Origin of the sequence: Hyphomicrobium sp. (assembly GCF_035687085.1) — a bacterium.
In the GTDB taxonomy this organism is placed as follows: domain Bacteria; phylum Pseudomonadota; class Alphaproteobacteria; order Rhizobiales; family Hyphomicrobiaceae; genus Hyphomicrobium_B.
The window spans coordinates 166,394-280,048 of sequence record NZ_DASRYS010000006.1; the positions used below are offsets into that span (position 1 = coordinate 166,394).

Sequence of the window (113,655 nt, forward strand, 5' to 3'; positions counted from 1 at the left end):
GGCAGACGCACGGAGCGTGATCGAGTTAGCCCTCCATCGAGACATCATCTGACAAGGTCTCGCGTAGTGATGTCAAGGCGCTCTGTGTGTCTGCCGCGATCGTTTCGAAACGGCCAAGCTTCGGAAATCGTTCCTTGTAAGACCAGATTTTTTGGAGTTCGCCTACATGACCCCGTCGGTTCCAGATCATCTCAGCCCCATTCAGTGGCATCAAGCCGTGGCTGTCAGCCGCGAGCAGTGCGCGCGGATTTTCCGGGATGGGGGAACGCCAGCCGATGCGCTTCTCGCGTTCGGGCTCGATGCCGAGACGGGCGCGAATTGGGAGCGCGTCGTCGATATCATCGCGGCTGAAATCTGCGCGCATCCGATCAAGCGCGCAGCTTGAGGCGCTAGGGTTCGAGTTCGGTATCCCAGTAGAGATAGTCGAGCCAGCTCTCGTGCAGATAGTTCGGCGGGAATAGCCGGCCATTGCGGTGCAGCTCGAATACGGTTGGCCGATAGGGCTCGTGGGCAGGGAACATGCCCGCAGCCCTCGGCATCAAGCCGCCCTTCTTCAGATTGCACGGTGCGCACGCGGTGACGACGTTGTCCCATCGCGTCTGGCCGCCGCGCGAGCGCGGGATCAAGTGATCGAACGTTAGATCGTTCTTATCGCCGCAATACTGGCAGCTGAAGCGATCGCGCAGGAACACGTTGAACCGCGTGAACGCCGGATAGAGCGCCGGCTTCACATACGTCTTCAGCGACACGACGCTCGGCAGCTTCAGCTCGAATGATGGGCTTCTGACGTAACGCTCGTATTCGGAGACGATGTTTACGCGGTCCAGGAAGACGGCTTTCACCGTGTCCTGCCAACTCCACAGAGACAGAGGGTAATAGCTGAGCGGACGGAAGTCGGCGTTCAGCACAAGAGCCGGACAATTATCCGGTATTGTCACGTGAGCATTCACAGTCGCGCAAACCTCCGCGGTATCGATCCGCCGAATCGCGTTTAGGCCCCCACTTGAACGCGGGGATACTAGCCGCGCATATCAATTCTGTGAAGCATTGGGTCCGATGTGTCGCGGTGGCGTTTTTCGGGCATTATTTCAAAGTCTTGCTAGTTTTCGCGAGGATCGGCGTGGAAGCTTTCCCCAGGAGAGCGCGGCGCGCGAAGGCATAATCCGCCCACAACAGGTGGGCGGCGACGGCGCGGGCCGGGCGCCAGCGTTCGGCGATTTCTTCCAGCTCCTGGGCGGTTGGGCGGCGTTCGAGCCCAAAGTGGTGTTGGACAGCCAGCTGAAGGGCCAAGTCGCCTGAGGGAAAGGCGTCGCGACGGGCCAGTGCGAAGAGAAGATAGATATCGGCGGTCCACGGACCGATACCGTGAATGGCGGTCAAGCGCTCGACGATGATGGGCTCGGCCGCGGCGTTCAAGGCCTCGAAGTCCAACTCGTCCGCAAGCACGGCGCGCGCCAGAGCTTTCAGTGTTTTTATTTTGCCCGTCGAGAGCCCAAGGTCCTTTAGCGCCTCGTCGCTTTGCGCGAGCATCGTGTCTGCATCGAAAGGCAAAAGCGCCGCTTCCACGCGGGACCAGATCGCCGCGGCGCTCTGTGCGGATAGCTGCTGGCCAACGATAATTTTCGCAAGGCCCGAGAAGTCTGGCGGGTATCTCCGGATGGGCGGCGCGCCGGTGCGTTCGAATATCAGCGACATGACCTTGCACTGCTGGGCGAGCTTTGCTGCTGCCGCTTTGAGCTGGCGCTCGGTCGTCAGCGTCGGATATCTTTGCTCAGCCAATAAAAATGCCGCTCCGGTGTGAGGTGTCGACCGGGAATATGGTGCTGTTGCCGCTTGGTTGGGAGAGCGGCAAAAAACGGCGAGACGGGCGAACGCCGTAATTTCATTTGCGTACGGTGTTTGGCAAGCCGCCGCATGACCGTGGCAATTTGGCTGGAGCGGGAGCCATCAATGGGCGTCATCGTTCTGCCATTGCATGACGTGAGAGGTTTTTCACATTTCAGGGCGACGTCACCCGCAAAACTGATGCAAGCGGCGAATTCAATATATAGTTGAGGCCATGCTTTATCCAATCAGTGAACGCAATCTCTGTGAGTGCGTCGCCGGCACGTACATGCCGGGCGCTGTGGGCGCGGCCGCCTGATGACTTCCGTCACGCGTTTCGCGCCATCACCCAATGGTTTCTTGCACGTCGGGCACGCGCTCTCGGCGATCTTCGCGCATGATCTCGCTCGCCAGAATGGCGGCCGCTTTCTGCTGCGCATTGAAGATATCGATGTCGCGCGGCGGCGTCCGGAATTCGTAACGGCGATTTTCGAGGATCTGAATTGGCTCGGGCTTTCCTGGGAAGAGCCGGTGCTCGTGCAGTCGGAACATTTCGCCGAATATCTCGCTGCCGCCGACCGGCTCATTCAGATGGGGCTTCTCTATCCCTGCTTTGCCACGCGCAGCGATATTGCGGCTGCTGCCGATCCGGAAAAAACCGATCCAGATGGCGCGCCGCTTTATCCGGGGCTTTGGCGCGGAGCTTCCGCTGAGAATGTTACGCAGCGCATGGAGGCGGGGGAGTCGCCCGCCCTGCGTCTCAATATGGAGGCTGCTCTGCAGGCGCTTGCCGCAAAGCGCGGGGACGCGCCGCTGACGTTCGTGGAGGTGAAAGAAGACGGCAGTCAGGAGACAAGAACGGCGGAGCCGCAGCGGTGGGGCGATGCCGTCATCGTGCGCAAGGATGTGCCGGCCAGCTATCATCTTGCCGTCGTCGTTGATGATGCGCGCCAGGGCGTAACTCATGTGACGCGCGGCCAGGATCTTTTCGCGGCAACCGATCTGCAGCGGCTATTGCAGGAGCTTCTGGATTTACCCGAGCCCGTTTATTCGCATCACCGGCTCATCAAATGGTCGAACGGGCAGAAGCTGTCGAAATCGAACCAGGATATGGGGCTCAGGGCGTTGCGTGAGGAAGGCGCAACCGCGGAAGATATCCGCCGGGTCATATTGGCCTGAGGTTCGAGCTTCTGCCTGCGGCTTTGATCTGCCTTAGCCGGCCTATTTGCACCCTTATTGGCTATTTCTTCGTCAATTCGCTGCGTTGCAATTTCGGGAATAACGCTTATTTATTCTCCCTATGAATAAAAGAAATACATATTTAACGAGGCTATCCTTGCAACTTTTCCCAAATCAACTCAGTTTAAAGGAGCTGTAAGCAATTCTGCGGATTCTGGCTCCATGGCAGATACATCGAAAATCCGGATTTCCGGCGCCTTCGACGCCATCTGCGGCGCTATTGTTCGCGCCGGCGGGCCCGTTTTCGATTTCCTGACTTTCCGTTCGACCGGTAGATCTCCGCGGGAAGTGCCGCGTTCGCCCGAGGCGCGGCGGCTTTCGCTCTCCGAGCAATGGCACCGGCTTTCCGAGATCGTCATGGGCGCTGCGACCCGGGCCGAGGAGGCCGCGCGATGCCATGCTTCAGCAACTCTACAGCTCGACCTCGCTCAATATGCGTTGACCTCGCTGGTCGATGAACTATCGGCCGTGATGGATGTGGGCGGCCGCCGCCGTGGGGCGACCTTGCACGTGCTCGGCGTGGCGCCGGCATCGCCCCGGCCCACCATGGGCGATGCGATCGCCGCGTAACCGTTTTGCCAATCACGTTATGGCGTGAGGATCCCAGCCACCAGGTCTAGGCCCCTCTAGCCAAGCGGGGCATATTACCGGGCCCTTTCGCGACGACATTCCGGCGCTTTCAGAAATCTGGGCTCGCTTTTGACGCGCCTTTCAAACTGGTATTGATAGGCCTCCGGCAGCGCGCATGAAATCGGCCGGGTGAATTAGGACGACATTGGTGTCTGACGAAGCACGATCCCACCAGCCTGAGCCTCTCTCCGTTGCCGCTTCCCGTCCGGGCGCTCGCGCGCAGGATGCGATCGTGCGCATGCTGTCGGAGCCGCTGGAGGCGGGGCTCTATCTCGTTTCGACGCCCATCGGCAATCTTGGCGATATTACGCTGAGGGCTCTTGGCGTGCTCGCTCGCGCCGACGTCGTCTATTGCGAAGATACGCGGCATTCCGCGAAGCTTCTGCAGCACTATTCGATCACGGCGCGTATGCGGCCGTTCCACGAGCATAACGAAGATCGGGAAATCGAACGCGCTATCGGCGAGCTTCAGGCGGGCAAGCGCATCGCCATCATTTCGGATGCGGGAACGCCGCTGTTGTCGGATCCCGGGTTCAAGCTCGTTCGCGCTGCTGCGCAGGCTGGCGTGCCCGTCGTTCCCATTCCCGGCGCGTCGGCGCTGCTCGCGGCTTTGACGGCCAGCGGCCTGCCGACGGATGCGTTCTTTTTCGCGGGATTTTTGCCGCCGAAACAGGCGTCGCGGCGGGCGCGGCTGGCGGAGCTGTCGGCCATTCCAGGCAGCCTCGTTTTCTATGAGGCCCCGCACCGGGCGGCGGAAACGCTGCAGGATATGGCGGAGCTTTTGGGCGAACGGCAGGCGGTCGTGGCGCGTGAGCTGACGAAAATGCACGAGGAAATCGCCCGTGGCAGTCTCGTTGAGCTTGCCGGGACGGCGTCGGCCGACATGAAGGGCGAGGTCGTGATCGTCGCCGGTCCGGCGCAAGCGCAGGCCGTCAGCGACGAGATGCTGGGCGACCGGCTTGCAGGGGCGCTCAAGGTGATGAGCCTCAAAGATGCGGCGCGGGCCCTCGCCGACGAGTTCGGAGTTCCTAAGGCGCGGGTCTACGGGCTCGGCATCAAGTCGAAGGGCAGGTAGCGATGAGCTCAAACATCAACGATGAATTTCGGCAGAGGTTTGAGCGGCGAAGGCGGCACCACAGCGGGCTCAGGGCGGAGACGATTGTCGCCGCGGTGTACGCGCTGAGCGGTCACCGCATTCTGGGCCGGCGCTTCAAGACGCCTGTCGGAGAGATCGACCTCATCGCGATCCGCAAGAACCGGGTGGCGTTCATCGAGGTCAAGCGGCGTCCGACGACGGAAGACGCGGAGGATGCGATTACGCTTACGATGCGGCGGCGGGTGCGGCGGGCTGCCGATCTGTGGCTCGCAAGAAACCCGCAGTATCAGACCCACGACATCGGTTTCGATCTGGTTTTCGTCGTGCCGTGGCGTTTCCCAATCATCATGCGGGACGCCCTCTAGGCAAAAAAAGAGCCCGCGTGAGCGGGCTCGAAGTGGTCGGGACTGCGAGGTCCAGGGACGCAAACTCGAAACAGAACTTGCAAAGCGCGAGCCGGGCGGCGCGCGCGATGATTCTTTTCTAGCGGACCCTGGCTGAACGCAGCTTGAACGGAGCGGAAAATTTCCTTGAGGCGCCGGGTGGACCTTTTTGGCCGCTTCATGGGGCGCGAAGCTCCCGATCCGGCTGATTTGGCGGCGTTATGCGGCAACCCGCCCTCTTGGCACACGGTTGAAGCGTTCGGGAGTGCATGTTAAGGACAGCCCGGCTTTGGAGGGGGCGGCTGGTGGGTTCCGGCCCCGTGCGCTCTTTTTTGTCAAAAGCCTTTCCTTGGAGCGGGCGGATTCTTGGGGCTTTTCATGCCCTGCCCGCCCTCTATGCGCCTGAAGGCGCGACGGTGAGAGCGACGTGGCGACGAACGACACAATCGTTGAAGGAGTGGCTGGGCGCTACGCGTCGGCTCTGTTCGATCTTGCGAACGAAAGCTCCAGCACTGCAGAAATTGAGAGCGACCTCGTAAAGTTCCAGGCGCTCTTGGACGAAAGCGCGGATCTCGTGCGCCTCGTGCGCAGCCCGGTCATTGCCGCCGACGACCAGAGCCGGGCGGTCGCCGCCATTCTGGACAAGGCCGGCATCGGCGGTCTGACCGCCAACTTCATCAAGCTCGTGACGGCCAACCGCCGTCTCTTTGCCATCCAGGACATCATCAAGGCGTTCCGCGCGCTGGCAGCGAAAGCTCGCGGCGAGGTCAGCGCTGAGGTGACGAGCGCGTTCGCCCTCAATGACGGCCAGGTTGCCTCGCTGAAGGAAGCGCTCAAGGCTTCGGTCGGCAAGGACGTGACGCTGCAGACGCGCGTCGATCCGAGCATCCTCGGCGGTCTGATCGTCAAGGTCGGCAGCCGCATGATCGATTCATCGCTCAAGACCAGACTTCAGAACCTGAAGCTGGCGCTGAACGAAGCTCAGGCCTAAGCGCGCACCCAGCTGTGCGCGCGGCGGCCTAGCATAAGAAATTTGGAACAAGGGGCCGGACCAGGCCCCGTCAATGGAAACGACCAGGGAAGAGGTCTCAATGGAAATCCGGGCCGCAGAAATTTCTTCGATCCTCAAGGATCAGATCAAAAACTTCGGCAAGGATGCCGAGGTCTCCGAAATCGGCACCGTGCTGTCCGTTGGTGACGGCATCGCGCGCGTTTACGGCCTCGACAACGTCCAGGCCGGCGAAATGGTCGAGTTCCCTGGCGGCATTCGCGGCATGGCGCTGAACCTCGAAGCCGACAACGTCGGCGTCGTTATTTTCGGCGACGACCGCACGATCAAGGAAGGCGACACCGTCAAGCGTACGGGCGCGATCGTCGAAGTTCCGGTCGGCAAGGGCCTCCTCGGCCGCGTCGTTGACGGTCTCGGCAACCCGATCGACGGCAAGGGCCCGATCAAGGCCGAGAAGTTCATGCGCGTCGACGTCAAGGCGCCTGGCATTCTTCCCCGTAAGTCGGTCCATGAGCCGATGGCGACCGGCCTCAAGGCCATCGACTCGCTCATCCCGATCGGCCGCGGCCAGCGCGAACTCGTCATCGGTGACCGCCAGACCGGCAAGACCGCGGTCGTTCTCGACACCTTCCTCAATCAGAAGCCGCTGAACCAGGGCACAGACGAGAGCGCCAAGCTCTATTGCGTCTACGTCGCCGTCGGCCAGAAGCGCTCGACCGTCGCGCAGTTCGTCAAGGTTCTCGAAGAGCGCGGCGCTCTGGAATACTCCATCGTCGTCGCCGCAACGGCTTCCGATCCGGCGCCGATGCAGTACCTCGCACCGTTCACCGGCTGCACGATGGGCGAATACTTCCGCGACAACGGCATGCACGCCGTTATCGCATATGACGATCTTTCCAAGCAGGCCGTCGCTTACCGTCAGATGTCGCTTCTGCTCCGCCGTCCGCCGGGCCGCGAAGCCTACCCGGGCGACGTTTTCTATCTCCACTCTCGTCTGCTCGAGCGCGCCGCGAAGCTCGGCGACAAGGCCGGCAACGGCTCGCTGACGGCTCTGCCGGTCATCGAAACGCAGGCGAACGACGTGTCGGCCTACATTCCGACGAACGTCATTTCGATCACCGACGGCCAGATCTTCCTTGAGTCGGATCTCTTCTATCAGGGCATCCGTCCGGCCGTGAACGTCGGTCTCTCGGTTTCGCGCGTCGGTTCGTCGGCGCAGACGAAGGCGATGAAGCAGGTCGCCGGCAAGATCAAAGGCGAACTCGCTCAGTACCGCGAAATGGCGGCCTTCGCTCAGTTCGGCTCGGATCTCGATGCCGCCACGCAGCGTCTGCTCGCTCGCGGTGCTCGTCTCACCGAGCTTCTGAAGCAGCCGCAGTTCTCGCCGCTGAAGATGGAAGAGCAGGTCGCTGTGATCTTCGCGGGTACGCGCGGTTACCTCGACAACATTCCGGTCTCGGCTGTCGGGAAGTTCGAGCAGGGCGTTCTCGCCGGACTTCGTTCGGAGAAGACGATCCTCGACACGATCGCGAAAGAAAAGGCCCTCTCGGCTGACACCGAGAAGAAGCTCGTCGAGTTCCTCGACAAGTTTGCCAAGGGTTTTGCAGCTTAATCGGGTTCCTTGAGGAGAACGCCCGATGGCGAGCTTAAAAGACATGCGCAACCGCATCGCCTCTGTGAAGGCGACGCGGAAGATCACGAAGGCGATGCAGATGGTTGCCGCGGCGAAGCTTCGCCGTGCGCAAGAGGCGGCCATGGCCGCCCGGCCCTACGCAGAGCGGATGGGTGAGGTTCTGGGCAGCCTCGCCTCGAAGGTCGCCGACCGGAACAGCGCTTCGCCGCTCCTCGTCGGCACAGGCAAAGATCAGGTTCACCTGCTCGTCGTCATGACGGCAGAGCGTGGTCTCAGCGGCGGGTTCAACTCGAACATCGCAAAGCTTGCCCGTCAGCATGCCAACCGGCTTCTCGCCGAAGGCAAGACGGTCAAGATCCTGGCCGTCGGCCGCAAGGGCGCGGAGAACCTGCGTCGCGATCTCGGCCGCAACATCGTCGAGCGCCGCGACTTCCAGGGCGTCAGGCAGCTGACATTCGCGCATGCGGAAGGCTTGGCCAAGCGCGTGCTCGAGATGTTCGAAGCGGGCGAATTCGACGTCGCAACGCTCTTCTTCTCGGAATTCAAATCGGTCATCGCTCAGAAGCCGACGGCATTGCAGCTCATCCCGGCAACGGTTGCCGAGACGGGCGGCGAAGCGCCGAAGAGCACCGGCGGGGCAATCCACGATTACGAGCCGAGCGAGGAAGAGGTTCTGGGCTTCCTGCTGTCGCGGAACATCTCAACGCAGATCTTCCGCGGTCTGCTCGAGAATTCGGCGTCGTTCTATGGTGCGCAGATGACCGCCATGGACAACGCGACCCGCAACGCCGGCGACATGATCAACAAGCTCACGATCAAGTACAATCGCCAGCGTCAGGCGAACATCACCAAGGAACTGATCGAGATCATTTCGGGCGCGGAAGCGGTCTAATCCGGAGGTTGGGCGATGGCTTATGTGACACGTGCAACGACCAAGGGCGGCCGGGACGGGCGCGCGGTTCTCGAAGACGGCAAGCTGGCGCTCGCCATGGCGCTGCCCAAGGAGATGGGCGGCTCGGGCGAAGGCCACAACCCGGAGCAGCTCTTCGCTCTCGGCTGGTCGTCCTGCTTCGGCCAGGCGGTTCTGCTGCTTGCCAAGAAGCACGGGCTCGACGGTCAGGCAGCGAAGGTCACGTGCGAAGTGACGCTCGACAAGGACGCGACGAGCTTCGGTCTCAAAGCCCATCTCACCCTGGCGATACCCGGCGCGGAGAAAGACAAACTGCAGGCGCTCATCGAAGAGGCGCACCAGATCTGCCCCTATTCCAAGGCGACACGCAACAACATACCGGTGACGCTGTCCGTCGCCTGATCAATTCCGTTGGAGAAAAAAATGGCTAAAAACGTAGGGAAGATTCACCAGGTGACGGGTGCCGTCGTGGACGTGCACTTCGACGGTCAGCTGCCGGAAATCTTGAACGCACTTGAGACGACGAACCACGGCAACCGCCTCGTTCTCGAAGTCGCGCAGCACTTGGGCGAGAACACGGTTCGCACCATCGCCATGGACTCCACGGAAGGTCTCGTCCGCGGCCAGGAAGTCGTCGATACGGGTTCGCCGATTTCGGTTCCGGTCGGTGACGAAACGCTCGGCCGCATCATGAACGTCATCGGCGAGCCGGTCGACGAAGCGGGTCCCATCAAGACGAGCTCGTTGCGCGCGATCCATCAGCCTTCGCCCTCATTCGAAGAGCAGGCGACGGAAGCAGAAATTCTCGTGACGGGCATCAAGGTCGTTGACCTTCTGGCGCCTTACGCCAAGGGCGGCAAGATCGGCCTGTTCGGCGGCGCCGGCGTTGGCAAGACGGTTTTGATCATGGAATTGATCAACAACGTCGCGAAGGCGCACGGCGGTTACTCGGTGTTCGCCGGCGTCGGCGAGCGTACGCGTGAGGGTAACGACCTCTACTGGGAAATGATCGAGTCCAAGGTCAACATCAACCCGAAGGACAACAACGGGTCGACGGCTGGCTCGAAGTGCGCGCTGGTTTATGGTCAGATGAACGAGCCGCCGGGTGCCCGCGCTCGCGTTGCTCTTTCGGGTCTGACGGTTGCCGAGCACTTCCGCGACCAGGGCCAGGACGTTCTGTTCTTCGTCGACAACATCTTCCGCTTCACGCAGGCGGGTTCGGAAGTGTCGGCGCTTCTCGGCCGTATTCCTTCGGCGGTGGGCTATCAGCCGACGCTGGCGACCGACATGGGCGCGCTGCAGGAACGCATCACCACGACGAACAAGGGTTCGATCACCTCGGTTCAGGCCATTTACGTTCCGGCCGACGACTTGACCGACCCGGCGCCGGCCGCATCGTTCGCGCATCTTGATGCGACGACCGTTCTTTCGCGCTCGATCGCTGAAAAGGGCATCTACCCGGCCGTCGACCCGCTCGACTCCACCTCGCGCATGCTCGACCCGCGCATCGTCGGCGAAGAGCACTATCAGGTCGCCCGCCGCGTTCAGGCGATCCTGCAGAAGTACAAGTCGCTGCAGGACATCATCGCAATTCTCGGCATGGACGAACTGAGCGAAGAAGATAAGCTGACGGTCGCCCGCGCCCGTAAGATCGAGCGTTTCATGTCGCAGCCGTTCCACGTCGCTGAAGTGTTCACCGGCTCGCCCGGCAAGCTCGTGAAGCTCGAGGATACGATCAAGGCCTTCAAGGGCCTGTGCGATGGCGAATACGACCATCTGCCGGAGCCGGCCTTCTACATGGTCGGATCGATCGACGAAGCGATTGCCAAGGCCGAGAAGCTCGCGGAAGCAGCGTAACATAGGCCAAGCGGTTTCGCGCGGAGCAGTCCGCGCGAACGCGCCGCCAGGAGAGAGAAGTTCATGGCGGAAGCCGGTAAAGCATTTGGAAGTTGCTGCGAGGAGCTGAAAGAAGCTCTCGAAGGCGGCGACTTCGAGCCCCTGATCACGGTTGGGCCCGACGAAGTCATCTATATGACGGTCGGGCTCGTCGAACTCGAGGAAGACGAGCCGGGTCTCGTCGACCACCCGTTGTTCTTCTGCCCGTTCTGCGGAACCAAGCTGCAGACGCCGGAAGAAGTCAGGGCCAAGGCCGGCGCCGATGGCGACGGCGAAGATCAACCGCCTCAGGTATGAGCAGCTCGAAGGCGTTCGAAGGGGTGACGAACTAAAATGGCAGGTACATTCAGGTTTGAACTCGTCTCGCCCGAGCGGGTGCTGCTATCGGTCGACGCCGATCAGGTGGTCGTGCCGGGCGCAGAGGGCGATTTCGCGGTTCTGGCAGGGCACTCGCCCGTCATTTCGACGCTCCGCCCGGGCGTGCTCGACGTGACGACGGGCAGCTCGCGCAAGCGTCTGTTCGTCAAGTCGGGGTTTGCTGACGTCGATCCGACCCGGCTCACGGTTCTTGCCGAGCGGGCTTACGACGTCGCGGAGCTTTCCCCGGCGATGATCGCGGAAGAACTGAAGACGGCGGAAGCCGAACTCGCGGGCGCGAAGGACGACGATGCGCGGCGGACGGCGGACACGCTCGTCAGCGAACTGAAGCGGCTTTCGGTACGCGCCGACTGACCCCGGGGGCTTTCGGCTTACAGGCTAGACAGCTTCCTACAGTTTAAGAATTCGGCACTGCCCGGCTTTTATCGAAGCCGGGCGGTGTTGCGTTTGGCGGCTGCTCATGCGCCGGACGGGAGATCCTGGCCCAAGCTCCCGCGTCCTGTCCCTCCGCGTCCTCGGCCGTTTGGGCTAGGCAACTCTGGACATTTTCACCGGTTGGCTCAGGCACAGAGGAGTGTTCTCCCATGTCAGAGATCGACGACCGGCTCGCCAATTCGGAAAAGCACATCGCGGAAATGGAGCGCCAGGCCAACGCCTTGCACGATGCGGCGCTCTATCGTCCGTCCGCTGTCAGCGACGAAGACGTCGTGCTTGCTAAACAGCTGCTCAGGGCCTGGAAGGCGCTTCGGACCAGCGTTGCGAACCATCCCGAGTTCAGTGAGCGAGCCAGAGATGCAGCCCTGAAGCGCGCAACGGGACGCGCTTAATCGCGACTGGAACTTCAACTGCGAGCGCCATTTGTTTTGCGTTCCGCCGAATTGATCTGCCATCCATTGTTTCGCACCGGCATTCATCCCCTCCGAATAATGCGAAGTCGTTCATCGCGCATGCGAGGCGTTGTTTTGAACTGATAGTTCGGGCAAGCTGCAATCGCATTTCCAACGGACGTATTTTGCTTTTCGCCATCGGTTTTTGGCTGCTTTTATTCTGCGGCCAACTGGCGTTGGGCAAATTGTCCAATGTTGCTCGGTGCTCTGCGCGTTTAGCGGAAGGACCGAGGAAGCTCTGTCGATGGGACGCGGATCGCCTTGAAGCCATATCGAATTTTTGCCTTGTTGCCGCTCCTCGCTTTGCTGGGTGGCTGCAATGCTATCGTGATGAACCCGGCCGGCGACGTCGCCGTTCAGCAGCGCGATCTGATCATCATTTCGACCGTGCTGATGCTACTCATCATTGTGCCGGTCATGGCGCTGACGGCGCTTTTTGCCTGGCGCTATCGCGAGTCCAACAAATCGGCGCCTTACGATCCCGATTGGGATCACTCCACGCATCTCGAGCTCGTGATCTGGGCAGCGCCGCTGCTCATCATCATCTGCCTTGGCGCCGTCACCTGGATGGCGACGCACTTGCTCGATCCCTTCCGTCCGCTCGCGCGCACCGCGCAGGGCCAAGCCGTCGCGCACGATACGAAGCCGCTGAAGGTTGATGTCGTCGCGCTCGATTGGAAGTGGCTGTTCATCTATCCCGAACAGGGCATCGCCACTGTCAATGAGATGGCGGCGCCAGTCGACCGGCCGATCCACTTCCGCATCTCGGCGTCATCCGTGATGAACGCCTTCTACGTGCCGGCGCTGGCGGGCATGATCTATGCGATGCCCGGCATGCAGACGCAGCTCCATGCCGTCATCAACGAGGCCGGCGACTTCGACGGCTTCTCCGCTAACTACAGCGGCGAAGGCTTCTCGAAGATGCGCTTCAAGTTCCTTGCCCGGAACGATGCCGATTTCGACAAGTGGGTTTCCGACGTCAAGGCCGGCGGCGGCAACATGGGCGTCAACGAGTATCTGCAGCTCGAGAAGCCGAGCGAAGGCGTGCCTGTCCAGAAGTGGGCGAGCGTCGATCCGGAACTCTTCCACCGCGTCGTGAACCTCTGCGTCCAGCCCGGCAAAATGTGCATGCATGAAATGGCAGCCATCGACGCCAAGGGCGGGCTGGGTCTCGCCAGCTCGGGTCTCGTCCAGAAAATCGAATACGACAAAACGGCCCGGCGTGGCTCAGCACCTGTCCTCGCGAAGGCCTACGTCGCGAGCGTCTGCACCACGAACGCGCCCATGGGCGTGGACGTGACGGACGCGCAGCCGACGCCGGTGAGCACGACGCCACTTCTAGGCGCGGGTCTGCCGATGCCTGGCAAGAAGCTTCAGCAATCCCTCGCACCGCGACCGTCCAACTCCTGACCGGAACGAATTCAAGATGTTTGAGAACTTCGATCTGATGAAGGCCGTCTTTGGACGGCTGTCGCTGGAGGCGCTGCCGTTCCACGAGCCGATCCTGGTCGCGACCTTCGCCATGGTCGTCATCGGTGGCGGCGCCCTCGTCGCCGGGCTGACCTACTTCAAGCTCTGGGGCTACCTCTGGAACGAGTGGTTCACGAGCATCGACCACAAGCGCATCGGCATCATGTACATCGTGCTGGGCCTCGTGATGCTGCTCCGCGGCTTCGCGGACGCCATTATGATGCGCGCGCAGCAGGCGATCGCGTTCAACGGCTCGGAAGGCTATCTGCCGGCGCACCACTACGATCAGATCTTCACCGCGCACGGCGTGATCATGATCTTCTTCGTGGCGATGCCGCTCGTCACCGGTTTGATGAACTACGTCGTACCGCTGCAGATCGGCGCGCGTGACGTCGCCTTTCCGTTCCTCAACAACTTCAGCTTCTGGATGACCGCTGCGGGCGCGGGTCTCGTCATGGCGTCGCTCTTCATCGGCGAGTTCGCGAAGACAGGCTGGCTCGCCTATCCGCCGCTCTCCGGCATCGCCTACAGTCCAGATGTCGGTGTCGATTACTACATATGGGCGCTACAGGTGGCGGGTGTCGGCACGCTGTTATCTGGCGTGAACCTGATCGCCACCATCGTGAAGATGCGTGCGCCCGGCATGTCGTTCATGAAGATGCCCGTCTTTACCTGGACGGCGCTCTGCACGAACGTGCTCATCGTTGCTGCGTTCCCGGTTCTGACCGCGGTCCTCGCGCTCCTTTCGCTCGACCGTTACGCCGGCACGAACTTCTTCACGAACGACTTCGGCGGCAACGCCATGATGTACGTGAACTTGATCTGGATCTGGGGCCACCCCGAGGTCTACATCCTCATTCTGCCGGCATTCGGTATCTTCTCCGAGGTCGTCTCGACGTTCAGCGGTAAGCGGCTCTTCGGCTATACGTCGATGGTCTACGCCACGGTCGTCATCACGATCCTGTCGTACCTCGTCTGGCTGCACCACTTCTTCACGATGGGGTCGGGCGCGAGCGTGAACTCGTTCTTCGGCATCACGACGATGATCATCTCGATCCCGACGGGTGCGAAGATCTTCAACTGGCTGTTCACGATGTACCGCGGCCGCATTCGCTTCGAAGTGCCGATGATGTGGACGGTCGCCTTCATGCTGACCTTCGTCATCGGCGGTATGACGGGCGTGCTTCTGGCCGTGCCGCCGGCTGACTTCGTGCTCCACAACAGCCTCTTCCTGATTGCGCACTTCCATAACGTGATCATCGGCGGCGTCGTGTTCGGCATGTTCGCCGGCATCACCTACTGGTGGCCGAAGGCGTTCGGCTTCAAGCTCGATCCGTTCTGGGGCAAGATGTCGTTCTGGTTCTGGGTGATCGGCTTCTGGGTTGCCTTCACGCCGCTCTATGTTCTGGGCCTCATGGGTGTCACCCGCCGCCTGCGCGTGTTCGAGGATTCCTCGCTGCAGATCTGGTTCGTCATAGCCGCCATCGGCGCCGTGATGATCGCCATCGGCATCGGCAGCTTCCTCATCCAGATCGTCGTCAGCATCAAGAACCGCGAGAAGCTGCGCGACTGGACGGGCGACCCGTGGAACGGCCGTACGCTCGAGTGGTCGACCTCGTCGCCGCCGCCCGTCTACAACTTCGCCTTCACGCCCATGATCCACGACAACGATGCGTGGTGGGATATGAAGAAGCGCGGTTATCAGCGTCCGCTCGAGGGCTACAAGGCGATCCATATGCCGGCTAACACGAGCGCGGGCATCATCCTCGCCGGACTCAGCGCGGTGACGGCATTCGGCCTGATCTGGCAGATCTGGTGGCTGGTGGCCGTAGGCCTGGTCGCGCTGATCGGAACTGCGATCGGACACACGTTCAACTACCACCGCAGCTTCTACATTACACGCGAGCAGGTTCTCGAAACCGAGCGTGAACGCACGCAGCTCCTTCAGAATGCACGGGCATAAGCGATGACAACGACAACAGTAGCGAACGCAAGCCCGGGCGAGGCGAACGAGGCTCCGGTCTTCTACGTCGCCGACGAGCATGAGCATGCCGAGGGGTCGAGCACGCTGCTCGGCTTCTGGCTCTACCTGATGAGCGACTGCCTCATCTTCGCGGTGCTCTTTGCGACGTACGGCGTTCTCGGCGCCAGCTATGCCGCCGGGCCCTCGCCGAAAGAACTCTTCGATCTGCCGCTCGTCGCGTTGAACACGTCGATGCTGCTGCTGTCTTCGATCACCTACGGTTTCGCGGTGCTCGAGATGCAGAAGAAGAACCAGAACGGCATGCTGTTCTGGCTCGTCGTGACGGGCCTCTTCGGCGCGGCGTTCCTCGGCATCGAACTCTACGAGTTCGCGCACATGATCCACGAAGGGGCGACGCCGCAGCGCAGCGCGTTCCTGTCGTCGTTCTTCACGCTCGTCGGCACGCACGGCCTGCACGTGACCTTCGGCATCATCTGGATGATCACGCTCATCGTCCAGGTGCGTAAGCACGGGCTTATCGAAGCCAACAAGCGGCGCATTCTGTGCCTCAGCATGTTCTGGCACTTCCTCGACGTCGTCTGGATCGGCGTCTTCACCTTCGTCTATCTGATGGGAGTGCTGCGATGAGCACGGGTACGCAGAGCGGGCACGGCCACGGGGCCCACGATCATGGGCACGACAGCGGGCATCCCGAGTCGACCTTCAAAGGTTATATGACCGGCTTTGTGCTCTCGGTCATTCTAACTGCCATTCCATTCTGGCTCGTCATGTCGGGCGCTATCGAGAACAAGGACGTGACGACGGTTGCGATCCTCGCCATCGGCGCGGTGCAGATCGTCGTGCACATGATCTACTTCCTGCACATGACGCCGACTTCGGAAGGCGGCTGGACGTTGATGGCGCTGATCTTCACCATCGTCATGGTGGTGATCACGCTCGCGGGCTCGCTGTGGGTCATGTATCACATGAATACCAACATGATGCCGGGCATGGATCCGAGCCAGCTGCCGTGACCTCTTCCGATGCCGAGAGGCGCGGGGGAATGAACGATCAAAAGGCGGACGAAGGGCGCGCGAGGCGTCCGCGTTCCGCCTTTTCTCTCATCGTGCTGGCTTTCATTGGGTTTGCGGGCATCGCCGGCTTTCTCTCGCTCGGCATCTGGCAGATCGAGCGGCGGGCCTGGAAGCTCGACCTTATCGAGCGTGTCGATCAGCGGGTGCATGCCGATCCCGTTGCGGCTCCTGGCCCCTCCGGCTGGCCTTCTATCAATGCGAAGACTGACGAATACCGCCGGGTGACCGCTGCCGGCCAATTCCGCAACGATCGCGAAACCCTCGTCACAGCCGTCACGAAGGATGGCGGCGGTTACTGGGTTCTGACGCCACTTGAGACGAAGGACGGCTTCACGGTTCTCGTCAATCGCGGGTTCGTGCCGCCCGACAAGCGCGATCCGGCGCAACGCGCGGCGGGGCAGATCGCGGGCGAGGCGACGGTGACCGGGCTGTTGCGGCTGTCGGAGCCCAAGGGCGCGTTTCTCAGATCCAACGATCCTGCCAACGGCCGCTGGTTCTCGCGCGACGTGCCGGAGATCGCAGAGGCGCGCGGGCTTGACAACGTCGCGCCCTACTTCATCGATGCGGATGCAACGCCAAACCCCGGCGGGCTGCCCATCGGCGGCCTGACCGTGATCGCGTTCCAGAACAACCATCTGGTCTACGCGTTGACTTGGTTCACGCTGGCGTTGATGGTCGGTGTGGCCGCCGTGCGGGTCGCGCGCGAGGAAATTCGTGTGCGGCGAGCTGCGAGCACATCCCCGCCGCCGGAGCGAGAGTAAGGTCTAGGTCGCCATGCTGAGCCGAACCGAGACAGTCCCCCACTCCGGCCTTCAGCCCGGAAGCGAGGACCGTCCCGCGGTTGCCGGCGCACAGCTCCCCGGTGATCCCGCCGCCAGCAAGAACATGCTGCTGCTGATCCAGCTGCGCTGGATTGCGGTGGCCGGGCAGATCGCGACCATCGTCTTCGTGCACCACGTGTTCGGCATAGCCTTGCCGCTCGTGCCGATGGGCGTTGTCATCGCGGCGTTGATCGCGCTCAATCTCGGCAGCCTGGCGTGGGTGCGGTCCGGCCGCGAGGTGCGCGACGAGGCGTTGCTTGCCGCCATTTTATTCGATGTCGTCGCGCTGACGGCGCAGCTCTATTTCAGCGGCGGCGCGACAAACCCGTTCGCATTTCTCTTTCTGCTGCAGGTGACGCTTGCTGCCGTGATGCTGGACCAGCGCTCGACGTGGGCGGTGGTCGCCGCCACGTGCCTGAGCTTCGCGGCGCTCGCGGTCGCCTACCGCCCGCTGGCATTGCCGCCCGGCACGGGCGATCTTTTCCGGCTGCATGTCATGGGCATGCTCGTGTGCTTCGCGCTCGATGCGGCGCTGCTCTTTGCGTTCGTGACGCGCATCACGCGCAACCTGCGCGAACGCGACGCGCGGCTTGCGTCTCTGAAGCAGCACGCCGCCGAGGAAGATCACATCGTTCGCATGGGGCTGCTCGCGTCGGGTGCGGCGCATGAGCTCGGCACGCCGCTCGCTTCGCTCTCCGTCATTCTCGGCGACTGGCGGCGCGTGCCTGCGATCGCCTCCAACCCCGAGCTGCTGCAAGAGGTGGACGAGATGCAAGCGGCGGTGAAGCGCTGCAAGTCGATACTTACCGGCGTGTTGCTGTCGGCGGGCGAAGCGCGCGGAGAAGCGCCGCGGGTGACCACGGTCAACACGTTCGTCAACGAGCTTGTCGAGGAGTGGCGCGCGGCGCGCTCGCCGCAATCGCTGCAATTCACGAATACGTTCGGCGCGGATCTTCCGATTGTCTCGGATTCGACGCTGAAGCAGATCGTCTTCAACGTGCTCGATAATGCTTACGATTCATCGCCGGCGTGGATCGGCGTCACTGTCGAGCGTGACGGCGACGCGCTCGTCATTAGTGTCGCGGACAAGGGGCCGGGCTTCCAGCCGGAGATGCTGGCGCAGTTGGGCAAGCCGTATCAATCGAGCAAGGGGAAGCCCGGCGGCGGGCTTGGGCTCTTCCTCGTCGTGAATGTGGTCCGCAAGCTTGGAGGCAGCGTCTCGGCCGCCAACCGGCCGCAGGGCGGCGCATCCGTGACGTTGAGACTGCCGCTCGCCGCGTTGGCATTGGGAGCACGTTCACATGGACAGTAAGCGCACGCTGGTGATCGTGGAGGACGATGCTTCTTTCGCGGCGACGCTGAAGCGCTCGTTCGAGCGGCGCGATTACGAGGTCGATGTCGCGCCGGGCCGCGATGCCCTGAATGCAATTCTCGAGCAGCGGACTCCGGGCTATGCCGTCGTCGATCTGAAGCTCAATGGGGAATCGGGGCTCGCGTGCGTTGAAGCTTTGCACGCGCACGATCCGTCGACGATCATCGTCGTGCTGACGGGTTTTGCGAGCATTGTGACGGCGGTGGAGGCGATCAAGCTTGGCGCGCGGCATTACCTCGTGAAGCCGTCGAGTTCGGACGACATCGAGGAAGCCTTCGGCAAGGCTGAGGGCGATAGCGCGGTGGCGCTCACCGAGCGGCCGACGTCGATCAAGACGCTCGAGTGGGAGCACATTCACCAGACGCTGGTGGATACCGGATTCAACATTTCCGAAGCCGCGCGGCGTTTGGGGATGCACCGGCGGACGTTGGCACGGAAGCTCGAGAAGCGGCAGGTGAAGTGAGTGAAGCGCCTTCTTTTGAGACGAACGAGGGCTCGGAGGCAGAACCGAGAACAACCGGGCCCACGAGGAAATTGAGGCTCCCCCAGATCGAAATATAGGCCCAAGCCTGCCGCCAAAGCGGCGGGCGAAACGGCCGGGTGCTCGGGTCTTCGCAGATGACGATGGGTCTTCCGTCACTGAAGTAAAAGCTGCTTCCTCTCTTGCAAACTTGGCCGGCTCGCTGGAACATTTCGAGCATGCGCCGCGGCATCACGTAAGGCGCGCCTTCGTCTCGATCTATGTCATCGGGATATCCCGACATTTGAAGCCCCAATACGCGGCCTACTGATCTTTATGGAAACAATCAGTATCAGGATTATCAGGGGGGCCAAGTTGGAGTCCCGCGGCTCGGTAAATTATTAACGCTGTGCAATTGGAATTTGCTGGCGCGCGCGGCTAGCGCGCCTCAGGTCGCGTGGGGCGCGGTGCTTAGGGATGCACCGGCGACGCTGGCGAGGAAGCTTGAGAAGCGGCGGTGAGGTAGTGGGGAAGACGATAGGCAATCCAATTCGTACGATCACGGTATTGATGCCTTATGTATATGATCCCTACCTTGTAGTTACCGATTCGTTCTCGCCCTAGCGGAGTCGAAGCCAAGAGTCTGTTGCGGGAACGCAACATCCATGCATTTTAAACTGGCTGAAAGACAAGTGTGCGCGAATCGCACTATCTAAAAATCGTAGACACGATACGTTGTGTAGCAGATAAGAGGGCTGGCGGACGGGATCGTACCGCACAGCTTCGTCCCGAAAGACGCCGCAGACCTGACCCACCGTCTTTTCCCTCTCTGCCAAGAGGGTGCCCTTGAGCAGGGTTGACGGCCGGACTGAGCCCCTGTTGGTGCACCCAAATCCCGATCTGCAACGCCAACATTAATCCTAAAATTGCGAGTTTGTCAGGAGTCATTACCGTTCTGCAGTCGGACCGCGCAGGCATGTGGCCAATTGGTCACGGCACAAGGCAGAGTTAAAAAACCGAATCGTTAAGATCGATGCGGTTTCATTGAGGAAACTCGCGCATTCGCAGAATCTGCTCCTAGCGTGACTCGCTAATTGCAAGCAAAATCCACATCCAATAATTTCTTGACAAATTCACCCGCGGTGAATGAAGCGGCCTGGAGCGGCGGGGAAATCCGGAATTTTCAATTAGTGATTCGCGGTTGGTTCTCGCACCGTGACCGGCAGCATCGCGATGCTTGCGCTTCCTGGAAATGGTACCGCCTCCCAGATTTGAACCGGGGACCTCTAGATCCACAATCTAGCGCTCTAACCAACTGAGCTAAGGCGGCACGCCGTAAAGGCTGTCAGGGATTTTAGTGCGATCGGGCGGGGCTTTGCATCAAGCAAATCACCGCGTCGCCGAACTTTTCCGAATCCCGATGGCCGGGCGCTCCCGAGGGAACGCTCGCGACGCGTGTTTCCAACACAGCCGCGGCCGAGGGTCAAGGGCGACGTATGGCTCCCGCCCTCAGATCAGCCCTTTTTTGGTGATCTTCACATCGTAGCGGCAACGCGAGGAACCCTTACGGTGCCGTTGCGTTGACGGGCCTAGCGGGATGTCCATGAAACCTAGTTCCGGGGGGAACCAGACACCCATGACCCTATGCCCTTACAGCTCGGATGAGCTTAAAGACCTGCACCGGCTGCTCACGAGCATCATCGATGAGGCGCGTTCGCGTTCCCTCAACATTGCCGAGGACGACATCATCGAGAAGCTGTTCGACCTCGCCGACCAGGGCGAACGCGATCCCGTGAAACTGCGCGCGGCCGTCCTCAGCAAGGCCGCCTAGAGGTAATTCGCCCGCTCCACTACCGCAGATTGAAGGCTGGCCGATCGGCCGGCCTAGTGCTCCCGCTGGGTCCTCCTTACCCACGGAAGACAGTGGAAAATCGCCCGTTTCCCATTTTGGCCGCCCGCAAATCACGTAGATGGTCGTGATGCGTTGCGATCGAGCCTTTGGAATGGGCGCTTTTGACCATGGCGGTCTCTGCTAAACCCGCAATGCCCGGCCGCCGCGATGATTTCGCGGCGCACCCTGCTGCGCCCGCCACGCCTGCTCTCAGCCCGCAAGCCGACATCACGATCGATCCGGAAGCCGGTGAGATTTTGGCCGCCACGCCGTCCGGCGCCGCGGCCCTGGGGCTCTTTCCCTACGCTTCGTTTCCCATTGCCATCGACCCCAAGACACCCGCGCTCGACCGGCTGCGCCAGATCGCGGCTCAGGGCGATTTTGGCCGGGGTGGCGTCGAGACCTTGGTGTTCTGGGGGAATGGCCGGCTGAAGCGCCTGCAGTGCCGGGTGACGCGGCAGGTGAAAAAGGGTTCGAAGGTTCTGCTGCTTTCCGTCGAGGCAGAGGCGCAGACGCCGCCCGAGACGCCATCCTTCGACGCGCGCGCTCTGACTCCGGTCTATGCCGCGATCGGCGCGGAGATCGAAGCGTTGGGCTCGGCCGGCGGCACGGAAGCGAATGCTGCCGCTCCCGCACCTGCGCCTGTGCCACGGCCCATGTTGGTGCTCGATGCCGATCATCTCGCCAAACTCGCGCACGAACTCAAGACGCCGCTGACGGCGATTGCGGCCGCGTCCGAGATCATGCGTGATGAGCGGTTGGGCGAGATGAAGAACGAGCGCTATCTCACCTACGCCGCCGACATTCACGAAAGCGCCACGCACGCGCTCGACGTCATCACCGCGCTCTTGTCCGATGGGGCGCGGACGACGAGCGTGCCCGTGGCGCGGCTGATCGCGCTCGATCTCAATGCGATCGTCGAGCGCACGGTGTCGAGCGTGCAGGCGCTGGCGCAATCGTGCGGATTGGATCTCGTTTTCGAGAGCGACGGGAAGCGTCCGCATGTCATCGCCAATCCGACGGCGCTGCGCCAGATCCTGCTGAACCTCTTGACGAACGCGATCAAGTTCACACCGCGCGGCGGCAAGGTTCGCGTGTCGACGGGGCACATCGGCGATGGCCGTGTTTTTCTCATCGTGAGCGACAACGGACATGGCATGGCGGGAACACGTACGGCTGCGTACAAAGCGGCCGCAGCGGAGTTGCAGCCTGCGTGGGCTGCGAGCACCGGCATCGGTTTGCCGCTTGTGGAACGGCTCGTGCGCGACATGGGTGCAGAGTTCGAGATCGAGAGCGGCCCTGAAGGCGGCACTGCGGCGCTCATCATTTTCGGTGAGTTTTCACGCCGCTACGAATGACGCGCGCAGCCTTCCGCACGCTGCGCGTACCCAATTGATAATTATAAAAATTCTAATGTGAGCGCGGCCGCGTACAAACGGTTGACCGCGCGGCCTTGCTCGCGCTAGCTCAAGGTCAGGCTGTCATCGCGACGCCCGCGCCATTGGTTTGGCGCTAACCGATACCGGGGCCTTGAACCCTGATTATTGGAGTCGAAATGGATTTCTCTCTGAGCGCGCTCGTCAGCGCCGATCTCTGCTTCGTCCACTCAACCTTCAGCGCCAACGCAGCATTCGCGCATATCGCAGCGGAGGTTCGCAGCAATGGCTAATTCCGCATCGAACGCACCTGCCGGACAGGGCGCCCGCTCGGCCAAAGTCGTGCCGCTTCCCGCGCGCGCGCCGGAGCGCTTGGTCGGCGTCGGTTTCCGCTGCTGGCTCGCCGGTTTGTCGACGGGTGACATCAAGTGCTGGGAAGAGGCGTGGAACACGTTCTCCGGCATGCTCGGGCCAGAAAAGGCCAAGACGCTGCTGCTCGATCTGTCGAAGTTCGTTCGCGCCGTGAAGGCGAACGCGCAGCGTGATATCGAAATCTCGCCGGCTGGGTGCCGCAGCTTCTGCCGTGATGAATGCCTCGCAATCTCGATCATCGCTGCGTGCCAGCACGGCGAGCGGCAGGCGCTGAAGGCGTCGGTTTCGGCTTTGATCGGCTCGGAAGATATCGGCGACACGCTGAACGGCGCGATCGCTCTGGCGGCGGCTCTGCGCAGCACAAACCAGCTGCTGTGCGCGGATTCCGTTTGCCCCGCGACGTGCGGGCTGCGCGCTTCGCGCCGCCGTTTGATGTAGGCGCGTTCGCTCCGTCAGGATTTGTCGAGACAGGCTTGGACGCGACCGGCGACGCGGGTGCGTTCGTCCGGTGCGAGATGCAGGCCTATTTTCGTTCGCCGCCAGAGAACATCGCCGGCGGTCTTTGCCCACTCTTCGGATTTCAGATAGGCGACCTCGCGTGCGGTGAGGCCGCCGCCGAAGTCTTCGCCCAGGTCTTTGGCAGACGCGGCGCCCGCGATGATCTTCGAGGCGCGCGTGCCGTGGCGGCGAGCGAGTTGGCGAAGAAAGAGCGCATCGAAGCGTGAATTCTCGCGCGCGAAAGCTTCAAACCATTGATCGAATGTGCGGCCGCCCAGATTGCCGCCGGGCAGCGGCGACGTTCGCGTGCTGCCGCCTCGCATTTTCGGAAAGTAGCTTTCGAAAAACTTCAGCGCGGCTTCGGCGAGCTTGCGGTAGGTCGTGATCTTGCCGCCGACGACGTGGAGCAGCGGCGGCGTATTCGTCGCGTGAAATTCGAGTCGGTAATCGCGGCTGACGGCGGACGCGTTCTCGTTGCCGTCTTCATCATCGAGCGGCCTGACGCCGGCGAAGCTCCAGACGATGTCGCCGCGGGTGAGCGGATGGCGGAAGAAGCGATTTGCGGCTTCGAGCAGGTAATCTTCTTCCTCGCGAGATGGTGCTGCGTTGCGCGGATTTCCGGCGAATGCTTCCTCCGTCGTGCCGATCAGCGTGAACGTCTGTTCGTAGGGCAGGGCAAACACGATGCGGCCATCGCGGTTCTGGAAGGTGTAGGCGTCCCCGGCGCCGCTGACGCGAGGCACGACGATGTGGCTGCCTTTGACGAGCCGCACGGTGGGCCGGGGGGCGTGCTGCAGGCTTTCGGCGAGCGCGGCGACGTTTGCGATCCAAGGCCCGGCGGCGTTAACGACGGCGCGGGCGGCGATGCTGCGAGCACTGTTGTTTAGCGCTGCGGTCCAGATGCCGTTTTCTATCTTCAATCCGGTGACGCGCGCTTGCGTTTCGATTCGAGCGCCTGCCTCGCGCGCGCCAATCGCATTCAGAACGACGAGGCGGGAATCATCGACGGCGCAGTCCCAATAGGTGAAGCCACGCGTCAGTTCATGTTTGAGCGGCGCGCCTGCTGGATCACGGCGCAGGTCGATTGCGTGTGAGGCGCCGAGGGATTTACGCGTCGCCAGATGATCGTAGAGGAACAGGCCCGCGCGCATCATCAGTTCGCTGCGCATTCCGGGGTCTTGCGGCAGCACGAAGCGCATCGGGCGAATGATATGTGGTGCTTTGGCGAGCAGAACTTCGCGCTCGCCGAGAGCTTCGCGAACGAGGCGGAATTCGAAATGCTCGAGGTACCTCAGGCCGCCGTGGATGAGTTTCGAACTGGCGGAGGAGGTCGCGCCTCCGAGGTCTTCCGCTTCGGCGAGGAAGACGCTCAGTCCGCGCATCGCAGCGTCGGCGGCGATGCCGGCACCGTTGATGCCGCCGCCGATCACCAGGAGATCGTAGATCTGATCCGCCATGCCGTTCGCGCCGCCATGCGTTGGAGCCGCTGTCGCGCGGCCAACTCTAGGCGACTCGCCCGCACGCGCGAAGTTTCACGCGGGCGCTTGCTCTGTCTTTTTTCGCGGCCGGAGCAGCAGGCTGATCAGGAGGCCCGCAACGAAGCTCGCCGGCACGGCGACGAGCGTGATTGCCGCCGGTTTCAAGCCACCCCAGTTGGCGATCGTCGTCACGTGCTTGGCGAGCGCGGCACGGGCTTGCGCTGCGGCTTCGGGAGTCGTGGCGGCGGCGAGCGTTGCCTGGAGATCGGCGAAGCGCTTCGCGGCCATTGCTGGCGCATCGGAGAGGCCACCGGTGATGCTGAAGAGTTCGACCGGCCAGAAGTGGACGCCGAGCAGATAGACGGCAGTGATTAGAGTCCCGACAAGCATCGCGGCTACGGCGCCAGCCGCGTTCATGTGGCGCCAGTGAAGGCCCAAGACGAGCGCGGGGAAGATGCCGGCCGCCAGCACCGCGAAGCCTTCAGCTGCGAGGAGTGCGGTGCCGGTCGCTGCGTAGAGTGCCAGCAGGGCGGCGGCGATGAGCAACGTTCCACCGATGGTGACTGACCGGAAATCAAGGCCCGGTGCGCGGGCATCGCGTTTCGACCGGATCTCGCCATCGGCGACGACGATGCTGGATATCAGTGCATTGCCGACGAGTATCGATGCGATGATGACGCCGATCAGCAGCGGATATTCAAGCATCGGGTTGAGGCCTGAGATCCGGGGTGCCGCGACGACAAAGCCGTCGGTCGTGAAGGCGAGATCCTGAAGCCGCAAGAAACCGCGCTGTCCGGCAGCCTTCGCGCAGGCGGCTGCGAGATCGGTCGTGGCGGGGGATGTCTGATCGCAGACCTTCACCCAGCCGAGCGCACTGGCTTCCGCGAAAGATTGCGGGATGGCTGCGATTTCGATGCCTTTTGACATCGTTTCTTCGAAACCGATGCGGCTGTAGATGGCTAGCGGCGGGAGGCTCGCGATGAGAATGGCGACGCCGACGAGGGCCAACGCCGTGCGCTTCACCGCGCCGCCCGGCGCGACCGCCGATTGCGAGACGTGGCGTCCGAGAAGATGGGGTGCCGCGACGACGCCAAGCGCGACGGCGAGCAGGAGGCCCGCGAAATTCTTCATCGACAACTGGAGGAAGGGCGAGGCCATCGGCGTCAACGATTTCACGTCGGACAGACGATTGACGACGAGCGTCTGATTGAGATTGGCGTGGCTCTCAAGAGCGGAGCCAAGCGACAGATGCGGTAGCGGTGCGCCGCTGGCGAATACTGCGAGTGCAATCAAGGTCGCGAGCAGCCCAACGAAGACGGCGATGAAGCCCATGCCCGCGCTCATTTTTGCCGGCGCGAGAAATATTCCGGCGAGCCAGATCGCAGCGACCGCGAAAGCGAGGCCCAAAATCGCTTCGTGCAGCATCAGGCCGGTGAGGCTTTGCAGTGCCAGGGAGCCGGCTCTGATGTCGGCGGCGAGAAGCAGGCAGGTCGCGGCGAAGGCAATCACAAAGGCCATGCGGCGCGTGAGACTGCCGCCGTATCGGATGGCGAAGAAGCCGCTGATCGATTGCACCGGATAGAGTACGAAGCGCGGAGCGACCAGAATCGCCAGGAGGGCGACGCCAGCGACGAGGCCGAGCGGCAGAGCCAAGCCGTCATAGCCCATCGCCGCGATGTAGCCGGTGAAGCCCAGAAGCGCGACGGCGCCGACGATTTCGCCCGCAAAGATAAGCGCCGGGCGAATGCCTTCGCGGACTGGTACGCCGCCCGCTCGCCAAGCATAAAAGGCGACCAGTGCAACCAGACCGATGATTGCACCTTGCGCGGCAATCCAGAAGCCGAGCGGAAATCCGCCGATGCGGACGAAGTTGAGCGTCAGCGCCGACAATGGCAGCGCGATCGCCAAGATCAGCCAGATCAGCAAGCTCGCCAAAAGCAAACGCCCGGACGGACGGCTCGCTCCGGCAATATCCCCCAAACCCATCTTCACCTCTCTGCGTCCCCGACACAGGAATCCAACGCGCGCTATTGGCGTCAGAAAGGCGTTCCGATCAAGGCGGCGGCGCGAATACTGCTGCGTGACGCTTATGACGAGGTCGGCTCTGTGTGTAGCGGTGGGGTGCAACGGCGCGAGCGGATGGAATTACATTCAGCGCGTACAAAGAGGCCTTGAAATGCGATGGGGTGGCTCGCTCAGCGAACCACCCCAGCATTGTCATCCCTAGACTTGGACCTTTATTCGTTTTTTTTGGTCCTGCGACCGGTCCCGGCCATCGCAAGTGGCGGCACCATGTACCAATCAACCTTCTGCGTCAAGTCACCGCGCGACATAAATAATTTTCATTTTCAGTTTGCCTGAAAGATGGTCACGGCGCGTGCAGTTGCGAGATCAACACTTCAGCAAAGTGTCAGTCGTGTGACGCGTGATCGTGCTGATGGTGCATGCTGCCCATCGAATCACCAGCCGAATGGTTCTCGTGCCCCTGCGCGCCCGTGGCGGCGAGGGACGCAACCGTTCCTTCAACTTCGATAGGGCCCGCTTTCTCGAAGGTTAGCGTGAGTTTCAGGGGATCGTTCTCCTTCAGCGGCTGCTTCAAGTCGAACAGCATGATGTGAGCCGCCATCGGCTTCAAAACGAGTTGCTCGCCAGGTTTCAGCTCTATGCTGTCGAGACGGCGCATCTTCATGATCTCGCCGTCCATCGTCATCGAATGGATTTCTGCCCGCCCAGCGATTGGCGAGGAGACGGCGGTCAGCCGGTCGGAAGTGTCTTTGTCGGTTTTGATCTCGGCAAAAGCGACGCCGATCTTCGCGCCCTCCGGTGTTGCCCGCGCCCAGGGATGTGCAACCGTTACGCCTTTGACGGTCACCTCGGAGGCGTGCGCCAGCGGGGCGGCCAAGGTGGGCAGAAGCGCGGCCAACACGGCCAGCGCCGGGAGTTTGAGACGCATCGGAAGTTCCCTCCAGAACGATATTTCGAGGCGCATATAGGACCAGATCCCGGCAAATGGCAGCGCCGCCCGCCGGAAATTTTGCCGGTCCGGCCGCGGCTTAACCTCAGCCTTCCAGGAATGTGCTAAAAACCCCGGGCGTGTAGCGAGCGGAAACGGGATTTAACGGTTTGTCATCGGCCAAGCGTATCCTTCTGATCATCGGCGGCGGCATCGCGGCCTACAAGTGCCTGGAGCTGATCCGGCGGCTGCGGGAGCGCGGGCACAGCGTGCGCGCGGTCATGACGAGCGCGGCGCAGCAATTCGTGACGCCGTTGTCCGTCGGCGCGTTGACCAACGAACGGGTGCTGACGAACTTGTTCGATCTCGATGACGAGCGCGAGATCGGGCACATCCGGCTGGCGCGTGACAATGATCTCATCGTCGTGGCGCCGGGCACCGCGGATCTCATTGCCAAGATGGCGGGCGGGCACGCGGACGATCTGGCTACGGCCGTTCTGCTGGCGACGGATAAGCCCGTTCTTCTCGCGCCTGCGATGAACCCGGCGATGTGGGCGCATCCCGCAACGCGGCGCAACGTTGCGCAGCTCAAGGCCGACGGTATTCGCATCATCGGGCCCGCGTCCGGCGAGATGGCCGAGCGGGGCGAAGCGGGCGTCGGACGCCTCGTCGAGGTCCCCGAACTCCTGGCGGCGATCGAAGGCATTTTTGAAAGTAGCGAGCGGCGGCAGCAGCGCGGCGTACTGGAAGGCCGGCATGTGATCGTCACGAGCGGGCCGACGCACGAGCCCATCGATCCGATCCGCTATCTCGCGAACCGTTCGTCAGGCAAGCAGGGCTTTGAACTCGCCGCCGCCGCGGCTGATCTCGGCGCGCGGGTGACGCTTGTTACAGGTCCCGTTTCGCTACCCGAACCGGCGGGCGTCGACATCGTTCGCATCAAGACGGCGGCGGAAATGCTGGAAGCCGTCAAGGCGGCGCTACCGGCCGATGTCGCTGTGTTTGCAGCGGCGGTTGCCGATTGGCGCGTCGAGGGCATTAAAACCGAGAAGATCAAGAAGACGGAGTTGCCGGGCGCGCCGACACTGACGCTGTCCGAAAACCCCGATATTTTGAAAATTATCGCGCAGCCCGGGCCGGATAGGCCGCGGCTTGTCATCGGTTTTGCCGCTGAAACGCAGAACGTTCTCGATTATGCCAAATCCAAATTGAAATCGAAGCGCGCCGATTGGATCGTCGCCAACAACGTCTCGCCAGCATCTGGCGTGATGGGTGGCGAGAACAATACGGTTCATCTGATCAGTGCGAAGGGCGTCGAGAGCTGGCCTGAGATGAGCAAAGCGAAGGTCGCGCGCAGAATCATGGAACGCGCAGCGGAAGAGCTGCACACGAAGAGGACCGCTGCCGAATGAGAGACGCCGAATGAAAGTCAAAGTCAGGCGTCTCGAACATGCCGAAGGACTTCCACTTCCAGATTATCAGACGGCCGGCGCAGCCGGTTTCGACCTTGTTGCAGCCGTCGCGGACGACACTCCGATCATCATTCCGCCCGGTGCACACGCGCTTATTCCAACGGGTTTGATTTTCGAGCTGCCACGCGGAACGGAAGCGCAGGTGCGTCCGCGTTCGGGCCTGGCCGTTAAGCACGGCGTCACCGTTCTCAATAGCCCCGGTACGATAGACGCTGATTATCGCGGCGAAGTCGCAGTGATCCTGGTCAATCTCGGATCGCAGCCGTTCACCGTGGCCCGCGGTGAGCGCATCGCCCAAATGATTGTCGCGCCCGTGACGCGCGTTAAATTGCAAGAGAGCAAAAAACTCTCGGCAACGAAACGGGGTGCGGGCGGTTTTGGATCGACGGGGACAGGGAAGACCCCATCCCAACCTTCTGCGGCGAAGCGCAAAGCGGTTGCTTCCGGACGGCGTAGAGCGAAAACAAAATCCCGTTCGTAATTTTTGGCGCGCCTAATCAGAAAAAGTGCAATGCTTATGGGCATCTAGGCGCTTCCCTGTTCCCTTGAGCGCCTTTATTGAACCTGCGAGAACCACTCCCACATAGCGCTCACGAGCGCGTCAAAACGAGGCAGATCGAGACAGGTCATGGCAGAAACTCTTGAGATCAAAACACTCGAAGCTACCAAGAGCTGGGGACGCGGCCGCGTTTATGACAGCATCACCGAAACCATCGGCCACACTCCGCTCGTGCGCCTTTCGAACATCAAGAAGGCCGCTAACCTCAACGCCGACATTTTGCTGAAACTCGAATTCTTCAATCCGTTGTCGTCGGTGAAGGATCGTATCGGCGTGGCAATGATCGATGCGCTCGAAGCCGACGGCCGCATCAAGCCAGGCAAGACGGTGCTGATCGAGCCGACGTCGGGCAACACCGGCATCGGTCTCGCCTTCGTTGCTGCGGCGCGCGGCTATAAGCTCATTCTCGTCATGCCGGAAACGATGTCGATCGAACGGCGCAAGATCTTGAGCCATCTGGGTGCTGAGCTCGAATTGACGCCGGGCGCAGGCGGCATGCCGGCAGCGGTTGCGCGTGCCGAAGAGCTTGCCAAGTCTTTGCCCGATGCCGTCATCCCTGGCCAGTTCGACAATCCGGCCAACCCGCTCGTTCATGAGAAGACGACGGCGGAAGAACTCTTCAACGACACGAAGGGCAAGATCGACGCTCTCGTCATTGGCGTTGGCACGGGCGGCACGTTGACGGGCGTTGGCCGCACTCTGAAGAAGCGCATTCCGGGTCTGAAGGTCATTGCGGTTGAGCCGACGACCAGCGCGATCCTTTCCGGTCAGCCGCGTGGTCCGCACAAGATCCAGGGCATCGGCGCGGGCTTCATTCCGAGCATCCTCGACCGCGGGCTGATCGATGAGGTCGTGACGGTCTCGAGCGATACCGCATTCGAAGTTTCGCGGACGGTCGCGAAGGTCGAAGGCATCCCGGGTGGCATCTCGACGGGCGCCAACGTCGCAGCGGCGATTTCCGTTGCTGAAAGACCGGAGTACGCCGGCAAGACGATCGTGACGTTTGCGCCTTCGTCGGCGGAGCGTTATTTCTCCAGCGAACTCTTCGTCGATCCGCAGCCCAAGGGCTGAGGCATCGGCGCCTACTTACTCTTGAGGCCCCATGGCACCGCTCACGTCAGATGAGGTTCAGCGTTACAAGCGCCACCTCGTGCTGCGTGAGGTCGGCGCGCCGGGGCAGCAGAAGCTCAAGGCGGCGCGCGTTCTCGTTATCGGCGCGGGCGGACTAGGTTCGCCCGTCGTCACCTATCTGGCGGCCGCCGGCGTCGGCACGATCGGCATCATCGATGACGATCATGTTTCGATCGACAACCTGCAGCGCCAGATTGCCCATCGGACCGAAGATGCGGGCCGGCTGAAGGTCGAGAGCGCGAGGGACACGATCCTTCGCATCAATCCGCTCATCAACGTCGAGATCTATCCGCAGCGCATTGATGCTGCGAACGCCATCGACATCATCTCGCGCTACGACATCGTGGCCGATGGCTCGGATAATTTCGCGACGCGCTATCTCGTGTCGGACGCATGCTATTTCGCCAAGCGTTCGCTGGCCTACGCGGCGCTGGGATCGTTCGACGGCTATATTTCGCTATTCAAGCCGCACGAGACGGACGAGCAAGGAAATCCCTATCCGACGCTTCGTTGCGTTTTTCCGGAGCCGCCTCCTGCGGGGCTCGTCGCCAATTGTGAAGAAGTGGGGGTGCTCGGTCCCGTCGCGGGTGTCGTCGGAACCTTGCAGGCGACCGAGGTTGTGAAAGAAATTCTCGGTCTCGGGCAAAGCCTCGCCGGGCGCCTGCTGATCTACGACGCGCTGGCGACGCGTTTTGAAGTCGTCTCTATTGCTTGGGATCCCGACAATCCGCTCTCGGGCCGCAGCCCGACGATCACGGATCTCTGCGCCGCGCAGGCGGGGGCGAACCCCGCTTGCGCCGCCGAATAACCTCAGAACCCTTCGCTTAGAGCATCGCCGGGTGAACGCGGTCGGGCGGTGCGTGCCCGTCAGCGAACGTCTTGATATTGATGATCACCTTCTCGCCCATGTCGATGCGGCCCTCGATCGTGGCCGAACTCATGTGCGGCAGGGCGACGACGCGCGGCGAGGCCAGCAATCGCGGATTGACGGCAGGCTCGTGCTCGAAGACGTCGAGACCGGCACCGGCGATCGCGCCCGCTTCGAGAAGACGCGCCAGCTCGTTCTCGTCCACCACCTCGCCGCGCGCGGTGTTGACGATGTAGGCGGACGGCTTCAGCAGCTTCAGGCGGCGCGCCGAGAGCAGGTGATAGGTGCCGGGCGTGTGCGGGCAGTTGACCGAGACGATGTCGACGCGCGTCAGCATCTGATCCAGGCTTTCCCAGTACGTCGCCTCCAGCTCCTCCTCGATCTCTTCGAGGACGCGGCGGCGATTGTGGTAGTGGATCTGCAAGCCGAACGCCTTGGCGCGGCGGGCGACGGCCTGGCCGATGCGGCCCATGCCGATGATGCCCAAACGCTTGCCCGAGATGCGGTGGCCGAGCATCCAGGTCGGCGACCAGCCGGACCACTTGGTGGCCGGATCGCGCATGTAGGCTGCACCTTCAGCCAGGCGGCGCGGCACTGCGAGGATGAGCGCCATCGTCATGTCGGCGGTGTCTTCAGTCAGCACGCCCGGCGTGTTCGTCACCAGGATGCCGCGGTTGCGGGCGGTATCGAGATCGACGTTATCGACGCCCGTTCCGAAGTTGGCGATCAGGCGAAGCTTCGGGCCCGCCTGGGTCAGCACGGAACGGTCGATGCGATCGGTGACAGTCGGAACGAGCACATCGGCGGTTTTCACAGCTTCGACCAGCTGCGCTTGGCTCAGCGGCTTGTCCTCAAGGTTGAGGCGCGTGTCGAACAGCTCGCACATCCGTGTCTCGACGACATCGGGAAGCTTGCGGGTGACGACAACAACAGGTTTCTTTTGGGGGCTCGGCATTCGCTTCCCGTTGCAAGAAAATCGCGGCGTTCGCATGTCCCTCGCGGGGCCGCTTGAGAAAGTGCGGCCCCGTGTCTATCAGATGGTCTTCGCGAAGACAAAGTCTTGAAATCAGTTGCGGATGCCCAGCACAAGGGTGCGCCTGCCGATTTCTTTGCCCAATGCGGGGTTTGAACCGCTTCAGATGACAATATCGACCCTAGAGACGAGATGCGCCCGGCCGCGGGCGGCGAGGCTGCGCCTGGCGCTGGGAGGCGCGGGGGCCATGCTGGCCCTTGCTGCTGTGGCGCTGGCGCTTGCACCCGCTCGCCATGCCAATGCGGACGATTCGCCTGCGCTGATCGGCAGCGGCTTGCCTGTGCCGCGCTTCGTCAGCCTCAAGTCGGACCGGGTGAACCTGCGCAACGGGCCAGGGACGGATTATCCGACGTCATGGGTCTACCGGCGCGCCGGATTGCCGGTCGAGGTCATCAAGGAATTCGAAACCTGGCGGCAGGTGCGCGATGCGGAAGGCGCGACCGGCTGGGTTCTGCAATCGCTGCTGTCGGGCCGCAGGACGGGCCTCGTGCTGCCCTGGGAGCGCAAGGAGGGGACACAGCCGCCGCTGGTGCCCATCATGGCGAGCGACAGCGAGAAGACGAACGTCGTGGCGAAAGTCGAGGCGGGCGTCATCGCCGATCTGCACGCCTGCGACGGCCGCTGGTGCCGGGTGACTGTGGATCAGTACAGCGGCTACATCGAGCAGAAGAAGCTCTGGGGCGTCTACGACGGCGAGACGTTCAAGTAAGCGCGAAGGCGCGTTGAGGCGAGCGAATCGCCTCCCTATCGCTTCAGGCACAAATTCTCAGGGCTTTGTCTCGGTCTTTGCCAACCGGACGACCACGTCGACGTGCGTGATCTTCATGCCCTCGGGCGGCTCAGGCAGGCCCGCGACCGTAATCGTATCGCCCGGGATGTCCGTCAGTTCGCCGTTGGGCTCGAGCAAAAAGTGATTGTGATTGGACGTATTGGTATCGAAGTAAGCCTTTGAGCCCTCGATCGCCAGTTCGCGCAGAAGGCCCGCGCGCTTGAACTGGTGGAGCGTGTTGTACACGGTGGCGAGGGAGACGTGTTCTCCAAGCGCCGCGACTTCGGCGTGAAGCTGCTCGGCCGTCACGTGGCGGTCGCCGCCTTCAAACAGAAGCCGCCCAAGCGTCATGCGTTGCCGCGTCGGCCGGAGGCCCGACTTTCGCAGGATCTCGGACGTTGTCCGCGGGGCTTGCGTCGTCTCACTAAGCGGAGATTTCTCAGACATTTCCGTTTGCAGAACCGTGATTGCGTCCCCACGTTGAACTAGCAAGATGCCAGCTCTTCCGGGACGCGCCAATGGCAACAGTATAGCCACTTGCCATAAAAGCCGCAACTTACGGCAAGAATCGGTCTTTAAGACCGGCGATTGCCCTGTTACACGCAGCGGCCATGCACGCTAGGCGCTGCGGCATGCGTGTGTTAGGACCCCGTTTATCTTGACCTACCCGGAGCAGAATGTGAACGAACACCGCATAGTCAGCCATGAAGCGAGGGGACCAGTGGCGGAACGCCGTTCAAGCTTCGAATTTGAGGATTTGCTGGCCTGCGGGCGTGGCGAACTGTTCGGCCCTGGCAACGCGCAGTTGCCGCTGCCACCCATGTTGATGGTCGACCGGATTTCGGAGATTTCCGAAACGGGCGGCGCGCACGGGAAGGGCCTCATCGTTGCGGAACTCAAGGTTGCGGGCAACGAACGCCTCGATTGGCTGTTCGCCTGCCACTTCAAGGGCGATCCGGTGATGCCCGGCTGCCTGGGTCTCGATGCCCTGTGGCAGCTGACGGGCTTCTATCTGGGCTGGCTCGGCCTCACGGGGCAGGGGCGCGCTTCGGGCGTCGGCGAGGTCAAGTTTACCCGCGAAGTGACGCCCGACGTCAAAGTGCTGGAATATGTCATCGACATTAAGCGGGTGATCGCCCGGAAACTGAAGCTTGCCGAGGCGGATGGTGTCCTGAAGGCCGACGGCGAGGTGATATACACAGCCAAGGATCTAAGGGTCCTACTCAAGTCGAGCGAAGGCCCTTAAGCCTTTGCGCAAAAGGCTTGGCTGTCAGAGCGGGCGGCAGCAAGAACCGCAGGAGTGAAGGAGCGCATGCGGCGCGTAGTTGTGACTGGCATGGGTGTGGTGTCCTCGATTGGGAACAACACCCAGGAAGTTCTTGCTTCCTTGAGAGAGGCGAAATCCGGTATTTCTCGCGCTGAGAAATACGCCGAGCTGGGCTTTAAGTGCCAAGTCCACGGAGCCCCCCAGATCGAGTGGGAATCGATGGTTCCCCGCAAGCCGAAGCGCTTCATGGGCGCGGGCGTTGGCTGGAACTGGATCGCGATGGATCAGGCCATCCGCGATGCGGGACTGGAGTCCACCGACATCGTCAACGAGCGCACCGGCATCATCGTCGGTTCGGGCGGCCCGTCGACGCGCGCGATCGTCGAAGCGGCTGAAGTGACGCTGAAATCCGGCGGACCCAAGAAGATCGGCCCGTTCGAAGTGCCCAAAGCCATGTGCTCGGGACCGTCTGCGGCGCTCGCGACGTCTTTCCAGATCAAGGGCGTGAACTATTCCATTTCATCGGCCTGCGCGACAAGCTCGCACTGCATCGGCAACGCGGCCGAGATGATTCAGTGGGGCAAGCAGGACGTGATGTTTGCCGGCGGATGCGAAGAGCTCGACTGGACGCTGTCGAACCTCTTCGATGCCATGGGCGCGATGTCCACCCGCTTCAACGATACGCCGGCGCGCGCAAGCCGCGCCTACGACAAGGACCGCGATGGCTTCGTTATTGCGGGCGGCGCGGGCGTCCTGGTGCTTGAAGAACTCGAGCATGCGAAGGCCCGCGGCGCGAAGATCTACGGCGAGCTCACCGGCTATGCGGCGACGTCTGATGGCTATGACATGGTCGCGCCGTCGGGCGAGGGTGCGGAGCGCTGCATGCGTCTGGCGCTGAAGGGCTTCGACGGCAAGGGTTTGCCGAAGGTCGATTACATCAATCCGCATGGAACGGGCACGCCCGTCGGTGATGCGAAAGAGATCGACGCCATCCGCAACGTGTTCGGCGACAATTCGCCCGTCATCTCGGCGACGAAGTCCTTAACGGGGCATTCGCTCGGCGCTGTCGGCGCTCAAGAGGCGATATTCTCACTGCTGATGATGAATAACGGCTTCATCTGCGAGAGTGCGAACATCGACGAGCTTGACCCGGCATTCGCCGATATGCCAATCGCTCTGAAGCGTATCGACAACGCTAGCCTTAACTGTGTGATGTCGAACAGCTTCGGTTTTGGCGGGACAAATGCCACTTTGGTTTTCTGCCGGCATAATGCCTGAGTAACGAAAGCTTTCCTGGCCGCCGCTAGGAACTGCGAAACGGCGGACGGTTGAGGGCGTATGAGAGTATACAAGCGTGGCGCGGGCTGGTTTGACGTTCGCGGCCGCACCTTTGGTGATAAAACGAGGCTTCCAATGACCGAATTCGACATCGCAAAGCCAGGCCCTCTGATGGCGGGCAAGCGCGGTCTTGTAATGGGGGTCGCCAACGATCGCTCGATCGCGTGGGGCATTGCGCGTGCGCTTGCCGGACAGGGTGCGGAACTCGCTTTCACCTATCAGGGCGGTGCATTCGGCCGCCGCGCAGCGCCGTTGGCACAGTCGGTCGGCGCCAAGATCATCGAGGAATGCAACGTTCTCGATCTCGCGAGCGTCGACAATGTCTTCGCACGGATCAAGGAAGAATGGGGCGGGCTCGATTTCGTCGTGCACGCTCTCGCCTATTCCGACCCTAAGGAACTTGCCGGGCGCTACGCCGACACGACGCGCGAGAACTTCGTCAACTCGATGGTCATCTCGTGCTTCTCGTTCACCGAGATCGCTAAGCGCGCTTCGGCGCTGATGCCGAACGGCGGTTCGCTGATTACGCTTTCGTACGGCGGCGCGACGCGTTGGGTCCCGTCCTACAACGTCATGGGCGTGGCGAAGGCCGCGCTTGAAGCTTCCGTCCGTTATCTGGCCGCCGATCTCGGTTCTCAGGGCATTCGCGTCAACGCGCTCTCTGCCGGTCCGATGCGCACGCTTTCGGGCGCCGGCGTCTCAGACGCGCGCGTCATTTTCAATTTCCAGCGCGATAACTCGCCGCTGCACCGTACGCCGACGCTCGATGAGGTGGCGGGCTCTGCCCTTTACCTGCTGTCGCCGATGTCCGGCGCTGTGACGGGTGAAGTCCATTTCGTGGATTGCGGCTATAACACCGTGTCGATGCCGTCGCTCGAGAGCCTCAAGGAACTCGACACGGAAGGCGGCCCGACGGCGAGCCGCTCGCCCTCCGCCGCTGCGGAGTGACACTTGGCGGCCGTTGACGTTCGCCGCCGGGCATCGCAAACACTCCGCTCATGATCGGGGTATTTGATTCAGGTCTCGGCGGGCTGACCGTCCTACGCGCGCTCGTCGAGCGCTTTAAAGCCGTCGATTTCGTCTATCTCGCCGATCACGCCCACGTGCCTTACGGCGACAGGCCTTCGGAAGACATCGTCGATTTCACGCGCGTGTGCGTCGAGGAGCTGTTCGCACGCGGGGCGAAGCTCGCGCTGCTGGGCTGTAATACAGCGACGGCGGTGGCGCTCCGGCGTCTGCAGCAGCAGTGGCTGCCGCAGAGCCGGTGGGCAGGCGGGCACAACGTGCTCGGCATCGTCGCGCCGACCGTCGAGGCCGCGACGCAGACGCCCTGGGCGGTGACATCGCCGCAGTATCCGCAGAAGTACAATACCGACACCATCGGCGTTTTCGGCACGACGCGCACGATTTCGTCGGGCGTTTATGCGGAAGAGATCCGCAAGCGCTGTCCGAAGGTCACGGTCGTGCAGCAGGTTTGCTCAGCACTGGCGGGAGCTATCGAAAGCAAGCGCCCGGAGGCGGAGCTCGATGCCCTCGTTGCCGAGGGCGTCGCGAAGCTCCTCGCGCAGACCGGCAACGTGCCGCCGCACCGCGCCATTCTGGGCTGCACGCATTTCCCGCTCGTCGAGCCGCTGTTCAGGAAGTATCTGCCGCCGTTCACGCGCATTCTCTCGCAGCCCGAAGTCGTGGCTGACAGCTTCGAAGATTATCTTGCGCGGCACACGAAGTATGCGAATGGCGCGAAGGGCGGCACGCTGACGTTGCTGACGACCGGCGATCCGGATGAAGTCAGTGAAAAAGCCCGCGTTTTCTGGCCGGACGTTCCCCACTTCGCCAAGGCCTGACGCCTCTCTGCAACGCCTGCGGACGATAGGCGCGGAGCCGCAATGATCCGATGGCGGCCGATTTTCGCTCCTGCTAGCGTTTGCTCCTCAAAGTTGGTCAGAGGCGTGTGCCTCCAGGGGAGAGGAGTTTAGCGATGACAGGCAAGTTTTCGCTCATGTTAGCCGTGATTGCGGCCGGCGTGCTCGGCGCGGCGGCGCAAGGCATGGCGACGACGGCAGCACCGCTCGGCGCGCTGAAGAGCGCCGGCGAAATGAAGTCAAGCATTGAGCAAGCCCACTTCTGGCACCGTACCTGCCGGAAGGGCCTCCATGGCTATCACAAGCATATCAAGGGGATCGGCCGCGTGCAGTGCACGAACCACGTCTGCAAGCACGGCAAGTGCTGGTGGTACTGAGCAAGACCTGAGCGCAATAGGGCAATAAAAAAGCCGCCGGATCGATGATCCGGCGGCTTTATTCAATTCAGAGAATGGTGTCTCAGCTGCGTTCGCGGCGCGGGCCGCGATTGCGATCGCCACCGCGTCCACCTTCACGGCGGGGCGGGCGGCTTTCAAAGACTTCTTCCGGCTCGCCTTCAGCGCGCGGAATTTCCTGACCGGTCGTCTGATCGACGATCTTCATCGACAGGCGGGTCTTGCCGCGATCGTCGAAGCCCAGAAGCTTGACGAAGACATCCTGGCCTTCCTTCACGACTTCGCCGACCGTCTCAGGGCGTCCCTGCGACAGCTGCGAGATGTGAACGAGGCCGTCCTTGGAGCCGAAGAAGTTCACGAATGCGCCGAACTCCATGATCTTCACGACCTTGCCCTTGTAGATCTGGCCGACCTCAGGCTCGGACGTGATACCGCGGATGCGGGCGAGGGCCTTTTCAATCGACTCGCGATTTGCCGAGGCGATCTTCACGGTGCCGTCGTCTTCGATGTCGATCTTGGCGCCCGATTCCGCAACGATCTCGCGGATGACCGAGCCGCCCGAACCGATCACTTCGCGGATCTTGTCGACCGGGATCTTGATCGTTTCGATGCGCGGCGCGTACTCGCCGAGTTCGGTGCGTGCACCCGTCAGAGCCTTCGACATTTCGCCGAGGATGTGGAGACGACCCTGCTGCGCCTGCTCGAGAGCGATGCGCATGATCTCTTCGGTGATGCCCGTGATCTTGATGTCCATCTGCAGCGACGTGACACCCTTGTCGGTGCCGGCCACCTTGAAGTCCATGTCGCCCAGGTGATCTTCGTCGCCGAGAATGTCGGAGAGGACGGCGAACTCATCGCCTTCCTTGATCAGGCCCATCGCGATACCGGCGACCGGCGACTTCAGCGGAACGCCCGCGTCCATCAGAGCCAGCGAGGTGCCGCAGACGGTTGCCATCGAGGACGAGCCGTTCGACTCGGTGATCTCCGAGACGACGCGAAGCGTGTAGGGGAACTCTTCCTGCGGCGGCAGCATCGGACGGATGGCGCGCCAGGCGAGCTTGCCGTGGCCGATTTCGCGGCGGCCGGGCGAGCCCATACGGCCAACTTCACCGACCGAGTATGGCGGGAAGTTGTAATGCAGCAGGAAGCGCTCTTTCTTCGTGCCTTCGAGGCTGTCGACGAACTGCTCGTCTTCACCGGTGCCGAGCGTCGCGACGACAAGCGCCTGCGTCTCGCCACGCGTGAAGAGGGCCGAGCCGTGCGTGCGCGGCAGGACGTGAACTTCCGAAAGGATCGGGCGGACCGTCTTCAGGTCGCGTCCGTCGATGCGCCGCTTCGTCTTCAAGACGTCGCCACGCATGATGTCCATCTCGAGCGACTTGAAGGCGTCCGTGAGGAGGACCTTCTCGTCGGGATTGTCGGCCGGAATGGCGATTGCTTCGCTGACGGCCTTCTTGGCCTGAGCGACGAGATCCTGGCGCTTGCCCTTTTCCTTCGTAGAGAAAGCTTCCTTGAGGGTCGCCTCGGCAACCTTCTTCACTTCTTCGGCGTACTTCGCCTTGTCGGGGATCTTGATGTCCCACGGTTCCTTGGCGGCCTTTTCGGCGAGCTTGATGATCGCCTGGATGACGGGCTGCATGTGCTTGTGGCCGAACATGACGGCTTCGAGCATCTGCTGCTCGGGCAGCTCCTGGGCTTCCGATTCAACCATCATCACGGCATCGTTGGTGCCGGCAACGACGAGATCGAGAGCGCTGTCCTTCATCTCATCGATCATCGGGTTCAGGACGAACTCGTTGTTGATGAGGCCGACGCGGGCGCCGGCGATGGGTCCGAGGAATGGCAGGCCAGACAGCGTCAGCGCTGCGGAAGCGGCGACCATGCCCAAGATGTCGGGATCGTTTTCGAGGTCGTGCGAGAGAACGGTGACGACAACCTGCGTCTCGTTCTTGAAGCCTTCGACGAACAGCGGGCGGATCGGACGGTCGATCAGGCGAGACGTGAGCGTCTCTTTTTCGCTCGGGCGGCCTTCACGCTTGAAATAGCCGCCAGGGATCTTGCCAGCAGCGTACGTGCGTTCCTGATAATTTACAGTAAGGGGGAAAAAATCGATTCCGGGCTTGGCCGCGCGGGCGCCAACAACGGTCGCCAGCACTGTGGTGTCGCCGTATTGCGCCATGACTGCTGCGTCAGCCTGGCGGGCGTAGTGGCCGGTCTCCAGCTTCAGCTTTCGGCCACCCCAGTCAATTTCGACGCGATGGATGTCAAACATGTTCAATCTTTCGTTTTCGCTTTTCTGTCGGTCGGTCAGCTCGCCGGCCTCATACCGGACGAGCGCTTGGAGGCGCCGGCGCAACGGTAGCGCCGGCGGCTTTCTTGTTCATCGATGCGTGTGACTGGCCATTGGGGCCGCCCTGCAAGACGCGCTGAAATGAGCGCGATTAACGGCGGATGCCGTTCTTCTCAATGATCTTCTGGTAACGCGCGTTGTCCTTCGCCTTCACGTAGTCGAGCAGCTGACGGCGCTGGCTCACCATCTTGAGAAGGCCACGGCGCGAATGGTTGTCTTTTTTGTGGGTCTTGAAGTGCTCGGTCAGTTCGTTGATGCGGTGCGTAAGCACGGCGATCTGAACTTCCGGCGAGCCGGTATCGTTGGCCTTCGTCGCGTTGTCCTGGATGATGGCCGTCTTCGCCACACGACGGTGTGGTGCTACTTGCGACATCGAATGCTCCTTTCGGATTTGGAGTTTAAAGAAAGCGGCCACGGCCGGGATGTCGTCCAGCGGGGTCGCAAACGAAAGCCGCGCGGAAACAGGGCCCGCGCGGATGGGCTACTTATACACGAATGACCGGCAAAGGCGAGTTTAGTTTCTGCACGAAATAATACAGAGGATTCAGAGCTTTAACTCCGAGGCCTAGCCCTAGCCGAGATTGAACACGCGTGTCGGGTGGAGCGCGCCCTTTGCCAGCTCCCCGAGCGCGATCAGCCGGCCCTTCGAGGTCGCATATGCCGGCCCCGAGAGGATCGGCGCGTCGCGGCCGCGGATCAGCACCGTCTGGCCACGTGCCAGCGTTGCGGCATCGCTTTGGGAGACGAGCAGTTCCGGCAGGTCGGCCAGCGCGGATTCTACGGGGAGGAGGTATTTCGCGACCTCGCCCGGATCACCCGTTTCGGCTGCCGCCAGCAGGTCGTCCAGCGAGACGGCGCGGCTCTCGTCGAAGGGGCCCACCTGCGTACGGCGGAGTGAGATCACGTGGCCGAAGCAACCCAGGAGGCGGCCCATATCGCGGGCGAGTGCGCGTACATACGTGCCCTTGCCGCAGCGGGCCTCGAAGACGCTCGTTGCTTCATCGGGCATGTCGACGAGCGTCAGGCTATCGATGAAAACGGGTCGTGGTTCGATGACGACCGTCTCGCCGCTGCGTGCCAGATCGTAGGCGCGTTCGCCGGCAATCTTGATCGCCGAGTAGGCGGGCGGCGCCTGCATGATCTCGCCGTGGAAGCGCGGCAGCAGCGCTTCGATGTCGGCGCGGGCAGGGCGATTGTCGCTCGTCTTCGTGACGGCGCCTTCGGTGTCGTCGGTGTCGGTCTCGGCGCCCCAGCGAACCGTGAAGCGGTAGGCCTTCTCGCCGTCGACTGCGAAGGAGACGGTTTTCGTGCCTTCGCCGAGTGCGATCGGAAGGATGCCGGTCGCGAGCGGATCCAACGTTCCCGAATGCCCGGCTTTCTGGGCGTTGAAGGCGCGGCGCACGGCGGCGACGGCTTGTGTCGAGGTCATGTTGATCGGCTTGTCCAGGACGAGCCAGCCGTGAACGGCGTTGCCTTTTTTACGTCGTGCCATCTTATTTCTTCTGGGTATCCTGACGAACGCGTTCGCTATCGAGGAGACGGTCGATGCGCGTCGCTTCCTCGAATGTCTCGTCTTCGCGGAAGCGAAGATCGGGCGCGTAACGGAGATTGAGTGTTTTGGCGACTTCGGTGCGGATGTACTTCTTGTTCCGCGCCAAAGCGTCGATGACCGGCCGCACGTCGTTGCCGCCGAGCGGCATGACGTAGACGGTCGCGAGTTTCAGATCCGGCGTCATGCGCACTTCCGGAATGGTGATGACGTGAGACGCCAGCACATCGTCGTGGATGTCTCCACGGGCGAGCATTTCGGACAACTTGTGGCGGATGAGTTCACCGATGCGCAGCATGCGCTGCGACGGCGCCTTGGCGCCGGTGGATGGGGACTTTCTCGTCATTGTTATTCCGGCACGGGATGGGACCGCGCGCGGCCTCTTACATTCGAATGGAACAAACACTTCCGCTCTCGCGAGCGAAGCGTGCGCGGTTGCTTGTGAGAGGGACCAGCCGCGGAATCAATCCCACGGCTGGCCCATTCATTGAGCGATTAGAGCTTTCTCGCGATCGTCTCGACCTGGAAGCACTCGATCTGGTCGCCTTCGCGGATGTCCTGGTAGTTCGCGAAGGACATACCGCATTCCTGACCGGCAGTGACTTCTTTGACGTCGTCCTTGAAACGCTTGAGGATTGCCAGCGTACCTTCGTGGATGACGACGTTGTCGCGCAGCAGACGAACCTTGGCGCCACGTTCGACCTTGCCTTCGGTGACGACGCAACCTGCGACCTTGCCAGCCTTCGTGATGTTGAAGACCTGCTTGATCGTAGCGTAGCCGAGGAAGATTTCGCGCTTCGTCGGAGCGAGGAGGCCCGACATCGCCGCCTTCACCTCATCCACGAGATCGTAGATGATGTTGTAATAGCGGATTTCGACGCCCTGAGCGTCAGCAGCCTGCTTCGCCTGCGCGTTGGCGCGGACGTTGAAGCCGATGACGACGGCCTTGGCCGCCGCGGCAAGCGCGATATCGGATTCGGTGATGCCGCCGACGCCCGTATGCACGAGGCGAGCTTCGACTTCGTCGTTGCCGACTTTCTTCAAAGACCCAACGATGGCCTCGAGCGAGCCCTGCACGTCGCCCTTGACGACGAGCGGGAATTCCTTCCGGCCTGCGTCCTTGAGCTGCTGCATCATCTGCTCGAGCGAGCTCTTCGTTCCGGCCGAGCCCAAGGTCTCGCGGCGCTTTCTGACGCGATAATCGGTCAGCTCGCGGGCGCGTGCCTCGTTCTCGACGACGGCGAACTGGTCGCCGGCTTCGGGGGCGGAGTCAAAGCCCAGCACTTCGACAGGAACCGAGGGACCTGCCGACTGGATGTTCTGGCCGTGGTCGTTGAGGAGCGCGCGGACGCGTCCCCACGCCATGCCGGCCACCATGATGTCGCCGACGTGGAGCGTGCCGCGCTGAACGAGAACGGTGCCGACAGGGCCCCGGCCGCGCTCGAGCTTGGCTTCGATGACGACGCCCTCTGCGGTACGCGCCGGGTTGGCGCGAAGGTCGAGAATTTCGGCCTGCAGATGGATCGCTTCGAGCAGCTTGTCCAGGTTGGTGCGCTTCAACGCGGAGACCGGAACCTCGAGCGTGTCGCCACCCATGCTTTCGACGACGATCTCGTGCGACAGCAATTCGGTACGGACGCGATTGGGATCGGCCTGCGGTTTGTCGATCTTGTTGATCGCGACGATGATCGGCACCTTGGCGGCCTTGGCGTGATTGATCGCCTCCACCGTCTGCGGCATGACGCCGTCGTCAGCTGCGACCACCAGCACGACGATGTCCGTCACCTTGGCGCCGCGCGCACGCATCGCTGAGAAGGCTTCGTGGCCTGGCGTGTCGATGAACGTGATCTTGTCGCCGCTGGGCGCCGTCACCTGATAGGCGCCGATGTGCTGCGTGATGCCACCGGCTTCACCTGACACGACGTTCGTCGAACGGATCGCATCGAGCAACGACGTCTTGCCGTGGTCGACGTGGCCCATGATCGTGACGACAGGAGCGCGATGCTCGGAAGCAGTTTCGTCGCCGGCCTTTTCGCCAACGAAACCGATTTCGACGTCGGCTTCGGAAACCCGCTTGGGCGTATGGCCGAACTCTTGAACGATGAGCTCTGCCGTATCGGTGTCCAAGACGTCGGTAATCTTATGCATCGCGCCTTGCTGCATCAGGTACTTGATGAGGTCGACGGCGCGTTCGGCCATACGGTTCGAAAGTTCCTGAATGGTAATGGCTTCAGGAATGATGACTTCGCGGGCGATCTTCTCGCGCGGCTGCTGAATGCCCATGGCCTTCAGCTTTTCCTTCTCGCGCTTACGCTTGAGGGAGGCCAGCGAACGGACCTGAGCTTCGCGATCGAAGTTCGTGATCGTCAGCTTCTGACGCTGGCGGCCATCGTCCTGAACCTTGACGGCGGGACGCGGAATCTTGACGCCGCCGGGGCCGCGCTTGACGCGATCGTCCTCTTCGACCTGCTCGCGTGCAACGACGGGCGGCCTGACGGGACGCGTCGGCTTCTCGATTGCTGTTGCATCGGCCGCGGGTGCGCCACGGCGCGCGGGCGTCGGCAGCTCGATCTCGCGCGGACGGCCGGCTTCACCGCGTGACATGTACGTGGTGTTGATCGGGCGGCTCGGCGATCTTTGGAATTGCGGACGGCCGCTGTCGCCACGCGGCGACGGGGCAGGGCCGCTATCGCGACGATGCTCACGCTGCGGAGCGTTATGATCGCGGTTGTCGCGAGCAGCGGGCGCGGACGGCGCCGGTGTTGCTTGCGGCGCAGGTGCCGGTGCGGCAGCTGCAGGCGGCGGCGTGGCGGCCGCGGGCTCGCTCGGCGCGGGCTGCTGCGGCTTGGCCTCAGCGCGCGGCTGCGGCTCGGGCGGACGCACGACCGGCTCGAAGCGAACAGGTTCGACTTCGGCTGGACGGTTCTGATCGTCGGCACGTGCAGCGGCAAGTGCTCGCTCGCGTGCGGCGCGTTCCTCGTTGGAGAGGACGCGGCCAGCGGCCGCCGATCGCTCATTGGGATTGGGCTGCGGATGGGTCGGTTGCGGCGAGATCCGCGAAGGTGCGGGTCTCTCAGCAGGCGCCGCCGATGTGGGAGCATTCGCGGGCTCGCCTTCGCCGCCGAGCTTCCTCGTCTTCTTCTTTTCGACCACCACAGACTTGGAGCGTCCGTGGCTAAAGTTCTGCCGCACATGGCCAGACTCGACCGTTCGCTGCAGCGACAGCGGCTTGCGCGCTCCGACCCGGATGGTCTTATCGGTCTGGTCGTTCGAATCCGTCATGCGTTATCCGTTCAGCCTCTCAGCTAGATAGTTCAGAAAATTCTTCATCGGCCACGGGGCTGGCCTCAATCGCAGTAGACCGGTAGCGCAGAAGCCGCTCCGCTTCCTCCAGAAACCGATCTGACAGTCCTCCGGGTATGAGGGCAGCATGTACCACACTTCCCCGGCCAATGGCCAAGCTCATTTGCGCAATGGTCAGAACGTCGACGATTGCCGCAGGAGCGCCCCGGCTGGCCTGAATTGCCCGGTATTTCCGGTCAATCTTCGAGCGGCCGTCGAGGGCCGCATCCGTGCCATGGAGTACTGCTCTTACCGGGCCCTTCTCCAGGGCTGCGTAAATCTTTTCAAATCCGGCAATTACCAACCCCGCCTTATTAGCAAGGGATAGCGTTCCGGACACGCGCTTAACGATAAGATCATCTACCCGTTCTGCAAGGTCTGCAGGGGCTTCAGCCTTAACTTTAAGACTTTTCGAGAAGGCGTGTGTCGCCACCGCCTTTTCCACGAGACGCCTGTCGCAGCCCACCCAGACACCGCGGCCGGGCAAACGCCGGTCAAGATCGGGCACGACGATCCCGTCCGGCGACAAAGCGAAGCGGATCAGATTTGCCGGATCAAGCGCCTGCCGCGTGACGGCGCACAGCCGCTCGGAACCAGACTCGGAGCCTTGCTCCGCCCGATCCCTCGTAGACCGATTTTGCCGCTTCACCATCACGCGCGTTTGTTGCCTCTCCGGACATTCCCGTTAGCCTTCGGCGCCGACGCCGCCGGTTTCGGCAGCTTCGGTTTCGTCGGTTTCAGCGGGCTTTTCGAGATCTTCAGCTTTGATCCAGCCGGCGTGAACGCGCGCGGCCATGATCATGTTCTCAACATCCGTGCGCGACAGCTCGAAGCCATCGAGGATGCCCTTGTGGCGTTCTCCACCACCGTCCTTTTCCTTGTCCTTCTTGCGCTCGGTCCAGCCGACGAGTTCGTCGGTCGCGCAGTCGGCAAAGTCTTCGACGGTTTTGATGCCGTTCTCGCCGAGCGCCACCATCATTGCGGTGGTGATGCCGGGGATTTCGGCCAGCTCGTCGGCCACGCCCAATTCGCGGCGCTTGGCATCGCGATCAGCTTCCTGCTGCTCGAGATATTCGCGGGCGCGGCTCTGGATCTGTTCGGCGGTATTCTCGTCGAAGCCTTCGATGTGGGCGATTTCGCCAAGATCGACGTATGCAACTTCTTCGATCGTGGCGAAGCCTTCGGTCACGAGAAGCTGTGCGATGACTTCATCGACATCGAGCGAATCCATGAGGAGCTGCGTGCGCTCGGCGAATTCCTTCTGGCGTCGCTCGCTCTCTTCCTGCTCGGTCAAGATGTCGATGTCCCAGCCGGTCAGCTGCGAAGCCAGACGCACGTTCTGGCCGCGGCGGCCGATCGCGAGCGACAGCTGCGCTTCGGGAACGACGACTTCAATGCGGTTTGAATCTTCGTCGAGCACGACCTTCGTGACTTCAGCGGGCGCCAGGGCGTTGACGATGAAGCTCGCCGCGTCCGGGTTCCACTGGATGATGTCGACCTTCTCGCCCTGCAGCTCGTTGACGACGGCCTGCACGCGCGCGCCGCGCATACCGACACAGGCGCCAACGGGATCAATCGAAGAATCCTTCGAGATAACCGCGATTTTCGCGCGGCTGCCAGGATCGCGAGCGACCGACTTGATCTCGACGACGCCGTCATAGATCTCGGGAACTTCAGCGCGGAACAGCATCGACATGAATTCGGGGCGGGCGCGCGTCAGGAAGATCTGCGGGCCGCGCTGTTCACGGCGGACTTCGTAGATGTAAGCGCGGATGCGGTCGCCGAGGCGAACGTTTTCGCGCGGAATCATTTCGTCGCGGCGGATGATGCCCTCGGCGCGGCCGAGATCGACGATGACGTTGCCGTATTCGACGCGCTTCACGGTGCCATTGATGACGTCGCCGGTGCGGTCCTTGAATTCGGAGAACTGGCGGTCGCGTTCGGCTTCGCGGACCTTCTGGACGATGACCTGCTTGGCGTTCTGAGCAGCGACTCGGCCGAATTCCAGCGGCGGGAGCGTTTCGGCGATCATGTCGCCGGCCTTGGCGTCCGGATTGCGCTTCTTAGCATCTTCGACGGTGATCTGCGTCGCGTCGTTCTCGACTTCATCGACGACGGCGAGAACGCGCGTCAGCTTGGCTTCGCCGGTCTTGGGATCGATCTCGCAGCGGATATCGTTCTCGGCGCCATAGCGCGACTTCGCGGCCTTTTGGATCGCGTCTTCCATCGCCTCGATGACAATCTTCTTGTCGATCGTCTTCTCGCGCGCGACGGCGTCTGCGATTTGCAGAAGCTCGAGCCGGTTGGCACTGATGCCTGCCATGGCCATAGGTCAATCCTCCAGGTCGTCTTCGTCGAGTTCGGCACCGTCGCCGGGCCGCGTGGAATGGCGTTCTTTGGCGCGTTGCAGTGCTTCGCGAATGAGTTCATCGGTCAGCACGAGCTTGGCGTCCGCGATGAGGTGAACGGGCAGGCCCAAATGCTGAATGCCATGCTGGCCGGTATCGGTCGTGAGGCGGACTTCGCCGTCCTCGAAACCTTCGAGCACGCCTTTGAACCGCTTGCGGCCTTCGATCGGCTCGGTGAGTTCGATCTTTGCTTCGTGTCCGGACCAATCTTCGAAATCGCTCGGGCGAACGAGCGGACGATCGATGCCGGGCGAGGAGACTTCGAGGCGATAGGCGCCCGAGACGGGATCGGCGACGTCGAGAACGGGCGAGACGGCTTTGGAAATTGCCTCGCAGTCATCGACCGTGATCGAACCGTCGGGCCGCTCGGCCATCAGCTGGAGGCTGCGATCGCGCCCCTCGCCTTGGATTTTCACGCGAACGAGGCGAAAGCCCAGATCTTCGAGGACCGGCTCGACGATGGCTGCAACGTCGGCGGCAAGACCGGTCTCGCGCAAAAAGCGGACGGTATCGGAACCTCGTTCCGAAGGTGATGCCGCGTCGTTGGCGATGGTGTCCTGCAAAGCTATTCCTAAAGTTCGTTCGGAGCGGGCCTTGCGGTCCACTCTCTTTCGGATCGTCGTTTTATTGGGATAGGAGCTAGATAGGCGAGATTGCGGTTTAGCGCAAGGCTCGCTGACGGCTATCGCCGCAGAAAACGCAAATAATAGCGGCGCCGGCCCTCGCGAACGGCTTTCGCCTCATAGCGCGTTTCGGGCCAATCGAGGGGGCGCTCGCGCCAGTCGGCGGGGCTTGATGCCTGCCAGACGAAGGCCGGTTCCGTCGCAAAAGCTTCAAGCATCGTGCGAGCATAATCGCCTATGTCGGTGCCGATGCGGAGTTCCGCGCCGGGTTTCATAACGCCCGCCAACAGCTTTAGTAGTGAAGAATTAACCAGCCGGCGCTTGCGGTGCTTTCGCTTCGGCCAAGGGTCCGGGAAGAGGATGAAGGCGCGGTCGATCGAAGCCGGCGCCATCTCTTTCAAAATCTGGCGCACGTCATCCATGTGTATGCGGATGTTCTGGAGCTTCTCTTCGGTGATGGAGGTCAGGACCTTGATCACGCCGTCTTCGAAGGGTTCGCAGCCGATCAGGGAGACGTCCGGGTTGTGGCGCGCCTGCCAGAGAAGGTGCTCGCCGCCGCCGAAGCCGATCTCGAGCCAGGTTTGCCTGAAGCCCTCGGGCAGGTGCTTCGGATCGACGGCAAGGCGCGGCAGATCCTCGCTCAACAGCGTGGCCTGACGCGCGCTCGGCTTGCGCCCGCGCCGCCGTCCAAATGATCTCAGTTCGTGCTCGTCGTCGGCCGGCATTGGCGCGTTACATCACTCAAAAAGGAAAGGCGGCCGTTTGCGCAGCCGCCTTTGTATTTCACAGGCCAGGCTCGTTTGAGTTAGGAAACGGCCTTGGCGATCTTGGCGGCAAGGTCCGTCTTCTCCCACGAGAAGCCGCCGTCCGCATCAGCCGGGCGGCCGAAATGGCCGTAGGCGGAGGTGCGGGAATAGATCGGCTTGTTCAAGTCGAGATGGCTGCGGATGCCACGCGGCGTCAGGTCCATGACTTCACTGAGCGCCTTTTCGATCGCGGCTTCATCGACTTTGCTCGTGCCGTGGGTGTCGACGTAGATCGACAGCGGCTTCGCGACGCCGATGGCGTAGGACAGCTGGATCGTGCAGCGGTCGGCGATGCTCGCCGCGACGACGTTCTTGGCGAGGTAGCGCGCCGCGTAGGCTGCCGAGCGGTCAACCTTCGTCGGGTCCTTGCCGGAGAACGCGCCGCCGCCGTGGGGCGCTGCGCCGCCGTAGGTATCGACGATGATTTTGCGGCCGGTGAGGCCAGTGTCGCCATCGGGGCCGCCGATGAAGAATTTACCGGTCGGGTTGATGTGCCAGATGGTGTCGTTGCTGATCCAGCCTTCGGGAAGCGCCGCGCGGACGTAGGGCTCGACGATTTCACGAACCTGGCGCGAGCTCAGGTCTTCGACGATGTGCTGGTGCGAGACGACGATTTGCGTGACGCCGACCGGTTTGCCGTTCTCGTAGCGAACGGTCACCTGGCTCTTGGCGTCGGGCCCGAGCTTGGCGGCATCGCCCTTTTTGGCTTTCCGGTCGATGGCGAGATCGCGCAGAATCTTGTGGGCGTAATAGATCGGGGCCGGCATCAATTCCGGCGTTTCGTTGCAGGCGTAGCCGAACATAATGCCCTGGTCGCCGGCGCCTTCTTCCTGGTTCGACGGCTGCTTGGCATCGACGCCGGCTGCGATGTCGGCCGACTGCGAGTGGAGCAGAACTTCGATATTGCAGTTCGCCCAGTGGAAGCCATCCTGCTCGTAGCCGATGTCCTTGATGGCGGCGCGCGTCAGTTCCTCGATGGCGGCGACGGTCACGCCTTTGGGACCGCGGGATTCGCCGGCGATGACGACGCGGTTGGTGGTCGCCAGCGTTTCGCAGGCGGCGCGGATGCTCCAGGGATCGAGGCCTTCTTTCGCGCCTTCGCGATAGAATGCGTCAACGACTTCATCGGAGATGCGATCGCAGACTTTGTCCGGGTGGCCTTCGGAGACGGACTCACTCGTGAATAGGAAGGACTTGCGCGCCACTGTGGCCCCCGTGTTGAGAAATTAGGTCTCGGCGATCGTCGCCGGTTGACGTTGTTGTCAGCGACCCGGACCCGCTCTAAAAGCGCCGGTTTGTCGCAATGTTGATGGATTCGGTCAAGCCGGAGCGTCCCGATGTTCGCTAAACGGGCCGCGACCTAGCGACCCTTCTGCCAAACAAGAGGCAACAGCGAATACCGCGAAGCCCTGGCTTCAGCCTTCTTCACCCGCGAGCGCGCGCACGAGATCGACGATCGAGCGGCGCACCTTGGGCTCAGATATGCGAGCGAACGCCTTGTTCAACTCGAGCCCTTCGCGCGTTCCCAGAAAATCGACGACGTAGGTTTCGTCGGGTTGTGTTTCGGCAAAGCCCGGCATCGCCACGCTTGCCGCCTGCGCGCCCGAGGGTGCTTCGTCGTAGAAGAACTGGACGGGCACACCCAGAACACGAGCGAGATCGAACAGCCGGCTCGCGCCGATGCGATTGACACCCTTCTCGTACTTCTGGACTTGCTGGAATGTCAGTCCGAGATGTTCGCCAAGTTTTTCCTGGCTCATCCCTAAGAGCATGCGCCGCAGCCTGACGCGCGAGCCGACATGGACATCCATCGGATTTGCGCGTCGCGAGCCTTTCGGCGTTTCTTCGCTTGCTTCGTCTTCAATCGATATTTCGTTCACCATCACGCGTACAGCCACCAGTTCCCATTGAGAAAGGCTATGCACTTCCTAGGTGCGCGCGCGACGGGCGTCAACGTTTGAGCATCGCCGCGACAAGTTGACTGCAACACATTGATTAACGCGATTCTTTTCGAAGAAGGACCGCAATGCCCGCAAAACTCGCGAGAATGAGCAGAAATAACCATTCACCGAACTGAGCATATAGTGGGGGCGATATGGCCTCCGGAAGCGCACTATCGAGCGATCCGCGAACGTTCAATCCGAGTGTCTGAAGCGCGCGGCCGTAGGGATCGACCACGGCGGAAATGCCATTGTTTGCTGCTCTTATAAGCGGTGCGCCTTCTTCAACGGCCCGAATGCGCGACTGATGGAAGTGCTGGTAGGGGCCGGTCGATTCACCGAACCAGCCGTCATTCGTCACATTGAGCAATACGCCGGGCCTTGCGGATTGTTGAACAATGTTTCCGGGGAAAAGTGCCTCATAGCACACGAGGCCTAGGGCAGGCGGCAGACCGGGGATGGTCATCAGCGGGCGCGGCACCGGTCCAGCCGCGAAGGAGCCCCGGCCATGCGTCAGCTTTTCGATGCCGATGGTGGAAAGCGCGTTCTCCCACGGCACGAACTCGCCGAAGGGGACGAGATTGATCTTGTCATAGGTGGCCACCGGCTCGGCCCGTTCGTTCAGCACGAGGATGCTGTTGAGCGTGCGGGTCTCGGGCGAGATCGCTTCGCCAGCGGCGGGAGACGGATCGTGGCGCAGAGCGCCGGTGATCAGCGTCGTGCCGGGCGGCAGAATGTTGGCAAGAATGTCGAGCGCGACGGGAGCTTCGAGCGGGAAGAACGGCATCGCCGCTTCGGGCCAGACAAGGTGCGTGATCCCGGCGAGCGAATCCTTTTCACCGCTCGGGTTCGCGAGCGAAAGCGCGATGTGGTCGTCGAAGATACGGCGCTGATACTGCGCCATCCATTTTTCGCGCTGCGGCACGCTCGGCTGAACAATCCGGAGTTTCACATCGGAGACGAAGGATTGCGGCGCCTGCAGGCGCCATGCGCCATAGCCGAAGAGGAGGGCAACCGGGATTGCGGCGAGAGCAGTGGCTTTGAGTATTGATCCGAGCGAAAGCGGCTTGCGGGCGTCGCCCAAGACCACCAGCGGCGCTGGGAAGATAAACAGCGCAATCGCGGTCAGGCCGTAGGCGCCGAAGAGCGCCGCGCTCTGCATCAATGGCAGAGGGTAGGTCAGAGCGTACCCGACCAAGTTCCAGGGGAAGCCCGTCAAGACGTGGCCGCGCAGGTATTCAGCAACGCTCAGCACGACGGCGAAGATGAGCAGCCGGCTAAAGCCTTCGCTCCAGAACAGGCGGGCTACGGCGGCGGCCGCGCCCCAGAAGAGGGCCAATCCAGCTGGAAGGAGCGTTACTGCGAAGGGCAAAAGCCAGGCGAACTTGTCAGCCTCCACAAGGAAGGCTTCGCCGATCCAGAACAGGTTGAAGAAGAAATAGCCGAAGCCGAAAAACCATCCGGCGCTGAAGGCGCGGCGCCAATTCGCGCTGCCGTCGATCAGCCAGACAAAGACGGGCAGCGTCAGAAACAGGATGGGAAAGGCGAAGAACGGGGCGAAGGCCAGCGCGGACAGGCCACCCGCAGCCATCGCGATGAGCGCCCGTTTCCAGCCACTTACCGTGACGATCCAGGCGCGAGCGCTCGCGATCAGTGAGGGATGTTCGGCTTTAGCGTCCATCACGCCTTGGGCGTTTCAGGCAGCGACTTCGTGTTGATCGCGGGTGGACGCGGCGGATGCACCTTGAGCTTTTTCACGCGCCGGGGATCGGCGTCCAGAACCTCGAATTCGACGCCGCTCGGATGCCGGATGAGCTCGCCGCGTGCCGGTACGCGGCCCAGCATCGAGAAGATCAGCCCGCCGATGGTATCGACATCGTGCTCCTCGTCTTCGGGCACGAGCTTCACATCAAGGTGCTTTTCGAGTTCTTCGATCGGCGTGCGCGCGACGGCGACAATGCCGAGCTTGGGATCGACGACGATGTTGGTTTCCTCAGCGTCGTCGTGCTCGTCCTCGATGTTGCCGACGACCTGTTCGACCAGGTCCTCGATGGTGACGAGACCGTCGGTGCCGCCGTATTCATCAACGACCAGAGCCATGTGGATGCGCGTCGATTGCATGCGGATCAGCAGATCGACCGCGGGCATTGATGGCGGCACGTACAGGATCTGACGGCGGATCTTCACCGTTGTGATCGGCCGGCTCAGATCCACGCTTCTGAGATCGAACTGGCTGATTTGAGGCTTCTCGGCTTCAGGATCGGTCTTGGCGCTCTTCAGCGGTTGGCCCGTTGCTTCGGCCATCAGCCAGCGCAGCACGTCCTTGATGTGGATCATGCCGCGCGGATCGTCGAGCGTTTCGCGGAACAGCGGAATGCGCGAGACGCCCGCCTCGTTAAAGGTTTGCAGAAGTTCGGAAATCGGCTCGTCTTCGTCGAGCGCCGTGATGTCTGCGCGCGGAATCATCAGCGAGGCCACACGGCTCGAGCCGAAGCGGAGGAGCCGCTCGAGCATCTTGCGTTCGGCATCGGTAAAGTTCGCTGACGTGCCGGTCTTCAGTGCGCCTTCAAGCGCATCGCGGACGTTTTGCGGGACCACGAGGCCGAGCCGCGCACGGAGCGCCTGCAGCCAGCCGTTGGCGCCGGCGAGCTGACTATGGTCGTCTAAGGTGTCAGACACTGTCTTATGTGGGTTTTCGGTCATGGCCATGGGTGGGAGCCCGGTCAATCAATGTTACCGGTTTCCAGCGACCCCGTGTAGGGATTTGCAATGCCCAATTTCGAAAGTATTTCAATTTCAAGGGCTTCCATGCGTTCCGCGTCGGCTGTTGTCTCGTGATCATAGCCTAAAAGATGGAGGACGCCATGCACTACCAGATGCTGCAGGTGGTGTTCGAAGGAAATGCCTTGTTCGTCCGCTTCGCGCTCCACGGTTTCCAAGGCGATGATGATATCGCCGAGTTGGCCGTCGAGGCCGCCGTCGCCTGCCGGAAAAGACAATACATTCGTGGGCTTAGCTTTTCCGCGGAAGCGCTCGTTGAGTTCGGCGACGATGGCATCTGAGGATAAAGCGAGTGATACGATGGCGGTTTGATGGCCTTCGGCCGCTCGCTCGAACGCGGTTTTGGCGGCGCTGTGGATGAGGCCGTCGAGACCCTCCACGCGCGACCAGTCGCCATCGTCTTCGACGATTTCCACCTCGATGGCTGGGGCCGGAGCCTGTTGTGACGCGGGCATGGTTTACTTGGGCCGCTCGTAGGCATCGACGATCTTGGCGACGAGATCACGGCGGACGATGTCGCCGGCCTCGAAGCGCACGATCGAAATGTCATCGACCTTGTCGAGAATATCGACGGCTTCGACGAGGCCGGATTTCGTGCCCGGTGGCAGGTCGATCTGCGAGGGATCGCCGGTCACCACCATTTTCGAGCCTTCGCCGATACGGGTCAGGAACATCTTCATCTGCATGCTGGTCGTATTCTGCGCTTCGTCGAGAATGACGAAGGCGTTGGCCAGCGTGCGGCCGCGCATGAAGGCCAGAGGCGCCACTTCGATGACGCCGGTCTCGATGTCGCGCTCGACCTTTTCGGGCGGCAGAACGTCATAAAGGGCGTCGTAAAGTGGGCGGAGATAGGGATCGACCTTGTCGCGCATGTCGCCCGGCAGGAAGCCCAGGCGCTCGCCGGCTTCGACGGCGGGACGGGACAGGATGATGCGTTCGACCAGACCGCGTTCCAGGCAGTGGGCCGCGAAGGCCACGGCAAGGTAGGTCTTGCCCGTACCGGCAGGACCGAGCCCGAATACGAGGTCGTGCTTCTCGATCGCCCGCATATAGGTGCTTTGCGTCGGTGTGCGGGCCTTCACGATCCGGCGGCGCGTGGCGATCTGGGCCTGGCCATCGGAGGACACGCCGCCTTCGGAGCGCGCGTGCCGGATCAGCCCGTCGATGTCCCCGGGGCCGATGGCTTCGCCTTTTGCTATTCTGGAATACAGGCGCTCCAAGACGCTGCGGGCGCTGGCGCAGGCGCTGGCCGGTCCCGTCAGTATGACGACATTGCCGTGGGCGTGGGCGTCTATGCCCAATCGGTCTTCAATAAGGGCCAGGTGGCTGTCGTATTCCCCGAGCAGCTGCGTCAGCAGCCGGTTGTCTTCAAAGGGTACAACGACACGAGCATCTTCGAGCTCCGGCTTATTGGGCCGTCTCGATGTTGACGCGGAGGACCCGCGGAATGCTGCCAATCCTGACACTCCCTTGCTGGTTGCTCTTCTTCCCGTATCTCTCAAACCGAATCGATAATCCACGTTAGCATGTGACAAATGGCTTCGGCACATGCAGCCCTAGTTAACGCACAGCAGCTGCGGTCCTTACAAGCGTCTACACCGCGGAAATGACACCTGAAAGGCTGACGCGCCGGGTTTCCGTCACCCTGACATCCGCCGTCCGGCCCGTGAGATCACCGTCTCCCGCGGCATACACGAGCTGTAGATAGGGTGTCCTGCCGACGAATTCACCGGGTTGGCGGCCGCGACGTTCAAACAAGACAGGAATTGTGCTGCCGAGCGTTTGTTCGTTGAAGGCCAGCTGCTGCTCTTCCAGCAGGGCCTGCAGGCGGTACAGCCGTTCGGCCTTGACCTCTTCCGACACCTGGACCTCGAGGCCTGCGGCGGGGGTACCGGGGCGGGGGCTGTATTTGAACGAAAATGCCTGGGCAAAGCCCACGGCCTTTACGAGGTCGATCGTTGCCTCGGCGTCCTCATCCGTTTCGCCGGGGAAACCGACAATGAAATCGCTCGAAAGCGCGATGTCGGGGCGCGCCTCGCGGATGCGGGCAATCAGCTCGATGTATTCGGAAGCCCCATGCTTGCGGTTCATGGCGGCCAGCATCCGGTCGGAGCCCGACTGGACCGGCAGATGCAGAAACGGCATCAGCTGGGGCACCTCGGCGTGCGCGGCGATCAGATCGTCGCTCATGTCGCGCGGATGGCTCGTCGTGTAGCGGATGCGGTCGATGCCATCGATTTCCGCGAGCCGGCGGATCAATTCTGCAAGGCCGATCGAACGGCCACCCGGGCCTTCGCCGTGGTAGGCATTGACGTTCTGGCCGAGGAGGACGAGTTCCCTGGCGCCGGCCGCAGCGAGTTCGCGGGCTTCGGCTTCGAGTTTGCCGAGCGGGCGCGAGAATTCAGCGCCACGTGTGTAAGGCACGACGCAGAAGGTGCAGAACTTGTCGCAACCTTCCTGGACCGTGAGGAAAGCGGACGGCGACGAAACGCGCCGGGGTGCCTTCATTGCCGCGAATTTTTCGTCGCCCGGAAATTCAGTTTCAACGATGCTCTCGTTGTTGGCGCCGGCACGGGCGATGAGTTCGGGCAGGCGGTGGTAGCTCTGCGGGCCGACGACCAGATCGACGGCTGGCTGGCGCGCTGTGATCTCGGGGCCTTCGGCTTGCGCGACGCATCCAGCGACCGCGATGACCGTGTCCTTGCCGTCGCGTTTACGTGCGTCCTTGATGACGCGCATGCGCCCCAGGTCTGAATAGACTTTCTCGGCCGCCTTCTCGCGGATGTGGCACGTATTGAGGATCACGAGATCGGCGCTGGCGACGTCATCTGTCTCGCTGTAGCCATCGCGTGCCAAGGCTTCCGCCATGCGCTCGCTGTCGTAGACGTTCATCTGACAGCCGAACGTCTTCAGGAAGTATGATTTCGTGTTTGCGCGCTGCACGTGATCGACTGGCCAAAATGATCGTTTTTGCTGATGGGCTTGAGGGCTAGCGCATAGCATAGAAAGCCGCTCTCATGTCCATTTCTCGCTGCGGACCTGCGGCAAAGCGAGCTTTTTGCGGCGGCTTTCCGCGGAAGGCTCAACAGGGACGAGGCCGGGGTCGCCGGGGCGGCCCCGGAGGATGCCCAAAACGTCGGCCCGAATGGCGCGCTCGGTTTTGAGCGCCAGGTCCTTCCGATCATTGAATTCGCGCAACGGAACAGGTGGGCCAACCTTGATGGTGGCCGTGATCGGGCCGGACTGCAGCACGCCCCAGGCATGCGACGTCATTTCCATGTCGCCGTACCAGCCGATGCGCGGGCGGTCGGCGCGCGACAAGGGAATACCGCGTAGGTGGGTGTAGACGACGGTCGCGGTCTGGACGACGAGGCGCGGCTCGGCTTCGCTTTCGCCTGAGACGGCGCCGAAGAGCGAGGTCTTGAAGGGCAGTACGCGATTGCCATCGCTGGAGGTGCCTTCGGCGAACAGCACGATGGTATCGCCGGCGTGAAGCCGCTTCATGATTTCGGCGGCCGCGTCGCCGGTTGCCTGCCTGCGTGTCCGATCGACGAACACGGATCGCTGAAGCCGCGCCAAGGCCGAGACGAAGGGCCAGGTGCCGACTTCACGCTTGGCGACGAAGGAAACGGGCGCCAGCGCCGAGAGCACGGGGATGTCGAGCCAGGACGTGTGATTGCAGACCAGCAGCACGGGTGCGTTCTGGACCACCGCGCCGTCGATATGGAGTTTGATGCCGAGAATGCGGCAGACCTGCCGATGGTACCAATTGGGAAAGCGGCGCGCAGCCTTCGGCGACGCTTTCAGGAGAAAGGCCTGCACGGGCATCAACGGCACCGTAAGCCCGAGAAATGTTGCAAGCACGGCTGAGGCGCGAAGTGTGCCGTTTGCCATGACGCTTGCTCAGCCTTTTCGGATCGGCGGCTTTTTCTTGGCTAACGGCACGCCGTAGAGTTCCAGCCGGTGGCCGACAAGTTCAAAGCCCAGTTCGCGAGCGATCCGCTCCTGCAAAGCCTCAATCTCGGAGTTTGAAAACTCGATGACGCGCCCAGTTTCGATATCTACGAGATGGTCGTGGTGCTCGCGCGGCGCGGCCTCGTAGCGGCCGCGGCCATGGCCGAAATCGTGCCGCTCGAGAATGCCCTTGGCGGCAAAGAGCTTGAGCGTGCGGTAGACGGTCGAGAGCGAAATTCTCGAATCGATCGCGTTGGCACGCCGATGCACTTCTTCGACGTCGGGATGGTCGGTGGCGGAGGATAGCACCTGGGCGATGACACGCCTTTGACCCGTCATGCGCAGTCCGTATTCGGCGCACCGCGATTCGATGGATGACTCGGATTTCGCGGACGACAGGGTCATGGCGGTGTCAGGCTTGCATTTAGGGACGACTGCTTTTCGTCGCCGGACTATGGTCGCCTTATAGGCAGTGACAAGCCTGAACGTCTAGCTCGGGCCGGATCGTCAGGCGGGTTGTCCGGGCTCCTCGAGTTCCAGAACGAGCGTCAAAGCGTCGATGCGCGCGCCGCCGGGGCGTTCATAGTAGCGCTTTCGCCGCCCGACTTCGCGGAAGCCGAGCTTGCTGTAGAGGCCGAGGCCCGACGTATTGTCCTCTGCAACTTCAAGGAAGATGCGTTTGGCACCGCCGCGCCGCGCTGCGCGCGAGAGGCCTTCGAGGAGGCCTGTGGCGAGCCCGACGCGCTGCCAGTCGGGCGAGACGCCGATCGACAGGATCTCGGCCTCATCGGCAGCGAGCTGGCCGATGACGAAGGCGATGACGGATTTCTTTTGCCCGCCTGCGACCGCGATGAGGGAGGTCGCAGCGGGATGCTCCAAAAGCGATTTGATTGCTGCGGCATCCCACGGCGGGTCGAACAATTTGGTGTGTAGAGCTGCGATTTCCTCGGCCCGATCAGGCGCCGCCCAAAGCATGCTCGCATGCTTCAAATTCCGGAACGGCGTGACGTTCGTCATACGCCGGCTCCGATAAATGGGCTGGGCGCTGGGGGCTTGGCATCGGGCGCGCGCAGGTAGAGCGGTTTCAGTGTTCGCGTCAGCGGCATCTCGCAGGCGGGGAACAGCATGTCGAGCGCATCGGGGAGCAGATCGGGAAGAATTGCGGTGGCGTCGATGCCGTGACGCACGGCTTCTGCTGCGAGCTGCTCAGCACCCGAACCCGCGATGACGATGGGATCGCGGCCGAGCAATTGGGCAGCGGACGGAACTGCTGCGCACTGGGCTTCGACGGCGGTCTGCATCGAGTGCCGGTCGAAGACTTCGAAATAGACTTCGCCTCGGCGCGCATCCGTGGCGATGGCGATGCGCTTGGTCGGAGCGGCGGGAATGCGGGGGCTCATCGCCATGAGCCGGAGGCTCGTCAGCGAGACGAATTCAGCGCCTGTCGCAAGGGCGAGCGCGCGCGCCGCGGAAACGCAAATGCGGGTGCCGGTGAACGTGCCCGGACCATAAGTCACTGCTATGCGATCAAGTGCTTTGAAGGGGAGGCCGGCTTCGGCCATCACCGTTTCGACCATCGGCAGCAGACGCTCAGCGTGCCCCGTTTGCATGGTCTCGGAAAGAAACCAAATCGCGGGAGTGAGAGAACGAAGTCCCCGCCCAGCGGCGGCCGAGCAGGCATCAAAGCACGTGTCGAGTGATAGTATGTTCATTCCAGATGGAGCTTTTAGATGATCGTGGTTGTTCGTGCAGCTAAATCGTGGTGAGAGCGGATAAATTCCCCTCCGGATCCCCTACTCCAAATTGCCGAGGAAATTCGACTTAATTCCAGTTCCGGTAAAGAACTCAGCGTCTAGCCCCGTACTCTGGAAGTCTGACACTGAACCGTAGTGAAGACCCGGTGTCCACGGCGGCGCGGTTGTATCAGCGTGCTGCTTTTTTTGCCGCGCCGGATTTTGCGTCAGTGGGCGGAGAGCCTCTGCATCGTTTGGTAGACCTGAGATGATGGTCAATGATGGCCGGAAGCGGTGCGGGCCATCGCCTTATCCACCATTTCCAGGTCTTTTTGCGGGCCCAGCATCTGCGCGAGGCGCCATTAACGAAGAACCCCGCCGAGGCGGGGTTCTTTTGTTAAGCATGATTTCAACTCTGCATCAGACCGGCTGGACCGCCTGCACGTCGGGGCAGAAGTGCTTCAACAGGTTCTCGATGCCGTGCCTGAGCGTGGCGGTCGAACTCGGGCAACCGGAGCAGGCGCCGCGCATGTGGAGATAGACCACGCCGTCGCGGAAACCCGAGAAGGTGATGTCGCCGCCGTCCTGCGCGACAGCGGGGCGCACGCGCGTTTCCAGAAGCTCCTTGATCGTGGCCACCGTCTCTTCGTCTTCGGGAGCGTAGCTCTCGGCGGCGGTATCGTTGGCGTCTTCACTACCTGTGACAGGCGCGCCGGACATGTAGTGTTCCATGATCGCGCCGAGCACCATGGGCTTCAGGTGCTGCCATTCGATGTTGCCCTTGGTGACCGAGATGAAGTCGGAGCCGAGGAACACGCCGTCGACGCCTTCGATCGCGAAGAGGCGGCTTGCGAGCGGCGATGCCGCAGCATCTGCCTTCGAGCGGAAATCTGCGGTGCCGTCGGCGAGTACATCGCGACCCGGAATGAACTTCAGCGTCGCCGGATTGGGGGTCGCTTCCGTTTGAATGAACATGGTGCCTCACTTCGTGGCCGGTGTTCCACGCGCGCCGTCCTGCGCGGGTTAGGAATAGAAGGTTTCGAATATAGGTACGCCAGCTGCCCGTGTCGAGATATGGGCGCTGCACCTGCAAGTGGCGTGATTAGGCCAAGGCCTTGATTTCCGCGAGCGAAAGCTGCCCCGGGACGACGGTCACAGGCACGGCGAAGCCGCCGGCGGCCCGGCCTGTCGCAAGGGATGCGACGAGAGGGCCCGGGCCCTTGGCGTCGATGGCCGCCCCCAGGACGAGGATCGCGATGTCCTCATCCTCAGCTATGAGCCGGTTGATTTCTTCGGCCGAACGGCCTTCGCGAACGACGTCTTCGCATTCGACGTCTTCGAAACCGGCAAGGGAGAGCTTGCGGCGGAAAAGCCGGAACAGCGCCTTTGCCTTCACCGTCTCTTCGTCGAGCTGGACCTGGTGCACGCCTGCCCAATGCTGCAATTCGGTCGGCTCGATGACGTAGAGCATGACGAGCAGCCCTGTGGAGCGCTGCACACGGCTTGCTGCGTAATAGAGCGCGCTTTCGACTTCCTGGCTCTCGTCAACGACGATCAGGAACTTGCGGCGATGGCCTTCTTCGAATGAGCGGCGCGGTTTCATGGAGCGATGCTGCCATTCATCGGCCATTGCTGCAACGGGGCAGCATCGCTATTGCCGTCAGCTGCGGATGAAGCCGACGATGTCCTTGACCTTGCCCATGATGGGCGTTGCGATCTCGCGTGCTCGCGACGAGCCATCCGCCAGGATCCGGTCGATCTCTGCGGGATCGGCGGTCAGGCGCTTGATCTCATTGGCGATGGGCTCGATCTTGGCGACGAGCGCGTCGGCCAAGACCTTCTTGAAGGCAGAGAATTGCTGTCCGCCGAATTCGGCCAATACGGCGTCAACGGGCTTATCGACGATCGTCGCATAGATGCCGATCAGGTTTTCGGCCTCGGGGCGGCCGGCAAAGCCTGCTTCGTCGCCCGGCAACGGCTCGGGATCGGTCTTTGCCTTCTGGATCTTCTTGGCGATCGTGTCGGCATCGTCCGTCATGTTGATGCGCGAGAGGTCGGAGGGATCGGACTTCGACATCTTCTTGGAGCCGTCGCGCAGGCTCATGACGCGCGTCGAGGCGCCGGTGATGACGGGCTCGGGCTGCGGGAAGAAAATGCCGTCGGCGAAGCCTTCCGCGATGATGGAAGCGGAGAAATCATTGTTGAACTTCTGCGCAATGTCGCGGGCAAGCTCTAAGTGCTGCTTCTGGTCTTCGCCGACCGGCACGTGTGTGGCGCGATAGGCGAGGATGTCGGCCGCCATCAGGTTTGGATAGGCATAGAGGCCGACGGAGGCCTGCTCGCGGTCCTTGCCAGCTTTCTCCTTGAACTGGGTCATGCGATTCAGCCAGCCGAGGCGGGCCACGCAGTTGAAGACCCAGGCGAGTTCAGCGTGCGCGCTGACCTGGCTCTGGTTGAAGAGGATGCTCTTTTTCGGGTCGAGGCCGGCGGCGATGTAGGCGGCGGTCACCTGCCGGATCGCGTTGCGAAGCTCGGCCGGGTCCTGCCACACGGTAATCGCGTGCAGATCGACGACGCAGTAGATGCACTCGTGCGTCTCCTGCATGCGGATCCAGTTGACCATCGCGCCGAGATAGTTGCCGAGATGCAAGCTGCCGGTCGGCTGCATGCCGGAAAAGACGCGCGGCGTAATTTTCATGGGTCTCAGTACCGTGTTGAGAAATGAGCCGGCGCCTTATCGCGTGCGGGCGGCCGCAGCGCAAGTGCCGGCAGGGTTTGGTCGTTCTAGTGGCTCAGCGGCGGGTCAGACGGCCGAGCTGGCCGATGGACATGACGCCTGTGGCGAGGATCAAGGCCGCGAAGACTGAGAGGCCAATGCCGATCTCGACGCCCAGGAAGGCCGCCTTCAGGAAGAAGCCGCCGCTGTGGTCGAGGTAGGGCGCCAAGAGGTGGCTCGTCGCGAGGAGAGCTGCGACCATAACCGCGCTGGAGAGCAGGATCAGCGGCACGTTTCGCTTCAACCGGCTGTCGATGATGAAATTGCCGCGACGCCGGAGGGTCGACCACAGGAGGTAGGCGTTGAGCCAGCCGCCGAGGGCCGTGGCGATCGCGATGCCGAGCTGGGGCAGTATCCCCAAATGTTGGAACAGGAAGAACAGCAGGATCGAGCCTACGGTGTTGGCCGTCAGGCTGATCGTGGCGTAGCGCATCGGCGTCGTCGTGTCCTCGCGCGCATAGTAGGCGGGCGAGAAGACCTTGATCATCACGAAGGCGGGGAGGCCGAGGGCAAAGACGGCCAGCACCGTCGAGGTCACGCGGGTGTCGTCGGCGGTGAAGGCGCCGCGCTCGAAGAGGACATGGACGATATCCGTGGGGATCGTCGCTAAAGCCAGTGCTGCGGGTATCGTCAGCAGGAGCGCGAATTCGAGCGAGCGGTTCTGGCTATCCATGACGCCTGTCGTATTGCCGCTGCGCAGCTGGCGCGCGACGTCAGGCAGAAGCACGATGCCGATGGCGATGCCGACGATGGCGAGCGGCAGCTCATAGATGCGGTCGGCATAGTACAGATGTGAAACGGCGCCCGGCTGCAGCGAAGCGATGACGGTTCCAATCGCGATGTTCAGCTGCGTCACGCCGCCGGAGATGACGCCCGGAATGCCGAGGCGAACGAGCTTGCGAACGTCCGGGGTCAATCGCGGCCGGCGAATGCGGAGGTTCATTCCCGCGCGGTTCATTCCCCACATAAGCAGCAGAAGCTGCAGGAAACCCGCAACGAACACACCCCAGGCCTGAATGACACCGGCTTCGGGTCCGGCGCGGTAGCCGAGATATAGCGAGATCAGCGTTGCGATCATCATCGCGCCGTTGAGGACGATCGACACGGAGGCGCTTTCGGCAAAGCGGCCGAGCGAATTCAGCGCGCCCGACATCAGCGCCACGATCGACATGCACAGCAGGTAAGGCATCGTGATGCGTGTGAGCAGCACGGCGAGATCGAACTTCTCAGGCGTCACATCAAAGCCCGGCGCTAGGCCGTACATCAGGAACGGCATGGCGAGTTCGGCGACGATAATGACGATGAACAGTACGAAGAGCAGGCCCGCCATTGCGTCTTCGGCGAACTTGCGGGCGGCTTCCTTGCCCTCGCCTTCGATCTTCTTGGCGAAGATCGGCACGAAGGCGGAGTTGAACGCGCCCTCGCCGAAGAGGCGGCGGAAGAGGTTGGGAAACCGGAAGGCGACGACAAAAGCATCGGCAACCCAGCCCGAACCCAGGGTCGCAGCGATCAGGATGTCGCGCATGAAGCCGAAGACTCGGCTGAGCAAGGTCAGGCCGCCGACTGTCGCGAACGATTTATAGAGTTTCATCGATTGCAGGCTTGCTGTTCGCGTTTTGACGCCGAGGATTGCCCTCTTAAACCGGCTTAAGGCCGAAGACATCCGGCATTTTGATGGTCGAATGGCCCGGCTCGTGTGCTTGTGGCCGCCAAGTCACGGCAAGGCCGTGTCAGGCGCGGGCCGTCTCGGTGCTATCCTTCGTGTTTTCGGCGTCAGGATCGAGAACGGATTGCAGCCTGGCGCGCAGGGCGTTCTGGCGGTTTTCGTTGACGATCTGCTTGCCGACGAGATCGGTCACATAAAAGACGTCGACGGCTTTTTCGCCGAACGTCGTCACGTGCGCCGAGGCGATGTCGAGCGACAGGTCTGAGAGAACGGATGTCAATTCGTACAGAAGGCCAGGGCGGTCTCGGCCGGCGACTTCGAGAACCGTCAGACGATCGGAGAGCGCGTTGTTGATGACGACCTCGGGCTCAACGGTGAACGCTTCCAGATCGCGCGAGCCGATGCGGCGCTTCTGCAGGAGTACAGGAAGCCGCTCCTTGCCCATGAGCAAACGCTCGATGGTTTCGGTAATTCGCCGTGCACGTCGAATTTCGTCCTCGTCGTCCTGGAACTCGCGATTGAGCAGAAACGTGTCGAGCGCGTAGCCGTCGCGCGTCGTCGTAATATGAGCGCCGGCGATGTTGGCGCCGGAGGCGGCGCAAGCGCCCGCAAAGAGCGAGAGAAGCCGCGGGTGGTTGGGCGCGAAGACGGTCAATTCTGTGATTGCCGTGAAGGCGTCGGTTTTGACGGCGGTTGCGAACTTCGCCTTCGAACGCATGGCGTTGCGAACGACGTTGGCATGCTCGACTTGCGTTGCGAGTTCGGTGCGCAGCCAATAGTTCGGGTAATGCCGGGCGATGAAGGAATCGACGCTGCTCGCGGGCCAATCGGCGAGTGCCTTGCGCAATGCCGTTTGCGCCTGCTCGATGCGTTCGCCGCGCGGAACCTGCGTGTGGCCGCCGGCAACGAGCGGTTCGGTTTCATGATAGAGCGTGCGCAAGAGCTGGCCTTTCCAGCCGTTCCAGACGCCGGGGCCGACGGCCATGATATCGGCGCACGTCAACAGCAGGAGAAGTTTCAAACGCTCCGGGCTCTGCACGATGTTGGCGAAGGCGCGGATCGTGTCGGGGTCGGAGATATCGCGCGAGTGCGCGAAGTTGCTCATCGTCAGGTGTTCCTGGATGAGCCAAGTGACGAGTTCCGTTTCGGCCGCCGTCATGCCGAGGCGCGGGCAGATCTTGCGGGCGATACGCGCGCCGACGGTCGAATGATTTTCTTTGCGGCCCTTGCCGATATCGTGAAGGAAGGCTGCGACGAGCAGAGCGCGCCGGTTCTGGATCGACGAGAAGATCGCGGTCGAAAGCGGCAGGTCGGCCGCGAGTTCGCCGCGCTCGATGGCGGTGATGTTGCCGAGCGTTCGCAGCAGGTGCTCATCGACCGTATAGTGATGATACATGTTGAACTGCATCATCGCGACGATGCGGCCGAACTCCGGCAGGAAGCGGCCAAGGACGCCGGCCTCATTCATATGGCGGAGCGAGGCTTCCGGATTGCCGTGCGCCGTCAAAAGCGACAGGAAGATGCTGTTGGCTTCCGGGTCGTGGCGGAGCTTGTCGTCAATCAAACGCAGTGAGGCCCGAAGCAGGCGGATCGCATCGGGGTGAATATAGGCGCCGGTGCTGGCCGCTTGTGCGAAGAAGCGGATGAGGTTGACCGGATCGCGCGCGAAGACTTCGGCATCGACGACGTTGAGGCGGTCGTTGTCGATGCGGAAATCGGTTTTCTGGCGGATCTCGCGCCGCGTCCGCCAGCTCAGCGGATTGAGAAGCCGCTTGTAGCCGGGCGATGTCTTCAGCTGCTGAATTTCAAGGGCGCTGCAGAGGATGGTTGTCAGGTCGCCGACGTCTTTGGCAATCAGGAAGTAATGCTTCATGAAGCGTTCGACGGCGCGCAGGCCGTCACGCGAGGTGTACCCTAAGCTTTGCGCCATCGGCCGCTGGACTTCGAAGGAGAGGACTTCTTCGGCGCGGCCCGTCTGGAAGTGCAGGAAGCAGCGCACGCGCCAGAGAAAATCCTCGCAACGGCGGAAGGTTTGCACTTCCTCCGGCGTGAAGATGCCGGCTTCGACGGCGGCGGCGCCGACGTCCTGATTGAAGATGTATTTGGACAGCCATTGCAGCGTATGCAGATCGCGCAGGCCGCCCTTGCCATCCTTGATGTTCGGTTCGACTTTATAGCGGCTTTCACCCGCGCGCCGCGTGCGCTCGTCGCGCTCGGCCATTTTGGCGTCGATGAACTGGCGGGCGGTGCCGGTGACGACTTCCGCGCGGAAGCGGTCTTCAAATTCGGCAAAAAGCTGACTGTCGCCGAGAATGAGCCTGGCATCTAGGAGCGCTGTGCGGATGGTGATGTCGGCCATGCCGAGCTTCAAACATTGCTCGACGGTGCGCGTCGCGTGCCCGACCTTGAAGCCCAGGTCCCACAGCAAATAAAGCATGTATTCGGCGACGCTCTCGCCCCAGGGCGTCTGCTTGTAGGGGAGCAGAAAGAGCAGATCGATGTCTGAACCCGGCGCAAGAAGAGCGCGCCCGTAGCCGCCGGTCGCGACAATCGCCATGCGCTCGGCGTCCGACGGGTTGGTGGCGCGATAGACGTGCGTGACCGTGTAGTCGTAGATCAGCTTGATCAACTCGTCTTGAAACAGACTGAGGCCAGCTGCGCAGCGCCGGCCATTTCCGTCGGCTTCGAGCGCGGTGCGCGCGGAGTCGCGGGCATCCTTCAGAATGGTCTTCAGGCTGTCGAGAACCTTGGGGCGCGCATCCGATGGCGACCGGCTGGCGTTAAAATGCGCGGTCAGCTCGCGGCGCGCGGCAAGCTTGTCGAAGTAGGGCGGCGGGACCAGTACGTTCAAGGATTGATCGGTCAAGGCTTTGTCTTCTTCTGGGCTTCGGCAAGAGCCTTGAGTTCATAAATCTTTTCAAGCGCCGCTTTGGGCGACAGCTCATCAGGATGCATGGCGATGAGCAGCTTTTCAACGGCTGAGGGTTCGGCAGCCGGGGCTGCGCCCGTCGGCCGCGTGGCCGAGAAGAGCGGCAGGTCGTCGATACCCTCGTTGCCCGCGCGGGGGCGGCGGTCGGCCTTTTCCAGCCGTTCCAGCACTTGGCGGGCGCGGGAAACAACGGTTTCCGGCAGGCCTGCGAGCTTCGCCACCTGGATACCGTAGGAGCGATCGGCGGCGCCGGGCTTAACCTTATGCAGAAAAACGATGGTGTCGTGCCATTCAGTGACGTCCATCGTGACGTTGGCGATGCCGTCCAGGCGGCGCGCAAGCGCGGTCAGCTCATGATAGTGAGTGGCGAAGAGGGCGCGCGCCTTGGTTACTCCGTGCAGATATTCGACCGTCGCCCAGGCGATCGACAGGCCGTCGAACGTCGCGGTGCCTCGGCCGATCTCGTCCAGGATGACGAGCGAACGTTCCGTCGCCTGATTGAGGATCGCAGCCGTTTCGACCATTTCGACCATGAAGGTTGAGCGGCCGCGCGCCAGATCATCCGAAGCGCCGACGCGGGAAAACAGCCGGTCGACAATGCCAATGTGGGCGGAGCGCGCGGGCACGTACGAGCCCATTTGCGCCATGACCGTGATGAGGGCGTTCTGGCGGAGGAACGTCGATTTACCGGCCATGTTCGGCCCGGTGACGAGCCAGATGCGGGCGTCGGGCACTTCATCAAAGCCCGGCGGGGCTTCGGCTCCGCCTTTGCCCAGGACGCAGTCATTTTCGATGAAGGCCGGGCCGTTGCTCTTCGCCAGGGCCTGCTGCACGACCGGGTGGCGGCCGCCGCGAATTTCAAACGCCGGGCTGTTGTCGATGACAGGACGCACGTAGCTTTGCTCGAGCGCCAGCTCCGCGAGCGCAGCGTACACATCGAGTTCGGCGAGGGCTGCTGCCGCGGCGCCGAGCACTTCGTTTGCGGCGGCGATGTCTTGCGCGAGCTTGGCGAAGATTTCCTGCTCCAAGCTCAGCGCGCGTTCGCTCGCGGAGGCGATCTGGCCTTCGGTTTCGAGCAGTTCTGCGGTTGAGAAGCGGACAGCGTTCGCCATCGTCTGCCGATGCTTGAAGCGTTCCGACAGAGGCTCAGAGAGCAGTGGCTTGGCGTTGAGCTGGGTCACCTCAATGTAGAAGCCGAGGATATTGTTGTGGCGGACGCGGAGCGCCTTAATGCCCGTCTCTTCGATGTAGCGCGTCTCGAGTTCGGCCATCACGCGGCGGCTGTCGTTGCGCAGCTCGCGGGCGGCATCGAGATCGGAATTGTAGCCGTCTCGCACGAAGCCGCCGTCGCGCTTGAGGAGGGGCGGGTCATCGACGAGTGCGTTTTGCAGGGCGGCGTTGAGCGCCTCGGGAACGCCGGTGAGACGTGTCCGGATCGATTGCAACTCCGGCGGCAAAGAGAGCGGACCCGTCGCCTCGGTCAGCATCTTGGCGCATTCGGCGGCGGCCTCGATGGCATCGCGCACGGCGGCGAGATCACGTGGGCCACCTCGCCCGAAGCTCAGCCGCGGCAGGGCGCGCGCCAGATCGGGCGTTCCGCGAAGGCGAAAACGGATGTCATCCAACAGCAGGCGGTTCGAAAGCAGACAATCGACGGCGTCGAGCCGGGCTTCGATGGCGGCGGGATCCGTGAGCGGGCTTGAGATGCGCGCCAGCAATTCGCGTGCGCCGGCGCCCGTGATCGTCCGGTCGATGGCGCCGAGGAGCGAAGAGGATTTATCGCCCGAGGATGACTTCACGAGTTCAAGGCTCGCGCGGCTTGCGGCATCGATGAAGAGCGAGGCGCTGCCGGTGCGGCGCGGTGCGCGGATGAGCGGCTTCTGGCCCATCTGCGTGAGGTCGACGTATTTCAGGACGGCGCCGATGGCTGCCAATTCGTGGCGCGAGAAGGCGCCGAAGCCCGCGAGATCGGTAACGCCCAGGCAGTCTTTGAGGTCGCGCGCACCGGCCGTGCTGTCGAAATACGCGGACGGGATGGGCGTCGTCTTGCCGCCCGAATATTCGACGGCGCGCGTGAACATTTCATCTGCGAGGAGATCTTCGCCCGCGAGGACTTCGCTCGGGGCTAGGCGGATGAGTTCACCGGCGAGATCAAGCGGCGATATCTCCGCGATCTCGAATTCGCCCGTCGAGATGTCGAGGGAGGCCAGCGCAACGCTTGCTGGCGTGCCGCCAGAGGCTTTGGGTGCGAAGACAGCCGTCAGAAAGTTGCTGGCCTTGGCATCAAGCAGCGCTTCTTCGGTCAGCGTGCCGGGCGTGACGAGACGGACGACATCGCGTTTGACGACGGCTTTGGAGCCGCGCTTGCGCGCTTCAGCGGGATCTTCAAGCTGCTCGCAGACGGCGACGCGGTAGCCCTTCTTGATGAGGCGCTGCAGATATTCGTCGGCCCGATGCACAGGGACACCGCACATCGGGATGTCCTGGCCGCGATGCTTGCCGCGTTTGGTCAGAACAATCGACAAAGCTTCGGACGCGGTAACCGCATCTTCAAAGAATAGCTCGTAGAAGTCGCCCATGCGGTACCAAAGCAGACTGTCCGGATTTGCTGCCTTGATTTCGAGGTACTGCGCCATCGACGGCGTCGCCTCGTACGAGACGGCCGGTTCGCCTTCGCTGTGCGACACTTCGGCTTCCACAGGCGGCTCCGATTCGGTTGGCCTGCCCTTGCGCTGCGCGCCGGTTCTGGACATCAAGTGACTACGTTTCAATTTGCCTCATTGGCCTTGATCGAAGGGCAGCATGAGGCGCTCCACCGCCCCGACCCGGTGCTGGATATGCATAGGTTGCCGTATCGTCTGCTGCAACCTATCGTGCCGGCTCTTTTTCCCTGAAGTGTGCCTCGGAAGCCCCGTGTGCACGTAATCCACGAACGGTCCAACAGCATGGCCTCCCTTCACCGCGCAGCCCAAGTCACGGCGCAAGAAGCGCTCGAATTTCACGCCGGCGGAAAACCAGGAAAACTCGAGATCGCGCCCACGAAGCCGTTGGCGACGCAACGCGATCTTTCGCTGGCGTATTCACCGGGCGTTGCAATTCCGGTGCTGGCGATCGCGGAAAACCCGCGGGAGGCCTACGCCTACACGAGCAAGGGCAATTTCGTGGCGGTGGTGTCGAACGGCACGGCCATTCTGGGCCTCGGCAACTTAGGCGCGCTCGCGTCCAAACCGGTGATGGAAGGCAAGGCGGCGCTCTTCAAGCGCTTCGCCGATCTCGATTCCATCGATCTGCTGGTCGACACGCCCGATCCGGAAGCCTTCATCAACTCCGTGCGCTATCTCGGCCCGTCTTTCGGCGGCATCAACCTTGAAGACATCAAGTCTCCGGATTGCTTCATCATCGAAGAGAAGCTGAAGGAGCTGCTCGACATTCCCGTCTTCCATGACGATCAGCATGGAACGGCCATCGTCGTCGCGGCGGGCGTGCTCAACGGATTGCGGGTCGTCGAAAAAGACATCAGCGACGTGAAGCTCGTGTGCGCCGGCGCGGGTGCTGCGGCACTCGCCTGTCTCAACCTGCTCGTGATGATCGGCCTCAAACGCGAGAACATCACGGTCTGTGATATCAAGGGCGTCGTCTATGAGGGCCGCAAGGAACTCATGGATATCTACAAGGCACCGTTTGCGCAGAAGACGAACGCGCGCGTGCTGGGCGACGTCATTCAAGGCGCCGACATCTTCATCGGGCTTTCGGCCGGCGGCGTGCTTTCGCAAGAGATGGTCGCGCAGATGGCGCCCAAGCCCATCATCTTTGCGATGGCCAATCCTGACCCCGAGATCACGCCGGAAGAAGTGAAGGCGGTGAGATCCGACGCGGTGATTGCGACGGGCCGCTCCGACTACCCCAACCAGGTCAACAACGTCCTGTGCTTCCCCTTCATCTTCCGCGGTGCGCTCGACGTTCAGGCGACGACGATCAATGACGCGATGAAGATCGCCGCGGCGGAAGCCATTGCGGCGCTGGCGCGAGCCGAGGTTCCCGACAAAGTCGCGGCGGCATTCATGGGCGAGCGGCCGACGTTCGGCCCGGGCTACATCATTCCGGCGCCCTTCGATCCGCGGCTTCTGCCGCACGTGTCGGCTGCCGTTGCGAAGGCTGCGATGGATTCCGGCGTCGCGCGTAATCCGATCGTCGATATGGAAGGCTACGTCGCGCGGCTGAAGGCGCGCCTCGATCCCGTCGCGGGGTGGCTCCAATCGACGTTCGAGGCGGTCCGCATGGACCCCAAGCGCGTCGTATTCGCCGAGGGCGAGGATCATGCCGTCATTCGCGCCGCCAACACGTATTTGCAGCAGGGCTTCGGCCAGCCGATCCTGATCGGATCAAAGAAGATCGTGACCGAAGGGTTCCGTCAGCTCGGCATTCCGCTCAGAAGCGACTTCGTGCTGGTGGACACCACGGCGTCGCCCTTCATGGAAGAGTTCACGGAGTTCCTTTATTCGCGCCTGCAGCGCCGCGGTTATCTGAAGCGCGACTGCGAGCGCCTCGTCACCAACGAGCGCAACGTGTTCGGCGCGCTGATGGTGGCGCATGGCCACGCCGATGCGATGGTATCGGGCGTGACGCGCAACTGGACGAGCGTTTATTCGGACGTTCATCGTGTGCTCGACCCGAAGCCTGGGCGTAACGTCATTGGTGTTTCACTTGTGCTGAGCAAGGGCCGCGCCGTTCTCGTTGCCGACACCAGCATCCATGACTCGCCGACGGCGGAGCAACTCGCCAACATCGCCGTTGAAGCGGCGCGTACGGCGCGTGCTTTCGGGATTGAGCCGCGTGTGGCACTGCTTGCCTATTCGACGTTCGGGCAGCCGCGAACGGAGCGTTCCGAGCAGGTCCGCCAAGCGGTGCGCATTCTCGACGAGCGGATGGTCGATTTCGAGTACGACGGCGACATGGCGGCCGACGTTGCGCTCAATCGGACGCTGATGGGGCACTATCCCTTCTGCCGCCTCTCGGACACGGCAAACGTTCTCGTCATGCCGGCATTCCACGCGGCTTCGATTTCGACGAAAATGCTGAAAGAACTTGGCGGCGCGACGATTATCGGGCCGATCGTCGTCGGGCTCTCGCATCCCGTGCAGATCTGCCCGTTCGGTTCGACAGACGCCGATATCGTCAACATGGCAGCGCTCGCGGCCTACGGCGCGGGCCGCCCGTAGGCCGGGCCGCCGGGAGGCGCGGTTCGTCTCAAGCGTCGACGGCGATGCGGCTCTTGGTTTCTTCCGGCGCGCCGTAGTGCTCGAAATAGCGGGGGTCGATTTTGGCCACCGGCATGATGACGAGAACATCGGTCGTGCCGAATTGGTGATCGAGAACGGCGCCGTCGCCGAAGCAGGCGCCGAGCCGTAGGTAAGCTTTGATGAGCGGCGGCATCGCCTTCAGTGCGGCCTTCTGATCAATTTGCGAGAGCGGCACGCGATCCATCGGTACATAGAGCCGGTCGCGCGCGCGGCAGCGCCATTCGTCAGGTGCGAGCGCGCGATGGTGCAGATAGCTCAGCGCCATTGCATGCTCGTCAAGATCGAGGCCCTGGAAGCTGGCGCAGCCGATCATGACGTCGATGCGGTTTTCGCGGACGTAGGTCCAAAGGCCGTGCCACAGTAATTCGAGCGACCTCTTGCTGCGATAGGGTGCCAGAACGCAGGAGCGTCCGAGCTCCATGAAACGGTGGGTCGCGGCTTTGCGGCGGATGAGTTGAGCGACGTCGTATTCGCTCGCCGAATAAAATCCCGGGCCGCGCTCGGCCACGTCCTGTCGAAGGATCCGGTAGGTGCCCACGACCTTCGGCTTCTCGGGCCGGCCGGCGCGGCCTGGCGTTGTCTGATCGAGATCGACGACGAGAAGGTGATCGCACAGCGCGTCATAGGCATCCTCGTCGCGGCGGCGGAATTGCGCGAGGCGTGTCGGCACGGCCGACATTTCCTCGTAGAAAACCTGATAGCGAAGGCGCTGCGCGAGCTTGATCTCAGCCCACGTGCGGGCGAGGCGCACTTCGAGATTGCCGACGCGGCCGTAAATCTTGGGTTCGATGTCGCGAGGCAAAGCGCTGAAGCGGTGCGCGGGCACCTGAAAAGCATTTAGCGCGGAAAGCCCGGCTGGAATCTTCTTCGGCGCACCAGAGCGCCATCTGCCCCGCTCTGCAATCGACTGCCACATAGAGTGCTTCCCTGGTCAATTCCCGAGATGCGGCTAGCACGATTCCGTGACACTTTTTAGATTCGTTTGCTGCGCGTTAGGCAGCAGGCGTTGCTTGGGCGAGGCCCTGTGCCGTCCACTTGACCAGCATGTCGTGGAGATCGCCGGCGTCAAATGGTTTCGCAAGATAATCGTCCATTCCGGCGGCTTGGCAGCGGTCCCGGTCCTCCGGGAAAGCATTCGCGGTCAGGGCGATGATCGGGGGACAGCAGGGGGCCGCGGGCTTTCGCTGTTCAAACAGAGCCTTGATGGATTTGGTGGCGGTCAAGCCATCCAGCCCCGGCATCAGGAGATCCATCAAAATGAGATCGAATGCCGGGCGTTTGCCCTCCAGCGTCTCCCATATCGCCTTGATCGCGCAGCGCCCGTCTTCAACCACCGTCGCACGCCCTCCGGCACGCTCGATGACTTTGCAGGCGAGCAGCGCGTTGATGCGATCGTCTTCGGCGACGAGAACGGTGACGGGATGCTTGAGGGCAGGCGAGGCTTCGCTGGTTTCAGCCGCTCCTCGCGGAGGGTCTGCCCTTTGCAGTTCGAGGACGGCCGTGATGTGCGCGCCTTGGCCGCGGCCGCCGCTGGCGACGATACTGCCGGACATCGCTTGGGCGAGGCGTTTTGAAATTTCCATGCCGAGGGTTGGCGTTTCGGAGCGCGTTGGGGCTGCTGGATCGCGCGGTCGCACAGGTCCGCATGATGGAGCAGCCGGCAGGTGTGCTGCAGATCCTGCAACTTCGATTGAGATACGGATCGCGTTCGAGAAGGAGGGTTTGGCCTTGTCCAACGCGATCCGCACTTCGACGCTGCTGGACTGAGTGGCTTTCATGGCCTGGGACAGCAGATTGAGGACAATCTGGCGAACCCGCATCTCGTCGCCGCGCACCCATTCGGGCACCGCTTCTGCGAGCGTGCAAGTGAGCGCGACCTGCTTGGCAGAAGCTTCGACCATCGTGAATTCGATTGCTTGCTCGATGCAATCGGCAAGCGAGAAGACGCCGGTTGTCAGGTCCACCTTTCCGGCATCGATGTCGGATAAATCCTGAATGTCATCGAGGAAGACCAGGAGCGCTTGAGCCGTTTCTTCGACGATCAGCGCCTGCTTTGCCTGCTCGTCGTCGAGCCGCCTGTCGCGCATACGTGCCATCATGCCGATGATGCCCATTGCAGGCGTTCTGATTTCTTGGCTCATCGCCGCGAGAAAGCGCGATTTTTCTTCGTTGCTCGCCTCGGCGCGGTCGCGCGCCGCTTTGAGCTTTTCCCGGATGTCACGGTCAGCCGTGATGTCACGGCCCACGCTTTGAATTTCGATTTCGCCGGTTTCGCCGATAACCTCGCTGGCGTCCCAGGCGATCCAACGATTGCCTTGGCGTGTGCGCAGGAGTTCGAGTGTGCGCCGGGCGGATGCCGGTGATCCAGCGGCAGGCACCGCCTTGATGACGGTGGGACGGTAACCGGATCCAACGATTTTTTCGGCGGTCACGCCGAAAGCCTTGAGGAAGGCGCGATTGGCGAACCGCAAGCGGCCATCAAGAGAATAGCGGACGATCAAGTCGGTCTGCGCATCCAGGAAGCGGCGGTAGCCAACCGCGCTGTCCGTCTGCGTCCACTGCGCGTCCTTCATTTCTTCCAGCCTGCGCAACTTGATGTGTCTACGCAGGCGGGCGGCGCGGGCGAAGATCCAGGTCCAGCCGTGAGACAGGAGTATGATGGACATGGTGCTTGCTGCGAGCAGCGCGGTTCCCAGGAATGCTGCTGAGAGTGCAACGTCGAGTTCCGGGCCGCTTGATGCGATCCCGCCGGCGAGCAGTGGAAGACCGATGAGAAACGCGATCACGGCAGAGATGCGCGAGACTCTCACCGCCTGCCGCTTCCGGCTGGATGACGGCTCTGCGGCCTTGCCCGCTTCAGCGGGCCGCGCGTACATCGGTTTTTGCAGCAACGCTTTTGCCCCTGAATGCGGGGGCGACACTCAGCTGCCGTCAATTTACGGAATCTAAAGAGACGTGGTTAAGCTACGTGTTGCGGACTAAATTATCATTCATGTCCGATGGCCGCCACGCAGCTGCCTCAAAGCCGCCGCAAATCGTCGTCGTTCAGCCTACGTGCTGCTTCTTCGATCATCAGCGGCACGCCACTTCGTATCGGAAATGCAAGGCCCGCGGCCTTGCTGATCAGCTCACGGTGCTTTGCATCGTACACCAAGCGCGTCTTCGTCAGCGGGCAGACGAGCAGCTCCAGAAGTTTCGGGTCGACCGCGTTCGTTGTGTCGTCTGCTGAGTCTTCACTGTCGCTCATTGGCGGTACCGGTCAATTATTGCAGCGTCGTGCCGCTGCTGCCATTCGAGGCCAAGTCGATCTCTGCAAGAGCGACGAGCACTTCGGCACGCTGGCGCAAATCCTTGGCTTCGAGGAGGGCTTGCTTCTCTTCCGGTCCATACGGGCACATGACGGAGAGCGCATTGATCAAGAACTCGTTGGAAGCGCGCTGGATCGTCGCCCAGTCGGTCTTCAAGCGATTGGCCTCGAGATACGTCTTCAGCACGCGCAAGAGGTTCTGGCGGTCGACCAACTCTTCGCCAAGGCCCTCCGTCAAATCGCTCGCAAACCGGTCGTAGCTGACGCTCATGATGCGATAGGGTTTATCGGTCTCGGCTTCGCCCACGCTTTCGAAGCGCGTGATGCCCGTCAGCGTGATGATGAGGCGCCCGTCATCGAGTTCCTGGTAGGAGGTCACCCGGCCGGCGCATCCGACCGAGCGCAATCCTGCCGACTTATCGATGGGGCTCTCCTGATCGTCGTCGCCAGAGACGATGGGCTGAACGATGCCGATAATCCGGCCGCCCGACATCACGTCGTCCAGCATCTCAAGATAGCGCGGCTCGAAAATGTTCAGCGGCAGTGTCGCCCGCGGCAGCAGAATTGCGCCACGAAGCGGAAAGACCGGGATCCTCGGTGGCAGGTCGGCTGGACGCCGGTAGCGTTCCGTGAGCGTCAAATTCGCTAGTCTCCGCTTGTGGCTGAAACCCTAACTGAACAGGATCGATGCGAGCTTACGCCGGCCTTCCGCGACTAACGGGTCCTTGGGGCCCCAGGCGTCGAAGAACTGCAGAAGCTGCTTGCGAGCGGCTTCATCGTTCCAACTCCGGTCCATCCTGACGAGATCGAGGAGAAGTGCAAGGGCCTCGTCCCGATCGCCCCTGGCGGCAAGCGCCACCGCGAGGTCGAGCCGGGCTTGATGGTCCGCCGGATTTTCGCTGACGCGCGCCGTCAGCTCGGAGAGGTCCGATGCGTCGGCGCCCTTTTCGGCAAGTACTATCGCGGCTTCAATGCCTTTGACGACCGCCAGTTCCCGCTTGTCCGGCGGAACGAGGGCTAGCGTTTGCTTGGCCCGCTCGACGTCGCCGCTCTGCATGTAGCAGGTGGCGAGACCGGCCAAGGCTTCGGCGTTGGTGCGGTCCTCCTGGAGGACGGAGGCAAAAGCCTCGGCTGCGCCTTGAAGGTCGCCCTGCTCGAGCATCTCTTCGCCAGCCTTCAGGACCTCGGTTATGCCGAGTTCGGCATCGTCGGCGACGAGCCGGTCGACAAAGGCCTTGATGGCGCTTTCCGGCTGGGCCCCGGCGAAACCATCGACGGGCCGGCCGTCACGGAAGGCATAAATGGTCGGGATCGACTGAATGCGAAGCTGCGCGGCGATCGCCTGGTTCTCATCGACGTTGATCTTGACGAGGCGAACCTTGCCGCCATAGCTGCGCACGACCTTCTCAAGCGCCGGGGTCAGCTGCTTGCAGGGGCCGCACCATGGCGCCCAAAAGTCGACAATGACTGGAACGGCCTTCGAGGCCTCGAGCACATCTGCCGCGAAAGACGCGGTCGAGGCGTCCTTAATGATGTCCGCGGCGCCTGGCGCGCCGGGAAAACCGTTATCACCGAAAGTCATTGACCCAAATCTCCTCGCCGCCGCTCAGACCTTCAAGATGCGGTCAATACCATGACATGGGGTTCATGGCCGGTTTCACAAATGAACCGCAAAAGGTCTTCGCGTGCAATGTTCGTGGTTGCCGTGTTTTCGAGCGGATGACAGTTGACGCTCTCTTCCGTCATCAACGCCTGATCGAAGACGATCTCCACGCGCTTTGCCGTGTCGTTCATTGCAGCAAACGCGGTCACGGCGCCAGGGGTTACGCCGAGCACTTCCAACAGCAATTCGGGTTTGCCGAAGGAAAAGCGGCCGGCGGGGAGTCTCTTTGAGAGCGCTTTCAAGTCCACCCGCGTCTCCGCATTGGCGATGACGAGGAAAAGCGCGCCCTTGTCGTCCTTCAGAAAGAGGTTCTTGGTGTGCGCGCCCGGCAAATCGATGTCTATCGAACTCGTGTCGGCGACGGTGAAAGCCGGGGGATGCTCGACGGTCCTGGTCTTGATTCCGAGTTGGTCCAGAACCTGGAACAGTTGCTCTCGTGTGTGGGGCATTACCGGGGGCGCTCTGCAAAATTTATCGATCAGGCCGGGGGTGTTCTCGCATCCTCCGAAGCGGCCTCGCCGGTGCCGGAGCTGCGTTACATCAGCTTCTCATGTACCGCCTGATGGACGGTCCGCACAATCGGCTGAAAGCCGAGGGTGCGAGCAAGCGTGCCATCGACATGGAGGTGCCACGGGTTCGTTAGCGGCTCGCTGGATCCGTCCAGCGTCTCGCCGACCAACTCGACGAGTTCATAGATCGAGGTTGGCGCCTCATCGACGATATTGACGACGCGCCCGTCCATCGCGCCGGTCAGCGCAAGCTGCATGGCAGTGGCGATGTCGCGATGATGGATCATGCTCATCCTTTGAGCGGGATGCCATTTGGCACTGACTGCATACTTGGGCACCGCCTCCAGATGACCATCCTGGTCGCCGTAGACGAAGCCGAACCTTTGAATCGACCAGTTCAGCCCGCTGTCGCGCAGCTCTTTCTCGGCTGCGAGCTTGCTGGCCGGATAAGCCTGTTGCGGATCAGCGGCATCATCCTCGCGTCCGGGGCGCGGGCTGTTGGCGTTATAAATATTGGTCGTACTCGCCATGATGAAGCGCGCTTGGGGCGCGTGGGCCCGCGCCGCGGCGATGAGGTTACGCGTACCTTCGAGATTGCTCTTCCAAATGAGATCGGTGTCGTGCGTGCGGAAAACTGCGGCGAGATGAATAATCGCGGAGACGCCCTCCACCGCCTCTGCGAGCGACGCTGGATCAGAGAGGTCACCCTTCGCGGCCGCCACTCCGGCAGGCGCCTCTTTCCCGCCACGCATGAGCGCGCGGCAGTCTACTCCTGCCTCGACAAGGCGCGGCAGAAGCCGCGCTCCTACAAGCCCAGTCGCACCCGTTACCAGGATCGTCATGGCAGAGTTTCCTTTCGCAAAAGATTGTCGAGGCGTTCGGTTGCGGTCCGGAGGACGCGGACGGCGATTGCGATATCGGCAGCGTCGATGCCATCGAACGCGACCTTGTGGATGAGGGCCAAGTCGGGCAGTTCGTCCCAGAGTTTCGTCCCCGCCGGCGTCATCCGCAGGAGCTTCTGGCGCTGATCGGTGCGATCGGGCACCTGCTCGATAAGCCCTTTGCGAGCCAGCGTGCCGACCACGACGCTCAGCGTCGCGCGTTCGATCTGCAGCATCCGCAACAGGTCGCGCTGCATCGTCGGCCCGTCATTGGCCAGTTGGTGCAGCACGTACCATTGGGTGGCTCCGAGATCGTACGGGCGCAGAAGCACCTCCATGGCGGCGCGGCCGGCGAAATAGCATCGCTTGGCCCACGCTCCGACTTCGTTTTTCGAACCGCTCAACTTGTTAGCCTCCTGACAATCATGTTAGGAAGCTAGCATAATGTCAATTGTTGGCGCAGGTAAAACTTCGAAACGTATTTGCCGGCGCGTGGCCCAAAGCGCACGGTGCGCAAATCTCATTCTAGAGTTTTAGAAACGCCGGCTCGGCGTCTTCGCCGACAGCTCTCTCTCTTTGTCGATGCCGATGCTGCGATGGATCTCTTGAGATCGATGCGCTGAAAGTTTTGGTTGAGGTCGTAATCCAAACGGTCAGGCCGTCGCCGAGCGCGAGTGCGGCGATATCGCTGCCCATGAGCATCGATTTCTTTCGAACCCCAGCAATTCAGCTATCGCTCGATCCGCTACCGAAGGCTTGGAAAGAGCGTTGTCGTCCTGAGATTGGCGGGGGTAGGCGAGGGCTTACATTTTGTCTCAATGCCTCGTGCGAAATTCGATATGAAGAGGCCTTGCATTGGGATGTCACTTGCGCCATAAGGCGGGTCTTCCGTTGCCGCAAGGCGCTGATGCTGCTGGACATGCGGGTGTAGCTCAGGGGTAGAGCACGACCTTGCCAAGGTCGGGGTCGAGGGTTCGAATCCCTTCGCCCGCTCCAGTCGGCCTCAGATTTCAGAATACCTCCTGAAATCGTCATGGAAACTTCGCAAGTCGCGTTGCCTGCGGGCATGTAACTGCTTCCGTTTTTCCGGCACGCTTCGATCCCTCAAAGCCGGACGTTCCCTCTTTACAAAACCGTATGAAGAGCCGGTGCGCACCCGCCGCTATAGGTAGCTTCTCACTTGGCGTCAAAACGACGCTCGCAACCAAGGAGAGAAGCCTCATGAAGACAATGATGGGTGTTTGTTTCGCGGCTGCCGTAGTGGCTTTGGGAGCCGGTTCTGCCAGTGCCGCCAGTGTCGGCGGCGATGTGCAGTCACTCAAGCTGATTTCCAAGCAGTCGCCGGAAGTCCAAAACGTCTACTGGCGCCATCACCGTCATTGCTGGTGGCGGCACGGACACCGTCATTGCCGCTGATCGTTTTCTGGTACGGCGCCTGCGTGGCGCCGTATTTCATTCGCAGCGCTGCCGCTGGTCAGACTCTCTGGCGCCACGGAGCTTGAGGAAGGTGCATCCGCTTCGTCTGCGAAAGGGTGCAACAGTGTTGAAAGGCTCCGTGCAGTTTCTTCAGGCCGCTTTAGCTTGCGGACTCATGGTCATTCTCATTTTCTCAATTCCGTTATTGGCTGCGGCTATTCCCCTCCACTTCGATATTACTATTCAGCGGCCGCAGCGCCTCTAGAGCCGAAAAGCAATCCGGCCCCAATTGGGGCCGGTGCATTCTCACGGTCAGTAATAGCGGCGATAACGGCGATAGTAATAGTAATCGTCGTAGGGATAGTCATCGTAGTAGGCGTAGCCGTAGGGCGCGTAGAACCCGATCGCCGGGCCCCAGCCCCAGCCACCCCAACCGCGGTGACCATGCCAATGTCCATAACCGCCATGTCGGAAGTGGCCGTGGAAATGGCCACCGTGACCGTGTCGCGCCTCAGCGCCAGCGGAGAAGCCTACTAATGCAAGACCTGCCACTGCGCCGCTAAAAGCTTTTTTCCATCCGTCCATTTTGAGCTCCATTGCATCGGCGGGCGACCGTCCGATCGCCCTGGCGAATAAACCTGGAAGCGCCGCGCCGGTTTTCATGCATTTATGGAAATACAGCTCAGCTATTATTGTAATTCGGTCTGGCGCAGAATTGGCCTCTGCCAGGAGCAATTGCGCTGGCTGAAAATGAACTTCGTGTTCTTTGCTGCCGACAGAATTTTTTACTCGCCGTTCGGCCGGAACCGAGGCTGGCGGCCTCCAGGCAGACACATGCGCGGTTCAGGCTCGGCGCCCTAACATGCGGCTTGCAAAATCCGTCCCACAACGTCCATTAGCGTCAGTCTGATCGGTTCAACGATAGGGTCCACATATCATGGTCGCAGTCCGTAGAACTTTGCTCGGTCGTCCTCTCGCGTTTCTGGCGATCATACTCAGCGGCCTTTCGTTGGCGGGATGCGGGGTCAACACCATTCCGACCGCAGAGCAGCAGGCGAAGGCTGCCTGGAGCGAGGTGCAGAACCAATACAAGCGCCGCTCCGATCTCATTCCCAATCTCGTCGCCTCAGTGAAGGGCTTTGCGGATCAGGAGAAGAGCGTTCTGATCGATGTTACGAAAGCGCGCGAGCAGACGACGAATATCCAGCTGCCGCCGGACATCCTGACGAACCCGGAGGCCATGAAGAAGTTTCAGGATGCGCAGGCGAACCTCAGCGGCGCTCTCGGCCGGCTGATGGCCGTCGTCGAACGCTATCCCGATATCAAGTCGGGCCAGAACTTCCTGGCGCTGCAGAGCGAGCTTGCCGGAACCGAGAACCGTATCGCGATTGCGCGCCGCGACTACATCGAGGCGGTGAGACGATACAACACCGAGATCTCGACCTTCCCAGGCAGGCTCTGGAAGATCGCGCTCTATCCGAACGCGAAGGAAATGGCGACATTCGACATCTCGCCGGAAGAGCAGAAGGTGCCGAAGGTCGATTTCAGCAAACCCTAGCGCGACGCCGTCCGCAAACTTGCCAGGAGCTCGTGCGATGGCTGGCGCTCAGTCCGCCACTCGGTTTTTGACGCTGCGCAACCAGCGCCGCTCGGCCGTGCGCGCTGTGCTCGTGCTTCTCATGGCGATCCTCCCAGCATTGTTCGCGCCGGCCTTCGCCCAACCCGTCTATCCCGAACTCACGGGGCGGGTGACGGATGAAGCCGGATTGCTGACGCCGCAGGACAAGGCGGAGATCGAGCAGGCGCTCGCAGATCTCGAGCAAACGTCCACCGATCAGCTCGCGGTCGTCACCGTCAAATCCTTGCAGGGTTATCCGATCGAGGACTACGGCGTCGGCCTCGGGCGCAAATGGGGCATCGGTCAGAAGGGCAAGGACAACGGGGTCCTTCTCATCGTCGCACCCAACGATCGGAAGGTTCGCATCGAGGTCGGGCGGCGGCTCGAGCCTTTCATGACCGATACGATGTCGGCCTTGATCATTCAGAACGCCATTCTTCCGAAGTTCCGCAGAGGTGACTTCGCCGATGGAATAAAAGACGGCATTCGCGACATCAAAGCGGTTTTGCTTGGCGATGCCGATGAAGTGAAGCAGCGTGCCGCGGGTGCGCGAGCGCCGGAAGACGATGCAGAGGCAATGCTTCATCTCCTCATTTTTCTGGCCATCGTCGCCTTCATCATCTGGGTGAATTACCGGCAGGCTCAGGCTGTGCAGCAGGGCATTCCCGGTGCCCGGCGGCGGGGTGGCATTATCGTCATCCCGGGCGGCTCAGGCGGCTGGGGCGGCGGCTGGTCCGGTGGTGGCGGAGGAGGTGGCGGCTGGTCCGGCGGCGGAGGAGACTTCGGCGGCGGCGGCGCTTCGGGTGGCTGGTGAGCAATGAGCGAGTGGATGCGAAAATGCGGTTGCGCACGATGAATTCAATCAGCGCCCGAGATGCAGAACGCATTTCAACGGCCATTGCCGAGGCGGAACGCAATACGTCGGGAGAGATCGTTGCCGTTCTCGCCGATCAGAGCAGCCGGTATCAGCATATTCCGTTCATGTGGGCGGCGCTGCTGGCGCTCATTGTTCCCTGGCCCCTGATCCATTTCACGTGGATGCCGGTGCAGCAGATCTTTCTCTTTCAGCTGCTCGCCTTTTTCGCCCTCCTCGCGATCGCCTGGCATCCAAGCGTTCGCGTATCGCTCGTGCCGAAAGGGATTTTGAATGCGAACACGCGGCGGCGCGCGAGCGAGCAGTTCCTGGCGCGCAACCTGCACACGACTGAGGGGCGGACCGGCGTCCTCATCTTCGTGTCGCTCGCCGAGAAGCGCGTGGAGATCATCGCCGATCATGGGATCGATGCGCTGGTGCCGAAGGGGACGTGGCAGAAGATCGTGGATCAGCTGACGGCAGACATAGGGGCAGGACGCGCGGTCGAAGGGTTCGAGCGCGCGATCCAACAAATTGGCGTGTTGCTCGCGGCGCACTTCCCGCCGGGGCGTGGCGATCCCAATGAGCTTCCCGATCACTTGATCGTCTTGAGAAGCTGATACGCTGCTTGCGTTCACGATCCGCGGATCACTAGAGGGAAAAAACATGGCGACGTTCGATATCGGCGGCAGCGGTGAGCACATTCCTGCCGCCGCCGGGGGCCAGGTTCGCGCGCCGCTTCGGGCCCGCGTCTCGTGGATGCTCTATGATTGGGCGACGCAGCCGCACTACACGCTCGTGCAGACGTTTCTGTTTGGGCCGTACTTTGCGAACGCCATCGTGCAGAATTCGGTTTGCGGGTCGTGGATTGCCGAGGGCAGCGCGCCGGCGGCCTGCGGTCAGGCGCTGTGGGGATACGGCGCGGCGGTTGCGGGATTGCTGATCGCCATACTCAGTCCGCTGCTCGGCGCGGCTGCCGATGGGCGCGGGCGGCGCAAGCCTTGGATGGCTCTGCTGTCGTTGGTCTTTCTCGCCGGGCTCAGCGTGCTGTGGCTCGGCGTCCCGGATGCCAATCTCACGACGATCCTGATCATGCTTGCAGGGTTCGTCGTCGCGACGCTCGCGGCTGAACTGATGAGCGTGTTTGCCAATGCTATCATGACGGGCTTGGTGCCGCGCAGCGAGCTTGGCCGGTTGTCCGGCACGGGCTGGGCGGTCGGATATTTCGGCGGGCTCGTCAGCTTGGCTATCGTCGCAGGTTTGCTGGTGCCGGTTCCCGGGAGCGCGAACACGCTGCTCGGGCTCGAGCCGCTGTTGACGCTGGATGGTCTCTCGCGTGAGAGCGACCGCATCACCGGGCCGTTCGCGGCGATATGGTTCGCGATTTTCATCATCCCGTTTTTTCTGTTCGTGCCGGACCGGCGCAGTGCGCTGGGCGCACAACCGAAGCGAAGTGCGATGGCGGAGCTGTGGGACACGATCAAGTCGCTGCCCGCGAACCCGAGCCTTCTCATCTTTCTCGTTGCGCGCATGATTTACACGGATGGACTGACCGCGATCTTCGCGTTTGGCGGCATCTACGGTGCGTCTGTCTTCGGCTGGGGGGCGCTGGAACTTGGGATTTTCGGCATCATCCTAACGTTGGTCGGAGCGTTCGGCGCGCTCATCGGCGGCTGGCTCGATGACCATGCCGGGCCGAAGGCGGTGATCATCGCCTCGCTTTTCGCGCTGATCATCGGCGCGATCGGCATTCTGTCGATCGATAAGAACCACATCCTCTTCACGGTCGAGGTAGCGGAGAAGGCTGCCGGATCGGCGCCGTTCTCTTCGCCCGGTGAGCACGCGTTCCTCGTCTTCGCGATCATCGTCGGCATCGTTGCGGCGCCCGTGCAAGCGGCGAGCCGGTCGCTGCTCGCGCGCATCGCGCCGCCCGAGAAGATCACGCAATTCTTCGGGCTCTTCGCGTTCTCTGGAAAGGTCACGGCGTTTCTCGCGCCGCTGCTCGTTGCCTGGGTCACGCTGGCGACGGGAAGCCAGCGCATCGGCATGGCTGCCGTGCTGGCGTTCCTTGTGGCAGGCATCGCAATGATGCCGTTCGTCAGGATGCGTGAGACGCGCTAGTGCCGGAAGTGGCGAACGCCGGTGAAGACCATCGCGAGCCCACGTTCGTCGGCGGCCTTTATGACTTCGTCGTCGCGCATCGAGCCGCCCGGCTGAATGACGGCCGTGACGCCCGCCTCGGCGGCGGTGATCAAACCATCGGCGAACGGGAAGAACGCGTCGGAAGCGACGACCGAGCCCACGGTCAGCGGTTCGCTCAAGCCTTCGGCCTTGGCGGCTTCCGCGGCTTTCCAAGCGGCGATGCGTGCAGAATCGACGCGGCTCATCTGACCGGCGCCGACGCCGACCGTTGCGCCATTCTTGGCGTAGACGATGGCGTTCGACTTCACGTGCTTGGCAACTTTGAAGGCGAACCGCAGGTCGCGTAGTTCGGCATCCGTAGGCGCCCGCTTCGTCACGACTTTCAGTTCCAGGTCGTCAGCGTTGGTTGAATCGCGCGACTGCACGAGGAGACCACCGGCGACGGATTTGAAATTGAGGCCTGCCGCGCGCACGTCGGCGAGGCCGCTCGTTAAAAGCAGGCGAAGATTTTTCTTGGCTGCGAAAATGGCCTTGGCTTCATCGGAGGCGCCCGGCGCGATGACGACTTCGGTGAAGATTTTCGTGATCTCGCGCGCGGCATCGGCGTCGATCGGCTGATTGAGCGCGATGATGCCGCCGAATGCGCTCGTTGAATCGCAGGAGAGCGCCTTGCGGTAAGCGTCGGCAAGCGAGGATCCGGTGGCGACGCCGCAGGGATTGGCGTGCTTGATGATGGCGACGGCAGGCGCCTTGGCGTCGAATTCCGAGACGAGTTCGAAGGCGGCGTCGGTGTCGTTGATGTTGTTGTAGGAGAGTTCCTTGCCCTGCAGCTGTTCTGCCGTGGCGACGCCGACGCGGCCCTCAGCGGAGAGATAGAGGGCTGCCGACTGATGGGCGTTCTCGCCATAGCGCAGCGCCTGGCCGAGCTTGCCGCCGAAGGCGCGGAATTCGGGTAGCTCGGTGCCGATCTCGCGCGCGAACCAGTTGCTGATCGCGGCGTCGTAAGCTGCCGTGCGTGCGAAAGCCTTGGCCGCGAGTGCCTTGCGCAGCGCGAGTGTCGTCGCGCCGTTGTTGGCTGCGATTTCTTCCAGCACGCGATCGTAATCGGACGGTTCGATGATGACCGTGACGCTGTCGTGGTTCTTCGCGGCGCCGCGGATCATCGCCGGGCCGCCGACGTCGATGTTCTCGACGCAGTCGTCGTAGGGCGCGTTCTTCGCGATCGTGGCTTCGAACGGGTAGAGGTTCACGACGAGGAGATCGATCGGCAGAATGGCGTGTTCGCGCGCGGCTTCGTCGTGGGTGGCATTGCCGCGAATGGCGAGAAGGCCGCCGTGCACTTTGGGATGGAGGGTCTTGACGCGGCCGTCCATCATTTCGGGGAAGTCCGTCAACTCGGACACGTCCTTGACCGCCAGGCCTGCCGACTTCAGCGCGGCTGCCGTGCCGCCCGTCGAAACGAGTTCGATGCCGCGATTGCTCAGTGCGGTGGCGAAGGAAACGAGCCCGGTTTTGTCGGAAACCGACAGAAGGGCCCGGCGTATCTGTTGATCGGCCATGTGCATCCCAGTGTGTTCGAAAGTGGCGGTTAGCACGGCCCGTTTGGCGTGGCTATCCCGCGCGAAGATCTGCCGCGCGAATGCGCCGCATGGGCCGTTGGCCGGTCAGGTTTGGTGGCCCTCCGCGCGTTCCGCGTGGACAGACCAGCGGACCTCCGTTTGGCCGAAGGTCGTGCCGCGTAGCACGATTTGCAGACTTGGCCGCGGTCCGGCGCTGTCCACGAAAAACAGGCTTTCTTCGATCGACAATTGAGCCGTGTCGTCGGCAGCCGTGAACAGCCACGTTTCGCCGTCGCGCAGCGTGATGCGGCATGCCCCATGACCGGCCGCCCTGCAGCCGCAGTCGGGATGAAGGTGGAAGTGGATGGCGTAGGGCAGGTCCTGCTTCAGGCGCAGCGTGCCTTTCGGCGGCTCGAGGGTGTCGGCGCCTTCCAAGCGATCGCCATCAGCGGAGAGCGAGAGGCGGCGCGAGTGGATCAGCCCGTAGCGTTTGACGTAACCGTCGTGACTCGCCGTCAAAACAGCTTCTTGTGCGCCGTTGTTGAATTCGAAGGCGACGATGTCCGGGCCGCGGATCGGCAGGCCGTCTACCATGGTTTCCAGCTGCTCGTGCCGGATGAGCCGCGAGGATGATGTCTCAGCGAGGCAGAGCGTGTTGTGACTAGCAGTGGCGCGTGCGACCGAATCCCAGCCGTGATCGGCGGGCCCCGGGAAGCCGCCATTGGCGAAGATCAAATGATGGCGCGCCGTCATCTCGAAGGAGAGGGCGCCGGCTTCCGCTTGCGTCGAAAGTTCAAGCGGCGGCGGTGAGCCGACATCGGTGACGATGATCGTATTGCCGCGTTCGAGCCGCGCGTAGCCCGAAGCGTGCGCAACCGGCATGCGATCGAGTTCGCCGCTCGAATAGGCAAGAACAGTGGCGAGCGCTGCCGGCGATCCGACGCTGACGCCGTTGAAGCGCGCGAGCATGCCGTCGCCCAGCCGCATGAAGCGCAAAAACTTCAGAGAATTCTTGATTGCAGAATTGATTTCTGCGGGTGGCGGCAGCGCGCGCGAGTTGAAGCACTGGCCGAGCGGCAAGAGGTCGAGAATGAGATCGGAGAGGACGCTGGCACTGCGGCTGACGTGCCCGCCATCTTCGAGGATCTGGCGCTTCAGCTCGGCGACGAGTGCGGTTTCGGCTTCTTTCAGTTGCCGGTCGTGTCCGGACACGGCAAGTCCGGTGAGGACGAGCGCGATGAGACAGACCATGCGCGGTACGCCGTCAGGCGCATTCCTCCACGTTGTTCTGAGCGCCACGATCTGCTGGCCGATGCTCGACATGATCTGCGTGTAAGAGCGCACGTCGAGATCTTCGAGCAGCATGTTGGCTTGCGAGATCCACGAGATCAGCCGGCGGGCGATCACCTCAGGCTCGTAGGCGACGCCCTGCGACATGCGCCGCAAGGCGATCCATTCGAGCACGAGTTCGCGCGCGGCAGTGAAGGCTTCTTCTTCTTCCGTCGCCGCCAAATGCCGGAGCCAGCCAAAGCCGTGAAGCTCGCGCTCCCAGGCGAGGCTTGGGGGCGTGATGCGAAAGACGGATGCGCCTTTCAATTCCGCGATCTCGGACGCGAGGCCGAAGTGGCCGTGGGCGATTTCGGTCCAAAAGCTCGGATCGGCGGCCCGCAGCTCCTGCGGCACGATGAGAATCTGGTCGGCGCCGTGACCCGCGTAGCGCCAGCGCAGAAGTGGCGATGAGAGTGTGAACGTGACGGCGCGGCGGCGGAGGCGCTCAACCGAAAGGGAGCGGATTTTCAGCCGTTCCGTGACATTGAGGCTCAAGGGGAATTGCTCCTGCGTCGCCGCAAAAATGCGTCAGATCGAAGATTGGAGTATCCCCGGACCGGCGCCAAAACAAGGCGCGGGCCCGCACAGGCTGTTAGCGAGCGGCCGACTTCACCAGGGTTGCGGCGTAAAAGCCATCAAGACCGCGCAGGCCTTCCGGCAAATCCGCAAAGTGCGAGGGCAGGGTCCGCAGATCGCCGTCGCGGGTTCGCCAAGCGAGCGGGATCGTGACATCGTCCAGCATGATTGGCTGGCGGCTGAAATCCGCATGGCGCGCGAGGAAAGCATCGACCTGCCGTTCACCTTCCTCGGGCTCGAGCGAACAGGTGCAATAAACGAGCGTTCCGCCGGGCTTCAAAAGGTCCGCCGCGCGGTCGAGCAGCTTCAATTGCAGAGCGGCGAGTGCGGCAACGTCTTCGGGACGCTTCAGGTACAAGATATCGGGATGACGGCGGATCGTGCCCGTCGATGTGCACGGGCTATCGAGAAGGATGGCGTCAAACTTCTGCTCGGACGTGAACGTCAGCGCGTCGGAGACGACGGTGTTCGCCGACAGTCCAAGGCGCGTGAGATTGTCATTCAAGCGCGACAGCCGTCCGGCCGATTTGTCGACAGCGGTGACATTGGCGCCAGCGGCTGCGAGTTGGGCTGTCTTGCCGCCAGGCGCGGCGCAGAGATCGAGGACGTCGAGCCCAGCGACGTCGCCCATCAACCGCACGGGAAGCGCGGCGGCGGCGTCTTGCACCCACCATGCGCCGGCGCTGTAGCCCGGCAGTTCTTCGACGCGGCCCGCTTGGGCGCAGCGAAGCGAGCCTGTCGGCAGTACGACGGCGCCGATGCGTTCGGCCCACAATTCGGGATCGGCTTTGACGGTCAGATCGAGGGCGGGCTCGACCAGCGATGCGCGCGCGATTTGGCGGGCCTCGGAAGGGCCGTAGGCGTCGCTCCAACGCGCGAGCAGCCAGTCTGGGAAGGTCAGCGCAACGTTATCGAGATCAGCGAGGCGCCCCTGACCGCTCTCGCTCAAGCGCCGCAGAACGGCGTTGACCAGATTTGCGAAGCGCTTGCCGTTGGTGTCGGCGTGGCATTGGTCGACAGCCAAAGAGATGGCTGCGTGCGGCGGCGTTTGCAGGAGAAGCAGCTGGGCTGCGGCCGCGAGCAGAATTTCGTTCAGGCGGCCGATCGTTTCGGGCAGCGGTTTGGCGATGTAGCTGCTCAGCACAGCCTGCAGCGCGCCGCGATTGCGTAGCGCCGTCGTGGCGATCAGGCGGGCGAAAGCGCGGTCACGCGGCTCCAGATCGCGGGCTGCCGAAGCATTGGCAAAAGCGTCATCGAACGGCCGGCGCTCGATCAGCACGGAAAAGAGCGCGGAGACTGCGGCGTCGCGCGTTTTCAGGCCGTCGCCGGCGGGCGAAGGTTTGCGGGCGGTTGCGGGCTTTTTCTTGGGGTCGCGTTTGAAACGCGCTCCAGCTGCTGCGGAGCGCGGGCTTGTTCTTCTCGTATCGTTTGGCACATCAGCCCCAGGGGTTCGGTGGTTTGGTGTAGTTCTGTCCACCGATCCAGACTTCGCCGGAGCTGCTCGGGCGGCCGCCGGTATCGATGCCGGTCGCGCCCATTTCGCGCGCCAGCGCTTCGAGCGCGGCGATGCGATTTACGACATTCGGATGGGTTGAGAAAAGATTATCGACGCCGTGGCCGTTCAGCGGATTGATGATGAACATGTGCGCTGCGGCCGGGACCGCTTCGGCTTCTTCGTTCGGAATTTGGCGTGCCGCGCCATCGATCCGGCGCAGAGCGGAGGCGAGCCAAAGCGGCCGGCCACAGATCATCGCGCCGAGACGGTCGGCTTGATACTCGCGCGAGCGGCTGATCGCCATCTGCACGAGACCGGCGGCCATCGGCGCAATGATGATGGCGGCGAGCGTGCCGATCGCGCCAAGCGCGCCGCGATCGTTACCGCGGCCGCCGCCGAACAGCATGCCGAACTGCATGTATTGGGCGACCATCGAGACGGCTCCGCCGATCGTCGCGGCGACGGCCATCGTCAGCGTGTCGCGATTTTTGATGTGCGCAAGCTCGTGCGCGATGACGCCTGCGATCTCTTCACGGTTGAGCGCTTCAAGCAAGCCCGTCGAAGCGCATACCGCCGCGTGCGACGGGCTGCGGCCCGTTGCGAAGGCGTTCGGCTGCGGGCTATTCATGATGTAGACGCGCGGCATCGGCAGATCGGCGTTGCGCGCCAGGTCGCGCACGATGCCATAGAGTTCGGGCGCGGTCGCTTCACTGACTTCGTGAGCGTTGAACATGCGCAAAACGATGGAATCGGATTTCCATAGGCTCACCGCGTTCATCACCATGGCAATGACGAACGCAATGACGAGACCTGATTGGCCGCCGATGGCCGCACCCAGTGCGACGAAGATCGCCGTCAGCAATGCCAACAGCATCGCGGTCTTGGCATAGTTCATAGGCATTTGAGCATACTCGCCAGTGGGGTCCTAAGCTGGTCTACAACCTTACAGGCGCTATATATGGTGTCGAAAGAACACCATAAAGGCGATCCGCCGAAAAAGGCAGCGGAACCCGTCGGAAAGGACTTTAACGACATGTCAGCCGAGGAACGGAGGGGCGAAAGCGGGTCAGGTGAGCCGGAGGCGGGGGGGCCCGCCCCACGCGTGCTGACGCCTGAGGCTCGCCGCGCATTGGCGGAAGCGGAAGAGCGGCGGCAGAAGCAGGCTGCCGAGCCCAAGCCGCCGCGCGAGGTTGGTGGCCGGAACGGACCCGATCCCACGCGCTTCGGCGACTGGGAGAAGGGCGGCATCACGTCCGATTTCTGATGCCGCCGCTGGACTTCGTATTGGGCGTGAGCGGCGCTAGACGCGCTTGTTCTGGCGGTTGCTGATCAGATCATCGACGACGGCGGGATCGGACAGCGTGGAGGTATCACCCAAGCTTCCGAAATCATCCTCCGCGATCTTTCTCAAAATGCGCCGCATGATTTTACCGGAGCGCGTCTTGGGCAGGCCGGGCGAAAACTGGATGAGATCGGGCGAAGCGATCGGTCCGATTTCGGCGCGGACGTGGGCGACGAGTTCGCGTCTCAGGGTATCGTCGCCGCTCTCGCCAACGTTAAGCGTCACGTAGCAATAGATGCCCTGGCCCTTGATGTCGTGCGGGTAGCCGACGACGGCCGCCTCTGCAACTTTGGGATGGGAGACGAGCGCGCTTTCGACTTCGGCCGTGCCCATGCGGTGGCCGGAGACGTTGATGACGTCGTCCACGCGTCCGGTGATCCAGTAATAGCCGTCGGCGTCGCGGCGGCAGCCGTCGCCCGTGAAGTACGTTCCCGGATAAGCCGAGAAGTACGTTTGCACGAAGCGATCGTGATCGCCGTAGATGGTGCGCGATTGCCCCGGCCAGCTGTCGAGCAGAACGAGGTTGCCCTGCGCCTCGCCTTCGAGGATCTGGCCTTTCTCGTCAACGAGAGCCGGTTGCACGCCGAAGAAGGGCTTCGTCGCGGAGCCCGGCTTCAAATCCGTGGCGCCGGGAAGCGGCGTGATGAGGATGCCGCCGGTTTCCGTCTGCCACCACGTGTCGACGATGGGGCAGCGGTCGTCGCCGACGACGTGATGATACCATTCCCAGGCTTCGGGATTGATCGGCTCGCCGACGGAACCCAGAAGACGCAAGGACGAGCGGTCCGTCGATTTGACGAGCGCATCGCCCGCACCCATCAACGCGCGGATGGCTGTCGGGGCGGTGTAGAAGATGGTGACCTTCCACTTATCGACCACGTTCCAGAATCGGGCTGCGGTGGGATAGGTCGGCACACCTTCGAACATCAGGGTCGTCGCACCGTTCGCGAGCGGTCCGTAGACGATGTAGGTGTGGCCCGTGACCCAGCCGACGTCCGCTGTGCACCAATAGACATCGTCTTCGTGGTAGTCGAAAATGTATTGGTGGGTCATCGATGCGTAGACGAGGTATCCGCCCGTCGTGTGCATGACGCCCTTGGGCTTTCCGGTCGACCCCGACGTGTAGAGAATGAAGAGCGGATCTTCTGCGCCCATCTCCACCGGTGCGCATTCGGCGGGAACGGTCTCCATCTCTTCGTGCAGCCAGAAATCGCGGCCGTTCGTCCACGGCACGGCATTGCCTGAGCGCCGGACGACGAGCATCTTTTCATCGCCCTTGCACTTTGCGAGTGCGGCGTCGGCGTTCTTCTTCAGAGGCACGGTCTTGCCGGAGCGGAACGCTTCATCGGCCGTGATGATGAGTTTTGAATCCGCGTCTTCGATGCGGTTCTGGAGACTATCGGGGGAGAAGCCGCCGAAGACGATCGAATGCACGGCGCCGATGCGCGTGCAGGCGAGCATCGCGTAGGCGGCTTCTGGAATCATCGGCAGATAGATCGTAACGCGGTCGCCTTTCTTGACGCCGTGCTTCTTCAAGACATTGGCGAAGCGCTGCACGCGTTCGTGAAGATGGCGATAGGTGATCTGTTCGCTCTCGCTCGGATCGTCGCCTTCCCAGATGATCGCGACTTTGTCACCGCGCTCTTTCAGATGGCGATCGATGCAGTTGGCGGAGACGTTAAGCGTGCCGTCCTCGTACCACCGAATGTCGACGTTGGTCGGCGCGAAGCTCGTGTTCTTTGCGCGCGTATAGGGCTTGATCCAGTCGATGCGCTTGCCTGCGTCCGACCAGAAACCCTCCGGGTCGGCAACGGATCGCTCATACATCTCGTCATAGGACTGTGCGTCGATATAAGCCCGCTCCGCCCACTGCGGGGGGACGGCGTACACTTTGTCCGACATTTGAAAGCGCTCCTCCGATTGGCCGTCTGGGACGCGGCCATTTTCCCCTATTATGCTGCGGCGCGCGCCGGTCCACAACATGATCGGCGGCTGACGTATCGTCATGCCGCGCCGGTTTGTTTGCGGTTCAATATCGCACCGCGGAAGGCCCTAGGCGCCCCAGACGGTGGTCCGCTTGATGTCGTAATCCTCAAGCTCGCGGGTCACGGGCACCTGATATTCTGCCAACGGTGTAAACCGGTCCTGCGGGAAGTAGCTGCGGCGGGGATCGCCGATGAAGATGGAGCAGCCCCGTTCCTTGGCGCGGCCGATATATCGGGTGACGCGTTCGGCCAGTTCGCGTTCGTAGAAGAGGTCGCCGACGATGATGACGCTATCGGCCGGAGGTTCAGTGCTCAGCAAATCGGCAGCGGTCGTCTCGATGGCAACGCCGTTCGCCTTGGCATTGATGGCGCAGGCGGCGACGGCCAGACCGTCGATATCGACCGCCAGGACGTGGGCTGCGCCGGTCTTGGCGGCGGCTATGGCGGATAATCCCGAGCCCGCGCCGATGTCGAGCACGTTCCGGCCGCGGCAGATTTCCGGGTTGTCGAGGAGGTAGCGGCTGACGGCCTGGCCGCCCGCCCAGGCGAAAGCCCAGAAGGGTGGGGGCACGTTAAGCTCGCCCAACTCTTCTTCCGTCTTTTGCCAGATCGGCAGCGATTCTTCGGCGAGGCGCAACGTAATTTCCGCCACCAAGGGCGGCGCGATAGGCTTCGTATTTTCGAGGATGAACCGTTCGGCGCTTGCAGGATCAGCCGGATCGAGCCGGGCGGTCATTGGTCCTTGAGCTTCTTGAGATCGACCCCGCCCATTTTGCAGATTTCCTTCCATTCGTCGGCCGACACGGGTTGGACGGACAGACGGGAATTGTTGACGAGCACCATGCCCGAAAGCTTGGGGTTCGATTTGACCTCTTCGAGGCCGACGGGCTTGGGAACGGGCGTGACGGCTGCGACGTCCACGCATTCCCACTTGCCTGTTTCGTCTTTCGCCTCGGGGTGGGCCGGCGCGATGATGCGCAGAATCCCGACGACCTCTTTGCCCTCGTTCGAGTGATAGAAGAAACCGAGGTCGCCGACTTTCATCGCCCGCATGTTGTTGCGCGCCTGATAGTTGCGAACGCCGTCCCACGCCTCGCCCTTTTTGCCGCGGGAGACGAGATCGCTCCACGAGAAGACGTCGGGTTCGGATTTCAGGAGCCAGAAGGCGGTCATGCTCAGCCTTTATGTAAGGGGCTCGGTGCTAGCGCGAAACTGCACGGTGCTCAAGGCGGCGGGGTGCCAAAACAAAAGCCCCATGCTTGCAAGAAGCATGGGGCTTTAGACGCGACACGAAACTTTTGCGGTCGGAGAGGCTCAAGGCCGCGACCTGTTTGATGGTTATCTCATCAAGGCCTTGATATTCGGTAAAGGCGTTGTGCTCACGTGCGGCGGAAGGGTCCGTCGCGAATACTGCTGTTCGCCCGGAAAAGCGCGAATTGCTGGCGCTTTCGCAAATGGCTCCAACGTTTCGGCTGAAACGTCGCAGCAGAAAATTCTCAGAAAGGTGGAGCGCTCTCAGTCTTCGGCTTTGAGCGGCCGCTGCATCAAGGATGCGATTGCTTCATCGACATGGAGGCGGCCTTGGATGATGCCGTGCACGGCTTCGGCAATCGGCATCTCAACACCTTTCTCTCGCGCGAGCCGGACGAGCGCGGCGCAGGTGTGTACGCCTTCGGCAACGGTGACGCGGCCACCCATAAATTCGGCAAGGGTGCGACCTTCGCCGAGCGCGCGTCCGAGCGACATGTTGCGCGACTGCGGGCTGCCGCACGTCAGGATGAGATCACCGAGGCCGGAGAGGCCGAGCAGTGTTTCGGGTCGCGCGCCCATGGCTTCGCCGAAGCGGCGGAGTTCGGCAAAGCCGCGTGTGACGATGGCCGCGTGGGCGCTAGCTCCGAGGCCGCGGCCTTCGACGATGCCGGCGGCGATGGCCAGCACGTTCTTCACTGCGCCGCCGAGTTCGGCGCCCAGCAAATCGCTCGACCAATAAAGACGCATTTGGCGGGAGGAGAGTGCGGAGGCAAGCGTGCGGCCGGCTGTTTCGCTGCGGCAGGCGAGCGTCAGCGCAGATGGCAGACCGCGTGCGACGTCGGCGGCGAAGCTTGGCCCGGACAGAACGGCGCGCAGCGCGTGGGGTGCTGCTTCTTCGAGGACCTCGCCCATGAAGCGGCCCGTTGCGTCCTCGATACCTTTCGCACAAATGATGACTGGCGTGTTCGCCGCCAGCTGCTTGGCAATCCGGGCCATGACGCTGCGCAAGTGCTGCGCCGGAACGACGGCGAGGATGGCATCCGAACCCGCCGTCGCCAAAAGATCGGATGTGGCGCAGATCGCGGGATTAAGGTCGACGCCAGGTAGAAACGTCCGGTTGACGTGCCGCATGTTGATGTCGTCGACGACTTCGGTCTCGCGTGCCCACAGCGTGACCTTCATCTGGTTGTGCGCCAACGACTGCGCGAGCGCTGTTCCCCACGCGCCGCCGCCGACAATGCTCACCGAATTGATTTGCAAACCTGCCCCCGCATTCGAACAAGACTTAAGTCTAGCACGGCATTCTAACGGGCGCTCTTCAGGCTTTCACGCCCGCGCCCGTGGCTTTGGCGGCGCTGGGATCGAGCGGCCAGCGCGGTTTGACGGGCGCCGCCAAGTCATCGACGAGTCCTTGTGCCAAGCGCTCGGCTCCGGCCCAGGCAATCATGGCGCCGTTGTCGGTGCAGAGCGCAAGCGGCGGTGCATGGAAGGTGAAGCCCGACTTCGCTGAAAGGTCCACGAGCATGGATCGGAGGGCCTTGTTGGCGGCCACGCCTCCAGCGGCGACGAAATTGCGGGGCGCATCCTCGGCCAAGAGCGGAAGCACGGTGGAGATCGCCAATCGCACCCGGTCGGCTACGCTGTCGCAAACGGCCGCCTGGAACGAGGCGCAGAGGTCGGCGACGTCCTGTTCGGAGAGCGGCGAGATCTTTGCGGCGGCGTGGCGGACGGCCGTCTTGAGGCCAGCGAATGAGAAATGCGGGTCTGCCCGTCCCAGCATCGGCCGGGGCAGGTTGAAGCGGCGCGGATCGCCTTTCAGGGCGGCCTTCTCGACGGCTGGTCCTCCGGGCATCGGCAGGCCCAGCAACTTTGCCGTTTTGTCGAAAGCTTCGCCGAGCGCATCGTCAATAGTGGTGGCGAGCCGCCGGTAGCGGCCGACGCCTTCGACCCACAGCAGCTGGGTATGGCCGCCCGAGACGAGAAGCATCAGGTACGGCGGCCGGATGCCGTCGGTCAGCCCGGCCGTCAAGGCGTGGGCCTCGAGATGATTGATGGCGAGGAAGGGTTTGCCGGTGGCGAGCGCCAAAGCTTTGCCGCTCGTTGCGCCGACGATCAGGCCACCGATAAGGCCCGGTCCGGCGGAGGCCGCAACGGCGGAGAGATGGCCGAGACCAATGCCAGCCTCGTCGAGCGCCTTCTGAATGAGAAGATCGAGGCTTTCGGTATGGGCGCGGGCAGCGATTTCCGGCACGACGCCGCCATAGAGCGCGTGGCTTTCGAATTGCGAAAGGACGACGTTGGATAAAATGCGGCCTGAGCCTGCGGGATCGCGCGCCACCACGGCCGCGGCGGTCTCGTCGCAGCTCGTCTCTATGCCCAGAACGAGCATGGGAGGGGACCCGGATTCGGTAAGCTCAGCCATATGTTCAGGAACTTGCCCGAGCGAGGTTGGAATTCGCCCGGCTTTGGAGCATTAGTATCGCCCGAAATCACGGCACTCTCACCGGACCACGGACACGAGCGCCCGCCTACCATCCGGAGAGACCTTTTTGCAAGCGACGCGCATACGTATCGGCACTCGGGGTTCGCCTTTGGCTCTGGCCCAGGCGCATGAAGTCAGGGCGCGCCTCATGGCCGCGCATGACCTGCCCGAGAGCGCCATCGAGATCACGGTCATCAAGACGACGGGCGACCGGGTGCTCGACCGGCCGCTGTCGGAAGCCGGCGGCAAGGGGCTCTTTACCAAAGAAATCGAAGAGGCCCTGCTTTCTAATGAGGTCGATCTCGGCGTCCATTCGATGAAGGACATGCAGACGGTTCTGCCGGAAGGGCTCATCATCGGCGCAGTGCTGCCGCGCGAGGATCCGCGCGATGCGTTCATTTCGCTGCAACATGCAGACTTCAGCTCGCTTCCGCTCAATGCCGTCGTCGGCACGTCATCGCTGCGGCGGAAGGCGCAGGCCCTGCATACCCGGCCCGATCTTCGGGTCGTGGAATTTCGCGGCAATGTGCAGACGCGGCTGCGCAAGCTCGCCGAGGGCGTCGCCGAAGCAACCTTTCTCGCGGTCGCTGGTTTGAAGCGGCTTGGGATGGAGGATCGCATTACCGCGCCGGTGGCAACCGAACACATGCTGCCTGCTGTCGCGCAGGGCGTGATCGCGCTCGAAGTTCGCGAGGGAGACGAGGCGACGGCAGCGCTCATTGCGCCCTTGAACGATCCCCAGACAGCGCTTGCGGCTTCGGCCGAGCGCGCGTTTCTTGCGCGCATGGAAGGCTCGTGCCGCACGCCGATTGCCGGTCACGCGGTAATCAATTCGGGCGAGATGTTCTTTCGCGGGCAGATCCTGTCGGTCGATGGGAAGATGAGTTACGAGGTCTCGCGGATGGGCTCGCCTAATGATGCCGTCGATCTCGGCCTTGACGCCGCGGATGAAATCTTGAGCAAAGCAGATCCTGCCATTCTTGTTCGAACGAACGTCTGATGCATGTGATCGTAACGCGGCCGCAAGGCGATGCGGAGCCGTTCAAGTCCCGGCTTGAAGAGATGGGCTTGCGTGTGACGCTCTCACCGCTCATCGAGATTGTGCCTGAGAAGATTGCGCCGGACGATCTTCGCGGTGCAACTGCGCTCATCGTGACGAGCCGCAATGCGGTGTCGGGCGCGTTGCGGTCAGTGAACGATCTGCCGTTCTTTGCGGTCGGGCCCGGAACCGGTGCGGCGGCGCGTGAGATTGGATTCACGAACGTCGTCGAGGGACCGGGAACGGGGGCGGAGCTCGCGCCCATTCTCGAGTCGCGGCGGGCCGAACTCGGTGCGCATCCTGTTTATCTCAGAGGGGACGTCGTTGCCTTCGATGTCGAAGGCGCGCTCGCCAGCGCGGGCATTCCCGTCAGAGCCGTGAACGCCTACCGGTCGGTGGCCGCTCAAACTCTAAACCCCGAGGTCATCAAAGCGCTTCAAAGCGGCAGCATCGATGCCGTCACTCTGATGTCGCCGCGCACGGGCGAGACCTGGGCACGCCTCGTTGCGGATCTCTCTCCGCCGGTACAACTTTCGCGCGTCGCCCATCTCTGTCTTTCCGAGCGCGTCGCTGAGGCCTTGGGGCAACCGGAAAAAAGCTATAACGTTCAGATAGCTTCTCGTCCTAATCTTGAGGAAATGATTGCTCTCGTAAAACGTCTCGCGGCAAATTCTAAAGCGGAGTAAGTAAGGCGCGTATCGGCCGGTTAGATGCCCCGGCTTCAGAGCTCTCTCAACAGATGACAATTTGGCTGAATGCCCGGCGACCAGCCGGGTTCAGATGGCATACGCGAGTTTCGTGTGGAGGCTAAAGCTTCGATGGCAGACGACAAATCGGGTGCGGGATCAAACGCCGGTAAACGGCCCTACGCGACGCTCGAACTCAAGGCGACCGAAATCCAGACGAGCCCGCCCAAGGGTTCGGCATCGGGGACGGGGCCGAAGTCGCTTGGCGCTGATGTGCCTCTTCCCGCTGCGGCGCGATCCTATGCCGTGAAGCCAGCCGCAGAGCCGGCCAAGGCCAACACTGATCGCGAAACCGCTGCGGGCCCTGACACGTCGACGCCGAAATTCCTGAGAAGCGATAGCACGAGATCGGCGTCGTCGGCCTCCGCCTCAGCAGCGGCCTCCGCACCGCCGGCCGGCAACAGCGATGCCGACGAGGATGACGATGACGACATCGTTGTCACGAAACGCGGCGGCGTCTTCAGCCATCTTGCAGCGGGTGTTGCGGGGGGCGTTCTCGCGCTTGCCGCTTATCAATGGGCATTGCCGCAGCTGGGGCTCAGTCCAACAGGCAATGAAGTTGCCGCTCTTTCACAGCGGCTTGCCGCGGTCGAGACGAAGCAGAGCGCTCCCGTCCCGGGCCCGGATTTGAGCGGCATAGAAGTTCGCATTTCGGATCTCGAAGCCGCAACCAAGAAAATTCCGGCAATCACCGAAAGCCAAAGTCAGCTTGTGGCAGAGACGAAGGCAGCCCTCGCGTCGGCGGCCTCTGACTCGGGATCGACGCAGCTCATCGAGCGCATCGCCAAGCTCGAAGACCGGTTCAAGGCGCTAGCCGATGCCGGCGTCAACGATCCCAATGCGAACCGCATCGAGCAGCTTGCGGCTTTGACCGGCAAGGTCTCCGATCTCGAAACCAGTCTTGCGACGCAACTCACTGCTTTGCGCGTCAGCGTGGCGAAGGATGTCGAGGGGCGCGTGCAGGCGGCAACGGAAGCGAGTGAAGCGGCGCGCGCAGGGACGCAACGCATCGACAAGGATGTCGCCGGTCTGAAGACGGACAGCGTTCGCATCGAAACGACTGTCACGGCCGTGAAAACTGCGACCGATCACGTTGCGGCTGACCTTAAGGTCACTCAGGACGAAGTGCAGAGCCTCAAGGCTGCATTGGAGGCGGTGAAGACCGCTGCTGCCAAACCGGCGGACATCACCGCCGCTGTGCAGCCTTTGTGGGAGCGCGCGGCAGCTCTGGAGAAGAGCGTACAGGATGTCGTGCAAGCGGATGCGGAGCGAAAGGCGAGTGCCGGACGCGTGGTGCTCGCTCTCGAATTGCAGAATTTGCGCCGCGCGCTCGATGGCGGGCATAGCTTCTCGAGCCAGCTTGCAGACGTGAAGAAAGTTGCTGGAAATTCGATTGATCTGTCGGCTCTGGAGAAGTTGAAGGACACGGGTGTGCCCTCCGCCGCAGAAATCACTAAGGATTTCAGGACGGCTGCCAATAACGCCATCGACGCCGAATCCGAACCTGATAACGCGACGGTCGTCGACCGGCTTTGGGCTGGAGCAAAGTCGGTCGTCCGGGTTCGCCGCACCGATCTCGGCCCTGACGACAAGAGTACCGAGGCGGTCGTGGGGCGCATGCAGGTTGCGTTGAACGAAGGACGCCTCGAGGACGTTCTCGAAGCGGCGAAGGAGCTGCCGCCGAAGTCTCAGGATGCGATGCGACCCTTCCTCGATAAGGTCGCGGCGCGCGTCAGTGTCGACAAGGCGTTGGCGAGCCTCGAATCCCAACTCAAGACATCGATCGCGAGCGGTGCTCAGCCGGCGGCGACGCCGTCGCCGTAATCATTCAAAGGGTTTGCATCATGGTGCGCCTCGTCGTCTATCTGCTCACGATCGCCCTTATCGCTGCCGGCCTCGCGTGGCTGGCGGACCGGCCGGGAACCCTGCAGATCGCCTGGCAGGGCTACGATATCGAAACCTCGGTCTTCCGCGCGGTCGTCATTCTGGCGGCGGCGGTGGCGACGCTGGTATTTCTGTGGTCGGTGTTCCGGGCGCTGTGGAACAGTCCGGCGGCACTCGGCGACCGCTTGCTCCGGCAGCGGCAGAAGAAAGGGCTCGATGCTCTTTCCAGCGGCTTGATTGCGATCGGCGCCGGCGACAGCGCGCTCGCCTCGCGTTATGCGCTGCAGGCGCGGAAGACGCTGCCACACGAGCCATTGACGCATCTGCTCCGCGCACAGTCGGCCGAGCTCGCGGGTGATCGTGCCGCTGCGCGCCGCATCTATGAAGCCATGCTCGCCTCACCCGAGACCGAACAGCTCGGTCTGCGCGGTCTCTTTCTCGAAGCGCAGCGCGAGGGCGCGGGCGAAGCTGCCCGGCAATTCGCGGCGCGTGCGCTCAAAGCCAATCCGAAGCTCGAATGGTCGTCTACCGCGCTCTTTGAAGAGCTGTGCAAGCAGAAGGATTGGTCAGGCGCCCTGAAGACGCTCGATCATGCCAAACGCAGCGGTCACATCGCGAGGGCTGCTGCCGATCGCAAGCGGGCTGTTCTGCTGACCGCGAAGGCCATCGAGATCGAGGACGACGCGCCCGACAAGGCGCTCGCGTGGTCGCTCGAAGCGCATGGGCTGGCACCGGATCTCGTTCCGGCCGCGGTCGTCGCTGGGCGCATCCTCGCTTCGCGCGGCAATACGGCGAAGGCTGCGAAGGTTCTGCAGAAAACGTGGACGAAGTCACCCCATCCCGATCTTGCATTGACGTACGCCCATGCGCGCGTCGGCGACAGCACGCGCGATCGCGTTGATCGCGTGCGGCAGCTGGCGGCGCTCAACCCGCATTCGATCGAAAGTCCCATTGCTGTTGCTTCAACGGCTGTCGAGGCGCGGATGTATGAGGAAGCGCGGCGCGCGCTCGAGCCGCTTCTTGATGGCCGCCTGACGCAACGCGTCGCCATGCTGATGGCGCGCATCGAGGCTGGCGAGAATGGTGAGAAGGGCCGGGTGCGCGAGTGGCTCGCCCGGGCGATGAACGCGGCTCGCGATCCGGTCTGGATGGCGGACGGCGTCATTTCCGATCACTGGGAGCCGACATCGCCGGTCGATGGCCGCCTGGACGCGTTCCAGTGGCGTGTGCCGGTGGAAACCACGGACGGCAAGGGCAGCGAGATTCTTGCCAGCAAGATCGAGGAGCTGATCGCGATCGCACCGATTCCGGGGGCAGCTGGTGCTGCGCCGGCCGAGCCCGCGAAGGCGTCCGACCCGGGCGTGGCCCGACCCAAACGCGCGCAGGCCGACGTCGTGGATGCGGAACCCGTGACAGTCACCGCGAAGCCCAACGGCCCGGCCTCGGGGACGACGGTCAATGGTGCTGCCGCTCCTCTTCCCGTGGCCGACGACGCAGCTACCGTCATCAAGCGGCCCGCCGCTGAGAAGGCGCCCGCTGCGAAGACTGAGACGACAGTCTTCGTCACACCGCGGGCACCGGATGATCCGGGCACCGATCCCGCCGAGCCGGAGCTTGAACAGCCCGTCGCGCGGCGGAATTTCCGGACGATCAGCTAGCCTGAGCCTGAGCCTGAGTCTGGGTCGGGTGCGGGGCGCGCTGTGCCCCTGCGCCGTTCTATTTCAGCGGGAAGGGTGCTTCATAATAAGTGCCGCTGCCGCCGCCGAATTTGTAGCTGAGGGATACGCGCAGCGTATCGATCGGGCCCAGCGATGTTGCTATGCCGGCGCCTCCATTCAGCTGAGGCGCGTCTGCCATGAAGCGGTCATCGCCGATATCGAAGTGCAGATATTCGGCGGTGAGGACGACGTTGTAGGGAAAGAGCAACTCGAAGCCGCCGCCGTACACGGCTCCCATATCGTTGGAGTGGATCTTCGCCCGCCCGGGAGATTCATCGGCGTCTCTGAACGTATATTCGGCGTCGGCCCAGCCGATGCCTCCCGTGCCGAAGACCATCGCGTTGGGGAAGACGGCATACCCTAAGCGCCCGCGAACGGATCCTATGCTGTCGAGCCTGGCGCTGACGCTATCGACACCAAAGCCATCATCATCGAGGACAGAGCGTCGCGTGCTGCCGGATCCCCAAGACCAGTCGGCTTCGACGCCTAAGACATATGATCCGAATTGAAAATTGTACCCACCTTTTACGCCCCACGTCGGGTTCTGCCGGTCGCCTGAATGAAGCGCGAAGTCTCCGCCGAGGTCGTCGTCGAACAACGTCGCCTTCGGGCCATCGAACACCGCGCTCGCGATACCTCCGATATAGAAACCGTTGAATTCGTCGTCTTGAGCAACTGCGGCCCCGCCGCTGAAAATAAATGCAACTACTGAAAATAAAATGACTTTCCGCATGACTAGACATCCCTCACGCCAAAATCTACTTGCGCTAGGGGTGCCGCGCGAATGGTCAGCGCACAACTTAAACTGGGGTCCGCCGGCAACATTTCTGTGCATCGTTGGAGATGCAACGGGCGAGGCTTTTGAAAATGCGGGGGAGCGCGTGGCCGGCCGCGCGCAAAAAGCAACAATCGGGCGGAGCACTCGAGCGGCGGACGACTTCAGGCGAGATACGGAGAAGGCGCGGCCCGGTGCGCACCTGATGCCGCCGATCCCCGGAGCTCGCGCTGCCGCTGATGTTTCGCAGGACGGTCCTGAGCCCGGCTAGCATGCGGCTTTTTCGCTTAGCCCGCCCAACAACGGGCTTTCAGAACAGGAGATTAGGGCATCGGCGCCACGAGCGGCCGGGCGATACCGTTTGCATCTTGCGATGTTGGAACGGGTGCGCTAGGACGCTCGAACTCGAAGCGCGACGCGCCGATATCCTCAAGGTTGCCCGGCCTCCGGCTGGACCCGCAACCGGATCAGGGCGCATCGATGCTTCAAGTGTGCCTGAAAGCTTTTTCACGCACGACGATCGACAAGCAGCAACCGGCTTTGTCGATTTGATGCCGCTTTAGCTCAGCCGGTAGAGCACGTCATTCGTAATGACGGGGTCGCGTGTTCGAGTCACGCAAGCGGCACCATTCCTGCTCCGGCATTTCCCGGTCCATCTTCTCCGACGCGCTGGCCCGTAAGGGTGCTCGGCGCGTTACGGCACCAAGCCTTCGACGAGTTCGAAAAAGCGGGCGCTCTGCTGTGCGGCATTGAAATGTTCGCGAACGCGCGCGCTGGCTCTGACGGCGAGGCGTTGCCCCAGTTCGGGATCGTGTGCCAGGGCTTCAATGCTGGCCGCGAGCGCAGCGTCGTCCCTCTCTTCGACGAGCAGCCCACTTTCGCCGTCAGTGACGAGCTCTGGGATGCCGGAGTGCCGGGTGGCAATCACTGGAATCCCGCTCGCCATCGCCTCCATCAACACGACCGGGATGCCTTCTTGATCGCCGCTCGCGGCCGTTATGCTGGGGGCGACAAGAAAATCCAGGTCCTTCATCATCGACAGAACTTTGCCGTGGGTCTGTGCACCATGGAAGACGAACATGTCTGCGAGGCCGCGTTCGCGAACCATCGATTGATACCGGTCGAGCAGCGGGCCATCTCCGATCGCGTGTACGCGTAGAGCCGTTCCTTTTTTAGCCAGAATGCCCATAGCGGCGATGAGGTGGGAGAAGCCTTTCTTTTCGGTCATACGCCCGACAAAAAGGATTTCCTGTTTCGGCACACGGTTGTTCGGCCTCGCGCCGATGGAGGCACAATCTACACCCAGGTGATGGACGACAATGTTCTTCATTGTCGTATTACGGCCGAGAATTTCCGCCCAGAGAGCATTGACGCAAACGGCGAGGTCAACACTCGGCGCCATGCGCTGGTAATTGCTCCAACCATGTTTTTGCAGATAGCCAGACACGTCATAGCCGTGAAAAACGACGGCCACTTTGGCTTTAGGAAAATACGCTTCCTTCAGCCGAACAGCGGAAAGTCCCGTGGGGCCGAAGTTGGCGATGATCACGTCTGGCTCGTAAGCGAGCTGCATGGCGACCGAGGTCTCGGTCAGAGTCGGCCATCCCAGTGCCGAGCGATAAACGGCGCACGGCAAGCGCTTCGGATGCGCGGCGATCCCTTTCACGACGCGCTTCAGGTTCGCTACTTCTATGGGACGGCTGTAGATGATGTCGTCGTAGAGCGCGAGGCGCTCAACGACCGGATGCGCGACGCCCTTCGCAAGCTTCAACGCGGCGACGGCGGTCTGATGCCCGGAGCCGATAGCATGGGCAATGTGATCAAGTACGAACGTTTGGGAAATTACGGGAAACGAGCGGTTCAGAAAGAGCAGCTTCATTTCTAAGCGACCATCCCGTGCGGTGTTTCGAGCGCAATCACATTGCGTGGTTCGCTTTCGACACGCGGCTGATCATGTCCCAGAACGTCCTGCGTGTTTTTACCGTGGGCCGCGGGGACTTGCGTGTCACCGGCCGCAAAATGGCGGCGGACAGATCTGTTTCCATGGAGTCGAGGAGATTTTCAGCGCGCTGTTTCGATAGCGATGCCGCATCTTTGGCTTCCTCGCTAAGGCACCACGACAAAGCACGATCCATTGCAGCCGGCGTAGCCGTCTCTGCGTCGAGGCAGATTGGCCACTCGATGGTTCTCGCTTGCGCGGTGACCTTGTCGCCGCCCGCGACCGCGTCGACTGCGAGCACTGGAACGCTGTTGCGAATTGCAAACACGAGGCCGTGCAACCGGTTGGTGATGAGAACGTCAACCCGGCTTATCAGGGCGCTTACGGCCGGGCACATGTCGGGCCCAGACAGGGAAGTGTCATTCGGCCAACGGGTATCGATCTCGATGACGGGCAGCTTCCAGCGGGCAATCAGATCGTCGATCGCGGCCAGCGCTTGTTCATGCCTCTGGCGTTCGCCGTACTCTCCCTGCTTGCGGATGATGCAACGACCCACAACGGGAACGGGCTTCGTATCGACCAGAAACGTGAGGTCGGGCCGCGCGGAAGCATCGGAGTCCCGTTCCAGCAAGGTGTCAAAGGGGTTCCACTCCGAGAGCGGTTTCACCATCGTCAGGTTCAGGCCAATACGGTTGCAGTGGCCGAAGCGTTCGAAGTCGAACTTTCGTTTCTGGAAAAATTCCGGCCAGCAAGGTCCGCAGATCACCAGGAGGTGTGAATAGCGAGCTGGATCTGCATCCCAGGGAGCCACCGCTCCGGGCATCGCTTTGCGAACTCTTTCGCTGTAAGGGGCAACGTCGTAGGCGCAGTTTTGCTGTTCAAGCACGCGCTTGGCAAAATCGAGACACTGAAGATCGCCGACGGTGGAGAAGTGTCCCAGCAAGAGAGCACGCTGAGGCGACGTCAGTCGCGCATGCCCATCCTTCTGGCCGCGCGAAGAATGCAGCGCCATTGCAAATAAGCCCTCCTGCCGCAACTCGTCTTTTCAGACTAGGCCGAAGGGCGGATTTATAAATCCACACGTCTGCGGCACGAGGCGTAATTCAGTTTCTTTCACAGGAAATATCGAAGCGTGCTCCCGCGCCGGTCTCTGCCGCCAAAACGCGGCGAAGCCAACCTGGTGCCCTTGTTGATTTGAAAATGTGCCCAGCGGGACCCGGGGGCGCTTTCCCGCCGACGAATTGGCGCTCAAGCGGCGCGCCAGTGGTGGGGTTCGAGGTTCTCCGACAGGGCTTCGGGTGCCACCCAGCCGCGTAGCACGGCCTGGCGCAGGCGTTCCGGATCGCGAACGCCTTTGTCCGCGGCTTCGAACAGCCGGTGGATCATATCGTAGACCGTGATCTGCAATTCACGATCGGCAACTTCAGTCACCAAGCGATCGAGAACCCGATAAAACGACTGAAGTTCGTCCGATGTGTAGCCGTACATGCGCATTGAATTCCCTCACCGCGATGAGCCGGACCAACCGGTGATCCGAATCATGCCAACCCAATGCGACGGAATCAGAATCGGATTCGGAGCGCTGTACTCTTTTGGATTCTCCCACAAGGAACACACGCTTTTTTAACAGATTTTGCGCGGAACGCGGGCTTCGCGCCGCTCATGATTTGTCAAGGATTTCAAGTCATTGTTCGAAAATAGTTTTGCGTATCCAAAAAGAGGCGGACATCTTGCGATGTCCGCCTCTTTGTTCTTCCGGTGCGGGTCAGAGATGAGGGGCGAGGAGGCCCGGGCCAGCGCTCTGCTTTCGCGCGGGCAGGTTCTTCATCAAGCGGTGGCTCGCCAGCCGCCCTGACCGCCTAGTACTCGTCCTGCTCCTCGACCCGATAATGGTAGGGCATGTTTCCGCAGTATTCGGCGGCAGCCTTTTCGGCGTCGTCCCAGCTCTCGAACGCGCTGCCTATCGTTTCACAACCGCCGCCGAAACATCCCTCGGCGTCGTTCCGGCAGTTCTCACACCAGACGATGACTTTGAATTTCTGCATGTTGGCTTCTCTCCGTTAGAAAAGCCCAAGGCGCTGCTCCCATTCGCGCAATATCTGCTCAGGAAACGCGAGCGATCGTTATCGCCTGCCGGCGTGTGAAGAGCGGTTTGCGCGGATTTTTTACTCGCGTTCCTTTCCACGACAGACTCGGATCGAGGCTATCATTTGGCAAGGAGGCAAAACGTGACCGGGTCGTAACACAGCGCACGGAAATCGCGTTTTGACGGGCCCTTTTGGGCTTTTTGCATGCGGGGAGGCGCATAAAGTCACAGCCGAGCCGGCGTACTGCGCGCGCCATATTCCGTCTGTTAAGGTTTCAGCGCTCTGCCGCTCTTTGGTCCGGCAGGCGAACCGTGTCTTTGCTTCGGGGGAGCGATAGCCCATGAACTTGAGAGTGTCCGCCTTTCTTGCGCTCGGCATGTTTGCGTCGCTATCCGGCGGCGCGGCGGCCTGCACGCTCAATGAGATCCAAAAAGCGGACATGCGGCGCGGGCTCTGCCGCCAACAAGTTGGCATCGCGACCGGATACGCATGCACGTCTCTTCTCATGCAGGCGCAGGTGGCTGACCAGTTCGAGCAGATCGAGTTGGCGCGGCGTTGCGGATTCAACGCAGAGGCGGACAAGCTCGACCGGTTCTATCAGGCGACGACGCCTTACGTCGCCAAACTCTACAGCTGCATCGATACCGCAATTGACCGTGCGGCGGTCGAGACCAAGGCTAAGGAGCAGGTCGCCCAATCACTGGCGAAGCAGCCCGCGGGCTGTCCGGCTGACGTGAAGGAGAAAATGGCAAAGCGGCTGCCAAATCTGATCGAGAGCGTTCAGAGATCGTATCGTGACATCCAGTCGTTGGCCGGCCAAATCGAGTTGGTTCCGGACTGAGCGCTACGCAAGGGCGCCTATACAATTAGGGCAAGTTTTTATTCACTCTAGTTTTGCTCGGGCCACCGCGCGCTAATGGCTTCGTTTAACTTCTCCCGATATGCAGACCGTGAGTGCATTCGGGAGACATCCATGTCGTATGTGAAGTGCGCAGCTGCCGGCATCATGGCGGCCTTGAGTTTTGCCGTGGCGACGTCATCAGCTGAAGCGCGGCATCGCGGCTGCGTGTACGATCCTTACGGCTATCACGCGCCGAGCCGGGAATGCCGGCGCATGGGCTGGGGCTTTTATCCCGCTTACGGGTTCTACCCGGCGGGAAGCTATTATGCGCTGCCGCGCTATCCCGTTTATGCGGTGCCCGTTCCGGTGCCGGTTCCCGTACGCGGGTATCGCGGAACCTACTGCTACTTCGACAATGGATATGATTTGAGGCCGCGCCAGATCTGCGTTCCGGCGTGGTGACAGCGGGGCATGAGCGGGCCTGCTGATCGCAGGCCCTTTTTGTGTGTGCTTAGCGGAAGCGCAGCCAGTCGAGCGGACGAGGCCCGCGACAGAAGTCGCGACGGTGCAGGTAGTAGCAGCGGCGCCCATCGTAATAGTCGTCGCGCGCGAAGGGATCGCCGGCGTAGGTTGCAAATCCGAAGTGCGGGCCGTAGGGCGGTCCGTACCGGTGGTAGCCAAGCTTGAAGCAGCAGTTGTTTCTGCGATGCCCAGCGTCCGCGGCCGGGACCAAAGCGGACAGGCCCAACACGAAGCTGGCTAAGCCCAAAATCTTCAACATGCGCTGCCTCACTACTTGTGCCGACCCCTATTGATTAGAATTGCCGCCATCGAGGCCGGACGCAACGAAGACCGTCAAAGATGGAAAATTCCGCTCCACAATGACGATCTTCATTTGATTAAATCGCGCGGCTTCTGGGCCCCGTGTTACTGCAGGCCGGGAGCCGAAGGGTTGTGCGGCGGAGCCGTTCCTTCCGGACCGCTCCCTGACTCGCCCGTACTGTTTCCCCCGGCTGAATCGGCCGGCAGGCTGATCTCCGGAGGGGGCTGCTTTTCAACCGGAACAGCCGGTGAAGTCGGCGAAATTTGGGAGTTTTTTTCGCTGCCCGGGCCGACCTTGCCCGGTTCGATGCTCTTGCCGCCGCCGGGCGCGTTCGGCGGAATGTCGTTCGCCGACGGCTGGGCGAAGGCTGCTGAATTGGCAAGAAGTGCAGCCGCCAGTGCGGCGCCGGTAAGAATTCTCACCCTCATTGGGACATGATCCTTCCGTTGTTCCATGCGCGGCAAACGCATGGCGGAACATCCCTGTTCCCCACTCGCTGCATGTCCCTCTTAAACATTAGCCCTTGTTGGGAGGCGTGGGCCCGTTGGATGACGAGGGCGCGGTAGAGGAGCCCGGCCGTTCCTTGGCGTTGACGCGGTCGCCGTCGATGATGCCGTCGGGTACGCTCTCAATGATCCTGTCTTCGGGAGCCAGGCCGGACGCGACTTCGACGGTCGCGCCCCGGTCACGGCCAATCGTGATCTGCTTCAGCAGCACCCGATCATCGGGTCCGACCGTTGCGACGCGCAGGCCGGCCTTGTCGAAGAGGATCGCGCTCGAGGGAATGACGAGGACGTCGTGGTTGTTGCCGACGGTGAGATGAACGCTGGCGTAGGCGCCCGGCATGAGTTCTCCGGCCGCGTTGTCGACAACGAGCTGCATGCGTGTCGTACCCGATGCCATATCGACGGCTCCGGATGATGCCTCGACCTTGGCTTCGTATTTTTTGCCCGGCCGTTCTGGCACCGTCAGGATGCCGACAGTGCCATTCGGGATCATCGGCACGTAGGCTTGGGGAACATTGACGTAGAGCCGCAGCTTGTGAACGTCAGCGACGACGAACATCTCCGAGCCCGTGGCGCTGCCGGTATTGATCAGGTTCCCGACGTCGGTGTTGCGAACTGTGACGATGCCGTCGAAGGGGGCGACGATCTTTTTGTACGCGGTGAGAGCCTTCAGGCGATCAACGTTGGCCTGCGCGGACTTCACCATGGCGTTCTTGGCTTCCAGGTCGGCCTTCTTTTCGTCAGCCCCTTGTTGGGTGACGTAGCTGTTGGGCAGCAATGCCTGGAAGCGCCGGTTGGTGACGTCGGCCAGCGCAGCGTTCGCCTTCGCATTATTCAGGTCGGACTGCGCCTGGGATAGCTGCTGATCGAGGTCGGGCGCGTCGATGGTTGCGAGCACGTCGCCGGTCTTCACGCGCGTGCCGATGTCGGCATTGCGGCTCGATACGTAGCCGCTGACGCGCGCGAACAGTGCAGCTTGATAATAGGCATCCAGCCGGCCAGGGAGATCGAGTATGCCGATGCTCGGCTGGACGGCCGGCGGCGCTACGATGACGGCCGGGACCGCACGCGCCGCAGATTTGTTCTTGAGCTGCGCGACGCTTTGCTGCCGGCTCGTGATGCCCGTGAACGCGAGGAATGCAGCGCCGCCGATGAAGAGGATGGCGACGAGCGGCATTTTCCAGCGTGAGCGCCGCGGCTTATCGCCGGTCTTCTCAGGCAGCATGAAATTCTCCCGGGGTTGCACGTTGCGGAGACGGCGAGCTTGCCGTCTTTCGGCGGTGCATCAGGCTAAAGATAATCGGCACAATGAATAATGTCGCGGCTGTAGCAAACAAAAGGCCGCCAATAACGGCGCGGCCTAGCGGCGCGTTCTGCTCGCCGCCTTCGCCGAGCCCCAGTGCCATCGGCGCCATGCCGATGACCATGGCGAGCGCTGTCATCAGCACGGGACGGATGCGCACGAAACCGGATTCGAGAGCAGCCTGGATCGGATCGCCGTGTTCGGCTAAGCGTTCGCGGGCGAAGCTCACGACAAGAACGGCGTTTGCGGTTGCAACGCCCATACACATGATGGCGCCGGTCAAGGCCGGCACCGACAGTGTCGTTCCCGTGATGAACAGCATCCAAACGATACCGACGAGCGCTGCAGGAAGCGCCATGATGATCACCAGGGGGTCGGCCCAGGATTGGAAGTTCACAACAATCAGGAGATATATAAGCACGATCGCGCCGGCGAGGCCGAACAACATTCCGGCATAGGCGCCGTTCATGGTGCGCACCTGTCCCAGGAGGACGGCGGTTGCCCCTTTGGGAAGGTCCCCCTTCGTTTCATCGACGATCTTTTGAATATCGGCGGCGACGGCGCCAAGGTCGCGTCCTTCCGTCGTCGTCAGGATCTGCACCATCGACTGAATGTCGTACTGCGAGACGACGGCGTTGCTCGCCATGCGCTCGACATCGGCAACGGCGCCGAGGATTTGCGGGGCCGGCGCGCCGTCGGCGGTGATCGGCATGTTTTCGAGCGACCTCAGCGAGTCGAGTTTGTACTGCGGCGTCTGGATCACGATCGGGTAGGTGACGCCGTTACTCTTATTTAGCCAGTAGACGGGATTGACCTGGCTGGTGCCTGCGAGGCTTGTGCTCAAACTCGCTGTTACGTCACGCTCGGTCACACCGACATACTGCGCGCGCGAGCGGTCAACGTTCACCTTGAAGCCAGGGTTTTCTCGTGACTGCTGGATACGTGCATCGGCGACGCCCGGAACGAGCTTGATCTTTCGCAGGATCTTCTCGGCGTAATCGAAAGCCGGGTCGAGCTTAGGCCCTCTGATCTGGAGATCGATGGGCGTCGGCGCGCCAAAGTTTAAAATCTGGCTGACGATGTCTGCCGGCAGGAACGAGAACGTCGCGCCGGGGAAGCGCTTGGGCAACTCGTCGCGAAGAATTTTTACATATTCGGGCGTTGGGCGATGGCCCTCATTAAGTGCAATCTGGATGTCACCATCCTGCGGGCCGATCATCCCGGTATTGTTATACGACGTGTTGATGCCGCTGACCGGCATGCCGATGTTGTCGACCATCGCGCCCAAGTCTTCCGGCGCTATGATCTCGCGAATGGCATCCTGAATCTGTGCAAACTCACGGGCGCTTTCTTCCACACGCGTGCCGACGTCGAGCCGGACGTGCATCAGAATCTGCCCGGAATCGACGGCTGGGAAGAAGTTGCGGCCAAGGAAGGGCGTCAGCAGGAATGATGCGGCGATGAAGCCGAACGCGAATAGCAAAACGATCGCCCTGTGCGCCAGCGCGCTTTCCAGCAGGTTGTGATAGCCGAGGCGCATTTTCTCGAAGCGATGCTCGAAACCCCGCTGGAACAGGAGGAAAGGATTGCGCGTCGGCCGCGTCGCCGCCTCGTGATCGTGCGGCTTCAGCAGGTATTTCGCCATCGTCGGCACGAGCGTGCGAGACAGGATGAAGGAGGCGACCATGGCGAAGACGACCGCTTCGGCCATCGGCACGAAGAGGAAGCGCGCAACGCCTTCAAGGAAGAACATCGGCACGAAGACGATGCAGATGCAAAGCATCGAAACGAAGGCGGGCGTCGCGATCTGATCGGCGCCGTCGAGAATGGCCGTCTCGACGTCCTTGCCCTGTTCGAGGTGGTAATTGATGTTCTCGATCGTCACGGTCGCTTCGTCGACGAGAATACCGACCGCCAGCGCCAAGCCGCCGAGTGTCATGACGTTCAGGGTTTCGCCCATCGCAGATAACATTGCGACAGATGCCAAGACGGCGAGCGGAATGGAGGTTGCAATGATGACCGTCGATCGCATGCTGCCCAAGAACAGCAGGATCATGATGCTCGTCAAAGCGGCGGCGAGGACGCCTTCGTGAATGACGTTTTGAACGGCGGCGCGGACGAAGACGGACTGGTCGCCAAGGAACGAGATCGTCAGGGCATCGGGTAAACCGGGCTTGATTTCGGCAATCTTGTCTTTGACGCCCTGAATAATATCCAGCGTCGAAACCGCGCCGTTTTTCAGAACCGACAGCAGCACCGAGCGGTTGCCGTTGACGTGCACGATATTCTGCTGCGGGGGATTGCCGTCGCGCACGTGGGCGACGTCGCGGATGTAGACCATCGCACCGTTGACGGCCTTGATCGGCAGGTCGCCCAAAGCATTGATATCCGACGGCGCGTTGTTCAGCTGCATCGTGTATTCGGTGCTGCCGATTTTCTGAGTGCCGACCGGATTGATCAGGTTCTGCGCGGAAAACGCGTTGGAGACGTCCTGCGCGGAAAGACCCTTTGCGTGCAGTGCCGTGTCATCGAGGTCGATCTGGATCTGGCGCGTCTTGCCGCCAAACGGATACGGCACCGCGGCTCCTGGCACGGTTACGAGCCGCGTCCGAATGTTATTCAGGCCGAGATCCGAAAGATTTTGCTCGGTCAAGCCCTCGCCGCCGAGCGCCAGCTGCACGATCGGAACCGTCGACGCGCTGTAATTCAGAATAAGCGGCGGCGTCGAACCGGGGGGAAGCTGCTTGAGGAGTGTTTGGGATACCGCGGTGACCTGGGCGTTGGCGGTGCTGATGTTGACGCCGGGTTGGAAGAAGATTTTGACGACGCCGATGCCGTTGTACGAGTTCGCCTCGATATGTTCGATGTCGTTGACGGTCGTCGTTAAGACGCGTTCGAATGGCGTCACCACGCGTCCGGCCATTTCGTCGGGTGGAAGCCCGGTGTATTGCCAGACGGTGGCGATGACCGGGATGCGGATTTCCGGAAAGATATCGATTGGCGTGCGGAAGGCAGCCAGACCGCCGGTCAGAAGAATAAGCAGGGCCAGCACGACAAACGTGTATGGCGACCGCAGCGCTATTCGCACCAATGCAGCCATGC

107 protein-coding genes and 3 tRNA genes are annotated in these 113,655 nt (G+C 62.1%); 49 read left to right on the forward strand and 61 right to left on the reverse strand.

Features of this window, described 5'->3' with window-relative positions; translation table 11 throughout:
• Positions 1–166: 166 nt before the first annotated feature.
• Complete coding sequence (locus tag VFG26_RS06005) at positions 167–385, forward strand: hypothetical protein (RefSeq protein WP_325023255.1); 219 nt, start codon at positions 167–169, stop codon at positions 383–385.
• A 4-nt stretch (positions 386–389) separates the two neighbouring features.
• Here the strand turns inward: VFG26_RS06005 and VFG26_RS06010 are convergent, their stop codons facing one another.
• Positions 390–950, reverse strand: a complete 561-nt coding sequence (locus tag VFG26_RS06010; protein WP_414653262.1) for an HNH endonuclease — start codon at positions 948–950, stop codon at positions 390–392.
• 133 nt (positions 951–1,083) lie between these two features.
• Positions 1,084–1,779 (reverse strand): DNA-3-methyladenine glycosylase 2 family protein, encoded by a 696-nt coding sequence (locus tag VFG26_RS06015; protein WP_325023259.1) that lies wholly within the window; start codon positions 1,777–1,779, stop codon positions 1,084–1,086.
• A gap of 363 nt (positions 1,780–2,142) precedes the next feature.
• Between VFG26_RS06015 and gluQRS the strand changes: the two genes are divergently transcribed.
• The 19 genes from gluQRS to VFG26_RS06110 all read left to right on the forward strand — a co-directional run bounded on the left by gluQRS (position 2,143) and on the right by VFG26_RS06110 (position 19,068).
• Positions 2,143–3,003 carry a tRNA glutamyl-Q(34) synthetase GluQRS gene (gluQRS, locus tag VFG26_RS06020; RefSeq protein ID WP_325023261.1) on the forward strand — a complete coding sequence of 287 codons (861 nt, stop codon included), beginning with the start codon at positions 2,143–2,145 and terminating at the stop codon, positions 3,001–3,003.
• 222 nt (positions 3,004–3,225) lie between these two features.
• The gene (locus VFG26_RS06025) at positions 3,226–3,633 is read left to right on the forward strand and encodes a hypothetical protein (RefSeq protein WP_325023263.1); all 408 of its coding nucleotides are present in this window, start codon (positions 3,226–3,228) and stop codon (positions 3,631–3,633) included.
• 208 nt (positions 3,634–3,841) lie between these two features.
• Positions 3,842–4,768 carry a 16S rRNA (cytidine(1402)-2'-O)-methyltransferase gene (rsmI, locus tag VFG26_RS06030; protein WP_325023265.1) on the forward strand — a complete coding sequence of 309 codons (927 nt, stop codon included), beginning with the start codon at positions 3,842–3,844 and terminating at the stop codon, positions 4,766–4,768.
• 2 nt (positions 4,769–4,770) lie between these two features.
• Positions 4,771–5,154 carry a YraN family protein gene (locus tag VFG26_RS06035; protein WP_325023267.1) on the forward strand — a complete coding sequence of 128 codons (384 nt, stop codon included), beginning with the start codon at positions 4,771–4,773 and terminating at the stop codon, positions 5,152–5,154.
• A 445-nt stretch (positions 5,155–5,599) separates the two neighbouring features.
• A complete protein-coding gene (locus tag VFG26_RS06040) occupies positions 5,600–6,163 on the forward strand; it encodes a F0F1 ATP synthase subunit delta (RefSeq protein ID WP_325023269.1) in 564 nt (187 codons plus the stop codon).
• A 100-nt stretch (positions 6,164–6,263) separates the two neighbouring features.
• Positions 6,264–7,793, forward strand: a complete 1,530-nt coding sequence (gene atpA, locus VFG26_RS06045) for a F0F1 ATP synthase subunit alpha (protein WP_325023271.1) — start codon at positions 6,264–6,266, stop codon at positions 7,791–7,793.
• 25 nt (positions 7,794–7,818) lie between these two features.
• Positions 7,819–8,706, forward strand: a complete 888-nt coding sequence (locus VFG26_RS06050; protein ID WP_325023273.1) for a F0F1 ATP synthase subunit gamma — start codon at positions 7,819–7,821, stop codon at positions 8,704–8,706.
• A 15-nt stretch (positions 8,707–8,721) separates the two neighbouring features.
• The gene (locus VFG26_RS06055) at positions 8,722–9,126 is read left to right on the forward strand and encodes an organic hydroperoxide resistance protein (protein WP_325023275.1); all 405 of its coding nucleotides are present in this window, start codon (positions 8,722–8,724) and stop codon (positions 9,124–9,126) included.
• Positions 9,127–9,147: 21 nt separating this feature from the next.
• A complete protein-coding gene (atpD, locus tag VFG26_RS06060; protein WP_325023276.1) occupies positions 9,148–10,581 on the forward strand; it encodes a F0F1 ATP synthase subunit beta in 1,434 nt (477 codons plus the stop codon).
• 63 nt (positions 10,582–10,644) lie between these two features.
• A complete protein-coding gene (locus VFG26_RS06065) occupies positions 10,645–10,917 on the forward strand; it encodes a hypothetical protein (RefSeq protein WP_325023278.1) in 273 nt (90 codons plus the stop codon).
• A gap of 36 nt (positions 10,918–10,953) precedes the next feature.
• Positions 10,954–11,352, forward strand: a complete 399-nt coding sequence (locus VFG26_RS06070; protein ID WP_325023280.1) for a F0F1 ATP synthase subunit epsilon — start codon at positions 10,954–10,956, stop codon at positions 11,350–11,352.
• A gap of 230 nt (positions 11,353–11,582) precedes the next feature.
• Positions 11,583–11,825: a hypothetical protein gene (locus VFG26_RS06075; protein ID WP_325023282.1), complete on the forward strand. Its 243-nt coding sequence runs from the start codon at positions 11,583–11,585 to the stop codon at positions 11,823–11,825.
• Between the two features lie 321 nt (positions 11,826–12,146).
• Positions 12,147–13,295: a ubiquinol oxidase subunit II gene (gene cyoA, locus VFG26_RS06080; RefSeq protein WP_325023284.1), complete on the forward strand. Its 1,149-nt coding sequence runs from the start codon at positions 12,147–12,149 to the stop codon at positions 13,293–13,295.
• Positions 13,296–13,311: 16 nt separating this feature from the next.
• Positions 13,312–15,318, forward strand: coding sequence for a cytochrome o ubiquinol oxidase subunit I (gene cyoB, locus VFG26_RS06085; protein ID WP_325023286.1), 2,007 nt, complete (start codon positions 13,312–13,314; stop codon positions 15,316–15,318).
• A gap of 3 nt (positions 15,319–15,321) precedes the next feature.
• The gene (cyoC, locus tag VFG26_RS06090) at positions 15,322–15,966 is read left to right on the forward strand and encodes a cytochrome o ubiquinol oxidase subunit III (RefSeq protein WP_325023288.1); all 645 of its coding nucleotides are present in this window, start codon (positions 15,322–15,324) and stop codon (positions 15,964–15,966) included.
• Entirely contained in the window at positions 15,963–16,352 is a 390-nt protein-coding gene (gene cyoD, locus VFG26_RS06095; RefSeq protein ID WP_325023290.1) for a cytochrome o ubiquinol oxidase subunit IV, read from the forward strand. Before cyoC ends, cyoD begins: the two co-directional genes overlap by 4 nt.
• Before the next feature lie 29 nt (positions 16,353–16,381).
• Complete coding sequence (locus tag VFG26_RS06100; RefSeq protein ID WP_325023293.1) at positions 16,382–17,173, forward strand: SURF1 family protein; 792 nt, start codon at positions 16,382–16,384, stop codon at positions 17,171–17,173.
• Between the two features lie 13 nt (positions 17,174–17,186).
• The gene (locus VFG26_RS06105; RefSeq protein ID WP_325023295.1) at positions 17,187–18,545 is read left to right on the forward strand and encodes an ATP-binding protein; all 1,359 of its coding nucleotides are present in this window, start codon (positions 17,187–17,189) and stop codon (positions 18,543–18,545) included.
• Entirely contained in the window at positions 18,535–19,068 is a 534-nt protein-coding gene (locus VFG26_RS06110; protein ID WP_325023297.1) for a response regulator transcription factor, read from the forward strand. The genes VFG26_RS06105 and VFG26_RS06110 overlap by 11 nt, the downstream gene beginning before the upstream one ends.
• Before the next feature lie 1,250 nt (positions 19,069–20,318).
• On the opposite strand, the gene VFG26_RS06115 is transcribed toward VFG26_RS06110, so the two are convergent.
• A tRNA-His gene (locus VFG26_RS06115) sits at positions 20,319–20,395 on the reverse strand.
• Positions 20,396–20,701: 306 nt separating this feature from the next.
• On the opposite strand from VFG26_RS06115, the gene VFG26_RS06120 reads away from it, so the two are divergent.
• The 3 genes from VFG26_RS06120 (at position 20,702) to VFG26_RS06130 (ending at position 23,142) form a co-directional block, all read left to right on the forward strand.
• The gene (locus tag VFG26_RS06120) at positions 20,702–20,896 is read left to right on the forward strand and encodes a hypothetical protein (protein ID WP_325023299.1); all 195 of its coding nucleotides are present in this window, start codon (positions 20,702–20,704) and stop codon (positions 20,894–20,896) included.
• Positions 20,897–21,084: 188 nt separating this feature from the next.
• On the forward strand, positions 21,085–22,314 hold the full coding sequence (locus tag VFG26_RS06125) for a HAMP domain-containing sensor histidine kinase (protein ID WP_325023301.1): 1,230 nt from the start codon (positions 21,085–21,087) through the stop codon (positions 22,312–22,314).
• 303 nt (positions 22,315–22,617) lie between these two features.
• On the forward strand, positions 22,618–23,142 hold the full coding sequence (locus VFG26_RS06130; protein WP_325023302.1) for a hypothetical protein: 525 nt from the start codon (positions 22,618–22,620) through the stop codon (positions 23,140–23,142).
• A gap of 14 nt (positions 23,143–23,156) precedes the next feature.
• On the opposite strand, the gene glpD is transcribed toward VFG26_RS06130, so the two are convergent.
• From glpD to VFG26_RS06145, 3 genes are all read right to left on the reverse strand, one after another.
• Positions 23,157–24,659, reverse strand: a complete 1,503-nt coding sequence (gene glpD / locus VFG26_RS06135) for a glycerol-3-phosphate dehydrogenase (protein ID WP_325023304.1) — start codon at positions 24,657–24,659, stop codon at positions 23,157–23,159.
• Positions 24,660–24,734: 75 nt separating this feature from the next.
• On the reverse strand, positions 24,735–26,666 hold the full coding sequence (locus VFG26_RS06140; protein WP_325023306.1) for a sodium:solute symporter family transporter: 1,932 nt from the start codon (positions 26,664–26,666) through the stop codon (positions 24,735–24,737).
• Between the two features lie 424 nt (positions 26,667–27,090).
• The gene (locus VFG26_RS06145; protein ID WP_325023308.1) at positions 27,091–27,633 is read right to left on the reverse strand and encodes a copper chaperone PCu(A)C; all 543 of its coding nucleotides are present in this window, start codon (positions 27,631–27,633) and stop codon (positions 27,091–27,093) included.
• Between the two features lie 170 nt (positions 27,634–27,803).
• Between VFG26_RS06145 and coaBC the strand changes: the two genes are divergently transcribed.
• The 4 genes from coaBC (at position 27,804) to VFG26_RS06165 (ending at position 31,603) form a co-directional block, all read left to right on the forward strand.
• Positions 27,804–29,045, forward strand: coding sequence for a bifunctional phosphopantothenoylcysteine decarboxylase/phosphopantothenate--cysteine ligase CoaBC (gene coaBC, locus VFG26_RS06150; protein ID WP_325023310.1), 1,242 nt, complete (start codon positions 27,804–27,806; stop codon positions 29,043–29,045).
• A gap of 10 nt (positions 29,046–29,055) precedes the next feature.
• The gene (dut, locus tag VFG26_RS06155) at positions 29,056–29,586 is read left to right on the forward strand and encodes a dUTP diphosphatase (RefSeq protein ID WP_325023312.1); all 531 of its coding nucleotides are present in this window, start codon (positions 29,056–29,058) and stop codon (positions 29,584–29,586) included.
• Positions 29,587–29,733: 147 nt separating this feature from the next.
• The gene (gene cysK / locus VFG26_RS06160; protein WP_325023314.1) at positions 29,734–30,735 is read left to right on the forward strand and encodes a cysteine synthase A; all 1,002 of its coding nucleotides are present in this window, start codon (positions 29,734–29,736) and stop codon (positions 30,733–30,735) included.
• 31 nt (positions 30,736–30,766) lie between these two features.
• Complete coding sequence (locus VFG26_RS06165) at positions 30,767–31,603, forward strand: HesA/MoeB/ThiF family protein (protein WP_325023316.1); 837 nt, start codon at positions 30,767–30,769, stop codon at positions 31,601–31,603.
• Between the two features lie 16 nt (positions 31,604–31,619).
• Here the strand turns inward: VFG26_RS06165 and VFG26_RS06170 are convergent, their stop codons facing one another.
• Complete coding sequence (locus VFG26_RS06170; protein ID WP_325023318.1) at positions 31,620–32,618, reverse strand: D-glycerate dehydrogenase; 999 nt, start codon at positions 32,616–32,618, stop codon at positions 31,620–31,622.
• 265 nt (positions 32,619–32,883) lie between these two features.
• Between VFG26_RS06170 and VFG26_RS06175 the strand changes: the two genes are divergently transcribed.
• The gene (locus VFG26_RS06175; RefSeq protein WP_325023320.1) at positions 32,884–33,405 is read left to right on the forward strand and encodes an SH3 domain-containing protein; all 522 of its coding nucleotides are present in this window, start codon (positions 32,884–32,886) and stop codon (positions 33,403–33,405) included.
• A gap of 57 nt (positions 33,406–33,462) precedes the next feature.
• Here VFG26_RS06175 and irrA read toward each other — a convergent pair whose 3' ends face one another.
• The gene (irrA, locus tag VFG26_RS06180) at positions 33,463–33,912 is read right to left on the reverse strand and encodes an iron response transcriptional regulator IrrA (protein ID WP_325023322.1); all 450 of its coding nucleotides are present in this window, start codon (positions 33,910–33,912) and stop codon (positions 33,463–33,465) included.
• A gap of 274 nt (positions 33,913–34,186) precedes the next feature.
• Between irrA and fabA the strand changes: the two genes are divergently transcribed.
• The 5 genes from fabA (at position 34,187) to VFG26_RS06205 (ending at position 38,309) form a co-directional block, all read left to right on the forward strand.
• Positions 34,187–34,711, forward strand: coding sequence for a bifunctional 3-hydroxydecanoyl-ACP dehydratase/trans-2-decenoyl-ACP isomerase (gene fabA / locus VFG26_RS06185; RefSeq protein ID WP_325023324.1), 525 nt, complete (start codon positions 34,187–34,189; stop codon positions 34,709–34,711).
• Between the two features lie 66 nt (positions 34,712–34,777).
• The gene (gene fabB / locus VFG26_RS06190) at positions 34,778–36,010 is read left to right on the forward strand and encodes a beta-ketoacyl-ACP synthase I (RefSeq protein WP_325023326.1); all 1,233 of its coding nucleotides are present in this window, start codon (positions 34,778–34,780) and stop codon (positions 36,008–36,010) included.
• A 135-nt stretch (positions 36,011–36,145) separates the two neighbouring features.
• The gene (fabI, locus tag VFG26_RS06195) at positions 36,146–37,018 is read left to right on the forward strand and encodes an enoyl-ACP reductase FabI (RefSeq protein ID WP_325023329.1); all 873 of its coding nucleotides are present in this window, start codon (positions 36,146–36,148) and stop codon (positions 37,016–37,018) included.
• 50 nt (positions 37,019–37,068) lie between these two features.
• A complete protein-coding gene (locus tag VFG26_RS06200) occupies positions 37,069–37,914 on the forward strand; it encodes a glutamate racemase (RefSeq protein WP_325023331.1) in 846 nt (281 codons plus the stop codon).
• Positions 37,915–38,048: 134 nt separating this feature from the next.
• Positions 38,049–38,309, forward strand: a complete 261-nt coding sequence (locus tag VFG26_RS06205; RefSeq protein ID WP_325023333.1) for a hypothetical protein — start codon at positions 38,049–38,051, stop codon at positions 38,307–38,309.
• Positions 38,310–38,391: 82 nt separating this feature from the next.
• On the opposite strand, the gene pnp is transcribed toward VFG26_RS06205, so the two are convergent.
• From pnp to mutS, 26 genes are all read right to left on the reverse strand, one after another.
• Positions 38,392–40,599 carry a polyribonucleotide nucleotidyltransferase gene (gene pnp / locus VFG26_RS06210; protein WP_325023334.1) on the reverse strand — a complete coding sequence of 736 codons (2,208 nt, stop codon included), beginning with the start codon at positions 40,597–40,599 and terminating at the stop codon, positions 38,392–38,394.
• Positions 40,600–40,768: 169 nt separating this feature from the next.
• Positions 40,769–41,050, reverse strand: coding sequence for a 30S ribosomal protein S15 (gene rpsO, locus VFG26_RS06215; RefSeq protein ID WP_325023336.1), 282 nt, complete (start codon positions 41,048–41,050; stop codon positions 40,769–40,771).
• 198 nt (positions 41,051–41,248) lie between these two features.
• Complete coding sequence (gene truB, locus VFG26_RS06220) at positions 41,249–42,169, reverse strand: tRNA pseudouridine(55) synthase TruB (protein WP_325023338.1); 921 nt, start codon at positions 42,167–42,169, stop codon at positions 41,249–41,251.
• A 1-nt stretch (position 42,170) separates the two neighbouring features.
• Positions 42,171–42,572 carry a 30S ribosome-binding factor RbfA gene (gene rbfA, locus VFG26_RS06225; RefSeq protein WP_325023340.1) on the reverse strand — a complete coding sequence of 134 codons (402 nt, stop codon included), beginning with the start codon at positions 42,570–42,572 and terminating at the stop codon, positions 42,171–42,173.
• A gap of 149 nt (positions 42,573–42,721) precedes the next feature.
• A complete protein-coding gene (infB, locus tag VFG26_RS06230; protein WP_325023342.1) occupies positions 42,722–45,508 on the reverse strand; it encodes a translation initiation factor IF-2 in 2,787 nt (928 codons plus the stop codon).
• Positions 45,509–45,527: 19 nt separating this feature from the next.
• Complete coding sequence (locus VFG26_RS06235; protein ID WP_325023490.1) at positions 45,528–46,220, reverse strand: RNA-binding protein; 693 nt, start codon at positions 46,218–46,220, stop codon at positions 45,528–45,530.
• A 33-nt stretch (positions 46,221–46,253) separates the two neighbouring features.
• Positions 46,254–47,897, reverse strand: a complete 1,644-nt coding sequence (nusA, locus tag VFG26_RS06240) for a transcription termination factor NusA (protein WP_325023344.1) — start codon at positions 47,895–47,897, stop codon at positions 46,254–46,256.
• A gap of 3 nt (positions 47,898–47,900) precedes the next feature.
• A complete protein-coding gene (gene rimP / locus VFG26_RS06245) occupies positions 47,901–48,539 on the reverse strand; it encodes a ribosome maturation factor RimP (RefSeq protein ID WP_325023346.1) in 639 nt (212 codons plus the stop codon).
• Between the two features lie 119 nt (positions 48,540–48,658).
• Positions 48,659–49,324 (reverse strand): tRNA (guanosine(46)-N7)-methyltransferase TrmB, encoded by a 666-nt coding sequence (gene trmB / locus VFG26_RS06250; RefSeq protein WP_325023348.1) that lies wholly within the window; start codon positions 49,322–49,324, stop codon positions 48,659–48,661.
• Positions 49,325–49,404: 80 nt separating this feature from the next.
• The gene (gene metK, locus VFG26_RS06255; RefSeq protein WP_325023350.1) at positions 49,405–50,610 is read right to left on the reverse strand and encodes a methionine adenosyltransferase; all 1,206 of its coding nucleotides are present in this window, start codon (positions 50,608–50,610) and stop codon (positions 49,405–49,407) included.
• A gap of 210 nt (positions 50,611–50,820) precedes the next feature.
• Positions 50,821–51,288, reverse strand: coding sequence for a helix-turn-helix transcriptional regulator (locus tag VFG26_RS06260; protein ID WP_325023492.1), 468 nt, complete (start codon positions 51,286–51,288; stop codon positions 50,821–50,823).
• Between the two features lie 112 nt (positions 51,289–51,400).
• Positions 51,401–53,026: an apolipoprotein N-acyltransferase gene (gene lnt / locus VFG26_RS06265; RefSeq protein ID WP_325023352.1), complete on the reverse strand. Its 1,626-nt coding sequence runs from the start codon at positions 53,024–53,026 to the stop codon at positions 51,401–51,403.
• Entirely contained in the window at positions 53,026–54,024 is a 999-nt protein-coding gene (locus VFG26_RS06270; RefSeq protein WP_325023354.1) for a hemolysin family protein, read from the reverse strand. The genes lnt and VFG26_RS06270 overlap by 1 nt, the downstream gene beginning before the upstream one ends.
• Positions 54,025–54,068: 44 nt before the next feature.
• Complete coding sequence (gene ybeY, locus VFG26_RS06275) at positions 54,069–54,542, reverse strand: rRNA maturation RNase YbeY (RefSeq protein WP_414653263.1); 474 nt, start codon at positions 54,540–54,542, stop codon at positions 54,069–54,071.
• 42 nt (positions 54,543–54,584) lie between these two features.
• Entirely contained in the window at positions 54,585–55,583 is a 999-nt protein-coding gene (locus tag VFG26_RS06280) for a PhoH family protein (RefSeq protein ID WP_325023358.1), read from the reverse strand.
• A gap of 136 nt (positions 55,584–55,719) precedes the next feature.
• Positions 55,720–57,069, reverse strand: a complete 1,350-nt coding sequence (gene miaB / locus VFG26_RS06285; RefSeq protein ID WP_325023360.1) for a tRNA (N6-isopentenyl adenosine(37)-C2)-methylthiotransferase MiaB — start codon at positions 57,067–57,069, stop codon at positions 55,720–55,722.
• A gap of 72 nt (positions 57,070–57,141) precedes the next feature.
• Positions 57,142–58,020 (reverse strand): lysophospholipid acyltransferase family protein, encoded by an 879-nt coding sequence (locus VFG26_RS06290; protein ID WP_325023362.1) that lies wholly within the window; start codon positions 58,018–58,020, stop codon positions 57,142–57,144.
• Between the two features lie 9 nt (positions 58,021–58,029).
• On the reverse strand, positions 58,030–58,485 hold the full coding sequence (locus VFG26_RS06295; RefSeq protein WP_325023364.1) for a Fur family transcriptional regulator: 456 nt from the start codon (positions 58,483–58,485) through the stop codon (positions 58,030–58,032).
• Positions 58,486–58,587: 102 nt separating this feature from the next.
• On the reverse strand, positions 58,588–59,097 hold the full coding sequence (gene rimI, locus VFG26_RS06300) for a ribosomal protein S18-alanine N-acetyltransferase (RefSeq protein WP_325023366.1): 510 nt from the start codon (positions 59,095–59,097) through the stop codon (positions 58,588–58,590).
• Positions 59,094–59,792, reverse strand: a complete 699-nt coding sequence (gene tsaB, locus VFG26_RS06305; RefSeq protein ID WP_325023368.1) for a tRNA (adenosine(37)-N6)-threonylcarbamoyltransferase complex dimerization subunit type 1 TsaB — start codon at positions 59,790–59,792, stop codon at positions 59,094–59,096. Before tsaB ends, rimI begins: the two co-directional genes overlap by 4 nt.
• Positions 59,793–60,233: 441 nt before the next feature.
• On the reverse strand, positions 60,234–60,788 hold the full coding sequence (locus tag VFG26_RS06310; RefSeq protein ID WP_325023370.1) for a NifU family protein: 555 nt from the start codon (positions 60,786–60,788) through the stop codon (positions 60,234–60,236).
• A gap of 127 nt (positions 60,789–60,915) precedes the next feature.
• Complete coding sequence (locus tag VFG26_RS06315; RefSeq protein WP_325023372.1) at positions 60,916–61,416, reverse strand: universal stress protein; 501 nt, start codon at positions 61,414–61,416, stop codon at positions 60,916–60,918.
• A 57-nt stretch (positions 61,417–61,473) separates the two neighbouring features.
• Complete coding sequence (gene trpS / locus VFG26_RS06320) at positions 61,474–62,511, reverse strand: tryptophan--tRNA ligase (RefSeq protein WP_325023374.1); 1,038 nt, start codon at positions 62,509–62,511, stop codon at positions 61,474–61,476.
• A 94-nt stretch (positions 62,512–62,605) separates the two neighbouring features.
• Positions 62,606–64,180 carry a murein biosynthesis integral membrane protein MurJ gene (gene murJ, locus VFG26_RS06325; RefSeq protein WP_325023376.1) on the reverse strand — a complete coding sequence of 525 codons (1,575 nt, stop codon included), beginning with the start codon at positions 64,178–64,180 and terminating at the stop codon, positions 62,606–62,608.
• A 139-nt stretch (positions 64,181–64,319) separates the two neighbouring features.
• The gene (locus tag VFG26_RS06330; RefSeq protein WP_325023378.1) at positions 64,320–67,121 is read right to left on the reverse strand and encodes a [protein-PII] uridylyltransferase; all 2,802 of its coding nucleotides are present in this window, start codon (positions 67,119–67,121) and stop codon (positions 64,320–64,322) included.
• Positions 67,118–69,937 (reverse strand): DNA mismatch repair protein MutS, encoded by a 2,820-nt coding sequence (gene mutS / locus VFG26_RS06335; RefSeq protein WP_325023380.1) that lies wholly within the window; start codon positions 69,935–69,937, stop codon positions 67,118–67,120. Before mutS ends, VFG26_RS06330 begins: the two co-directional genes overlap by 4 nt.
• 192 nt (positions 69,938–70,129) lie before the next feature.
• Between mutS and VFG26_RS06340 the strand changes: the two genes are divergently transcribed.
• On the forward strand, positions 70,130–72,403 hold the full coding sequence (locus VFG26_RS06340; protein WP_325023382.1) for an NADP-dependent malic enzyme: 2,274 nt from the start codon (positions 70,130–70,132) through the stop codon (positions 72,401–72,403).
• 28 nt (positions 72,404–72,431) lie between these two features.
• Here VFG26_RS06340 and VFG26_RS06345 read toward each other — a convergent pair whose 3' ends face one another.
• From VFG26_RS06345 to VFG26_RS06380, 8 genes are all read right to left on the reverse strand, one after another.
• Positions 72,432–73,400 carry a GNAT family N-acetyltransferase gene (locus tag VFG26_RS06345; RefSeq protein ID WP_325023384.1) on the reverse strand — a complete coding sequence of 323 codons (969 nt, stop codon included), beginning with the start codon at positions 73,398–73,400 and terminating at the stop codon, positions 72,432–72,434.
• 76 nt (positions 73,401–73,476) lie between these two features.
• Positions 73,477–75,375 (reverse strand): response regulator, encoded by a 1,899-nt coding sequence (locus VFG26_RS06350; protein WP_325023386.1) that lies wholly within the window; start codon positions 75,373–75,375, stop codon positions 73,477–73,479.
• A 128-nt stretch (positions 75,376–75,503) separates the two neighbouring features.
• A complete protein-coding gene (locus tag VFG26_RS06355) occupies positions 75,504–75,731 on the reverse strand; it encodes a Trm112 family protein (protein ID WP_325023388.1) in 228 nt (75 codons plus the stop codon).
• 16 nt (positions 75,732–75,747) lie between these two features.
• On the reverse strand, positions 75,748–76,431 hold the full coding sequence (locus VFG26_RS06360) for an LON peptidase substrate-binding domain-containing protein (protein WP_325023390.1): 684 nt from the start codon (positions 76,429–76,431) through the stop codon (positions 75,748–75,750).
• Positions 76,432–76,461: 30 nt separating this feature from the next.
• Entirely contained in the window at positions 76,462–77,373 is a 912-nt protein-coding gene (gene trxA, locus VFG26_RS06365) for a thioredoxin (protein WP_325023392.1), read from the reverse strand.
• A gap of 32 nt (positions 77,374–77,405) precedes the next feature.
• Positions 77,406–77,903 carry a prolyl-tRNA synthetase associated domain-containing protein gene (locus VFG26_RS06370; RefSeq protein WP_325023394.1) on the reverse strand — a complete coding sequence of 166 codons (498 nt, stop codon included), beginning with the start codon at positions 77,901–77,903 and terminating at the stop codon, positions 77,406–77,408.
• Positions 77,904–77,989: 86 nt separating this feature from the next.
• A complete protein-coding gene (locus VFG26_RS06375; RefSeq protein WP_325023396.1) occupies positions 77,990–78,805 on the reverse strand; it encodes an NAD(P)-dependent oxidoreductase in 816 nt (271 codons plus the stop codon).
• The gene (locus VFG26_RS06380) at positions 78,802–79,248 is read right to left on the reverse strand and encodes a MarR family transcriptional regulator (protein WP_325023398.1); all 447 of its coding nucleotides are present in this window, start codon (positions 79,246–79,248) and stop codon (positions 78,802–78,804) included. The genes VFG26_RS06375 and VFG26_RS06380 overlap by 4 nt, the downstream gene beginning before the upstream one ends.
• Before the next feature lie 517 nt (positions 79,249–79,765).
• Between VFG26_RS06380 and VFG26_RS06385 the strand changes: the two genes are divergently transcribed.
• A tRNA-Gly gene (locus tag VFG26_RS06385) sits at positions 79,766–79,840 on the forward strand.
• 225 nt (positions 79,841–80,065) lie between these two features.
• Positions 80,066–80,260 (forward strand): hypothetical protein, encoded by a 195-nt coding sequence (locus VFG26_RS06390; RefSeq protein WP_325023400.1) that lies wholly within the window; start codon positions 80,066–80,068, stop codon positions 80,258–80,260.
• A 312-nt stretch (positions 80,261–80,572) separates the two neighbouring features.
• On the opposite strand, the gene VFG26_RS06395 is transcribed toward VFG26_RS06390, so the two are convergent.
• Entirely contained in the window at positions 80,573–80,845 is a 273-nt protein-coding gene (locus tag VFG26_RS06395) for a hypothetical protein (protein WP_325023402.1), read from the reverse strand.
• A gap of 352 nt (positions 80,846–81,197) precedes the next feature.
• Between VFG26_RS06395 and VFG26_RS06400 the strand changes: the two genes are divergently transcribed.
• Genes VFG26_RS06400 through VFG26_RS06415 form a run of 4 tightly spaced genes read left to right on the forward strand, consistent with a single transcriptional unit; the run spans position 81,198 to position 84,852 of the window.
• Positions 81,198–81,818: a LemA family protein gene (locus VFG26_RS06400; protein ID WP_325023405.1), complete on the forward strand. Its 621-nt coding sequence runs from the start codon at positions 81,198–81,200 to the stop codon at positions 81,816–81,818.
• Between the two features lie 37 nt (positions 81,819–81,855).
• On the forward strand, positions 81,856–82,692 hold the full coding sequence (locus tag VFG26_RS06405; protein ID WP_325023407.1) for a TPM domain-containing protein: 837 nt from the start codon (positions 81,856–81,858) through the stop codon (positions 82,690–82,692).
• A 23-nt stretch (positions 82,693–82,715) separates the two neighbouring features.
• Positions 82,716–83,351 carry a TPM domain-containing protein gene (locus VFG26_RS06410; protein WP_325023409.1) on the forward strand — a complete coding sequence of 212 codons (636 nt, stop codon included), beginning with the start codon at positions 82,716–82,718 and terminating at the stop codon, positions 83,349–83,351.
• Positions 83,352–83,397: 46 nt separating this feature from the next.
• A complete protein-coding gene (locus VFG26_RS06415; protein WP_325023410.1) occupies positions 83,398–84,852 on the forward strand; it encodes an MFS transporter in 1,455 nt (484 codons plus the stop codon).
• On the opposite strand, the gene purH is transcribed toward VFG26_RS06415, so the two are convergent.
• The 4 genes from purH to htpX all read right to left on the reverse strand — a co-directional run bounded on the left by purH (position 84,849) and on the right by htpX (position 90,727).
• Positions 84,849–86,432 (reverse strand): bifunctional phosphoribosylaminoimidazolecarboxamide formyltransferase/IMP cyclohydrolase, encoded by a 1,584-nt coding sequence (gene purH / locus VFG26_RS06420; protein WP_325023411.1) that lies wholly within the window; start codon positions 86,430–86,432, stop codon positions 84,849–84,851. The two genes, VFG26_RS06415 and purH, sit on opposite strands and share 4 nt — an antisense overlap.
• Before the next feature lie 105 nt (positions 86,433–86,537).
• Entirely contained in the window at positions 86,538–88,256 is a 1,719-nt protein-coding gene (locus VFG26_RS06425; protein ID WP_325023412.1) for a heparinase II/III family protein, read from the reverse strand.
• A gap of 97 nt (positions 88,257–88,353) precedes the next feature.
• On the reverse strand, positions 88,354–89,772 hold the full coding sequence (locus VFG26_RS06430) for an RsmB/NOP family class I SAM-dependent RNA methyltransferase (protein WP_325023414.1): 1,419 nt from the start codon (positions 89,770–89,772) through the stop codon (positions 88,354–88,356).
• Between the two features lies 1 nt (position 89,773).
• A complete protein-coding gene (gene htpX, locus VFG26_RS06435; protein ID WP_325023494.1) occupies positions 89,774–90,727 on the reverse strand; it encodes a zinc metalloprotease HtpX in 954 nt (317 codons plus the stop codon).
• A 138-nt stretch (positions 90,728–90,865) separates the two neighbouring features.
• Here htpX and VFG26_RS06440 point away from each other — a divergent pair, with 138 nt between their 5' ends.
• A complete protein-coding gene (locus tag VFG26_RS06440) occupies positions 90,866–91,096 on the forward strand; it encodes a DUF1674 domain-containing protein (RefSeq protein WP_325023416.1) in 231 nt (76 codons plus the stop codon).
• A gap of 36 nt (positions 91,097–91,132) precedes the next feature.
• On the opposite strand, the gene acs is transcribed toward VFG26_RS06440, so the two are convergent.
• From acs to tsaD, 5 genes are all read right to left on the reverse strand, one after another.
• Entirely contained in the window at positions 91,133–93,076 is a 1,944-nt protein-coding gene (gene acs / locus VFG26_RS06445) for an acetate--CoA ligase (RefSeq protein ID WP_325023418.1), read from the reverse strand.
• A 150-nt stretch (positions 93,077–93,226) separates the two neighbouring features.
• Positions 93,227–93,895 (reverse strand): class I SAM-dependent methyltransferase, encoded by a 669-nt coding sequence (locus VFG26_RS06450; protein WP_325023420.1) that lies wholly within the window; start codon positions 93,893–93,895, stop codon positions 93,227–93,229.
• Complete coding sequence (locus VFG26_RS06455; protein ID WP_325023422.1) at positions 93,892–94,332, reverse strand: EVE domain-containing protein; 441 nt, start codon at positions 94,330–94,332, stop codon at positions 93,892–93,894. Before VFG26_RS06455 ends, VFG26_RS06450 begins: the two co-directional genes overlap by 4 nt.
• 342 nt (positions 94,333–94,674) lie before the next feature.
• Positions 94,675–95,670 carry an NAD(P)H-dependent glycerol-3-phosphate dehydrogenase gene (locus VFG26_RS06460; protein ID WP_325023424.1) on the reverse strand — a complete coding sequence of 332 codons (996 nt, stop codon included), beginning with the start codon at positions 95,668–95,670 and terminating at the stop codon, positions 94,675–94,677.
• Positions 95,671–95,728: 58 nt separating this feature from the next.
• Positions 95,729–96,799, reverse strand: coding sequence for a tRNA (adenosine(37)-N6)-threonylcarbamoyltransferase complex transferase subunit TsaD (gene tsaD / locus VFG26_RS06465; RefSeq protein WP_325023496.1), 1,071 nt, complete (start codon positions 96,797–96,799; stop codon positions 95,729–95,731).
• 160 nt (positions 96,800–96,959) lie between these two features.
• On the opposite strand from tsaD, the gene hemC reads away from it, so the two are divergent.
• From hemC to VFG26_RS06485, 4 genes are all read left to right on the forward strand, one after another.
• Entirely contained in the window at positions 96,960–97,892 is a 933-nt protein-coding gene (gene hemC / locus VFG26_RS06470) for a hydroxymethylbilane synthase (RefSeq protein WP_325023426.1), read from the forward strand.
• Positions 97,892–98,617 (forward strand): uroporphyrinogen-III synthase, encoded by a 726-nt coding sequence (locus VFG26_RS06475; protein WP_325023428.1) that lies wholly within the window; start codon positions 97,892–97,894, stop codon positions 98,615–98,617. Before hemC ends, VFG26_RS06475 begins: the two co-directional genes overlap by 1 nt.
• Before the next feature lie 132 nt (positions 98,618–98,749).
• The gene (locus VFG26_RS06480) at positions 98,750–100,501 is read left to right on the forward strand and encodes a hypothetical protein (RefSeq protein WP_325023431.1); all 1,752 of its coding nucleotides are present in this window, start codon (positions 98,750–98,752) and stop codon (positions 100,499–100,501) included.
• A gap of 20 nt (positions 100,502–100,521) precedes the next feature.
• Positions 100,522–102,219 carry a heme biosynthesis protein HemY gene (locus VFG26_RS06485; RefSeq protein ID WP_325023433.1) on the forward strand — a complete coding sequence of 566 codons (1,698 nt, stop codon included), beginning with the start codon at positions 100,522–100,524 and terminating at the stop codon, positions 102,217–102,219.
• 58 nt (positions 102,220–102,277) lie between these two features.
• Here VFG26_RS06485 and VFG26_RS06490 read toward each other — a convergent pair whose 3' ends face one another.
• Complete coding sequence (locus tag VFG26_RS06490; RefSeq protein WP_325023435.1) at positions 102,278–103,012, reverse strand: outer membrane protein; 735 nt, start codon at positions 103,010–103,012, stop codon at positions 102,278–102,280.
• A 595-nt stretch (positions 103,013–103,607) separates the two neighbouring features.
• On the opposite strand from VFG26_RS06490, the gene VFG26_RS06495 reads away from it, so the two are divergent.
• A tRNA-Thr gene (locus VFG26_RS06495) sits at positions 103,608–103,683 on the forward strand.
• A 65-nt stretch (positions 103,684–103,748) separates the two neighbouring features.
• On the opposite strand, the gene VFG26_RS06500 is transcribed toward VFG26_RS06495, so the two are convergent.
• The gene (locus VFG26_RS06500) at positions 103,749–104,627 is read right to left on the reverse strand and encodes a glycosyltransferase (RefSeq protein WP_325023437.1); all 879 of its coding nucleotides are present in this window, start codon (positions 104,625–104,627) and stop codon (positions 103,749–103,751) included.
• 72 nt (positions 104,628–104,699) lie between these two features.
• Here VFG26_RS06500 and VFG26_RS06505 point away from each other — a divergent pair, with 72 nt between their 5' ends.
• A complete protein-coding gene (locus tag VFG26_RS06505; RefSeq protein WP_325023439.1) occupies positions 104,700–104,939 on the forward strand; it encodes a hypothetical protein in 240 nt (79 codons plus the stop codon).
• Between the two features lie 31 nt (positions 104,940–104,970).
• On the opposite strand, the gene VFG26_RS06510 is transcribed toward VFG26_RS06505, so the two are convergent.
• The 3 genes from VFG26_RS06510 to VFG26_RS06520 form a co-directional block, all read right to left on the reverse strand.
• Positions 104,971–106,005, reverse strand: coding sequence for a polysaccharide pyruvyl transferase family protein (locus VFG26_RS06510; RefSeq protein WP_325023441.1), 1,035 nt, complete (start codon positions 106,003–106,005; stop codon positions 104,971–104,973).
• A gap of 236 nt (positions 106,006–106,241) precedes the next feature.
• Positions 106,242–106,487 carry a hypothetical protein gene (locus VFG26_RS06515; protein ID WP_325023443.1) on the reverse strand — a complete coding sequence of 82 codons (246 nt, stop codon included), beginning with the start codon at positions 106,485–106,487 and terminating at the stop codon, positions 106,242–106,244.
• A gap of 365 nt (positions 106,488–106,852) precedes the next feature.
• Positions 106,853–107,038 (reverse strand): hypothetical protein, encoded by a 186-nt coding sequence (locus VFG26_RS06520; protein ID WP_325023445.1) that lies wholly within the window; start codon positions 107,036–107,038, stop codon positions 106,853–106,855.
• A 382-nt stretch (positions 107,039–107,420) separates the two neighbouring features.
• Here VFG26_RS06520 and VFG26_RS06525 point away from each other — a divergent pair, with 382 nt between their 5' ends.
• Positions 107,421–107,921, forward strand: a complete 501-nt coding sequence (locus VFG26_RS06525) for a hypothetical protein (protein WP_325023447.1) — start codon at positions 107,421–107,423, stop codon at positions 107,919–107,921.
• A 132-nt stretch (positions 107,922–108,053) separates the two neighbouring features.
• Positions 108,054–108,383 (forward strand): hypothetical protein, encoded by a 330-nt coding sequence (locus VFG26_RS06530; protein ID WP_325023449.1) that lies wholly within the window; start codon positions 108,054–108,056, stop codon positions 108,381–108,383.
• Positions 108,384–108,432: 49 nt separating this feature from the next.
• Here the strand turns inward: VFG26_RS06530 and VFG26_RS06535 are convergent, their stop codons facing one another.
• The 4 genes from VFG26_RS06535 to VFG26_RS06550 all read right to left on the reverse strand — a co-directional run bounded on the left by VFG26_RS06535 (position 108,433) and on the right by VFG26_RS06550 (position 113,653).
• Positions 108,433–108,702 (reverse strand): hypothetical protein, encoded by a 270-nt coding sequence (locus tag VFG26_RS06535; protein WP_325023451.1) that lies wholly within the window; start codon positions 108,700–108,702, stop codon positions 108,433–108,435.
• Positions 108,703–108,848: 146 nt separating this feature from the next.
• On the reverse strand, positions 108,849–109,214 hold the full coding sequence (locus VFG26_RS06540; protein WP_325023453.1) for a hypothetical protein: 366 nt from the start codon (positions 109,212–109,214) through the stop codon (positions 108,849–108,851).
• A 46-nt stretch (positions 109,215–109,260) separates the two neighbouring features.
• On the reverse strand, positions 109,261–110,475 hold the full coding sequence (locus VFG26_RS06545; protein WP_325023455.1) for an efflux RND transporter periplasmic adaptor subunit: 1,215 nt from the start codon (positions 110,473–110,475) through the stop codon (positions 109,261–109,263).
• Positions 110,465–113,653, reverse strand: coding sequence for an efflux RND transporter permease subunit (locus VFG26_RS06550; RefSeq protein WP_325023457.1), 3,189 nt, complete (start codon positions 113,651–113,653; stop codon positions 110,465–110,467). The genes VFG26_RS06545 and VFG26_RS06550 overlap by 11 nt, the downstream gene beginning before the upstream one ends.
• Positions 113,654–113,655 lie beyond the last annotated feature (2 nt).

Excerpts from the sequence above, each read along its gene's own strand:
- VFG26_RS06005 (WP_325023255.1), top strand. The coding sequence starts at position 167 with ATGACCCCGTCGGTTCCAGATCATCTCAGCCCCATTCAGTGGCATCAA.
- gluQRS (WP_325023261.1), top strand. The coding sequence starts at position 2,143 with ATGACTTCCGTCACGCGTTTCGCGCCATCACCCAATGGTTTCTTGCAC.
- VFG26_RS06025 (WP_325023263.1), top strand. The coding sequence starts at position 3,226 with ATGGCAGATACATCGAAAATCCGGATTTCCGGCGCCTTCGACGCCATC.
- VFG26_RS06035 (WP_325023267.1), top strand. The coding sequence starts at position 4,771 with ATGAGCTCAAACATCAACGATGAATTTCGGCAGAGGTTTGAGCGGCGA.
- atpA (WP_325023271.1), top strand. The coding sequence starts at position 6,264 with ATGGAAATCCGGGCCGCAGAAATTTCTTCGATCCTCAAGGATCAGATC.
- VFG26_RS06050 (WP_325023273.1), top strand. The coding sequence starts at position 7,819 with ATGGCGAGCTTAAAAGACATGCGCAACCGCATCGCCTCTGTGAAGGCG.
- VFG26_RS06055 (WP_325023275.1), top strand. The coding sequence starts at position 8,722 with ATGGCTTATGTGACACGTGCAACGACCAAGGGCGGCCGGGACGGGCGC.
- atpD (WP_325023276.1), top strand. The coding sequence starts at position 9,148 with ATGGCTAAAAACGTAGGGAAGATTCACCAGGTGACGGGTGCCGTCGTG.
- VFG26_RS06065 (WP_325023278.1), top strand. The coding sequence starts at position 10,645 with ATGGCGGAAGCCGGTAAAGCATTTGGAAGTTGCTGCGAGGAGCTGAAA.
- VFG26_RS06070 (WP_325023280.1), top strand. The coding sequence starts at position 10,954 with ATGGCAGGTACATTCAGGTTTGAACTCGTCTCGCCCGAGCGGGTGCTG.
- VFG26_RS06075 (WP_325023282.1), top strand. The coding sequence starts at position 11,583 with ATGTCAGAGATCGACGACCGGCTCGCCAATTCGGAAAAGCACATCGCG.
- cyoB (WP_325023286.1), top strand. The coding sequence starts at position 13,312 with ATGTTTGAGAACTTCGATCTGATGAAGGCCGTCTTTGGACGGCTGTCG.
- cyoC (WP_325023288.1), top strand. The coding sequence starts at position 15,322 with ATGACAACGACAACAGTAGCGAACGCAAGCCCGGGCGAGGCGAACGAG.
- cyoD (WP_325023290.1), top strand. The coding sequence starts at position 15,963 with ATGAGCACGGGTACGCAGAGCGGGCACGGCCACGGGGCCCACGATCAT.
- VFG26_RS06100 (WP_325023293.1), top strand. The coding sequence starts at position 16,382 with ATGAACGATCAAAAGGCGGACGAAGGGCGCGCGAGGCGTCCGCGTTCC.
- VFG26_RS06105 (WP_325023295.1), top strand. The coding sequence starts at position 17,187 with ATGCTGAGCCGAACCGAGACAGTCCCCCACTCCGGCCTTCAGCCCGGA.
- VFG26_RS06110 (WP_325023297.1), top strand. The coding sequence starts at position 18,535 with ATGGACAGTAAGCGCACGCTGGTGATCGTGGAGGACGATGCTTCTTTC.
- VFG26_RS06120 (WP_325023299.1), top strand. The coding sequence starts at position 20,702 with ATGACCCTATGCCCTTACAGCTCGGATGAGCTTAAAGACCTGCACCGG.
- VFG26_RS06125 (WP_325023301.1), top strand. The coding sequence starts at position 21,085 with ATGGCGGTCTCTGCTAAACCCGCAATGCCCGGCCGCCGCGATGATTTC.
- VFG26_RS06130 (WP_325023302.1), top strand. The coding sequence starts at position 22,618 with ATGGCTAATTCCGCATCGAACGCACCTGCCGGACAGGGCGCCCGCTCG.
- glpD (WP_325023304.1), bottom strand. The coding sequence starts at position 24,659 with ATGGCGGATCAGATCTACGATCTCCTGGTGATCGGCGGCGGCATCAAC.
- VFG26_RS06140 (WP_325023306.1), bottom strand. The coding sequence starts at position 26,666 with ATGGGTTTGGGGGATATTGCCGGAGCGAGCCGTCCGTCCGGGCGTTTG.
- VFG26_RS06145 (WP_325023308.1), bottom strand. The coding sequence starts at position 27,633 with ATGCGTCTCAAACTCCCGGCGCTGGCCGTGTTGGCCGCGCTTCTGCCC.
- dut (WP_325023312.1), top strand. The coding sequence starts at position 29,056 with ATGAAAGTCAAAGTCAGGCGTCTCGAACATGCCGAAGGACTTCCACTT.
- cysK (WP_325023314.1), top strand. The coding sequence starts at position 29,734 with ATGGCAGAAACTCTTGAGATCAAAACACTCGAAGCTACCAAGAGCTGG.
- VFG26_RS06165 (WP_325023316.1), top strand. The coding sequence starts at position 30,767 with ATGGCACCGCTCACGTCAGATGAGGTTCAGCGTTACAAGCGCCACCTC.
- VFG26_RS06170 (WP_325023318.1), bottom strand. The coding sequence starts at position 32,618 with ATGCCGAGCCCCCAAAAGAAACCTGTTGTTGTCGTCACCCGCAAGCTT.
- VFG26_RS06175 (WP_325023320.1), top strand. The coding sequence starts at position 32,884 with ATGCTGGCCCTTGCTGCTGTGGCGCTGGCGCTTGCACCCGCTCGCCAT.
- irrA (WP_325023322.1), bottom strand. The coding sequence starts at position 33,912 with ATGTCTGAGAAATCTCCGCTTAGTGAGACGACGCAAGCCCCGCGGACA.
- fabB (WP_325023326.1), top strand. The coding sequence starts at position 34,778 with ATGCGGCGCGTAGTTGTGACTGGCATGGGTGTGGTGTCCTCGATTGGG.
- fabI (WP_325023329.1), top strand. The coding sequence starts at position 36,146 with ATGACCGAATTCGACATCGCAAAGCCAGGCCCTCTGATGGCGGGCAAG.
- VFG26_RS06200 (WP_325023331.1), top strand. The coding sequence starts at position 37,069 with ATGATCGGGGTATTTGATTCAGGTCTCGGCGGGCTGACCGTCCTACGC.
- VFG26_RS06205 (WP_325023333.1), top strand. The coding sequence starts at position 38,049 with ATGACAGGCAAGTTTTCGCTCATGTTAGCCGTGATTGCGGCCGGCGTG.
- pnp (WP_325023334.1), bottom strand. The coding sequence starts at position 40,599 with ATGTTTGACATCCATCGCGTCGAAATTGACTGGGGTGGCCGAAAGCTG.
- rpsO (WP_325023336.1), bottom strand. The coding sequence starts at position 41,050 with ATGTCGCAAGTAGCACCACACCGTCGTGTGGCGAAGACGGCCATCATC.
- truB (WP_325023338.1), bottom strand. The coding sequence starts at position 42,169 with ATGGCACGACGTAAAAAAGGCAACGCCGTTCACGGCTGGCTCGTCCTG.
- rbfA (WP_325023340.1), bottom strand. The coding sequence starts at position 42,572 with ATGACGAGAAAGTCCCCATCCACCGGCGCCAAGGCGCCGTCGCAGCGC.
- infB (WP_325023342.1), bottom strand. The coding sequence starts at position 45,508 with ATGACGGATTCGAACGACCAGACCGATAAGACCATCCGGGTCGGAGCG.
- VFG26_RS06235 (WP_325023490.1), bottom strand. The coding sequence starts at position 46,220 with ATGGTGAAGCGGCAAAATCGGTCTACGAGGGATCGGGCGGAGCAAGGC.
- nusA (WP_325023344.1), bottom strand. The coding sequence starts at position 47,897 with ATGGCCATGGCAGGCATCAGTGCCAACCGGCTCGAGCTTCTGCAAATC.
- trmB (WP_325023348.1), bottom strand. The coding sequence starts at position 49,324 with ATGCCGGCCGACGACGAGCACGAACTGAGATCATTTGGACGGCGGCGC.
- VFG26_RS06260 (WP_325023492.1), bottom strand. The coding sequence starts at position 51,288 with ATGGTGAACGAAATATCGATTGAAGACGAAGCAAGCGAAGAAACGCCG.
- lnt (WP_325023352.1), bottom strand. The coding sequence starts at position 53,026 with ATGGACGCTAAAGCCGAACATCCCTCACTGATCGCGAGCGCTCGCGCC.
- VFG26_RS06290 (WP_325023362.1), bottom strand. The coding sequence starts at position 58,020 with ATGGCAAACGGCACACTTCGCGCCTCAGCCGTGCTTGCAACATTTCTC.
- VFG26_RS06295 (WP_325023364.1), bottom strand. The coding sequence starts at position 58,485 with ATGACCCTGTCGTCCGCGAAATCCGAGTCATCCATCGAATCGCGGTGC.
- rimI (WP_325023366.1), bottom strand. The coding sequence starts at position 59,097 with ATGACGAACGTCACGCCGTTCCGGAATTTGAAGCATGCGAGCATGCTT.
- tsaB (WP_325023368.1), bottom strand. The coding sequence starts at position 59,792 with ATGAACATACTATCACTCGACACGTGCTTTGATGCCTGCTCGGCCGCC.
- VFG26_RS06310 (WP_325023370.1), bottom strand. The coding sequence starts at position 60,788 with ATGTTCATTCAAACGGAAGCGACCCCCAATCCGGCGACGCTGAAGTTC.
- VFG26_RS06315 (WP_325023372.1), bottom strand. The coding sequence starts at position 61,416 with ATGAAACCGCGCCGCTCATTCGAAGAAGGCCATCGCCGCAAGTTCCTG.
- trpS (WP_325023374.1), bottom strand. The coding sequence starts at position 62,511 with ATGAAAATTACGCCGCGCGTCTTTTCCGGCATGCAGCCGACCGGCAGC.
- murJ (WP_325023376.1), bottom strand. The coding sequence starts at position 64,180 with ATGAAACTCTATAAATCGTTCGCGACAGTCGGCGGCCTGACCTTGCTC.
- mutS (WP_325023380.1), bottom strand. The coding sequence starts at position 69,937 with ATGTCCAGAACCGGCGCGCAGCGCAAGGGCAGGCCAACCGAATCGGAG.
- VFG26_RS06340 (WP_325023382.1), top strand. The coding sequence starts at position 70,130 with ATGGCCTCCCTTCACCGCGCAGCCCAAGTCACGGCGCAAGAAGCGCTC.
- VFG26_RS06345 (WP_325023384.1), bottom strand. The coding sequence starts at position 73,400 with ATGTGGCAGTCGATTGCAGAGCGGGGCAGATGGCGCTCTGGTGCGCCG.
- VFG26_RS06355 (WP_325023388.1), bottom strand. The coding sequence starts at position 75,731 with ATGAGCGACAGTGAAGACTCAGCAGACGACACAACGAACGCGGTCGAC.
- trxA (WP_325023392.1), bottom strand. The coding sequence starts at position 77,373 with ATGACTTTCGGTGATAACGGTTTTCCCGGCGCGCCAGGCGCCGCGGAC.
- VFG26_RS06370 (WP_325023394.1), bottom strand. The coding sequence starts at position 77,903 with ATGCCCCACACACGAGAGCAACTGTTCCAGGTTCTGGACCAACTCGGA.
- VFG26_RS06375 (WP_325023396.1), bottom strand. The coding sequence starts at position 78,805 with ATGACGATCCTGGTAACGGGTGCGACTGGGCTTGTAGGAGCGCGGCTT.
- VFG26_RS06390 (WP_325023400.1), top strand. The coding sequence starts at position 80,066 with ATGAAGACAATGATGGGTGTTTGTTTCGCGGCTGCCGTAGTGGCTTTG.
- VFG26_RS06395 (WP_325023402.1), bottom strand. The coding sequence starts at position 80,845 with ATGGACGGATGGAAAAAAGCTTTTAGCGGCGCAGTGGCAGGTCTTGCA.
- VFG26_RS06400 (WP_325023405.1), top strand. The coding sequence starts at position 81,198 with ATGGTCGCAGTCCGTAGAACTTTGCTCGGTCGTCCTCTCGCGTTTCTG.
- VFG26_RS06405 (WP_325023407.1), top strand. The coding sequence starts at position 81,856 with ATGGCTGGCGCTCAGTCCGCCACTCGGTTTTTGACGCTGCGCAACCAG.
- VFG26_RS06410 (WP_325023409.1), top strand. The coding sequence starts at position 82,716 with ATGCGGTTGCGCACGATGAATTCAATCAGCGCCCGAGATGCAGAACGC.
- VFG26_RS06415 (WP_325023410.1), top strand. The coding sequence starts at position 83,398 with ATGGCGACGTTCGATATCGGCGGCAGCGGTGAGCACATTCCTGCCGCC.
- purH (WP_325023411.1), bottom strand. The coding sequence starts at position 86,432 with ATGGCCGATCAACAGATACGCCGGGCCCTTCTGTCGGTTTCCGACAAA.
- htpX (WP_325023494.1), bottom strand. The coding sequence starts at position 90,727 with ATGAACTATGCCAAGACCGCGATGCTGTTGGCATTGCTGACGGCGATC.
- VFG26_RS06440 (WP_325023416.1), top strand. The coding sequence starts at position 90,866 with ATGTCAGCCGAGGAACGGAGGGGCGAAAGCGGGTCAGGTGAGCCGGAG.
- acs (WP_325023418.1), bottom strand. The coding sequence starts at position 93,076 with ATGTCGGACAAAGTGTACGCCGTCCCCCCGCAGTGGGCGGAGCGGGCT.
- VFG26_RS06450 (WP_325023420.1), bottom strand. The coding sequence starts at position 93,895 with ATGACCGCCCGGCTCGATCCGGCTGATCCTGCAAGCGCCGAACGGTTC.
- VFG26_RS06455 (WP_325023422.1), bottom strand. The coding sequence starts at position 94,332 with ATGACCGCCTTCTGGCTCCTGAAATCCGAACCCGACGTCTTCTCGTGG.
- tsaD (WP_325023496.1), bottom strand. The coding sequence starts at position 96,799 with ATGCTCGTTCTGGGCATAGAGACGAGCTGCGACGAGACCGCCGCGGCC.
- VFG26_RS06475 (WP_325023428.1), top strand. The coding sequence starts at position 97,892 with ATGCATGTGATCGTAACGCGGCCGCAAGGCGATGCGGAGCCGTTCAAG.
- VFG26_RS06480 (WP_325023431.1), top strand. The coding sequence starts at position 98,750 with ATGGCAGACGACAAATCGGGTGCGGGATCAAACGCCGGTAAACGGCCC.
- VFG26_RS06485 (WP_325023433.1), top strand. The coding sequence starts at position 100,522 with ATGGTGCGCCTCGTCGTCTATCTGCTCACGATCGCCCTTATCGCTGCC.
- VFG26_RS06490 (WP_325023435.1), bottom strand. The coding sequence starts at position 103,012 with ATGCGGAAAGTCATTTTATTTTCAGTAGTTGCATTTATTTTCAGCGGC.
- VFG26_RS06500 (WP_325023437.1), bottom strand. The coding sequence starts at position 104,627 with ATGCAGCTCGCTTACGAGCCAGACGTGATCATCGCCAACTTCGGCCCC.
- VFG26_RS06505 (WP_325023439.1), top strand. The coding sequence starts at position 104,700 with ATGCGCGGCGATCCCTTTCACGACGCGCTTCAGGTTCGCTACTTCTAT.
- VFG26_RS06510 (WP_325023441.1), bottom strand. The coding sequence starts at position 106,005 with ATGGCGCTGCATTCTTCGCGCGGCCAGAAGGATGGGCATGCGCGACTG.
- VFG26_RS06515 (WP_325023443.1), bottom strand. The coding sequence starts at position 106,487 with ATGCGCATGTACGGCTACACATCGGACGAACTTCAGTCGTTTTATCGG.
- VFG26_RS06520 (WP_325023445.1), bottom strand. The coding sequence starts at position 107,038 with ATGCAGAAATTCAAAGTCATCGTCTGGTGTGAGAACTGCCGGAACGAC.
- VFG26_RS06525 (WP_325023447.1), top strand. The coding sequence starts at position 107,421 with ATGAACTTGAGAGTGTCCGCCTTTCTTGCGCTCGGCATGTTTGCGTCG.
- VFG26_RS06530 (WP_325023449.1), top strand. The coding sequence starts at position 108,054 with ATGTCGTATGTGAAGTGCGCAGCTGCCGGCATCATGGCGGCCTTGAGT.
- VFG26_RS06535 (WP_325023451.1), bottom strand. The coding sequence starts at position 108,702 with ATGTTGAAGATTTTGGGCTTAGCCAGCTTCGTGTTGGGCCTGTCCGCT.
- VFG26_RS06540 (WP_325023453.1), bottom strand. The coding sequence starts at position 109,214 with ATGCGTTTGCCGCGCATGGAACAACGGAAGGATCATGTCCCAATGAGG.
- VFG26_RS06545 (WP_325023455.1), bottom strand. The coding sequence starts at position 110,475 with ATGCTGCCTGAGAAGACCGGCGATAAGCCGCGGCGCTCACGCTGGAAA.
- VFG26_RS06550 (WP_325023457.1), bottom strand. The coding sequence starts at position 113,653 with ATGGCTGCATTGGTGCGAATAGCGCTGCGGTCGCCATACACGTTTGTC.